We start from the raw sequence: 100117 nt of genomic DNA on the forward strand, positions 1-100117 counted from the left end.
ATAAAGAAATTAACGGGAAAAGAGGATGGCAGCATCCTCGTTCTGTTTGCTGTTGGCTTAGCGGCTTTGATTGCGATGACTGGCCTGGTTATCGATGGCGGGCATTTGTATATGCAGAAAAGCCGTCTGCAAAAGACGGCCAATGCTGCTGCCTTATCAGGAGCACAGGAAATACCGAACAGCGAATCAGCTGTCAATGAGGTCGTTAGCCATATCCTTGCCTCGCATGGGGAAGAGGGCAGCCTTAAGCAGTCCAGCATTAAAAATAGTAACAAGCTTTATTTAGCGCTTGAAAAAAATGTCCCTCTTTTCTTTGCGACTCTGTTCGGAGTGGATAGCCTCACAGTAAATGCAGATGCTGCGGCAGCTTTAGCCCCAATGGGTGCAGCAAAGGGGGCTGTTCCATTAGGAATTAATGAATCGGTTGCTCTTCAATATGGCCAGGCCTATCAGCTAAAGGTTGATTCAGGGGATTCGGCTTCAGGGAATTTCGGGGTTCTTGCTCTTCAGGGACCTGGTGCAAAGCTATACGGAGAAAGCTTGACATACGGGTTTGACCAGTCTTTAAAGGTCGGGGATATCATCAATACTCAAACAGGGAATATTGCAGGCGAAACACGCTCTGCAATTAATTACCGGATTGACGCATGCCCTTCTGGCGACTATCAGATCAGGGATTGTCCCAGGGTGATGCTGGTTATCGTTTATAAGCCGTATGAAATGGCAACGAATCAGCTGAAAAGCATTAAAATAACAGGGTTTGCTTATTTTTATGTTACCGATCGGATGGGAAGCAGCGATGATTCGATTAAAGGCATATTTATAAAAAGGACAGGCGCCGGAGCCGCTGAGACAGACATGCCTCTTGACCGGGGAGCATATGCGGTAAGGCTGACAGAATAGGTGGATGTACATTGAAAACGAAAAAATTATTGTTTCTGGCGATCGTTTCAGGCCTCATGACAACCCTCCTTTTCTATTTATTTGTTAATAGGGAAAGTACAGAACCAGCAGATGCGGCTGTTCCTATGGCTACAGTGGTTACAGCGGCCATAGATATCAGCAAAAACGGGAAAATGACAAAAGAAAACCTTACAACAGCTGAATTTCCAGAGGATCAAATTCATCCTGAGTCCGTCCGGGATCCCGAAGCGATTATAGGCAAGTATGCTTCCGCAGATATCAAGCAAGGCGAGGTTATGATGCTTCACAGGGTCTATGAATCGAAAGAAGAGGAAAAGGTTATTTCAAGAAAAATAAGTGAGGGCTATCGGGCAGTATCTATCAGTACGGACTTTGTCAAATCTGTCTCCAATCAAATTGAGCCGGAGGATTTGGTGGATGTAGTGCTCAGCGAAGAAGCTCCTTCTAGTGATTCTGGTATAAAAACAGAACTGATACTGGAAAAGGTCCGGGTGCTATCTGTAGGAAAAAGACTTACAGAAAAACAAAATAATGAAGCCGATACAGGGAGCGAGCCGGAGTATTTGTCTGTCACTCTTGAACTGAAGCAGGAGGATAGCGTAAAAATCATTAACGCAGGCGAACGGGGAAGTCTGCATTTAGTACTGAACAGCCAGCTTTCTTCAAAGGAAGAAGCTGAGACAGGGGAACAGGGGGAACAGGAAAATCCTGCGCCTGATACCCAATTAGTCACGCTTTCAAAGCGTTCCATTATTCGCAATGAGCCCCATCTTAATGGATATATCATATCAATCGTTGACCAGGATACCAAGCTGAGATTCCTTGGAAAACAAGAAACGGATGGAGAAGGCAGACTATGGCTTTTTATCGAAACTCCTGATAAAAAACAGGGCTGGATCAGCAGCAGAATCGTTAAGCAGGAGGGTGAATAGAGAGAAAGGAGCGGTTAAGTTGGCTGAATCGTTTATAAATGACAATTCACGGGGGAAAATGATCGTTATTTGCAGTGCATCAGGCGGCACAGGGAGAACAGCGGTAACAGTCAATTTGGCCGCGGTGCTTGCAAAAAGAAAGATGAAGGTGGATATACTCGATGCTGATTGGCAGTTTGGCGATATTGCAATGGCCCTTAATCTTGAGCCTGCTGTGACCATCAAAGAGATAGCAGAAAAGCAGGATAGCAGGAATGCCCGGAATTATTCCATTTTTCATTCCACAGGAATCAGAGTATTGGCTGCGCCGGACCGGCCGGAATATGCTGACATGATTACATCAGATGTTCTTGAAGCAACAGTCAGCGCGCTTCTTCCGGAAACTCAGGTGCTCTTGGCTGAAACAGAGGCAGGGCTAACTGACAGGAACCTTCAGCTAATGGAAATGGCAGACATCGTCCTCCTGATCACAACTCCCGGTATAGGATCGCTTAAAAATACAAAGCTGATGGTTGAAACACTGGAGGCTCTTGAATTAAAGGACAAAGTAAGGCTGTTAGTCAATCAAAAAGCGGGTTCAAATGCCATTAAAGATAGCATGGTTCCAAAGCTTGTAGGAGTGGAGCCTTTCTATTTTTTGCAGTCAGAAAAGACACAGCTAGCAAGCTCGCTGGATTTAGGGGAGCCAATCGTGCTCAGTCATCCAAAGCTTGGTTTTTCAAAGGGAATCGAAGGGCTGGCTGAAATGCTTTTTCCTCAAGAAAAACAGTTCAGAGATTCCAGCTTCCTAAGGCTGCTTCAAAAGAAAATAACGGGTGTAAGGGGAAGAGTAGATGAGATTATTGGAAAGAATTCAATCGAAGAATCAAAAGGAATTCAAAAAAATCAGTGAAAATCCGCTTCATCCTGAGCTGAAGGCTGATACAGAAGGTCCCGAATTTTCTGCAGAGGTGCAGGTGAAGCCGGAGAAAAAGACTAAAAAGACGACTAACATTGAAAAGAAAAAAACGCCAGCACCTAATAGTGAATATCAGCAGATGAAGGATCTTGCTTTCAAATATATTTTAAAAGAAAGAAAAGAAGAGGATGTAGAAGAAATTGCGGAGGATCTAGACTCGATTATTGCAGATATTCTCCAGGAAAATGAGGGATTAAAGGCTTCCCTAGATCTTGATAAGCTGAAGGAAGAATTAACAAATGACTTAACTGGGTATGGCCCCATTAATCCATTGCTCCTTGATGACGATGTCTCCGAGGTTATGGTAAACGGTCCCGATCAGGTATATGCAGAGCGGGGCGGCCGTTTGCAGCAGACAGATATCACCTTTCGGGACAACGATCATGTTATGGCAGTATTGGAAAAAATTGTGGCACCCCTGGGACGGAGAATCGATGAGAGCAGTCCAATGGTGGATGCACGTCTCAAGGATGGTTCAAGGGTAAATGCCATTATTCCGCCTCTTGCCTTAAATGGCCCGACGATTACAATTAGGAAATTTTCCAAGGATCCTTTTACAATCCATGATTTAATTCGCTTTGGAACCGTGACACCCGAAATGGCCGACTTTATAGAAGCTTGTGTAAAAGCAAAGCTGAACATCTTTGTAAGCGGGGGTACCGGATCAGGAAAAACGACAACATTAAATGTATTATCCTCGTTTATATCGAATGATGACCGTATTGTTACAATCGAGGATGCAGCGGAGCTCCAATTGGGGCAGGAGCATGTGGTCACGCTTGAAACACGTCCTCCCAATATTGAAGGCAATGGTGCGATTACCATCCGGGATCTTGTCAGGAACTCGCTTAGGATGAGGCCTGACCGTATTGTGATTGGTGAGGTGCGAAGCGGGGAAGCACTGGATATGCTACAGGCCATGAATACAGGGCATGACGGCTCGCTTGCAACCGGACATGCGAATAGCCCGCGCGATATGCTGTCCCGTTTGGAGACGATGGTGCTGATGGCGGGAATGGAGCTGCCAATCAAAGCAATCAGGAGCCAGATTGCAGGGGCACTTGATCTCATCATCCAGCAATCAAGGCTGAAGGACGGCTCGCGAAGAATTACAAACATAACCGAAGTACAGGGCTTGGAGGGAGATGTCATAGTACTTCAGGATATTTTTGTTTTTGAGCAATATGGAGTTGGCGAAGATGGAAAAATCATCGGCAAGCTGGTTCCTACAGGGGTACGGCCAAAGTTTTATGAGCGGATGGAGCAGGAAGGGATTACTCTTCCGCCTTCCATTTTTCAGGAAAGGGTGGAGTAATGGTGACTGCAGTTTTGTTTTTGTGCCTTTTTATGACAACTTTCCTTTTTCTTTATTCTATTAATTCTATTCGATCCTCTAAAAAAAATAGTGCAGAAAACACCAAGCATGAGCCTATAACCATTAAGCAGTTGCTGAAAAAAGGGAACATTACATTAAAAACGCTGCTTGTTAAAAAGAAAAAGAACAGCAGGCAGACTGACCGGCTGGAAGCGCAGCTCAGCCTGGCGGGTGTCCCGATGAAAGCGGAAGAGTTCAAGGTATTTCAATGGTTTTCTGTTATCATCAGCGGAGGGATTCTCTATATTTTAGCCAATGAATTTTTCTTATTGGCTGCAGGTGGAGTAATTGGGTTCCTCCTTCCCAGGCTATGGCTTAAGCAGAAGCAAAGAAAGCGCATCAAACAGTTTAACGCTCTCTTGCCGGGAATGCTAAATTCCATCATAGGTTCTCTCAAGGCCGGCTTTAGCTTTCTTCAATCTCTGCAAATGGTGGCAGAGGAGTCCGGCTCGCCAATTAAAGAAGAAGTTCAGTATGTGCTTAAATCCCTCCAATATGGAACATCAATGGAGGATAGCTTAATACAATGGAAAGATCGAATGCCAAGTGAAGATCTAAGCTTGCTGGTGGAAGCCATCTTAATTCAAAGGCAGGTTGGCGGCAATCTTGCCTATCTGCTTGGAAAGATCGTGGACACAAACAGGGAACGAAACAAACTGGAAAACCAGATCAAGACACTCACAGCACAGGGTAGGCTATCGGGTATAATTATTAGTTTTCTGCCAATTGGTTTAGGAATAGTTATTTACTTCATGAATCCTGACTATATAGGCACTCTTTTCAGCCAAACGATTGGACAGGTCATGCTGATTGCAGGCGCAGCCGGCCAGGTGATCGGGTTTCTCTTTATAAGGAAAATTACCACAATTGAGGTGTAAAGAATGCTTATGCTGTATATAGGCCTTTTTATCTGTTTGAGCCTATTTTTTTATGCTATCCTGGCGATCAAATCTTCCAAAAAAATTCATATGGAAAAACGGATTCAGTTCTTCTTTGAAAAAACGGCTCAAGCACCTTTGGGAGAAAGTGAATCGGAAGTTCAGGAGTCATTTTCAGAGCGGGTTTTAATGCCTGTATGGAAAAACCTCAAGATGAAATTTCAAAAAAGCCTGGACAAGGAGAAAGCGGACAAACTCGAGCTAAGGCTGGCGCAGGCGGGATATCCTTTTGGGTGGAGCGCGATTGAATTTAAGATTATTCAGACCTCAATTCTAGTGTTTATGCCGATTTTAGGTTTCGGCTTCACCTATTTGCTGAACCTTGAAAATCATCTAAAGCTCCTTTTTTCCATGCTATTTTTCATTGTGGGGTTCATTGCTCCATCCATGTACCTGAAGTCAAAAATGCAAAAAAGAAATAAAGAGGCATTAAAGGAGCTTCCGGATACACTTGACTTACTGACGATCAGTCTTGAAGCAGGGCTAGGGTTCGATGCCGCCCTGAGCAAGGTTGTTTCCAAGAAAAGTGGCGTTTTAGCTGATGAGTTTACTTTCGCACTGGAAGAAATCAGAATTGGCAAAACCAGAAAGGAAGCGCTCGGCGGAATACAGGAGCGTCTGCAGGTAGAGGAATTGAAAAACTTAATCTATAGCATTATCCAGGCAGAAAAGCTTGGGATTGGCATGGTCTCGGTTCTGCGGGTGCAAACCGAGGAAATCAGGGATAAAAGAAAGAACAGGGCTGAAGAAGCAGCTATGAAGGCACCGATCAAAATGCTGTTTCCGCTTGTTCTGTTCATCTTTCCAACGTTATTCATCATTTTATTGGGACCTGCCATTCTGCAGTTTATGGAGTCTTTTTAAATTCAAGAAACAAGATAAATCAGCCTGATTAAATATAAAAAACGCCTGAATTGGCGTTTTCTCATTAATTAGAGCTTTTTTTATAAGGTGCTTTTGTTTGTATGCATCCATTCATAAAGAGCAATGTATGGCTAGTTAATTAAAAGTAAAATCCACATTAGCAAAATCTGCTTTAAAATACGCTATCTCAAGTGTAATCAATAAGAACTGGCTCAAGTTCATATTGGTATAGCGCTCCAAATGTCTTAGGTAAGGTGACAAACAGCTTATCATTATGGCAATCTATCAAAATAACGAAATCCTCGCTTTTATATATTCCAGTAAACATAGATAAGGGGATCAATTCTTTGGAGAAGTTTCTCCCATCCGCCTGAAATTTTTTAAAAAAATTCTTAATAAGGTCTTCACTGTTTCTGGACACTGGGGTGATACTAATATTGCTTAAATCGATTATCTGCTCTTGGCAGAGTTCCGTATGCCATATTGATAGCTTGCTAATCCATCCCACCTTTATTTAAGTAATACTTCTCCTTTATTGGCAACGAGAACGGTCCCCTATAAATGATTGCTGCCAGCGAGCCCTTCCATGTAATCATGAGCCAGCTGATTTAATCCATATCATAAGTCCCATTCAGGTATAATTTGTTATCGCTTTTCATATATATTGGCTGTTGTCAGTTTTTTCTCCTTTATTTAAAAATTATCGTTTAATAAGTTTTTACATAAAAAATGAAACCAAATCGCTTTTCAATCGTCTATATATACGTGAGTTTATTTTTTAAAGGCGTTTGCAGGAAGATCTTGTGAGGAATCATGGGAACAGAAAAGCAGGCAAAGGGGCGATAATACTGTTTTCTTAGACCGGAATGGCTGTTTTGGCAGGATATGCTTGACTTTTTTAAAAAACCGGGTATAGTTATATTCTTGCGCAGGCTTTTTATTAAAAGTCTTAAGATGTCCATAGTTTATTAATATTTAACAGGTATGATAATTAATAGATTGATTGCCAGGATATGAATTTAAAAACCAGAATGAATTATGTTAGAATAATGATCTAGAAGGTAGGTGTAAGTTTTGAATACTTTACTTCAAAAGAGTCATGGCATTTTTAATAAATATATTGGCTTTTTCTTTTTGGCAGTATTCCTGCTTTGGATGAAAACGTATATTACCCAGATGACACAATTCAATTTAGGCATTGAAAGTGCATTGCAGCAGTTCCTGTTATTTATTAATCCGCTCGGATCTTCACTGCTATTTTTAGGACTTGCCTTTTTCTTTAAGGGAAGAAGGAAATACATTGCACTTATGGTGATTTATTTCCTTTTGTCTTTCCTATTATTTGCAAACGTGGTGTACTATCGTTTCTTTAACGACTTTATTACATTGCCGACTTTGACACAGACACAAAACTTTGGCGATGTTAGCGGAAGTATTAGCGCACTGTTAAATCCCGCTGATTTTCTTCTTTTTGTTGACGTGCTTGTGCTGATCGGATTGCTTGTTTTTAAAGTCGTAAAAATTGAAGCAAAGGATATGTCCCGCCGCAGAGTGGCAGCCTTAATTTATGTTTCATTAGCTGTTTCCTTTGCAAATCTTGGATTGGCAGAAACAGACCGTCCGGAACTTTTGACTAGAGGTTTTGACCGCAACTATATCGTTAAGTATCTGGGGATGTACAATTACACGATCTATGATGCCGTTCAAAGTACGAAAGCATCGGCCCAGAGAGTTTTGGCGGATAGCAGTGATACTACTGAAGTGATTAACTTTACGAAATCCAATTATGCAGAGCCAAACTCAGAGTATTTTGGAAAAGCAGAAGGCATGAATGTGATTTATGTTCATTTAGAATCCATTCAGACTTTTTTGATGGACTACAAATTGCATGGGGAAGAAGTAACCCCATTTTTAAACTCATTGACACGTGAAGAAAACACCTTGTATTTTGATAATTTCTTCCATCAGACTGCGCAAGGTAAAACAGCAGATGCTGAGTTTATCATTGATAATTCCCTCTATGGATTGCCGCAGGGCTCGGCATTCACGACTAAAGGGATGAACACATACCATTCCGCTCCGGGTATCTTAAAGGACAAAGGCTATACGTCTGCAGTATTCCACGGGAACTCAGGAAGCTTCTGGAACCGGAACGAGATCTATAAATCTTTTGGCTTTGACCATTTCTTTGATGCATCTTATTATGACCTTAAGCCAGAGGAAATGGCTGATTATGGATTACATGATAAACCGTTCTTTGAGCAGTCCATTCCATATTTGGAGTCACTGCCACAGCCATTTTACTCTAAGTTCATAACTGTATCCCATCACTATCCTTTCCAATTGGATCAGGAGATGGCGACGATTGAGCCTCATACAACAGGCGATAAATCAGTGGATAACTACTTCCAGACAGCCCGTTATGCTGATGAAGCACTTAAAGAGTTTTTTGAGCAGCTAAAAGCTTCTGGCCTTTATGAGAACTCCGTTATTGTGATGTATGGTGACCATTATGGTATTTCCAAAAACCACAACAGAGCAATGGAACAAGTACTTGGCAAGGAAGTTACGCCATTTGAAAGTGCTGGCCTACAGCGCGTGCCATTATTCATTCGCGTTCCTGGAATGGAAGGCGGCGTAAACCATGAGTTCGGCGGTCAAATTGACCTAATGCCTACTCTTATGCATTTGCTTGGTGTCGATACTAAAGATTATCTGCAATTTGGTACAGATTTATTATCTGAACAGCATGATGATCTGGTTCCGTTCAGAAATGGTGACTTTATGAGCCCTACGATTTCTTCCATTGACGGTAAGTTCTATGATTCAACTACTGGTGAACTGCTTGAAGAAGAACGCTTTGAAGAGGCGGAAAAACTTCAGGATAGTGCAGAACAAAAACTGGCGCTTTCCGATAAAGTAGTAAATGGCGACCTTCTGCGTTTCTACACACCTGAGAATTTTGAACCTGTAGACCGTTCGGAATATGACTATAAACCGGATGATTCTGAAGGTGCAAATACTGAAGCGGAAAGTGAAAAAACAGTTGAAGAACCATCTAATGAATAAATAAATTAGGCTGCCTGGGTAAATCCAGGCAGCCTTTTGCTGTTTTGGGATTAGGGATGTTGGTCTTATAGTGCCTTTCGTTCCCTTATGCTTTCTTTAACCCGTGGGGCCTCGTTAGTTTGACGATCCTGTTCAGATAAATAATATTCCGAGCTGAAGGAGTTATTTGGTTCTTCCAGCCAGAAAAAGCAAATGGCAAAGCTGATCAGCCCCCCGGCTGCCAGGGTAAAAAAGAAAGTCTGCGGAGAAACAAAAGTATACAGGGTTAAATAGATCGTTGCACCGACATTTCCATAAGCTCCTGCCATTCCGGCTATTTGCCCTGTTATCCGTTTTTTTATCATGGGAATAACGGCGAAGGTAGCCCCTTCAGCTCCTTGTATGAACATGGAAGTCAGAATGGTCATCATAACAGCAGCGAATAATGGCCAATTGGAATCGATAAACCCCATTCCCAAGAGGCCGGCCGAAATACCAAGCATATAAACTAACATGACTCTCTTTCTGTTTCCCATCCGATCTGAAAGCATCCCGCCAAGCGGACGGGCAATAAGATTAATAAAAGCGAAGGAAGCTGCAATCAATCCGGCTGTAGAGGGTGACAGGGAGAATGTCAGCTGAAAAAACATGGGCAGCATTGATACAATCGCAAGCTCTGCACCGAAATTCGCAAAATATGTACTGTTCAACGCAGCCACGTTTTTAAACTTATATTGATCTTCCTTAGGAACTCCCGCTTTTAATATAGGAATATTCACTTCCAATATCTTATAAACCTGTATAATAAAAGCCAGTCCAATCAGGATCCAGATAAGATATAAAGCACTCTCCGAAATAAAGCCCAGATTTTCAATTCTCCAGGCACTGACGGCTAGAGCACCTCCAAGCGGAATGGACCATACGATCAGCCGAAACATATCTCCCCATGTGCTAACCTCCATTGCCCCTGATCTTTTCGGTTTAACGAGGGCTTTTCCTTCAGGGGTATCCTTTACAGCCCAAAAATAGAATACCCCATAAACAAGACAAATGAGTCCTGTTAAGGCTAAAGCATATCTCCATCCATTATCGCCTCCGAAAAGGTGTAGGCCGATAACCGGCAGGATCATGGCTGCGGCTGCAGACCCGAAATTTCCCCAGCCCCCATAAATTCCTTCTGCAAAGCCGACTTCTTTTGGGGGAAACCACTCAGAAACCATTCGGATGCCAATGACAAAGCTTGCGCCTATACTGCCGAGGACTAAGCGCGATATCATCAGCTGGAGCCAATTATCTGCAAATGCGAAGATGAAGGCCGGAATGGACATGACAATCAATAGAGAAGAATAAACCAGTCTGGGGCCATGCCGATCCAGCAGGTTCCCAATTATGATTCTGGCTGGAATTGTTAAGGCGACATTCAGGATACCTAGTGCGGCAATATGTTGTGCAGTAAGCCAATTCATTTCCTCCAGCATAGTGGTAGCTAGAGGAGCCATGTTGTACCACGTCAAAAATGAAATAAAAAACGCGAGCCATGTATAGTGCAATACCTTCATTCGATCATCTTTAAATTTGAATACATCTGCAACCTTCATTAAAAGTCCTCCCTTAATATCTGAATATTTTAATATCATCGCATAAATTGAATTTTTATGTAATTATTATGTAAGATTTTCTTACATAAGTAAAAATTCCTATTTTCATCTGTATTCATTGCTGCCAGCTGGATTAAACGCTTACACACCAATAATAAATAAGTAAAAGCGTAGCATAAAAAATAATCTGTAAGATGGGGCGAAAGTTTTGTAATGATAAAAATAATCAAAAAGTTATGTTAATTACTAAATACATGTGATAATATCTAACATATAAAAAAGGAAAAATAGAAAGGTGGAAATCAAGTTGCTGGAGGGTTATTATGGCTAAAGAAAAAATGGTTCTTATTGGAAACGGAATGGCAGGAGTTCGCTGTATAGAGGAAATCCTCCATCATAATCCCGTCCAGTTTTCCATTTCGGTTTTCGGAAGTGAAAACCATCTAAACTACAATCGCATCTTATTGTCTTCTATCCTGCAAGGGAAGTCTTCCATTGGAAATCTGACAATCCATAAATCTGAGTGGTATGTGAAGAATCAAATCGAATTATTCAAAAATGAAACAGTTATGAAGTTGAGCACTGCGAAAAAGACAATTACCACAAATAAAAATCGGAAAGTTTCCTATGACAAGCTTATATTGGCTACCGGCTCTACTCCTTATGTCCCGCCGATCCCTGGCTGCAGCAAAGAAGGAGTAATGACATTCCGTACGATAGAAGATTGCAGGCAAATCATTCATTCATCAAAAAAAGGTGAAAATGCTGTTGTACTTGGGGGAGGCTTGCTGGGATTGGAGGCTGCCCAAGGCCTAATCCATTTAGGAATGGATGTCCATGTGGTTCATAATGCAGCAAGAATCATGAATAAACAGCTGGACTCTAAAGCAGCAAATCTTTTGCAAAGATCGCTTGAGAAACAGGGGATGAAGTTCTTATTGGAAAAGGAAACACAGTCCTTTGAAGGAAGCAGCCGTGTCGAAAGGGTTATTTTTAAAGATGGGACAGAACTTCCGGCTGATCTGGTGATTATAGCAGCTGGAGTCAGGCCTAATATTAAGCTTGCACATGATTGTGGAATAAAAACAAATCGGGGAATAATGGTCAATGATTTTATGCAAACGAGTATCCCCGATATTTATGCTGTCGGTGAATGTGCTGAACATAGAGGGATGGTTTACGGACTTGTAAAGCCGTTGTATGAGCAGGGAAAAGTACTGGCGAAACATATCTGCCGAAAGTTTACTGAGGAATATAAAGGTTCCATTTTATCTTCGAAGCTGAAGATATCCGGAATGGATGTATTTTCTGCAGGAGAACTTTTTGAAAAAGGCTATAAAAAAGCTCTGACTTTATATGACGAAGATGAACAAACGTATAAAAAAATTGTTTTTAAGCATAACAAAATGGCTGGATTTTTATTAATGGGTGACATAAAAGACCATGTAAGGTTATTTGACATGATGGTGAAGAAGAAAGACTTTTCTGATGAAGAAAAGCTGCTTCTTTTGAATTCTTCTAAAAAGGATTACAGCATAAGTTCAATGGCTCAATCCAGTATCGTTTGCAACTGTAATGGTGTCACAAAAAAGGCGATTGCAGAAGCTGTTTTAACAAAAGGGCTGAAGACAGCAGAAGAAGTGACAGAATGTACAAAGGCTTCTGGCACGTGCGGAGGATGCAAGCCGCTGGTCGAAGAGCTTCTGTACTATATAAAAAGCGATGATTTCCATGAAAATATCGAACCTGACACATTATGCATGTGTACGGATCTATCAGAAGAAGAGGTTATAGAGGAGATCCAGCTTCGCGGCTTGCAAAGAGTAGAAGGAGTATTTACAGATCTTGGCTGGCGCAAAGAAAATGGCTGCGCCATCTGCGTGCCTGCTTTGCATTATATCCTGCGAATGATAGTTCCCGATTATGAGGGAGATGGCCAATCTGTCTTTGTTGGTGAAACACACAACGCAGTCAGGGAGTCAAACGGCACCTATACAATCAAACCGCAAATATATTTGGGAGAAACCAATAGCAGTCAATTGCAAAAAATAGCAGCCGTGGCTGAACAATACAGTATACAGGAAATAGTCATCAGCAATGATGGACGGATCATGCTAAAAGGAATCCAAGAGGAAGATTTGCAGAGAATATGGCAGTCCTTAGACATGAAATTAATCCCTATACATGAGAATAATTCAGTCAGCGTCACCTTGCTGACCGGTTACAAAGGCTGTGGCTGTGAAAATGGTACTTCAAAGAAACTGGCTATCCAGCTTCAGAAAAAAACGGAATACATAGTATCTCCGGACCGGCTGGAAATTGGAATCGCTTCTTGCATCCATGGCAGCGCAGGATTTGGTGTTAAGGATATTGGGGTCATCAAACTCAGACAGTGCTGGGAAATCTATATCGGCGGAAATGCAGGAATCCAATTAAAAACTGGAGAGCTTCTGGCAATTGCTTCAACTGAGAAGGAAGCGGAGGAGGTGATTTGCACATTGGTTCAATATTTCAGGGAATCCGCCAAATATTTGGAGAGCGTTAAGGAATGGACAGAAAGGATTGGGCTTATACACCTGCGGGAAGTGGTGTTTGATTTGGAACTAAGAAAACTCTTAATTCAGCGCCTTGTCGAAGATTCATATAATTGCCGCCATAAGTTACCCGTTTATTAGTTTGTAAAACAATAAATGAACTATGAAAGGCAGAAAGGAATGAGCTATGACAGAACTGCTATTAAAATATTTCCGAGCCAAGCAGCAGGAAGGTCAAACAGAGAAAGTTTATGATACACAATGTCCTTTCTGCAGTATGCAATGCAAAAAACAGGTAATTGAACAATCTATTGTAACAAGGAAGCAATATCGGGTTCTTGGAAAAGCAAATCCTACATCACATGGACGTTTATGTATAAAAGGGTTGAATGCCCATCAGCATGCCCTGCATCCTGAACGCCTCAAATCTCCGCTGCTGAAAGTGGACGGAAAATTCGAACAGGTGTCATGGGAGAAAGCCATGGGGGTTATGAAGGAAAAATTCCAGAAAATTCAATCTGAGCATGGATTAAATGCTTTGTCCGTGTATGGCGGAGGCTCTTTAACCAATGAAACAGCTTATCTTCTGGGCAAATTTGCGAGAGTGGCATTAAGGACAAAATATATTGATTATAATGGGCGGTTCTGCATGTCTTCGGCTGCATCGGCTGCTATTCATGCTTTCGGGCTGGACCGGGGAATGACGAACGGATTAAATGATATTCCGCTGGCTGAATGTATTATTCTGGCGGGAACCAATATTGCTGAATGCCAGCCAACACTTCTTCCTTATTTTGAAAAAGCGAAGGAGAACGGCGCTTTTATTATCGCCATTGATCCGCGGGAGACTTCCACAACTAAAATGGCAGACTTGCACTTAAAACCGCAGCCGGGCAGCGATGCAGCCTTGGCAAACGGGATTTTGAAGGTCCTGGTAGAAGAAAAAGAGATTAACCTTCCGTTTATAGAGGGGAGGACAAAAGGATTTAAAGAAATTAAGGCCTATGTAAACACCCTTACGTTAGAAGAAGTTGAAGAATTGACAGGGGTACCTGCAAGTCAAATTAGGAAAACAGCTATTCTATTTGGGAAAGCAGCAACCGGGATGATTTTTACAGCAAGGGGCGTTGAACAGCAAACAGATGGATACCATACTGTCCGCAATTTTTTAAATATTCTTTTAATAACAGGGAAGATTGGTAAGCCTGGATGCGGCTATGGGGCAATCACTGGACAGGGAAACGGACAGGGAGGGCGGGAGCATGGCCTTAAAGCTGATCAGCTCCCCGGTTACCGTTCCATTGAAAATCAGGATCATCGGCATTATATCGCACGTGTTTGGAATATACGCGAAAGTGAATTGCCCGGCAAAGGTGTCTCTGCTTATGAAATGATGAATAAAATCGAGGATGGCGAGATTAAAGGAATGCTATTAATGGGCTCAAATCCCATCGTCTCTAACCCGAATGCAGACTTTGTGAAAAAAGCCCTGGAAAAACTCGATTTTCTTGTTGCTGCCGATATGTTTATTTCAGAAACAGCAATGCTGGCCGATTTGATCCTGCCGGTAACTTCTTATTTGGAAAACGAGGGAACGATGACGAATCTGGAGGGAAGAGTGCTGCTTCGCCCGGCAAGCAAGCCGTGTCCAGGAGAAGTAAAACATGATTGGCAAATCATTTGCGAGATTTCCAGATTGCTAGGAAAGGAAGATTATTTTTCTTTTTCCGGACCAGAAGAAATATTCAATGAACTAAGAGAAGCCAGCAGGGAAGGTACTGCCGATTATTATGGTATCAATTATGAGCGTCTTAAAAAGGGGGATGGAATTCTATGGCCTTGCCCGGGTCCAGACCATAAAGGAACTGAAAGGCTTTTTGAAGATTCCTTTGCCCACGAAGATGGAAAAGCTGTGATGATACCTGTATCCAATACATCTGAAATAGCAAAAGAGGCAACTGATGGGGAATATCCGCTGTTCCTTACGACAGGAAGAGTGATTTCCCATTATTTAACCGGAGTTCAGACAAGAAAAAGTCCATCACTAGCGGCAAGAAACTTTGAGTCTTTTGCTGAAATTCATCCGGAAACCGCTAAGAAGTTCGGTATTTTGAATAAGTCAATGATGAAGATTAAATCAAAAAAAGGCAGCATTATTGTTAGGAGCCAATGGACAGAAGATATCAGGCAGGATACCATTTTTGTCCCTTTTCATTGGGCTGAAAACTAAAATGTCAATCTCCTGGTATCGGATCAGCTCGATCCTGTTTGCCGTATGCCAGGTTTTAAAGTTACTGCGGTGAACGTAAGTCACTTAGAAAAACTATAAGTTTAATAGGAGATATTTTATTCTAATAAATTCAAATGATCGGGGAGGCTGTTTTTAAAAATGGAAAAGAAGAAATTGGTCCTTGTTGGGAATGGAATGGCTGGTGTCAGGGCAGTGGAAGAAATTTTAAAAGTCGCTCCGGAGAAGTTTGAAATTACGATATTTGGAAGTGAACCCCATCCCAATTATAATCGCATTCTATTATCAAAAGTTTTACAGGGGGATACAGAAGTAAAGGATATTACCCTGAATGATTGGGACTGGTATGAAACCAACAATATTAGATTATACACAGATGAAACGGTAGTGAAGGCAGATCCTGGCAGGAAGGTCGTCGTCTCAGATAAAGGAAGAATTGAGCCATATGATGAGCTCATCCTGGCAACGGGGTCAGTGCCATTCATCCTTCCAATACCGGGAGCTGATAAGGAGGGGGTTACAGCTTTTCGGGATCTGGAGGATACCGATAAAATGCTGCAGGCTTCGAAAAAATATAAAAAGGCGGCTGTCATTGGCGGGGGGGTGCTTGGGTTGGAGGCAGCAAGAGGCTTATTAAATTTAGGCATGGAAGTATCTGTGATTCATATCTCCACTTTTTTAATGGAAAGGCAGCTGGACGAAACAGCAGGAAAGCTATTACAAAAAGAACTTGAAAAACAGGGAATGAACTTTTTACTTGAAAAACAAACACAGGCTATTATCGGAAATGAACGGGTGGAAGGCTTGATCTTCAGTGACGGTACTGTGCTGGAAGCTGATTTGGTTGTAATGGCTGTTGGAATCCGTCCGAATATTAAACTTGCGCAGGAAAGCGGATTACAAGTGAATCGCGGCATTGTGGTAAATGATTTTCTTGAAACGAGTATTCCCCATATTTATTCAGTCGGAGAATGTGCCGAGCATAATGGTATTCCATATGGTCTGGTCGCCCCTCTATATGAACAGGGGAAAGTGCTGGCCAAACATATTTGCGGGGTGGAAACTGCCCCGTATAAAGGTTCTGTTCTTTCAACCCAGCTCAAAGTATCAGGTGTGGAAGTATTCTCTGCAGGAGATTTTTTAGAAGATAAAGAGAAAAAAGCCTTAAAAATTTTTGATGACTATGAAGGTGTCTATAAAAAAATGGTCTTTCGTGGAAATCAGATCGTAGGAGCTGTTCTTTTTGGAGACAGTCAGGAAGGAAATCGTCTTTTTTCCCTGATTAAAAAGCAGGCCGATATCTCTGAAACTGCGAAGGTCTCCCTATTACAGCCGGTTGGCCAGGATACGGGAGATAGCCTGGTCGCCGAAATGAGCAGCGAAGAAACAGTGTGCGGATGCAATGGTGTTTCCAAAGGGAGAATCATTGAATCCATTCAAGCTGAAGGATGCACAACAGTAGATCAAATTAAAGCCTGCACAAGCGCTTCCCGTTCCTGCGGAGGCTGTAAACCGCTGGTAGCTGATTTGCTTCAGCATACACTTGGAGCAGATTTTGATCGAAGCATCCAAAAAGAAGCGATCTGCAGCTGTACTTCATTATCGAGGGATGAAGTAGTTGAAGAAATACGATCAAAAGGGCTAACCCATGTTAAGGAGGTAATGAATGTCCTGGGCTGGGTCTCTGAAGAAGGCTGTTCCAAATGTCGTCCAGCCATCAATTATTATTTGGGAATGGTCCATCCAACCCGATATGAGGATGAACGGGAATCACGCTATGTAAATGAAAGATTGCATGCCAATATACAAAAAGACGGCACCTATTCGGTGGTACCAAGGATGTACGGCGGGGTGACAAATTCGAATGACTTGCGCAAGATTGCCGATGTCGTTGATAAATACGAAATTCCTTTAGTAAAGGTTACAGGGGGCCAGCGGATCGATTTATTCGGTGTGAAAAAAGAAGATTTGCCTAAAGTATGGTCCGACTTGGATATGCCATCAGGCTATGCATATGGAAAATCGCTTCGCACTGTAAAAACTTGTGTCGGCGAGCAATTCTGCCGTTTCGGAACCCAGGATTCAATGGGTGTTGGGGCAGCGTTGGAAAAGAAATTTGAAGGATTGCAGACTCCCCATAAAGTCAAAATGGCGGTATCCGCTTGCCCAAGAAGCTGTGCTGAGTCAGGGTTCAAGGATATCGGTTTTATTGGCATAGACGGCGGCTGGGAAATCTATGTTGGCGGCAATGGAGGTAACCATGTAAGACGGGGAGATTTGCTTTATAAAGTGAAGACAGATGAAGAATTGATGGAAATCACAGGTGCTTACCTTCAATACTACAGAGAAACAGCCAGTTATTTGGAACGCACCTCCGCGTGGGTAGACCGTGTAGGTCTGCCACATATCCAGTCGGTGCTGGATGATAAAGAGAAGCGCAAAGAATTAAATGTCCGAATGGATGAGGCGCTATCAGTATACAAAGATCCTTGGAAAGAGATTATCAATAACAATAAAACAAAAAATGAGTTATTTGAAAGTCTTGTAAGATCATAAATCATAGGATTGGAGGAGTTTCTATTGGTAAATAAAAGTGTTGTCAAGGTTCTGATAGGCTCTATGCATGAATTGCCAGAAAAACTGGGAAAAACGGTAAAAGTCGGCGGAATTGATATTGCTGTGTTCAGATTATCTAATGGCAAGATCCGTGCAATAGAAAATAGATGTCCCCATAAAGGCGGTGTACTGACTGAGGGCTTGGTCAGCGGAGATTCTGTTTTTTGCCCCATGCATGATTGGAAAATTTGTCTGGAAGACGGCAAAGTGCAAGCTCCTGATACGGGGTGCGTTCAAACTTATAAAACAGTAGTTGAGAATGGCAAAGTCTATCTTATAATAGAAGAATAAAAGAAGATTAGGCTGGAGGTTTTTTGGATGAAAAAGCTGGAGGGAAAGCGAATTGCTCTCCTTGGATCAAGAAAAATAGAAGAAATAAGCAAAATTGTTGAAAATCTGGGGGGGATCGCTGTTAGCAGGCCTGCGCAAGGTACATCCTTGCGAGTAGATACTAAATTAAAAGACCATATACAACGGATTACAGCAGGCAAGTTTGATTGGATTATCTTTACCACTGGTATAGGTGTGGAGACCTTGTATAATACAGCTTTAGAAATAGGGATGGGAGAAGAGTTTATTGGGACTCTGCATAATACAAGAATTGCAGCACGAGGCTATAAAACGGTTAATTTGCTAAAAAAGCTGGGACTATCACCTGAAGTCCGGGATGACGATGGAAGTACCGAGGGGCTGGTACGCAGCCTAGCAGCTTATTCTTTGGAGAAAAGCAATGTGGCTCTTCAGCTTTACGGCGACCCTGCACCAAGGCTAATCCAGTGGCTGGATGAACAGCACGCTCAATATGAAGAAATTCTTCCGTATATCCACAATCCCCCGGAAACGGAAGTAATGGAAAGACTTCTTTCTGAGCTGCTTGAAGGAAAACTGGAAGCAGCGGTTTTTACGAGTACTCCACAGGTACGTCATTTAATTCAATTTGCATGTAAACAGGATGCCGAAAATCAATTGAAAAGGGCTTTCTCTGAAAAAGTTATTGCTTTGGCAGTCGGAAAGGTAACCGCACAAGCATTATATGATGAAGGAATAAATCGGGTGATTTTCCCCAAGGTGGAGAGAATGGGCAGTGCTATTGTAGAACTGGCCAATTACTACCAGATGAACACCGGCGATTAAAAAGAAGACAAAGGGGTGGGGACTTGAAAAAAGGTAAGGTATTTCTTGTAGGAGCAGGTCCTGGGGATGAAGGCTTGATGACAATAAAAGGGTTAAAAGCAATTCAGCAAGCAGATGTTATTTTATATGACCGGCTTATAAATCCCAGACTATTAGAGTATGCCCCTTCCCATTGTGAGTTGACTTATTGCGGGAAAATTCCGCAGCAGCATTTACTTAAACAGGAATTAATCAATGATTTTCTTATTCAGAAAGCAATGGACGGATGCATTGTTGTCCGCTTAAAAGGCGGTGACCCGGGAGTTTTTGGCAGAGTCGGCGAGGAAGCCGAAGCGCTTGTAACAAATGAAATTCCATTTGAAATTGTTCCGGGAGTATCCTCCGGAATTGCGGCACCTTTATATGCAGGCATCCCTGTTACACATCGCGAATATGGTGTTTCCTTTGCGGTGGTAACTGCGCATGACAAATCGAAAGAAGGGAAGCCCCATATCGATTGGGCCGGATTAGTTGCTAGTGTCGATACCATTGCCTTCTATATGGGTGTATCCAACATCTCCTTTATTGCTGAAAATCTTATACAGCATGGAAAACCGGAAGAAACCCCGGTCATTCTTATCCAATGGGGGACGTATGGAAGGCAGCAGACAGTGCAAGGAACACTGGGGAATATTGTAAAAAAAGTGAGGGAGACAGGAATTAAAAATCCTGCTATTACTTTAGTTGGTGATATTGTTTCGTTAAGGGATAAATTTAAATGGTTTGAAAAAAAGCCTCTGTACGGAAGGCAAATTCTTTTAGCGCGTACCGGTACCGCAAAAAGCCCTGTGGCGGAAATGTTAAAAGATCAGGGTGCAGATGTCATTGAATTTCCGAAGTGGGCTAATAAAGAAGTTATGATAGATGAAACCATCCTCAATCAATTATTCATGTATGAACGTATTTTATTCACCTCGCATGAGAGCATCAATGAGTTTTTTGATTTGCTGATTAGCAGAAAAATAGATATTAGAAAACTGCACGCAACAATTTACTGTTTGTCTAAAAAATCGTTAAAAGTCTTAATAGATCGGGGATTATATGGTCATCTGGCAGATAATATGTATCATTCCGGAGGACTATTAATTATAGGTAATCGGAAAATGGATGAAAATAGGGGCTATTATTTTGACCGTTATGGAAAACATGATATTTTCCAGACCAGCGAAACAATCCTAGATGAAGCTTTTGTTCCTGTGGTAAAAAATATGCTTATGGAAGCTTCACTTGATACAATCGTATTTCCAAGCAGTTCCTCTGTGGATGCCTTTATCGAAAATGGAAGACCATATGATATAGTGGCAGAAGACATCTTAAAAAACTTAACGATAGTTTGCATGGGAAGCAGTTCGGAGAAGCGAATCAGGGATTTTGGGTTTGAGCCCGATTCAATCCCTGCAGAACCATGTGCATCTAAGTTGCTGGAGGTATTAATTCAAGATAAAGTGCAGGAAAGAGTAATAGGAACATTATAAAACATAAATGGTTTCTATTCCGGCCTGTATAAAAATGGGGACCGGCTTTTTTGTAATAACAGAATTTATATCCTTTGGAACTTAGATAAAAAATCACCGGGAAGCCTAGGATAGAAGGGTTTCAAAAAGCGCAGTCAGATCAAAATAATCTGCTGGATGACTTATTAATCTATTGGCCAAAAGAGAGGATTTTTCAGATGCGGATAATCCTTACAATATCAGCTATTTGGCCAATAATCCTGGCATTCAGGATTATCTTCAGGAAATGCACCGGGAAGTTCTGCAGCACTATGTTGTCATGACTGTCGGTTGAAGAAGTATCTAAAGGCCGCGATCCACTGGAAGTTTTTGAAAGCTTGCTGCTTCTAAGCACTGGACGGGGCTGTACCTCCCCTTTCCACTCATATATTTCACAGCCAACATGAAAATAAAGTGAAAAAGCTTATTAATCTTATTAAGAAAATCCTGATAAATCGAAAATGCCGGTATCAGGCCATTAAGCATGATACCGGCATTTCAGATTATCGTTCCTCATCTCGATTTGTTTTTCTCTGCGTATTTTCATGAGCAACCTTTGAGAGCTGGTCCATTGGCTCCATCATCGATTCAAGCAGACCGCCATCCGCCTCAATGGACTTCTCCACATTTTTGGATTGATTGACATCTGAATTGTTCACTTTTTCACCCCATTTTAGTAAAGAATATTCTCTTGATAGAATGGACTTCTTCCTCTAAAATTATTCGAAAAATGGTTCACCGCTGATAATTCGTATGAGTGCACCCACTTCTTCTGATAGTGCAAAAACGGACTTTCCTTAGAACTACTTCTTTTAATCCCCAATCACCCCAGTTTAATAGCTCCCCTTTCACTCCTGTTTTTTTAAAGGTAATTAATAAACCCGTAAGGAAAGCCAAGTGGTTTCATTCAAAGAAGCTATTCCTGTCCTCATTAAAGGTTAAATTCCTATCCTATGGCAATAATGGATGATAAAAGACACTAGTAGGATATGGAGAAAATGGTATGTCTGATCTGTTATTGATGATTATATTAGCTATGATCATTTTATTATTTATTATTTTACTGCTTATGCTTATTGGCTGGCGCTGGATTATGAAACGCATTGTGAAGAAAGCGGGAAAAATCCTTTTTACAGACAGCTATCAGGAGAATCTGATTGAAATGATCCCGGGTTTCCGCCATTTGGGTGTGCAAAATGCTCTGGAAAATAACTTGCGTGCTGAAACAGGAGATGTCCTGCACCGGCCATTTGGGTCCTCGAAAAAATGGCCCCATTTTGACGAAATTACTTTTATCCCTGTCCAGACAACGCCTTTCCCCCTTGATGGGGATGAGGAGGTTGATGTGAAGGTAACAATTGGCCCCAAAGCAAAAAAGCCAATGAAAATAAAAATTCCGCTAATGGTCAGCGGGATGGCTTATGGCATTGCTCTAAGTGAGCAGGTGAAAATTGCACTGGCTACAGCAGCCAAGAATACGGGAACGGCTATCAACTCAGGGGAAGGCGGAATTCTTCCTGAAGAACTTGAAAGTGCGGGTAAGTATATTCTTCAGTTCTCAAAAACCGAATGGGGGAAAGAAGAAGAACTGATTAAGCGGGCCGATATGATTGAGCTGAAGCTGGGCCAGGGTGCCATGCAAGGAATGGGCGGAAATATTTCGCCGGAAAATTTAACGGGTCGTGCCAGAGAAATCATGGGCCTTAAAGAAAATGAGACTGCTCAAATATTAGAACATTTTTTTGATAAGCAGACTTTAAAGGACTTGATGGACTTGGTGGATGAACTTCGTAAATTGTCAGGCGGAGTGCCAATTGGTGCGAAAATAGGGGCCGGTGGAAAAATAGAAGCAGACATTGACAATTTAATTGAAATGGGAGTGGATTTTATTGCGATAGATGGAGGGCAGGCAGCTACAATGGGAGCGCCTCCTATATTGGCTGATGATTTTGGGATCCCTACCCTGCATGCAGTTGTTCGTGCATCCAGGCACCTTGAAAAAAGAAAAAAGAAGGGAGAAATCAGTTTAATTGTTTCAGGAGGCCTTTTTACCCCCGGGCAGTTTCTAAAGGTTCTTGCTTTAGGAGCAGATGCTGTTTATCTCGGATCTGTCATTTTGTTTACTGTATCCCATTTGCATACATTAAATTCGCTCCCTTTTGAACCTCCAACTCAAGCTGTTTGGAACCAGGGGAAATTTAAGGATTCATTTAAAATAGATGACGGAGTAAAATCAGCAGAAAAATTTCTAACAGCCAGCACGGAAGAAATAAAAATGGGATTGCGGGCAATGGGGAAAAGATCATTAAAAGAGCTGTCCAAAAAAGATTTAGTTTCCTATGATGAGTTAACAGCAAAAATGATTGGCATTCCATTTACATTCGAGCCTTATGAAGATCAACACAAAAAAAGCGACACTAATTGACCTTGCCAAGAGCAAGAAGCCTGGCATTCCAAGCCAGGCATAAATTCTTTTACTCATCAATATCTCTCTTTACTTTGCTTTTCTGCTTTGTAAATCGGTAAGGATTTTGCGTCCTTAAATAAACAGGCCTTAATGGCTGAAAAGGAAACCGAATGAAAGAATCTTTTAAATCTCTGTATCTTGGCGGATAAAACGGTTCTAAAAATGGCCTTTCAAGAGAAGTCAGCCTAATCATATGGGTTAATAAAATGCATGAACAGAATAAGACTCCTACAAATCCCCAAAGGTTGGCAAAAAACAAGAAGGGAAACCTTAGGAAACGAATCGAATTGTTCATTTTATACACAGGTGTTGTAAACGAAGCAAGGGCTGCTAACGCAATGATAATAAGAAGTACATTACTTGTTAGACCCGCTTCGACGGAGGCAGTACCAATTACGATACCGCCCACAATACCGATAGTCTGGCCAATTTTGGTCGGCAGCCTTGCCCCAGCTTCTCTTAAAAGTTCAATAACCAGTTCCAGCAAAAGAGCTTCATAGAAAGGAGGCAGGGGGATATGCTGTCTGGATGACACTAGAGTTCCAAGTAAATCCGTCGGTATCAATTCCATATGGTAGGTAAGCGTTGCCACATAGATAGAGGTAATCTGGATCGAGAAGATAACCGAGAAGGCTCGGAGTAACCTCACAAAAGAACCTATGATCCAATTCAGAAAATAATCCTCAAAGGAACTGAAGAATTCCGAAAACGTTGTAGGTGTGATCAATACATGTGGCGAACCATCAACCGCTATGACAACTTTGCCTTCTGCCAGTACAGCTGCGGCCCTATCCGGCCTTTCCGTATCCAATAGCTGGGGAAAAGGAGAATTTTTATTATCGGATATAAGCTGAACGATATAAGAACTGTCAGTTATTTCATCAAAGTCAATGTTTTCAAGGCGCTCTTTAACGATGCTCACATAATCTTTATTGGTTATTCCTTCAATATAAAGGACTGCTACCGGTGTTCTGGAGATATCTCCGATTGTATATTCCTCAATGACCAATTCAGAAATAGGCAGCCTCTTACGGATGAGGTTCAAATTTTGGCCTATCGATTCCACAAAAGCTTCTTTTGGTCCAATAACCGTATGCTCGACTTCTGCATGAGCCAACTCGCGGACAAACTCTTTTTGAGCAGAAATGTAAGCAACCTTTTTTGCTTCATTTTCAATTGTGACCATAATATAGCCATTTAGAAGCTTATGCTCCGCACCAGTCAACCCCTCGCATATATAAATATCTGCAGAAGGAAGAATCATTTTCAGATCATCCATCTTTCGGAAATTCCCCTGGAGCAATCCGGGCAGGAAGCTTTTGCTAATCATCTTTTTATTAACTAATGTGGTAAAAAAATGAATGAGAAATGTATGCCTGTTTTTCGATTGGAATAAGCTAAATTTTTAAAATCATGGGATTTGGAAAATGATTGTTTCAGCTCTTCAATAGCAAAATCAGACAAAGGCCTTTTTGTTTTTAAATCTTTTTTCATGTATCAATCACCGATTCGTTTGGCATTAATTATTAGTGTTTCCGTTTTTGGCAGGATTATGAATGTATTAAAAAAGCAAGCGTGGAATTTAGCTGCCGAGAAATTTAATATAAAAAAAAGCCTAACCAGGAAGGGTTAGGCTTAGGATATTAATCAGGATTTTCTTCCGTTTGTTTGAAAAAAGCGGAAGCAAGCTTTTCTAGTTCCTTCAATTTGATCGGATCCAAAAAATTCAAACAGCTGTTTAGTGAGTGGAGTGCACTATTGACCAGAAACTTTCTCGGAAGTTTGGCGTGCAGAAGTTCTTCCTGGATAAAATCCAAAAGTTCTATACAATGAGCCTGATCCTGCTGCATCGATTTCTTAAGGGCTGATACAGTTTGGCAAAGATTATGTTTAAAACCCTGGTCCTGTTGTTTTAAATGGTTAAAGCGGTTGTCTATCAGTTCAGGGTCCAGCAGCTGATCGCCTGCCGTGCTTACTTCTTCGATCACCTTTGTGATTCGGTCAACGCAATACTGGATCACATGATTGATGCTCGATGGATGTTCAAAGATTTTAGTGTTGTACTTTACATTATGATGGAGTATTCCAAGAAACATAATCGCACAGTCAAGCAAATATGGTTTCTTATCTTCCCCAAAAATTTCAATAAACCGCTGATAGATCCAATGAACCATTCTCAGCTGTCCTTGCTTAATAAACTGCATAAGCTCCGGATCGTGTGAAACAAGCATTTCCTCAAAAAGAGTAACCAAATTATTTGAACGATTCATATTCATTTGAAACTCAATCTGCTGAGTAAAAACCTCAATGCTGGTAGGATCCTTGCCAATAAGAAGCTGATTTCTTTCAAATTCCATTTTTTTGTGTAAAGTTTTAAAAATGGAAATAAGCAGTTCATTTTTTGAAGAGAAATAATTATAAAAAGTTCCTTTTGCTATCCCGGTATATTCTAAAATGTCCTGAATTGAAGTAGCTTGAAAGCCCTTATCCAGAAATAATTGGTGTGCTTTTTTAATCACAAGCTGTTTCCTGTCATTCATTTATAATCACCTGTTATTTTATTTGAACTGTCGGTATAATCTTATAGTACATGATTCAAATGAATTACACAAACCCTCTATTTTACAAGTTTTTTAAGTTGCATTAATTGTACTCATGGTATATTATATATTTTGTGTGTAACGATAGTATAAAAGAATGAACTGATGGTACAGGGGGAACAACAATGGAACAAACAATAAATAAAACAGATCGTCCGCCGTATGGGATTCTGGCTGTTTTAATGATAGGCGCATTTATTGCCTTTTTAAATAATACATTATTGAATATTGCTTTGCCTTCTATTATGGCAGACTTGGAAATAGAGGCAGCAACTGTGCAATGGCTAACGACTGGATTCATGCTTGTAAATGGTATTCTAATCCCAGCTACTGCCTTTTTAATTGAAAAATATACTGTCCGCAGATTATTTATAGTAGCAATGGGATTATTTACTGTTGGAACACTTGTGGCAGGTGTGGCACATGTTTTCCCGGTTTTGCTTGCAGGCAGAATGCTGCAGGCTTCAGGCTCAGCCATCATGATGCCTCTATTGATGAATGTCATGCTGATTAGTTTTCCAGTAGAAAAACGCGGTGCAGCGATGGGAGTATTTGGCCTGATATTAATGTTTGCGCCTGCAATTGGGCCGACGCTATCAGGCTGGATTGTTGAGCATTACGACTGGAGAATGCTGTTCCACTTCCTTACGCCCATAGCAGCTGTTATTCTCCTGTTGGGCGGAATTTTATTAAAAGATAAAAAGGATAAAGTAAATATCCGTTTGGATATCTTTTCACTGACCCTCTCAAGTATAGGATTTGGCGGGATTCTATATGGATTCAGCTCAGCTGGAAATAAAGGCTGGGATAGTCCGCATGTTTACTTAACGATTGCGATTGGAGTCATTACATTAATATGGTTTATTGTCAGGCAGTCAAAAGCCGACCGTCCAATGCTTAATTTTGGGGTATACAAATATCCAATGTTTGCATTATCTTCAGCTATAGCCATGACGGTAAATATGGCTCTGTTTTCCGGAATGATTTTGATTCCAATTTATGTTCAAACCATCCGCGGGATTTCCCCACTGGATGCAGGATTGATGATGTTGCCGGGAGCACTGGTCATGGCGATAATGTCTCCTATAACTGGCCGGCTTTTCGATAAAATCGGAGGCCGTATCTTAGCAATTGTAGGTTTGGCCATTATAGTTGCTACTACCTATATTTTTAGCAGGTTAACAACGGAAACCACCTACTCACAATTAATCGTTCTAAATGCAGTAAGGATGTTTGGAATGTCAATGGTTATGATGCCTGTTTCTACAAATGGGCTGAACCAATTGCCAAAACGCTTGTATCCACATGGTACAGCCATGAACAATACATTAAACCAGGTCGCAGGTGCAATTGGAACAGCATTATTGGTCACAGTAATGTCAACTAGGACGGAAACCCATGCTGCTGAGATAGCAAAAGAAGCTGCTATGGCAAATGGCGGCACACAAATGACCGAAGCCGCAATGGCAGAAATGCAGCAGCATATTTTAATGAAAGCTATGCTCGGTGGAATTAATGACGCTTTCTTTGTAGCAACTTTTATCGCTGCAGTTGCCCTCATTCTTGCTTTCTTCATTAAGCGTGCCAAACCAGCGGAGGAACCCGTTGAAGAAACAAAACAGGAAAAAGTGGTGCCGAATTTGGCAAGGAACTAATTTGACAAAAGTATGAGTTCCATATGGGATCGCTCCAGGACAGAATGGATTATTTTCGAAAAGGAACATATGGTATTTAAGTATGAAAAAAAAGCCTGCAATAGCCAGTGATAATGGCATTGCAGGCTTTTTTATTATCCTCCACTGATTGAAGTTATTCTTTATCTATTTTTTCCTATTAACTTAACTGATTGATGTCCGCTGTGAGGATGAGGGGAATATAAAAAATGGTCAAGATACAGAGCTTCCAGTTTGCGATCGCTTAAGCGAAATAGATTTTGATTATGCTTAAATATTGACAGGGATAACAGTTTATTAATTAAAGTTTCTCTGTTCAATGGCATTATTTTAACCCTCCTTAGTTTTTGTTATTACAATTTTAATCCTCATTAATCCTATTTGTCAAGTTGGGATTAAACTTATCATATAAACACAGTTAAAAACACAGGGCACCATGCCACTAAATATCGCAAGTCATTCATTTGATTGTTTAGGTGATGAAGTTCTGGCATGCAGAGGAACCTTTTACCTTTCTCTCATTATGAAAAGGAAGGTTAATAACTATTGTAAGGAGGGAGAGTTAATTGTACAAAGGGATAATGTCTTCCCTGATTTTTGTACTACTAATAATATCTTTTTTAGTAAATGAGCCATACTCATACATGATTGTTGTGCTATTATCCGTTTTATTGTTTATAACAGAAGCAATCCCTCCTGCCTTATTGGAAGCTGGTTGGTGCATAATTTTATAGACCGTTGCTTTCGGATTTGGAAATTTATCCAGCGAATGTACTTGTTTTTACTGAAGGAGTGTTTTTTTCTCTATGGATCATAAGGGTGGAAACAATCAAACAGATAGAAACGATAACCCAGGAAATGCTAAAGCTTGAAAAAGTATCTTTTGACCATCCAAAAAAGAGCGGAAATAAAAATATTCCCAAATAGGTAAAAGTCAAACTAACACCGCTGGATACTGCTGCCGTTTGATCTCCGCCATATTCTATAATTGCGGCTTGATATATTCCATTCCATCCACTTATCGAAAAGCCAAGAATGATAGTTAGCAATATTATTAAAATGGAAGGGATCCTAAAGAAAGGAGTGAGGGATAAAAATACAAGAGAACCTGATGAAAGAATTCCTATCAATGTAAGTATTTTTCGTTTATCACCTATACGGTCGCTTGCTGCACCCCAAATCACTCTCCCGATTGCCCCCGAAGCTTGAGAGGTAATGTTAACACTCCAAAAGCTGATATTGTCTGGGCAAAAAGCGGATTAAACAAAGTTATCTTTGGATAGGCTGCAAGTTTTCCGTTCCTCACAAAGATCCGTCCTTTCTTAAAGAAAAATCGAACAACAAACTAAATAACAATTAAATTTTAGAAAATATCTATATAATATTGAATTATATTTATAAATATAATAATATAAAAACAAAGTTAATTCCAAACATTCTAAAAATTCCAACTTAAATTATTAAGCTTTTTAAGGAAGTGCTTTAATATTGGGTAATATTGATCATATTGTTTTTGCTGTAAAAGATCTAGAAAAAAGCAAGCAGCTCTTTTCCGCCATTTTTAAAGGGAAATTTATAAAAGAATTAGATTTACCGGAACAAAATGCCCGTGCAGCGTATTTTTTATTGGGAGAAGTGATAATTGGCTTTGAAACACCTTTGAGTTCCGAGGGGGACCTATATAAATTCCTGGAAAAGAAAGGAGAAGGCTTGCATCATATCGCATTAAAAATTAAAGGTTACGAAGAGTTACATAACAGCTTACTGAAAAATGAAGTTAACATGATTGGTTCCAAAGAAAGTCATGGAGTAAAAAAGGAGTTTTTCACCCATCCAAAAAGTTCACTTGGCTTGCTGCTGCAGCTAATAGAATGGGAGCAGCCATATAAAGATTCATTGGAAAAGAGAATTGAGATTCTTGGAGATGAATAAAAGACTTATAGAAAGGTTTGTTTATATGAATTTTGAATTAAGCAATGAAAATTTACAAGTGAAAAACATGGCAAAAGCCATTGCTGAAAAGGAGATTTTAGAGAATGTAAAATATTTTGAGCAAGAAAGAAGATTCCCGAAGGAAATATTACAGAAAATGGGGGCAGCAGGATTATTTGGAGCCTGTTTTCCGGAAAAGTATGGCGGGTCGGAAATGGGTTTTCTGAACTTAGCCATTATTGCAGAGGAAATTTCCAAAGCTCACCCTTCTTTTGGGTACGCTTTCAATATGCAGGCGATGACTTGTCCTTTTACAATTTTAAATTGGGGAACAGAGGAACAAATTCAGAAGTATGTCCCCGATTTAATAAAAGCCAATCTCATTGGTATGTTTGCTCTTACAGAGTCAGGCGGGGGCTCTGACCCTGCCGGATCCATGAAGACGACTGCACGTCTAGATGGCAATGAATATGTAATCAATGGATCAAAGACATGGATTACTTTTGCGAACGAAGCAGACGTTGGAGTCCTTTTTGCTAAAACGGACATGAAAGCAGGCCACAAAGGGATCTCAGCATTTATTATTGAAACAAACCGCCCTGGTTTTACCGCCAAACCCATAGAGATTAGCTCTTTAGGCCACATGATGAGAAGCTGCGAAGTGTTTTTAGAAGATTACCGGATCCCGAAAGAAAATCTTCTTGGGAAAGAAGGCGAAGGATTTAAAATTGCCATGAATGCACTGGATTACGGTAGGCTTACTGTTTCATCCCGTCTTGTTGGCATTGCGCAGGGGTGTATAGATGAATCTATTAAATACTGTAATGAAAGAATAGTAGGCGGGAACCCGATTGGCGAATACCAGATGATCAAGCATCTGATTGCAGACATGGTTGTTGAAACAGATGCAGCGAGACTCCAAACTTATAGAAGTGCATACTTGAAGGACAAAGGTGAAACGGCTACAAGGGAAAGCTCTTATGCCAAATATTTTGCCTCAGAAGTAGCTGCCAAAGTCTCCAGGAATGCTTTAGAAATATTTGGAGGCAACGGCATATCAGATGAATACCCCATTATGAAATATGTAAATTACGCAAATATGCTTCATTTCGGTGAAGGCTCTGCTAATATTCAGCGAATCCTCATTGCTAATGATGCTTTAGGAATAAAAAATGCAAACAGGCATCATATTGAACGAAGGTTTGCACTAAGCAGCGATATTACAGATGAGAAAAAAGTACGTTTATGATCGATAATTAGCCGTTCTGTATTAAAAAAGAGCATAGGTTTCCCAATGAGCAATACGAAAATAAAAGAATTTCAATTTTAAAAGTGATTAGAAAGGATATCCTTTATGACAGCTATACAGCATATCATTAACATTTCAAAGGAAGAAAAAAGAGCAGTTCTAACGGAGATAGAGTCGAAACAAATTCTTCGGCATATAGGAATTCCCGTTCCGGATTTTCGCCTGGCAAGATCTGCTGATGAAGCCGTTGTGCAGGCAAAATATATCGGTTTTCCTTTAGTGTTAAAAATTGTTTCGCCTGACATCGTTCATAAGTCTGATGCTAAAGGGGTAATTCTTAATATCCAAGACGAGCAGCAACTGAGAAATGCTTATAATGAGATTATGATAAATGCAAATGAATATAATTCAGATGCGAAAATAATAGGGGTATCCATTCAGCAAATGGTAAGCGGCGATAAAGAAGTTATTATAGGCATGAACCGTGATGATGTTTTTGGTCCAGTCCTATTATTTGGGGCAGGCGGAATCTTTGTTGAAGTACTTAAGGATGTAACTTTAAAAGTACTGCCTTTAGCAGAAAAGGATATCGATAACATGTTTACTGAAATTCAGGCGAACAAAATACTCAGAGGGTTTAGGGGTACTTTGCCTGCTGATTTATTAAGCTTAAAGGCCATCATAAAAAAAGTGGCAGAATTATCTACTGACTTCCCTGAAATTTCTGAACTTGAATTAAATCCTGTGATTGTCCATGAGCAAGGGAAAGGTGCCGTTGCACTGGATGCCCGCATCATTCTGGATCATCGAATAACGGAGGTGGCAGCCAGTTGAGTAATTACAAGATAATTGAAAAATTGCTTAATCCTTCATCAATAGCTGTTGTAGGGGCCTCCCGCAATGTTCAAAAGCATGGAGGAAGATTGATTGAGCATTTGCTTAAACACCAATACCAGGGTGAAATTTACCCGGTAAATCCCAAAGGGGGAGAAATTCAAGGATTAACCTGCTATAAATCAATTGCAGAGATTCCCGAAACTCCGGATCTTGCCTGTCTTTTAATTGCACCGCAGCTGCTTATGGGAGCATTGAAGGATTGTGCTTTAAAAGAGATTAAGGTGGTTATGATCCATGCTTCAGGGTTTGCGGAAACTGGCAAAAGTGGAGAATTGCTGCAGAAGGAAATCATAGATTTTGCCAGGAAACACAATATACGAATTTGCGGCCCAAATACCATTGGGATTGCAAATGTAAATAATAGGGTGTTTGCCAGCTTTAGCATGGCTATGACGAGCAAAGAAATTCCCATGGGTGGGAGAATATCCTATATAACTCAAAGTGGAGCCATCGGCGGTGCCATGCTAAGCCAGGGGTGGGAAAAACAGATAGGAATCAATAAATGGATTAGCTCAGGTAATGAAGCTGATTTGAATGCATCCGATTATCTTGAATATGCAGTTGATGATCCGTCCACTGGCACGATTTGTATTTTCCTTGAAGGCTTGGCAGATGGAAAAACCTTTAAGTCGGCATTGGCTAAAGCAGCTAACAAAAAAAAGCCTGTCATTATTTATAAAAACGGCAGAAGCAAAATTGGACAAATGTCAGTTAAGTCCCACACCGGTGTACTTGCAGGAAATCATGAAGTATATAAAGCTGTTTTTAAACAATACGGAGCCATTAATGCAGAAGATCTGGACGATTTATTTGATTATGCCATCGCCTTTGATTCATTCAATAAGTTGAGAAGCAGCCGAATAGGAATTATCTCTACATCCGGCGGGGCATGCACGATTGTCACTGATCAGTGCGTCAAATATGGATTAGAGGTACCTGAACTTTCAAATGCAAGTATTAAAACGTTAACAGATATTTCACCCGATTTTTCTACCCCCCAGAATCCATTTGACACAACCGCTCAAATATTAAATGATCCTGAATCATTTAAAAAGAGTTTGGAAGTTTTTATCCAGGATGAAAATATTGACGGTCTTGTACTTATGCTGACAACGATTGGCGGGTCCATTGCTGCTAAAGTAGCGGAAGATATCATAGAGCTTTCAAAAAAGACTGAAAAACCAATGTACGTCGCCTGGACCATTGCAGAATCATTAGCAAAGGATGGGATGGATAAACTCCGCCAGGCAAAAATCCCTTTATACCCAAGTGCCGAGAGAGCTGTAAAATCTCTGGCTGCCATTCAGCAGCATATGATTTTTTTGGAAGAGTGGGAAGAAAAAAAAGACGAATACAGCGACTTCTTTTTTCCCATTCATAAAGAGGAAATTTCAAACAGTTAAGGTCGTGAAGTTATGCAGCACTTAATGCCGGTTTTAATATTAACAAGGGGAGTTATTTTATTAACATTGGCATTGTCCTATATGCTTTATTCTTTTTTCTCGCTGCCTTTGGATCTTTTTTTAGTATCTTTGGTGGTTATCGCATTTTTAATATCATTGCCATGGATGGCTGTGTTTCCAAAAGTAATGAGCGCAGCACTTCTCATTTTTGGCAATATGATCTTTTTCTTATATGGCGGAAATGTTGAATACTGGATCGCCTCCATTCTTAACAATGTCGCTTTGGTTTCATTATTTATCACAGTCCCTTTGTTATCCTACCCCTTAAAAAATGGGGGATATATAGAGTACATGGATTACTTTGTGGTGAATTTCTTGAAAAAAGATATGAAAAGGATTGCCTTTGTAACAGCGATAACCTGTATTGTCAGTTCGTTTTTAAATTTAGGTTCGCTAAGAGTTATGTATGATTTATTCTCAGTACGATTCAAGTATTTGAACAAAGTATTTGTAAGAAGCCTTGTTCAGGGATTTTCTCTGGCAGCCTTTTGGTCACCGTATTTTGCGGGTGTGGCGATTATCCTGCACCTTGTTGGGGTTAGCTTTGTATCCTTTTTTGGATATGGCCTCGTAATGGTCATCATTTGCTACCTGACATCTGTAGTGATTAATTTAAGGTACCTATCCAAAGAGGTATCGACAAATTCAGCTCCCTATGTAGCTGTCAGTCTTGAGGAAGATGGAAGCAGGAAGCAAACAAAAAAGGTAGAGCATAAAAGAGGAATTGAATTAATTATTGCATTTATTGGTTTATTCCTGGCATTATTCTTCCTGGAAAAATGGCTTCATTATAATGTGCTTTTACTAATTTCCATACTGGCAATCTCATATTCAATCATTTGGTCTTTAGCCATAAATAAAATAAAGGAGTTTACATTCTCCTTAAAGAATTATTTTACGGAAGTTGCCCCCAATGTCCATACAGAGTCCATCATGATTATTTCAGCAACCTTTTTTTCCCAGATGGTTTTGCTGACAGAATTTCCTGCTTACTTATCATCCTTATTTTCCAGCATAAGCGAGATCTCTCTTATTCTAACGGTTATAACCATCATCTTGACTTGTGTTATATCATCTTTTTTCATACACCAAGTGCTTCCCATCTCAATTTTTGCGACTACGCTATCTCCTGATGTCATTGGATTAAAGCCTGAACTATACGTTTTAATCCTGGTAATAAGCTGGGGGATTACTCCGCTTTTATCGCCCGTTTCTGCAGCAAACTTGCTTGCATCTGCATTGTTTAAGACAAAACCCTTTGAAATAGGGATTTGGAATATTAAATATGCCATTTCTGTCATCCTGGTATCATCCGTATCAATCTATTTAATAAATATGTTTGTTTGAAAAGGGAAGCACCCCATAATTTTTGAAAGCGGTATCAAGGTTTCTACTACTTTAGGGAGGTGATTATAAAGAGTAATAGTCGAGCCATTTCTTTAATAATGAATATGACACCAAACTAATAAACGAGGGGAGAAAGAGAGATGAAAAAACTTTTATCGATTTTTATCATTGCATTGATGGCTTTTGCGTTAATCGGGTGCAGCTCAAGCAGTACTGGAGGCGGAGGGAATACCAATTCAAGTTCGGGTTCTGGATCAGATTCAGGATCATCTGGAAAACCGGATAACTATTCCATCATGTTTGCTACGGGAACAACTACAGGAACTTATTATCCGCTAGGAGCTATTTTCTCTGACTTTTGGAATAAGAAACTGGATTATGTTCAAGCATCCTCCCAAGCTACAAACGGAAGTGTTCAAAACCTGATTTTCATTAAGCAGGGTGAGGCTCAAGTTGCTTTAACCCCAACAGGGACTCTATATGAGGGATATAACGGAGAGGCCTCATTTGATGGCAATAAAGTTGAAAATGTACGCATTTTGGCTGGTTTATATCCAAACGTCAACCATCTGGTAGCAAGAAAAGGTGCGGGTATCGAAACAATTGCTGATATTGCAGGGAAAAAAATCGTTCCAGGTGCGACAGGAAGTGCAACTGAAATTGAAACCCAGCGTGCAATGGAAGCTTATAACGTTGATTATGAAGGGTTAGGCAAAGATTTCGTTGGGTTTACAGAAGCAACCGACTTAATGAGAAATAAGCAAACAGATGTGGCAATGGTTATGGCTGGGGTTCCAACATCCGCTGTAACGGAAATGCTGGCAACAGCTAATGGCGAACTGCTTCCTTATACTCAGGAAGCTGTTGACTATCTAAAAGAGAAATACCCTTGGACAATGGAATATACGATTAAAGCAAACAGCTATGAAAACCAGCCGGAAGATGTGCTGTCAGTTGCCCAAAATAACTTCCTTGTAGCAACAGTAGATATGCCCGATGAAGTTGCATATGATCTTGTCAAGACTCTTTGGGAAGGCATGGAGGAGTTAAAAGGATCTCACGCTGTAATCGAACAGTTTGATATTGAAAAGGCATTAGAAGGAACTTCGGATATTCCAATTCATCCTGGTGCTGAAAAGTTCTACAAAGAGAAAGGTATTCTTAAGTAATTTAGTATGAACACTAAAATAACTCTATCGGTCGAGTCTGAATCGATAGAGTTATATTGTTACTTAAGCAAAAGGAGGCAGCTGCTAAATGAAGACAGCCGAATTGGAAAAGTATAAAGATAAATTAATGGGTCTGATACCGCCAGAAAGAATCGTAAAAGTGGATTTTTCAAGGCCTTCCCGGGAAATTATCGAAGCTTTTATGGAATTGGATGGACTTACGCCTACAGTTTCAGATGTTCTTGATTCCATGGGCATTAAAGGGGCCATTTCAGCAAGCAGGCTTCGCCCCATTATAACAGGCAAAAAGATAGTCGGTCCTGCCGTTACCATCCGCTATATTCCTGAAAGTAACACTCCCGATCATGGTTATTACAATATGGAACGGGCAAAGCTTGCGGACAGAGACGTATATGCCGTTGCAGAAAAGGGGGATGTAGCAGTATTCGATGCAGCTTCGCTGGGAGATGTATCAGTGATGGGAGGGCTCTCAACCCTGGTTGCAAAACAATGGGGAATGGTAGGCAATATAGTAGATGGCGGTGTAAGAGATGTTGATACCGTTCGAAAATTGGATTATCCGGTCTGGAGTACTGGCCAAACGCCGATTACAGGAAAGTATCGTGTAGAGGCAATGGAAATCAATGGGTCCATTTCACTCGCAGGTGTCAGGGTAAATCCAGGTGATTTGGTTATTGCCGATGACAGTGGGATTGTGATAGTTCCAGGAAACAAAGCAGAAGAAGTTTTAGAGAAGACGATTAATGCCACCAGAAGAGAAGACGAAGTAGTGAGGCTTTTTGAAAGCGGCGCATCAATTGAAGAGATAACCAGCATTCTGCCGCCCAGCAAATGGTAAAGGGGGATAAACATGTCAGCGTTTCAGGATTTAGCATGTGAAGAAATAATTAAAGGGATTGAGGATACAGGTGCTGACTATTTGCTGACTTTACCGTGCAGCACGATTGGAAAGGTTATTGAACATTTTGAGAACTCCGATACAATTACTTCATTCCCGATCAGCCGGGAAGAAGATGGAGTAGGAATTGCATCAGGAATCAGCCTGGGGGGACAATTCCCAATAATGCTGATCCAGGATACTGGGATCGGGAATTCAATTCTGGCTATAACCACGTTTGCTCTGGCCTATCATGTTCCCATGCTTATCTTAGTTACCCGCCGAGGCGGCTTCGGTGAAATTAATTCGGCTGTTAATTTGTTTTCAGAACCTCTGCCGGAAATTTTGGATGCTGCCAGAGTGAAAACATTTAAGCTTGATTATCGTGTTCCCTTAAAAGAATGGAGTACTGCCATTAAACATGGAGCCAAATATGCAAAGGATACGCATCGCCCGATTATTGTCATGTTTAATATTAAAGGGGGTGCAGAGCAATGATGTCAAGATTTGATGCGCTGAAAATCCTTTATAAATATACAGAGAATATTCCTGTTATTTCATCCTGCGGGAATACCTCCAGAGAGTGGGCTAGCCTTGGGAGACGGGATAACCATTTATATATGGTGGATACGATGGGGCTGAGTCCATCTGTTGCAATCGGTGTCAGCCTTACTTTGGAAAAGAAAGGATTTAAAAAGTGCATTGCCATTGAAGGGGATGGCGGCGTGCTTATGAACCCCAACTCTTTGGCATCAGCGAGCTATTTGAACACGCAAAAATGGATGCTGATTGTTTTTGATAATGAATGCTTTGCATCGACCGGAGGGCAATGCTCTTTGGCCAGCCGCATTAATATAGCTAAAGTAGCAGAAGGCTTTAATTTAAGAGCGATTCAGACAGATAATGCTGAGGACTTTGAAAAGGCGGTTCAGAATTCCATCGAAGAGGATGGACCTATTGTTATACATGTAAAAATTAATCAGGAAAATCAAAAGAATCCTTTTATAAATGACGATCCTGCTGTACTGTCCTATAAATTTTTGAGCTTCTTAAATTAATAGAAAATAAAAAAACTGTATAGGGAAGTAACTTTCTCTATACAGTCTTAACAGATTGTATTTTAATCATAAAACACAGGGCAGCAAATGTAAAATAGGAATTCAAAATATTTTTTCAGAAAACTTCGAAAAACATAATACAGAGGGGGATATAAATGAAAGCTTTAGTCATAGACCACATTCATGAGGAGGGTATCACCCTTTTAAAACAATATTGTGAAGTAGACATTAAACACGGTCTATTACAGAAAGAATTGGCTGCCATAGTAGGGAATTATGATATATTGCTTGGCCGTGCAACACATTTAACAGGAAGAATTGAAAAACCATTATTGGAAAACAGGGGAAAACTAAAAGTAATAGGAATTGCATCTGTCGGACTTGATCAATTTAATCAGGAATACATAGCTTCAAAAGGGATTAAGTTAATAAATCTGCCAGGCGTCAACTCTGCATCTGTGGCAGAACATACTGTTTCTCTTCTCTTGTGTGGAATGAGGCATATCCTGCTTGCCTATCAGCAAATGAAAGAATCTATCTGGAATAAACATGGATTCACATCTGCTTTGGAACTAAACGGCAAAACAGTTGGCATTATTGGATTTGGAAATATCGGAAAAAATGTAAGTTCTATTCTGAAGAATGGTTTTAATATGAATGTACTGGCATATGATCCATACATTGATGAAAAAGAGGCCCAAGCTGGCGGAGCAAAATTAGTGTCTCTTGAAGAGCTGCTCGCACAATCAGATGTTGTAACAATCCATGCCCCCCTTACTGATGAAACTTATCATATGATAGGAAAAGAAGAAATTAAAAAGATGAAAAAGGATGCCGTATTGCTAAACGCAGGGCGAGGCGGGATTATTGATGAGGATGCATTATATAAATTTTTATGCAATAATCACTTGCGATTCGCAGGACTTGACGTTCAGGAAACAGAACCCTGCTACCATTCACCATTATTCTCCCTTGATAACTTTATTGCAACCCCGCACATTGCTGGGCTAACCTATGACGCTTTGAGCAGGGCGGGCAAAAGAGTTGTCATTGAATGCCTTGAATATCTCAATGTCGAAGTGGATGCCATTACCCCCGGCGCCTAATGAAAAATGAAAGGATGCCGATTAACATGAATTTTAATGAACTGCTTCTGGCTGGAAATGTTAATTATCCCAACAATTTATTTCTGAGATTTGAAGAAGAATGCTATACCTATACAGACATGTGGAAAATTACGAACAGGCTGGCAAACGGGTTCTTAAAAAATGGAATTAAGAAAGGTGACCATGTTTCCATTATTCTATCAAATCGGCCAGAGTTTATTTGGAGCTGGTTTGCATTGGCGAAGATTGGTGCAATTGCTGTAACGATTGATACACGATTAAAAGGTTCCTTATTGCAGCATCAATTAAAAAATAGTGAAAGCATGGCAATCATAACAGAGGAAGAGTTTCTCCCTTCCATACTTAAAATGGATATGATGAAAGGTGCAGGTATCGATCGCTTAATAATCGTGTCGGAGAAAGAAATGACAGCCAGTGAAATTGATTTCATCCATTTCAATCGTTTATTAAACGAAAATGAAGTTGATCCGGGCTTAATCGAATTTACTCTCCAGTCTGGATGGCCTCTAACGATCGTCTATACATCAGGAACAACCGGTCCCGCTAAGGGAGTCGTGAATCCACACGAAACCTTTGTATTATCGGGCAGAGATATAGGAGATGCAGTTGGAATGGACCAGACTGATAATTTATATTTATTTTTGCCCCTTTTTCATGCCAATCCCCAATTAATGGGCATACCCGCTTTGCTGTTAAATGGCGCGACGGTTGTTTTAGGAAAGAAATTTTCAGCTTCTTCTTTTTGGGAAACGGTTAACCATTATAAAGTTACCCTCTTCACCTACGTTGGGACAGTATTAAGCATACTGGATAAAGTGACTCCGCAAAAGGTTCGCACCAGTTTGAGGACGGCTTATGGCGGCGGTGCTCCAGAGGACATTTGGAGAAGTCTTGAGAAAAAAACAAATGCCCGAATAATGGAAGGTTATGGGATGGCAGAAATTGGGGGTTTTGCTATTATGAATTCCTTGAAAGAGTCAAAGATTGGGAGCATTGGCAAGCCGCGTGAACTATATGACATTCGCATCTTTGATGATCATGACTCCGAATTGCCTGCTGGGGAAGTGGGAGAAATTGTTGTACGCCCAAAAGTCCCTTTTTCAATGTTCACTACCTATTTTAATATGGAGAAAAACACATTATCAGATATGCAGAATTTATGGTTCCACACAGGTGATTTGGCTAAGAAAGATTCAAGTGGTTTCTTTTATTTCAAGGGAAGAAAGAAAAATAGGATTCGCAGAAAAGGAGAAAATATTTCCGCCTATGACATAGAAAATATCGTGCAGCAGCATCCAAATATTCTGGAAAACGCAGTCGTGCCGATTCCTGATAAAATTGCCGGACAAGAGGCTAAATTAAGTGTTGTCTGCAGAAAAGGAGAAGAGGTTTCCATTGAGGAATTATATATGTGGCTGCTGGAAAACCTGCCGTCCCATATGGTTCCAAGATACTTGGAAATCCGGGAAGCCTTTGAGAAAACATCATCGGAAAAAATTAAGCTCCAGGTACTCATAGATGAAGGAATTAAACATGCATGGGACGGGGAAGAAAAAATAAGCAGATAAAAGGGAGTTTTAATAATGGAAAATAATCATATTGTATTTGAAAACCTTACAGAAGAAATTGCGGTTCTTACATTAAACAGGCCTGATTTTCTAAATTCGTTTAGTCATGAGATGATAGCGGATTGGTATAAAGCGCTAATGGAATTTAAAGAGAATGATAACTTGAAAGTACTGATATTAACCGGGAAAGGTAAAGCATTTTCTGCTGGCGGAGATATTAAAGCCTTATCAAATGGAGAGGGCTTTATAGGGGATCCGAAAGAGGATTTATGGGGTAATGCCGTTAAGCGAAAAGCTTCATTATGGGAGAACATTCAGAAAATACCGCTCTTGCTGGAAGATATTGATAAACCGGTTATTGCATGCATCAATGGTGATGCAATTGGTGCTGGCTTGGATATGGCCCTCATGTGCGATCTTCGATTTTGCGCAGACCATGCAAGGCTGGGAGAGGGGTATATTCACCTCGGACTGGTACCAGGAGATGGCGGAGGATATTTCCTTCCTAAAATTGTTGGAGAGTCAAAAGCTCTGGAGTTATTGTGGACAGGCGAAAGGTTAAATGCAGAAAAAGCTTTGGAGATTGGTCTTGTTGATTATGTATACCCGAAAGATGAGGTTTTTGATAAGGCACAAGATTTTGCCAAAGTTCTATGTTCCAAACCACAGAATGCTGTAAGGATGATTAAAAGGCTTGTTAAAAATCATAACAAAGTCAGCTTAAGAAACCATCTTGATATGGTATCTTCACATATGGCTGTCGTTACGGATACTCATGAATATATGGCTTTACTGGAAAAAATGAAAAATAACAGAAAGTAAGGTGTATTAGCTTGAATTTGCAATTGACTGAAGAACAGTTGAAATTTCAGAAGGAGATTAGAAATTTTACCAACGAAAAAATTATGCCAACTGCAGATGAAAGGGACCGTAAGGATGTGTATCCGAAGGAAATAATTAAAGAAATGGCCAAACTGGGGTATACATCCTTAACCGTTCCTAAGAAATATAATGGCTTGAATCGCAGCAAGATTGACGCATCTATTTTAATGGAAGAGGTGGCGTACGGTTGTGCAGCGACAGCTATTTCACTGATTACTATATATCAGGCTGAAACCATGCTGATGCTTTTTGGAAATGAAAAAGTAAAAAACCACTACCTTCCCTTATTTAGGGAAGGTTTAATCGCCTCCTATTCCTTAACAGAATCCAAAAGAGGGTCGGATATCAGAAGTGTAGATACAAAAGCGGAAAAAAAGGGCAGGAGCTGGATCATTAACGGCAAAAAATCATTTATTACTTCCGGCTCTGCGGCCGAGTTTTTTATTTTGCTTGCAGAAACAAATAAAGGTGTTTCAATTTTTGCTGTTGACTGGGATCTTCCAGGAATATCAACGAAAATCGGTGAAAATTCCCAAACGATAGGACTCCGCAATGGGCCGCATGTGGACGCCTATTTTGATGATGTAGAGGTTCCTGATTACTGCCTCATTGGAGAAGAAGGAAAAGGGGTTAAGCAGGCAGTCATTACTTTGAATAATAGCAGGACTGCGGCAGCTGCCATAAGTGTAGGAATTGCAAGAGCTGCCTATGAACAAAGTTTAGAGTGGGTATCATCCAGAATAGCTTTTGATCAGTCGGTATTCGATTTTCAGGGCATCCAGTGGATGTATGCAGACATGCTTATGAATATAAATGCTTCCAGGCTATTAACCTATCAGGCTGCTTACTTACATGATATTGGAAAAGCTTCTATTTCTGAATCCAGCCAGGCGAAGCTATTTGCCGGACAAATGGCTACAAAGGTCTGCTCTGATGCTATTCAAGTATGCGGGGCTTACGGGACAACAATAAATGCCCCTTTTGGCCGCTACTTAAGAGATGCAAAATCTTATGAGATTGCAGGCGGAAGCAATGAAATATTAAAAAACACTATTGGAAAGGAAATCAAGAAGTCATCACAAAATTATATTCATAAAAGTTTAAATAAATGGAATATATAAAATTATTATAATTATTAAATAATTATGGATTTTTATCTATCTTTTATTATAAAATTAAATAAAACAAAGAGAATTATTGAAAATAAGAATATTAAAAGGTGGTTTCGAAAATGTTAACGGAAAAATTGAAAACGCTCTCATCTTCGCCGGTATGGAATCATATTGGGCTTGAACTGCAATATGCTGATAGCGGTAAGTCAAAGGTTTCCATGCCTGTAAAAAAAGAATTTCTGCAGATCTTCGAAAAAGTACATGGCGGGATATTAGCAACTCTTTTAGATGCGACGATGGCTTCAGCCATTAATTCTGTTTTGGAAGATCATGTTTTTTCTGTGACTGCGGAGATGAAAATCCAGTACTTAAGGCCAGCGGCAGGCAGCATTCTGATCGGAAAAGGAGAGGTAATCCAGAATGGAAAAACTGTAACAATCTGCAAAAGCGAAGTTTATGATGAACAAGAGAAAATGGTGGCATTTGCAACAGGGACATTTGTTAATAAAGAAAAGACCTAGAATATTTCGAACTAATAAGGAGGAATGAAAATTGAGTCAATTAACAAACCAAGCAAAAAATGAAGAAGAGATCCTTAAAAAATATGACAGTGATTTTCGAACCAGAGATTACCTCGGTGTAACTGCCAAAGTAGTTACAGGGATATTGATAATATGGTCTATTTTTCAGCTTTACACTAGCAGTTTAGGAATTTTGGAAGCTATTAAAATGCGTGCGTGGCATCTTGGATTTCTGCTGATTCTGTCATTCCTCATTTATCCAGCATCAAAAAAATCAGCAAATAGCCGAAAATTGCCGACAGTTTGGGATATGATATGCATCCTGCTGACATTAATTTCAATTGGGTATTTGTTATTAACCTATGACACTTTTGCGAGGGAAAGGTTTGGTATTCATGTTGAAATGGATTATTACATGGCTGCCATTGGAATCCTTGTTGTCTTTGAAGCCAGCCGAAGGGTTGTCGGGAATGCACTCACAATTATCTGTGCTCTATTTCTAATCTATAATTTCGTTGGCGCATATATTCCTGGGGCTCTTGGTCATGTAGGATTTAGTTTTGAACGCGTAACGGATATTATGTTCTGGGGCAGCCAGGGGGTATTCGGAATAGCTTTAGGGGTTTCAGCAACCTATATCTTTTTATTTGTTTTATTTGGGGCATTTTTGAAAAACAGTGGTTTTACAGACTTCATTAATGACATTGCTTTATCTATTGCTGGATGGACTGCAGGCGGGCCAGCCAAAGTATCCGTGATTGGAAGCGGATTCATGGGAATGGTAAATGGCAGCGCTGTGGCAAATGTTGTTACAACAGGAGCTGTGACAATACCTTTAATGAAAAAAACAGGCTATAAATCAAAGTTTGCCGGCGCAGTAGAAGCTGTAGCTTCTACGGGCGGCCAATTTGCACCGCCCATTATGGGGGCAGCGGGCTTCATCATGGCAGAGTTTTTAGGTGTTCCCTATAGAACCATCATGCTCGCAGCGATTATTCCAGCATTTCTTTATTACGTAACAGTATTCATGGTTGTTCATTTTGAAGCAAAAAGAATAGGGTTAACTGGTATTTCAAAAGAAAATATTCCGAATATGTTCAATGTTTTGAAAGAAAGAGGACATTTGCTCTTGCCGCTTGTTATATTAATAGGTTTGCTCAGCACGGGGGTAACTCCTTTATATGCTGCAGTATTTGCTTTAATTTCAACAGTTCTAGCAAGCTGGATTAGGAAATCAACTAGAATGAATTTTAAAACGATTATAGATTCTTTAGTGGAAGGCAGCAAGGGAGCTATTGGAGTTGGTATTGCTTGTGCTATTGTCGGTGTAGTTGTAGGCACCATTTCATTAACCAGCTTGGGATTAACATTAGGAAACAACATTCTTGCCTTGGCAGGAGATAACTTGATTATTGCCGCTATCCTTACAATGTTAATTAGTATCATCCTGGGAATGGGGATTCCTGCTACTGCTGCTTATATTATCGTTGCTACTATTGCGGCACCTTTGCTTGTCAAGCTTGGCGTACCTCCTTTAGCGGCACACATGTTTGCATTCTTTTACTCAGCGCTTTCAAACATAACACCTCCTGTGGCGCTGGCTTCCTATGCTGCGGCAGGGCTCGCTGGTGCTTCCCCAAACAAAGTTGGGATGGAAGCAATGAGAATTGGAATAACTGGGTTTATCATTCCTTTTTTCTTCCTATTCAATCCGGTCCTTTTATTCAACGGTGACTCTGTTACCTCAAGCCTAATCGCTATGGCTACATCTACGATTGGAGTAGTTTGTCTGGCAGGAGGATTGCAAGGGTGGTTCGTTACGAGAACAAACTTAATTCAAAGAATTGCTCTGTTTGTTACAGCATTTTTGATGATAAAGCCAACGTTATTGACTGACGGTATTGGACTTTCTATATTAGCTGCCGTTATCATTTGGCAAAAAATTTCTTCCATTACTATTAAAGATCAAAAAACTAATGATGTAAGTGAAACAACAAGCAACATATCTGGTTAATGGAATATCATTTATGGCTGCAGTCAAATTGCAGCCATAAAATTTGAAAAAGGGGGATTGCTATGAATACTGATCAAAAAAAAGTTGCCTTAATTACAGGAGGTAGTTCTGGAATCGGGCAGGCTTCGGCAAAGGAATTAGCAGAAAAAGGATATCAAGTTATTGCAGCCTTTAATTCAAATTTAAGTGGTGCCCAAGAAACAAAACAAATGGTAGAGAATGCCGGCAGTGAGTGCCTGATCGTCAAAGCAGATGTAACCATTAAGGAAGAGGTTCGAAAACTGGTTGAGGTATCAATAGAAGCTTTTGGACAAATAGATGTATTAGTCAATAACGCAGGAGCAGCTATAAAACGCAGTTCTTTTTTAGATATTGATGAAGAGCTTTGGCAAAAAACATACGATGTCAATGTAAAAAGTATATTTCTCGTATCACAGGCAGTACTAAATCAGATGGTTCCCCGCAAAACAGGGAGGATAATAAATATCTCGTCAGTAGCTGCCAGGCTTGGAGGACCTGGAGAAAGTATTCATTATGCATCAGCAAAGGGAGCAGTTAACACACTTACGATTGGCCTGTCAAAGGAATTTGCACCGCATGGAATATTGGTGAATGGAATAGCACCGGGATTTATTCTGACACCTTTTCAGGATAAATATTCGACCCAGGAACGGATTGACCGCATTGTGCCTACTATTCCAATTGGCCGTGCCGGAACTGCAGTGGATATTGCTAAGGTAGTTGGGTTTCTGGCTTCCGATTCTGCTAATTATATGATGGGTGAAATCTTAACTGTCAGCGGCGGAAGATAGGGACAAACCTTTATGGATTTGGAAGTGGGCAAAGAAGGGATTGACTTGATGAAATCAATTTAGCGGGCATGGGATGCTAATAATATTTTGAATCCCGCAAAAAATCTTTCCTGAGCCTGATCAAAAGTTATTGCTGAGGCAATGACGATTCATTCCATAAATTTATATAATCAGACTTTACATAGGAGGAATACCACATGAAACAGCCATTAGAGGATATAAAGGTACTGGATTTATCAAGGGTCTATGCTGGTCCGGGCGGATCAATGATTTTAGGAGACCTGGGAGCAGATGTTGTTCGAATTGAATCTCCAAAAGGAACAGACAGCATGAGGGATTGGGTACCTTTTATTGAGGGAGAAAGCACTTATTATATGTGTGCCAACCGAAATAAAAGGTCCATTACACTGAACCTAAAGGATAAAACAGGAAAAGAATTATTGTTAAGACTGGTTAAGGACGCTGATGTTGTTTTAGAGAATTTTAAAACCGGTACATTGAAAAAAATGGGCCTTGGATATGAAGAACTAAAGAAAGAAAATCCAAGCATCGTTTTATGCTCTGTAACAGGATACGGCCAAACAGGCCCTTATAGCCATGAACCTGGATTTGACCCCGTCATTCAGGCTATTGGGGGAATTATGGACGTCACCGGTTTCCCAGAAGGAGAGCCTACAAGGGTAGGAGTTCCAGTTGTTGACATAATGACTTCTCAATACGTTGCCATCAGCATCATTTCTGCTCTTAGGTTAAGAGATCATACAGGAGAAGGGCAGCATATCGACATTTCACTTTTGGATGTTCAATTAAGCTCCCTTGCAAATATCGCAAGCAGCTATTTGAATACAGGATCCATCTCTGAAAGAATTGGAAACAGCCACAGTTACATTGTTCCTTATCAGGTTTTTCAATGCCAGGACAGACCATTGATGGTATGTGCAGGAAATGATCGTTTATATAAAAAGTTTTGCGATGTTCTAGGGCATTCTGAGTGGGCAGAAGATGAAAAGTATAAAACAAATAACAAACGGATTGAAAATCGTGAGGAATTAACAAGCCAAATACAGGAGGTTTTCTCCGGTAAAAATGCTGATGATTGGTTTCAATTACTCTCGGATGCCGGTGTGCCAGCCGGACCGGTTAATAATATTGAACAAGTCTTTGAACATCCTCAAGTTAAAGCAAGGGAAACGGTGGAAGAGGTATCACACCCAACACTTGGAACCATAAAATTGGTGAAGAGCCCAATAAGGTTTTCGGGGCTGGAAATACAAACGAAAAATCACCCTCCTTTATTAGGCGAACATACAGAGGAGTTTTTGGAGAAAGAGCTGGGAATTAACAAGGACGAGATTGCAAGGTTAAGAGAAGAAGGAATTATCTAACTTTAACTCTTATAAACTATGAAAGGAAGTTTTAGGATGGATTTAGGATTAAAGGGCAAGGTTGCGATTGTCACAGGCGGAAGCAAGGGGATTGGCTTTGAAACAGCTTTTCATCTAGTAAAAGAAGGAGCAAAAGTGGCAATCTGCGGACGGGGAATAGAAGCTTTAAATGATGCTGTCCAATCCATTTTTAGGCTTACCGGAGAGAAGGTTTTGCCTATTCAGGCAGATGTATCCAAAGCGGAAGATTGCAATAAAATAATTGAAGAAACAGCATCCCATTATGGGGCTGTTGATATCTTAATAAATAATGCAGGAACATCTTCTGCACATTCCTTTGAAGAGGTAAGTGCAGAAATGTGGGAGGAAGATTTCGGTCTAAAGCTGTTCGGAGGGATAAATTGCTCAAGAGCAGCCGTTAAGCATATGAAAATAAACGGCGGGGGAGCCATTGTTAATATTACTGCAGTAATCGGAAAAGCGCCACCTGCTTCGTCCCTTCCTACATCGGCTACCAGAGCAGCAGGGATTGCGCTGACTAAAGCTATGAGCCGAGATCTTGGGAAATACTCAATTCGGGTTAATACAGTCTGTATTGGATTAATACGCAGCAGCCAGATCGAAGAAAAGAAGTGGAAAAAGAATGCAAGTCACTTAACTTGGGAAGAGTTCTCAACGGATCCCAGGCATGATATACCGCTGGGAAGGATTGGTGAGACTTCAGAGGCAGCGAAAGTTATTGCGTTCTTAGCTTCTGATGCAGCCTCTTACGTGTCGGGAACATCAGTCAATGTAGATGGCGGAAAGGGAGCAGTTGATTAATAGTTTTTAAAAAAATAAAAGGGATACAATATCCAGTATCCTTAAGGAGGAAGAACGTGGAGGAACTTACAATTGTTATTGGCGGTGAGCAAGGGGAAGGCATTGAAAGTGTCGGTGAAATCCTAACTAAAGTTTTAAGTCAAATGGGTTTCTCTCTATACGGGTTCCGGAATTTTTCATCAAGAATTAAAGGGGGCCATTCGGATTTTAATTTGAGGATCTGCACTGGAAAAGAAATTTATGTAAATGCTGAAAAGGTGAACATTCTTGTCGCTTTTGATAAAGCTTCCATAGATTTATATTTAGATCAAATGGATAACAGCAGTATTATTCTATTTGATTCAAAGAGTGTCAAATCGGATAGTTTTCCTTTGCCGAAAGATGGAGTTATTGTGATTGAGGCTCCATTCCAGGAACTTGCATCTGAATTGGGGAGCCCAATTATGAAGAATATGGTTGCCTTAGGGATGATTTGCGCCTTAAATAATCAATCTGGAAGTGTCTTTCATCAAGTTATTAAAAACCGTTTTATAAAAAAAGGAACCAAAACAGCAGAATTAAATATAGAAGCCTTTGAAAAGGGTTATGCTTTTATCCAAGAGAAAAACTTATATTCCATTCCGCTTGGTCCTGTAATGAATTCTAAAAATATGTTTTTATCTGGAAACGAGGCCATGGTAATTGGAGCAATTGCTGCTGGCTGCCGTTTTATGGCTGGCTACCCGATTACACCTGCTTCTGAGGTTCTTGAAAACTTAATTCAAATGATGCCTGAATTTGGTGGGGTTGTTGTTCAGGCTGAAGATGAATTAAGTTCCATTGCTATGGCAATCGGTGCAAGCTTTGCAGGCACCCGTTCAATGACAGCGACTTCTGGTCCAGGGATATCCTTAATGCAGGAGGCTATAGGATTATCCGGAGCTATAGAGGTGCCCCTAGTAATAATTGATACCCAGCGGGGAGGCCCAAGCAGCGGACTTGCTACTAAAATGGAGCAAAGCGATTTAACAGCAATGCTTGGTGGAACACATGGCGAAATACCAAGAATTATTATTTCTCCAAGTACTGTCCAGGAAGCCCTGTATGATATGGGCACAGCCTTTAACCTGGCAGAAAAATACCAATGCCCAGTATTTATCGCAGCTGACCTTGTCTTGGCTACATCCAAACAAAGTGCTGAAATACTGGATCCCCTCAAGTTTGAGATGGACAGGGGAAAGAGAGTAACTGATGAAGAACTGGCGGAACAAGGTAAAGTGGTTTTTGACCGATTTGCCTTTACCAAAGACCACATTTCACCACGAACTATCCCGGGGCAAAAAAACGGAACACACCATGCAACGGGAATTGAGCATGGAGAAACCGGTCACCCAACAGAGGATTATAAAAATCGGGAAAAGATGATGATCAAAAGAATGAATAAGATCGAAACCGCAACTCTGGGAGAAGATATTAAAACAGAGGGAAATGGTGAAGATCTTTTAATAATCGGTTTTGGCTCAACATATGGAGCGATCAAAGAAGCTAGTGAAGGATTCAATATGAAGGGGATTAAGACAGGTCTGGCCCAAATCCGTTTATTGCATCCATTTCCTGCAGATCAATTAGAAAGCCTGATAAATAAGGCCAGACAGGTAATTGTTGTCGAAAATAACTTTACTGGCCAGCTAGCCAATGTTATTAAGCAGCATATATCTGACCATTCTAAAATTCAAAAACTGTCAAAATTTGATGGCAGGCCTTTTAAGCCTTCCGATATCAGTAATTTTTGCAAGGAGCTGGTGTAAATGTCTACCTTAAAAGAATTCCGCATGGATATTAAACCAAATTGGTGTCCCGGCTGCGGAGACTTTTCAGTTCTTGCTGCCATTCAAAAAAGTGTAGTAAGTCTTAATATTGAACCTGAAGATATGGCACTAATTTCCGGAATTGGCTGTTCGGGAAGGATCTCCGGCTATGTGAATGTGTATAGTATGCATACCATGCATGGAAGAGCGCTTGCTGTAGCGCAAGGTGTAAAGCTCGCCAATCCCGATTTGAATGTTATTTGTGCAGGTGGGGACGGTGATGGCTTTGGCATTGGCCTAAATCATTTTGCACATGCTGCACGGAGGAATGTTGATATCACCTATATAGTAATGGATAACCAAATTTATGGATTAACAAAAGGGCAAATGTCCCCAACGAGCCCCCATGGAATGGAAACAAAGTCCAGCCCTGGCGGAAATCCGGAACAGCCTGTTAATCCTTTGCAAATGGCTTTGGCCTCGGGTTCAAGCTTTATTGCACAGGCTTTTTCTGGAGATGTCAAACAGCTGATGTCTCTAATTGAACAAGGGATTAAGCACAAGGGTTTTTCTTTTATTAATGTTTTTAGCCCTTGTGTCACGTTTAATAAAATATTAACTTATGAGTTTTTTAAGAAAAACCTTGTTATTTTGGAAGAAAAAAAGGGGTACGACCCTTCCAATAGAGGTATGGCTTTTAATATAGTTGAAGAAACATCCAGCATGTTTACTGGAGTTTTATACAAAAATGAAAGAAAAACTTTAACTGAATCACTTCCAAAGGGCTCGGGAACCAATATGTTAAGGCAGGGGTATTTTAGCCTGAATGAAAGCATGAAAGATAAGCTGATAAAAAGATTTATTTGATATAGGAGCACTAAAATATAGCTGCGGTTATTTTTGCAGTTATGTTTGCTGGCTCCCTCTTTTTGGAGGAGATATCCATTGGAAAATTCGGATAATATTTATCCACAATTAAAAGAGGTTATTACAGATCCAAATAGAATTCTTTTTAATATAGAAGATCTATGCAGCTATTCTTTTGATGCCTCATTCGGAAGATTTCTTCCCGAATTTGTTGTCCAGGTTACTTCAGCAGATGAGGTTCCAAGATGATGAAAATTGCCAATAGGGAAAAATTCCTGTGACACTTAATGATTTTAGTATGAAACTATTGCAGGCAGGAGGCTGTGAAGTCACAATTATACCCAAGCAAACCTGCTGCGGAGCTCTTCACAGCTTTAGTGGAGAAGTGGATCTGGCAAAAGAGCTTGCAAAGAAGAACATTTCTGCATTTGAAGATCTAACCTATGATTATTTGATTAACAATGCAGGTGGATGCGGTGCCATGCTAAATGAATACGGCCATCTTTTTAAGGATGAACCAGAATAGAAAAATAGGGCAGACAAATTTTCTCCTAAAAGTATCGATATTAGCGTTCTGTTAAGCAAGCTCGAATTGCCATTAAAAAAGAGATTGAAAAGATTTTGACCTATCGGCCTTCGTGCCATATGAAAAATGTTCAAAAAGTAGCAGTTAAAGGATTGTCCATACAAAGAATGGAAAAAGAAGATATGTGCTGCGGGTCAGCTGGAATTTATAATATCGTACTATAAGGAATATATGAAAATTTTGGATGAAAAAATGATTGATGTTAAGAATACAGCCACTCATGTGATTTTTACAATGAATCCAGAGTGTTTGCTTCAAATGAAGCTCGGAATCTATAGGGAAAAAATGAATAGGAGAACAGAAGCGGTACATTTAGTTGAACTTCTTGCAGAATCTAGCGAAATTTTATAACCCTGCAAACTATAAAAGGATTACAAAGGAGATTATATGAAACCAAAAGTTATTATTTATAAAAAGATTCCACATAAAGTACTTTCTTACATTAAGGAACATTGTCATGTAAGTTATTACGAAAATCTAGACAGCTGGTTAAATCCGCAGTTTTTAAGGGATTTAAGCGATGCTCAGGGGCTGCTCGGCAGCAGTATGAGCATTAACAAAGAATTGCTGGATAAAGCCCCTCAATTAAAAATTGTCTGCAATGTATCAGTCGGATATAACAATTTTGATATGGATGAGCTTACAAGAAGGGGGATAATGGCATCAAATACACCGGACGTTTTAACAGATACAACGGCTGATACAATTTTCGGTTTAGTGCTTTCTTCAGCAAGAAGAATTTGTGAAATGGATAGATTTGTGAAGGATGGAAAGTGGGAAGAGCTTATCGGCGAAGATTCTTTTGGTGCAGATGTCCATCATAAAGTACTGGGAGTTATCGGGATGGGCAGAATCGGCTCAGCAATTGCCAAGCGGGCAAGCCTCGGGTTCGATATGGAAATTTTATATCATAACCGAAGCAGGAATGAAAATGCCGAGAAATTATATGGCGCAAAAAGAACTGAGCTTCAAGAGCTTTTGTCCAAATCGGATTTTGTTTGTTTAATGACTCCGCTCACTGATGAAACAAAAAATTTAATTAGCTATCCTGAATTTAAATTGATGAAAAAAACTGCGTTTTTTATAAATGGTTCCCGGGGTGAAACAGTGAATGAAGATGCGCTGGTGGAGGCCTTGCATACAAAACAAATAGCAGGGGCAGGACTTGATGTCTATAATGAAGAACCCATTAATCCTGATCATCCGCTCCTAAAGTTTAAAAATGCCGTTACACTGCCTCATATGGGTTCAGCTACTGCAGAAACAAGAACTAAAATGGCTTTCCTTGCTGCTGAAAACCTTGTAAAGGGTTTATCTGGCGAATTACCGCCATCCCTAATAAATACATCTCTAATATCAGCCAGATGATTTTGACTTTAAGATCCTTCCTTAACATTTAATTCAGGAGGTGTTTAATTGGGAAACACAGGCTATCGCGCAATTAAAGATTCTGAACGGCTGGATCAGAATATAATAGATGGCTACAAATATATTGCTACTCCTGTTATTGGAGATGTAATGGGAAGAATGAGAGTTATGAATTATGCTATTAAACCAGTCAATATTCCCGGTGTCCATATGGCTGGAAGAGCAATGACAGTAAGGACACATCCATCAGATAATTTACCTGTACATAAAGCGATGGATCTTGCCCAGCCTGGAGATATTATTGTTGTTGATGCAAGCGGTGATACGGAACATGCCATAATAGGCGAAATCATGTCTTACTATGCAAAAACGAAGGGGGTTGGCGGGTTTGTAATAGATGGAGCAATCCGGGATCGAATTCAAATTGCCAAACTGGGGCTGTCTGTTTTTGCAAAAGGATCTACACCGAGAGGGCCATATAAGGAAGGACCGGGTGAAATTAACACAGTTATTAGCTGCGGAAACGTCCCAGTGTCACCTGGTGACGTCATTATCGGTGATGATGATGGGGTAGTTGTTGTTCCTAAAGCTGAAGCCCATGTTATTCTGGCAAAAGCGATGGAACTGTCAGAGAAGGAAGAAGAAATTCTCCGTTCCATTGGGCAAGGAAAATGGGAAAGGTCATGGGTGGATAAAATTTTAATGGAAAAAGGGATTGAAATCGAAGAAAGAAATGAAAAAGCACCAATTTAATTGCTTAGCCATTTTTATAGGGAGATGAAATGATGAGATTAGCTACTGTGAAAAGATTTGGAGAAGAGAAAGCAGCGATTATTACTGGAAAGGGAGCCATTTTAATAGAAGCCATTAATAAAAACCTGAATTTAAATTGGGCTTCAAATCTTTTTGATATTATAGAATCAGGCCAGCTAAAACATTTGACAGACTGGTATAATAGAGAAGGAAAAAGCATGATTGAAGATTTTCATGAAGTAATACCTTCAAGCAATATTGAATATGGCCCATTGTATAGATTTCCAAAAAAGATTTGGGGTATAGGGCTAAACTATGTGGAACATGCCGCCGATTTAAGCGAGTCTGCCCCTAATACAGAACCGGCAAGTTTTATGAAGCCAACGACAGCCATTATTGGTCCAAATGATGCAATAAAAATACCTCATCAATCAAACCGTACGACAGCAGAGTCTGAACTGGGTGTCATTATCGGCAAAGAATGCAAGGACGTTTCCATGGAAGATGCCCCACATGTCATTGCTGGATTTACAACAATCATAGATATGACAGCTGAAGATATTTTACAGGTAAATCCACGCTATTTGACCCGTTCGAAAAGCTTTGATACTTTCTTTAGTTTTGGACCGCAGTTAATGACACCAGATGAAGTCGAAAATGTACTTAATTTAAATGTTTCGACTGTTATCAATGGAAAATTGCACCGCAAAAACATTGTTTCAAACATGACATTTAATCCTTGGCACTTAGTTTCTTTCCATTCAAAAGTTATGACACTTCTTCCAGGAGATATTATTTCTACCGGTACACCGGGAGCAGTCGTGATACGGGATGGGGATGTAGTAGAATGCCAGATAGATGGATTTGAAACATTGGCAAACCCGGTAAAAGATTTAAAAGTGAACTAATTAAAAAGAGTCTGGGACAAAAGTGTTTTAATCAAATAAAAATCCGAACTATAACTTAGAATTTCTTAATTAGAATTCTAGTTAGTTCGGATTTTTTTTTTTTTTTTATAACTATTTTGTTTTATAATTATTCGCCTTTAGAACTGAATGATTTAGTTTTGTCCCAGCCTCCTTTTATTAATCATTATTTGGCTTGTATAATAAAAAGTCAAAATCACAACCCTGATCAGCCTGAAGAACATGCTTTTGGTACAAGGAGGCATAGCCCCTCTCAAGATATGATGGCGGCTGCCACTCCAAACGCCGCTTTTCCAATTCCTCTTCTGATACATGCAGCTGAAGAATACGTTCTTCTACATCGAGTTCAATGATGTCTCCGGTCTTAACAAGCCCGATTGGACCGCCTACGGCTGCTTCTGGTGCTGCATGGAGTATAACTGTTCCAAAGGCAGTTCCGCTCATCCTCGCATCAGAGATGCGAATCATATCGCGTATACCCTGTTTTAGCAGCTTCTGCGGGATGGGAAGCATTCCAGCCTCAGGCATACCTGGACCGCCTTTCGGTCCTGCATTTTGCAGCACCATAATATCATCTGGTGAGATATCCAGTTCCGGATCATCGATTCTTTCTTCAAGATCCTTTAATGAAGTAAAAACAACTGCACGGCCTTTATGCATTAATAAATCTTTGGAAGCTGCTTTTGGTTTTATGACGGCTCCATTGGGTGCAAGGTTTCCTTTTAATATCGCTATGCCTCCTTCATCATGCAATGGTTTTTCAAAGCGAGTGATAATATCGCGGTATGTATCTGAGCATTTGACATTCTCCAGATTTTTACCCATGGTTTGTCCAGTGACCGTTAATTCATCGGTATGCAGCAGCGTTTCGAGCTCTTTTAATACAACTGGGGCACCGCCTGCTTTAAAGAAGTCCTCCATTTGATACTTGCCAGCCGGGCGCAAGTTGGCGATAAATGGAGTGGTTCGGCTTAATTCATCAAATAGATTCAATGGCAGTTCAATATTCAAACGCCCTGCAATAGCTATTAGATGAATGACGGCATTCGTGGATCCCCCGACAGCCATCAGCATTCGAATTGCATTTTCGATTGATTTCCTAGTAATAATTTGTGAAGGGGTAATATCTTTTTTCACTAATTCAACAATTTTTTTCCCGGTTTGAACTGCGTGCTCAAGCCTGCGGTTATGTGTTGCAGGTATGGCAGCACCGCCAGGAAGCATCATTCCCATCGCTTCTGCACAAACCGCCATCGTACTGGCACTGCCCATAACCATACAGTGTCCGGCAGTAGGAGCCAGTGCTTTATTGATTTCTTCAATTTCCTGTTCATTCACTTTTTCTCCACGGTATTCCTGCCAGAAATATCTGCAGTCCGAACAAGCTCCCAGCGTCCGGCCTTCATACTCGCCATTATTCATAGGGCCGCCTGTAATAAGGATGGAAGGAATATCGGCACTGGCAGCACCCATTAATTGAGATGGAGTTACTTTATCGCATCCTCCTATTAATACAACCCCATCAATAGGCTGGGCACGAATCATTTCCTCTGTATCCATGGCAGCAAGATTCCTATAAAGCATTGTAGTTGGGCTTGTATTTATTTCACCCAAAGATATTGTAGGAAATTCTAAAGGGATTCCGCCAGCCATTAGGACGCCGTTTTTAATAGCAGTAATTAAAGGTTCAATATGGGAATGGCATCGATTGATTTCACTCTTTGTATTGCAAATGCCGATAACGGGCTTATTAAAATCATCGGGGTCATATCCCAAATGTCTATTAAAAGCTTGTCTAATAAACTGACTAAATCCTTTATCTCCATAGGAGGTTAATTTTTTCTTTTTTATTTCTTCTGTCATTATCCTATTCTCCTTTTCTAAAAAAAATTTTAGCTCTGTTAAGCTAGTCTGTTTATTTTCCCTCAATAAGCCTGCTTTCCGTGGTTATTCCGGGAAGCTCCTCGGCGCCCTGTACCTGCGGAATCTCCCTTTGAATGTGTCTCCAGCTGGACAAAGAATCCTCAATTTCACACAGGAACTACATATCCATTTCTGAGGAGACTCGGAATTTCAGCAATCAAAATTGTGCAAAATACCCAATATACTAATTGAAAATTATGAATATAATTATATTTTATTTTATTAATAATATCTATAAAATTTAATAAAATATTAATAATAGTCGATAATTTATTGACATAATTTTCAGAAATATTTTATACTTGGTGTATATGATTGATTTTTACACTAGAATTATGCTAATTGAATTGAAAGGGTGTGAAGAGATGTTCGAGCTTTTTGAAATTGAACAGCAGTTTCCAAATGATAGACTTACAGATATAAAAGGGAAAGTTCACGGTGAACTAAAACAATGCCTGCGTACTGAAACTTTGCCAGAGAATGCAGAGATTGCGATTACAGCCGGGAGCAGGGGAATATCAAATATCGTACAAATTCTTAAAGAAACGGTAACTTATTTGAAAAATTCAGGGTATAGGCCATTTTTCGTTCCAGCAATGGGCAGCCATGGGGGTGCGACAGCAGAAGGCCAGATAGAGGTGCTGAAGCATTTGGGCATCACAGAAGAAACAGTTGGTGCAGAAATACGTTCATCCATGGACGTTGAGCTCTTGGGACATACACCAAGAGGGCAGCCGGTTTATATGGATAAAAATGCCTACCAAGCTGATGGAATACTAGTTATTAACCGAATTAAAGCCCACACAGCTTTTAGAGGAAGAGTGGAAAGCGGCTTAAGTAAAATGGTCACAATTGGTCTGGGGAAAATTAAGGGAGCTTCGTTTGTTCACAGTGATGGCGCTTTAAAGATGGCTGAAAATATTGAGGAAGTTTCATCTTTTGCTCTTCAAAATAGTCCTATATTGATGGGATTGGCCATAATAGAGAATGGATATGATGAAACGGCTGAAATAGCAGGTGTAACGGTGGAAAGCTGGCATACCAGGGAAGAGGAACTGCTTCATTATTCAAAAGCCATGATGCCAAGCCTGCCAGTAAATAAAATTGATCTGCTGCTGGTTGAAGAAATGGGCAAGTGCTTTAGCGGCACTGGAATGGACCCCAATATTATCGGCAGATGGAGAATTGATGGGGTACAGGAACCCGAATTTCCTGCTGTAAGCAAACTGGCAGTCCTTGATTTGGCAGAAAAGTCTTTTGGCAATGCTCAAGGAATTGGATTGGCCGATTTTACAACACAAAAATTGGTAGACAAAATGGATCGCAAATCTACCTACACAAATGCACTAACAGCCACATATTTAAGACGTGCCATGCTGCCGATGATTTATGATACAGAGCAAGAAACAGTAGAAACAGCCATTTACAGCCTTGGCCCGAAAATCGACAAGGAGACGATTAAAATTGTCCAAATCCCTAATACACTTCATTTAAATCGATTATTCGCAACTTCTCCTGTTCTAGATGAATTAAAGAATTCAAATCGTAATTTTACTATAAAAGGTTCACATCAGCTGACATTTGATGAGAGTGGAGACCTATTAAAGAAGTTGACTGTTCACCAGTATAGTTAACTAGGAGGTTAACAATGGAAAACACTATTAATCTTCAAAAAGCTGCTCTTGTTATAGATCCTTCAGATAATGTGGCGGTTGCCCTTACTGACCTGAAAAAAGGAGAAGAGTGTATTTTGCGCTTCAATGACAGAGAGGAAAAGGCAGTGCTCCTTGAAGATATAACTTTTGGCCATAAACTAGCAATCTTTGATATTGAAAAGGATGAAAGCGTTTTAAAGTATGGTGAGGAAATTGGAAAAATGATGGTCAGTGTGCAAAAGGGTTCTTATATTCATAACCATAATATGTACTGTGAAAGGGGAATGAAATAATGACAGATACATTTATGGGATTCAGGAGAAAAAATGGAACTGTAGGCGTCCGTAATCAAATAGCTATCATCCCATCTGTTTTTTGCTCGGCAAAAGTGGCAGAAAGAATAGCTTATCAAGTGCCAGGGAGCGTATATTTTAGGCATCCAGTGGGGTGCAGCCAAGTAGGGGAAGATTTAGAGGTAACAGCGAAAACTCTAATAGCGATTGGGAAAAACCCGAATTTTGCAGGAGTTGTTGTGGTAGGTCTGGGATGTGAAAGATTTTCACCTTATGAATTGGCTGAAGGAATTGCTCCAGCAAATAAAATGCTGGAAACAGTCGTTATTCAATCGGAAGGAGATTCTTTAGCAGCAATTCAAAAAGGAAGCAAGATTGCGCGGGAAATGCAGCAAATTGCATCCAGGCAGGTTCGAGAGGAATTTCCTGTAAGTGAACTGATGATCGGACTGAACTGCGGGGGTTCTGATATGACATCCGGATTAATTGCGAATCCAGCTTTGGGCATTGCTTCGGATAAACTTGTGTCACAAGGAGGCTCTTCAATATTAAGTGAAATTACAGAATTAATCGGAACCGAGGACATCTTGGCAAGAAGAGCCATTAATGAAGAGGTCGCAGAGAATATTAGGGAAACGATTTATCGCACAGAAGAAAAACTAAGAAGACAGACACAGAACTCAAGCAATAAAGATAGAACCCACTTAATTTCCACAGGGAATTATGCTGGTGGATTATCAAGTGTCGTTGAGAAGTCTCTGGGCAGCATGAAAAAGTCTGGCAGTGCCCCATTTTCAGGTGTCATTCAATATGGGCACCAGCCTGATCAAAAAGGATTGTTTTTACTCGATTCTCCTGGCCACGATGGTGAAGTATCAACAGGGGAAGCGGCAGCAGGAGCCCAAATTATTTTATTCCCAACCGGGAGGGGAACACCTACAGGGTTTCCGGGTGTGCCAGTAATAAAAATAACTGGCAATCCGAAAACCTACACAAAAATGAGGGAAAATATCGATATTAACGCAGGGCAGGTCCTGACTGGTGATAAATCATTAGAACAAATGGGACATGAAATTTATCAGGAGATTTTAGAGGTCGCATCCGGAAAGCACGTAAAGGCAGAAGTTCTGGGTCATGATGAACAATTCTGTGTGACTAGACTTCCTTAATATGGAGTGATAAGCATATAAAAAAGAAAAAGGCGGGGTTAAAATGGAACTAAATTTAGCAGGAAAAGTTGCTTTAGTAATTGCATCAAGCCAAGGATTAGGAAAAGCGATCGCATCTGAATTAGCCAAAGAGGGCGCCCATGTCATGCTGACGAGCCGAAATGAAGATAAACTGCAAACAGCAAGAGAAGAACTGAAGGGATTGGGGAAAGGGAAAGTTTCCTATTTTCCCTGCGATATAACAAAACCTGATGAGATAGAGACCCTTTTCTTAAAGACAAATGAAGAATTAGGGAAGATTGATATTCTAGTCAATAATGCGGGCGGACCTCCCGGAGGGTCATTTGAGAAATTTAATGATGAAGATTGGCAAAACGCATTTGAATTAAATCTTCTAAGCTATGTTAGGCTGATCAAAGCTGCCCTTCCAGACTTAAAGAAAGATGGGGGACGAATTATCAATATCGCTTCATCCTCTATTAAAACTCCAATCCCAGGTCTTATCTTATCCAACACATTCCGATTGGGAGTGGTGGGGCTGGCAAAAAGCCTGGCAGAAGAGCTGGCACCTTATAATATCCTGGTAAATACTGTAGCCCCGGGCAGAATTGCCACTGATCGGGTAGCTTTTCTTGATCAGCTGAAAGCGGATAATCAGGGGAAAACACGAGAGGAAGTAGAAGAAGCTTCCAAGAAGACGATTCCTTTAGGACGCTATGGCAATCCGGAGGAATTTGCAAAGGTAGTTGCCTTCCTTGCATCTGATGCAAGCTCGTTTATTACCGGAACTTCCCTCTTGGTTGACGGGGGAATGGTAAAAGCAATCTAGCTATGGGCATATAAGATTTGATAATAAGTCTATCAAGGAAGTGGTTTTATTTGAGTATTATTTTTCGGAAAAATGGAGAGACGGCTATTTTACAGCTGTATAGGGAAAATGGCTACAATGCGCTTGACTATGAAACTTTCATGCAACTGCATGATTCACTTTTAAGGATTAAGGAATCGGATTCATATAAAACAGTCATTATTACAGGCTCGGGTTTAATTGCTTTTACCGCAGGTGCAGATTTAAAAGAAAGGATAAACATGGACCCTCAGGAGGTTCAGGATTATCTGGAAAAAGCGAGACAAACCTATCGGGAAATTGAAAGTCTCCGACAGCCTGTAATTTCGGCGGTAAACGGCTTATGCATTGGAGGAGGATTGGAAATGTCTCTTGCATGTGATTTAAGAATAGCAGCTTCCCATAGCTTATTCAGTCTCCCCGAAGTCAAAATCGGAATTATCCCCGGCGTAGGCGGAACACAAAGACTTTTAAGAGCAGTTGGTGATTTACACGCAAAAGAGCTTATCTTTACCGGCAGGAAAATAGCTGCGGAGCGGGCTTTATCCATCGGTTTGATCACTGAAGTTGTTGAAGGAAGATCAGTTTTGGAAAGGGCTATAGAAATAGCAGAAGAGATAAATATGAATGCTCCGCTGTCAGTAAAAGAATCAAAAGCTGCCATCAATTTTGGACGCAGCGTCACACTGGAAGAGGGGCTTTTATATGAAGCTGAAGCATATGAAAGAGTGCTGAATACAGAAGACCGAAATGAGGCTCTTGCTGCTTTTAAGGAAAAGCGGAAACCAGTGTTTAAAGGCAGATAAACATCTATGATTCTTTTTTATGTGTTGTTACTCTCTGGAAAATGGAGGTATTATTTTGAAAGAATTAAAACTGCCCAATGTCGAACTACCTGAAGAAGCTGAATATTTGCGCAGGGAAATACGAGAATTTTTAAGTGAGGAAAGAAGCCGAGGGAGCTTTGAGCCCAAATGTGATACATGGCTGGGCGGTTATTCAGCAGAATTTAGCCGTAAGATCGGTGAACAAGGCTGGCTGGGAATGACATGGCCCAAAAAGTATGGTGGACATGAACGAACAGCATTAGAACGATTTGTAATAACCGAAGAACTGTTGGCCGCTGGCGCACCTGTTGCAGCACATTGGTTTGGAGACCGTCAAACTGGACCTTTATTGCTGCGCTATGGAACAAAAGAACAAAAGCAGCGCTTTTTGCCTCTGCTTGCCAGGGGTGAAATCTTTTTTGCAATAGGCTTAAGTGAGCCTAATTCCGGTTCAGACCTTGCTTCAGTTTCCACAAGGGCTAAAAAGTCAGGAAATAAATGGATTGTAAATGGCAGCAAAATATGGACCAGCGGAGCCCATCATGCCCATTTTATGATCACTTTAGTGCGAACTGCCCCTTTAGGAGAGAAAAAACACGAAGGATTAAGCCAAATACTGCTTGATCTATCAGCACCAGGCATTACAATCCGCCCAATACACCTAATGACAGGAGAACATCATTTTAATGAAGTAATAATGGAAGATGTTGAGGTATCAGAGGACATGATTATAGGGCTGGAAGGAGGAGGCTGGAAACAAAGTTTGGCAGAATTGGCATATGAACGCAGCGGTCCAGAACGGTTTATGAGTACATACCCTCTATTGGAAGAATTAGTGAGGAAGCTTTCAGATTCTGACAGTGATTATGCAAAGATTGCCGTTGGGCGGCTTGTTTCAAGGCTATGGACCCTCCGAAAGATGTCTTTAGGTGTCGCTGGTTTGCTGGAGCAAGGAAAATCACCGGAAATAGCGGCCGCACTTGTTAAGGATTTAGGAACAGAATATGAAAACGAGATAATAAAAACTGCACGGCTCCTAATCCCAAGCCACCCTTCTGTAACAGCTGATTCCAGTTTTGATGCCTTATTGGCTCAGTCTATTCTTCATGCACCTGGATTTACTTTACGAGGAGGAACAACAGAAATACTGCGCGGAATAATTGCAAGGGGGTTAGGTGTTCGATGAGTGAAATAAGGTCAATGCTCGAGGATACTGTTAGCAAGGTATTAAGGGACCTATGTACAAAGGAGTTAATATCGGCTGCAGAAAAAGGAGAATTTCCTGAAACGCTATGGGAGACACTAGAAGAGCTTGGTGTCAATGCAGTTGGCATTCATGAAGAGAAAGGCGGATCCGGCGGTGATTTAGGCGACTTTATGGATTTGCTTAAGATTGTCGGATATTATGCTGCTCCTGTGCCTTTGGCAGAACATATTCTCTCAAATTTCGCTTTATCAGAATGTGGCCTGCCTGTTACTAATACTATTAGTACATTTTCTTTTGAAAACGAAATTGATTTCGATAAAACTGATTCAGGATGGGTACTATCGGGTATAGCTAAATTTGTCCCTTGGGCCCGCAACGCTAAAACGATTACTATCATAGGTAAAACCTTTGAGAATCAATATAAAATTGCCAATGTTCGCCTGAAGGAATGTCAGGTCCGCAATCATGAAAATTTAGCTGGAGATCCTTTTGATGAAGTAATCCTGAATCATATCCTCTTGTCTGAAAATGAAGTAACAGCCATAGATAATAGTAAAGTAGGCGAAATCTTTGATTTGGCTACACTGACAAGGGTTATGCTGATGACGGGTTCTATGGAAAGAACGTTGGAGTTGTCGGTTACTTACACAAAAGAAAGAACACAATTCGGTCGTCCTATTGGGAAATTTCAGGCTGTTCAGCAGAAGCTTGCTATTTTGGCTGGAGAAACAACAGCATCAATGGCAGTTGCAGATTTTATTATCACAAATATTGATGCCGGGATCAGTACCGAAGAAGCTTCAATGGCGAAAATTCAGCTTGGTGATGCAGCCCAGGAAGGGGCACGTATTGCCCACCAGGTACATGGAGCCATGGGGTTTACAGATGAACACCCGCTCCACCAAAGTACTCGACGATTATGGGCCTGGCGTGATGAATACGGATTGGAGAGTATTTTAGCCAAGAAACTTGGGGAAAAGATTCTAAGTCATCCGGAAGATCTGTGGGGATTTATTACAAGACACACGAAAGCCACTTCAGACAAAAGGTGAAAAAATCAGGTCTCTATAGAGGGGACCTGATTTTTTAAATAGCGCCATCCAATAAGTAAGGCTGTGTCTCCCGAATAAATTTGACGAAATTATCGATAGCACCTGTCATTATTAAATCTTTTTGGTATATTAAATTTGAATATCTCATAATTTGTGGGAAACCGTCTACTTTAACCAATTTTATTGTTTCATTCTCAAGCTCACTCTGGACAGAGATTTGCGGCAAGATTGAAATCCCCATGTTGATTTCAATCATTTTTTTTACTGCATTGATATCATTCAGCTCCATGCCGGTTTTAATCGTATAGCCCATGTTGGTAAAAGCACCTTGAACCTGTGACCAAAAACTTGACTTTTTTCCGTAAAGAATAAATTCTTCCTGAACAATATCTTCAATTGAGACACTTTTTGAAACAGCCAGGGGGTGTTGGGGTGATACAACAAAAACAGCAGGATCCTGCCCAATTAGTTCACTCTGAAGAGTGTCGTCGTTAAAGTCCGGGGTACTAGTTCTGGCAATTGCAAAATGTACCTCCCGGTTATAGACCATTTCAATCATTTTGGGCGTGAATTCAGTATGCAATATGATGTCTACTGAAGGATACAAATGATTAAAATTCTCAAGGATTTTAGGCAAGATCCAATAACAAAATGAATGAGAAGTGACCAAAGATAACGAACCTGAGTGACCTTGTTTATAATCGGCCAATGAAGCTTCAGCCTCACGAACAAGGGAAAGGATCTGTGTGGAATATTGGTATAAAATTTTTCCGGCATCCGTTAAATTGCCCATAGCTTTATTTTTTCGATTGAATAACTGCAAACCCAGATCTTCTTCCAAACTCTTGATGTGAGCGCTTACAGTAGGCTGTGAAATAAAAAGCTCCTTAGCTGCATTAGAAAAATTTTTATGTTTATATATAGTGTTAAAAACCTCTAACTGTTTGATATCCATTTTAATTGACCCCCTCAATATCACCATTATAGTATTTTTCTATCTTTTTATATATTATATCAGTTTTATAAATATTTTCATAGTGCTATAATGCATATTTTTATATAAAATAAATATTTTATTGAAAACATTAAAAAAATTCAGAAAAGTGTAGACGTTTTTTATTGGATCCAGTATCCTAATAGTAGATATTTAAAAACTTGGCTACTAACGCGAAGGTTTGATAATTGTATCCCTATTGATTGAAGCGGAAGGCGGGAGATCCTCGAAAATGCATACTATTTAATGAAGCGGATTCAATGTTCTGCGGCAGAAGTAAATCAAAAGGAGCCCCTGCTGGCTTATTGCTTGCGGAAGCTCACCGACTGTACCTGGTTTGCTGAACTTCTTAAGCCGAAATCATGCGGAAAGTTTAACAGAGCCATAACATTTAAAGAGAGGAGGGGACTAATTAAAACAATGACAGTTGCTAGTGATATTTTAAGAGAGCTTGAGACTCTTTCAAGTGAGGAATTAAATCAGGTGTCCCATGTTATTAGGGCGCTTAAAGGACCAAAAAAAGAACTCCATTATACTGGCAGATTATTAGGAATTGGTTTTGAAGAGAATGGCGAAATGAGCATGAAATTGGGTATGCAAAATGCCAATACATATGATGTTGCACAAGGAGGAGCCCTCTATACATTGGCAGATGTATCTATTGGTTTTCACATAATGACCAAGATACCAAAAGAATCCCAAGTCTATACTTTGGAAATGAAAATGAATTATATTAGTCCTGGCAAAGGGAAAAAGCTGTATGCAAAACCTGCAATTATTCATTTAGGGAAAAGTACAGTTGTTTCAGAGTGCAGGATTATAGACGAAAAAGATCATACAGTGGCAATTGCTTTAGGCACATTTTTTTTAAAAAATGACCGCCAGGTGAAAGCGAGTACCTGGAGCGAAGTTCGATCGTCAAGGCAGCAAAGCTTAAAAAATGAAAAAGTTTACTAAGGAGGAATTATTATGACAGTAAAATTTGATGAAGGTTTGCAAGTGCGGCGTGAAGTATTAGGAGCTGAATATGTTGATAACTCCATAAAAAACGCAACAAGTTTTACTAAGCCTCTCCAGGAATTAGTTACTGAATATTGCTGGGGAGAAATCTGGACTAGAGACGGTTTGCCTAGAAAGACGAGAAGCATCATTAATTTAGCTATGCTAACGGCATTAAATCGCCCTCATGAATTAAAGCTGCATTTACGCGGCGCCATTAATAATGGAGTAACAAAAGATGAGATCCAGGAAATATTTTTGCAGACTGCAATCTATTGCGGCGTCCCTGCATCACTGGATAGTTTTAAGGCAGCTCAAGAAATATTTAAGGAAATGGAAATAGAAGAATAATAGTTATCCTCCTTGCAGTGAAACAAAACACCATTCTATAAGGTTAGAAATGGAATGGTGTTTTTTGATTTACTTATTTATAATTGAATTTTTAAATAATTTGAACTATTATAAAAGTAAAGATGTCGACAGCCGACAAACAGGAAAGCATGGAAAACGAAAGGGGGGGCAAATGTGAATCAAAATCAGAAACCTCTTGAAAAGGCCCTTCCATTTTACCTGCAAATTCAGCAAACCATTAAAGAGCGAATATGGCACGGAGAATATAAACCAGGAGACCGTTTGTATGAGGCACAGCTTGCCAAGCAATTCTCAATCAGCCGCAGCCCTGTAAGAGAAGCGATTCGAACTTTAATTAATGAGGGTCTTTTGATTATGGATGAAAAGTCGCAAATAACTGTATATAAGCCTGCATTGAAAGATGTAAAAGATATATATGGCTGTAGGATTGCACTTGAATCTGCTGCTGTTGCCTTAGCAGCAGAACGGGCAACTGAGTCACAAATAGCAGAGTTGGAAGGGGTCCTGGCTGGAACGAAAGCTGCTATCGAAAGAAATGATAAGGAAGAAGTCGTTAAATGGAACACAAAGTTTCATGAGCAAATTATTTTAATATGCGAAAATGTAAGGTTGAAAAAACTGGTGGATGAGCTTCATTCATTAACTTATTATTATCGCCTTTTGAATATTGAGGGAAATGAACGCGGACTAACTATTTTAAAAGGACACAAAGAGATATATACAGCAATTAGGGACAGAGATCCTGAGAAAGCAGCCAAGAGCCTTAAGGAACATACCCAAGAGGACTTAAAAAACTTAATTAAGCTAATTGAGGGAAAAGGGGAGAAAAAATGAGGATTGTGGATGCAGAGGTTTTAACTGAAAGCGTTGCTAAACTTTGCTGGGAAGCCTGTTACTATTTGCCGGAGGATGTTTTGGCAGGATTCAGGCGCGCGGAGAAAACAGAAGCTTCACCAATTGGCAAGTCTATCCTTCAGCAACTGCTTGAAAATGCTGATGAAGCTAAAACCAATCATATGCCTTATTGCCATGATACGGGTATGGCAGTTGTTTTTGCAGAAATAGGGCAGGATGTGCATATTTCAGGTGGCAATTACCTTGATAGCATTCAGGAAGGAGTGCGGACTGGATACAGAGAGGGCTATTTGCGCAAATCGGTTGTAGGGGATCCTTTGCTGCGCGTAAACACTGGAGATAATACACCTGCAGTGGTACATACTGAAATTGTGCCTGGCGATCAAATTAAAATAACTGTCCTGCCAAAAGGAGGTGGCAGTGAGAATATGAGTGCCATGAAGTTTCTGCTCCCAGGAGAAGGTATTGAGGGTGTAAAGAAATTTGTCTTGCAGACTATCAAAAGTGCTGGAGGAAAGGCATGTCCACCTGTTGTTGTAGGAGTCGGGATTGGCGGCAGTTTTGATAAAGTGACTTCCCTTGCGAAACATGCTGTTTTAAGAGAAATAGGTGTTCACCATCCTGACCCTCACATTGCTGAGCTTGAAAATGAATTGCTGGAAGCTATTAATGATACAGGGATTGGTCCCCAGGGACTTGGTGGAACGAGCACAGCTCTTTGGGTGCCTATTGAAACATATGCCTGCCATATTACAGCTTTGCCTGTAGCAGTCAATATCCAATGCCATGCAGCAAGAAAGAAAACAATCGTTATTTAATGCTGGATTACAGCACTCTGCTGGCTGGAGGGGAAATCAATAGGATAACAGGGCAAAATGAAAAGTTAGGAGGGATCAATATGCCTGAATACAGGCTGCAAACACCTATTTCCAAGGAAGATATTAAGAAACTAAAAATAGGTGATACAGTTTTCCTCTCAGGAACAATTTACATGGCAAGAGATGCTGCACATAAGAGAATGGTAGAGCTGCTTGAAAACAAGGAGCCTTTGCCAGTTAACTTGAAAGGGGAGATTATCTTTTATGCTGGTCCATGTCCTCCAAAACCAGGACAGGTAATTGGCCCAGTAGCGCCGACAACAGCATTTAGAATGGATCCTTATGCACCTGCAATGTACAAATATGGGGTTGTAGGAACAATCGGCAAAGGGCCAAGAAGGGATCTGGTCAAGGAATCATGCAAAAAATATGGTGCCATTTCATTTGCAGCTATTGGCGGATTATCCACCATTTTAAGCAGGAGAGTTAAAGCTGTTCAAGTAGTTGCATATGATGACCTGGGTCCAGAAGCAATCCGAAGATTAGAAGTACAAGATTTTCCGCTGCTTGTTGCATATGACTCAAACGGTGAGGACTTATACCAGCAGGAAATAGCCAAATATGAAAATTACAACCAAAAAACAAATAAAGGAGCTGTAGGTCATGAAAAAATATGAGATTGCCGTAATACCTGGAGATGGAATTGGAAAAGAAGTTGTACCTGTATCATTAAAAGTATTAGAAACGGTTGCAGAAGTGCATGGCGGATTAAAATTTGATTTTCAATTGTTTCCTTGGAGCAGCGAATATTATGTTGAACACGGAAAAATGATGCCGGAAGACGGGTTAGGAACACTAAAAAACTTTGATTCTATTTTTCTTGGTGCCATTGGCAACCCAGCTTTAGTGCCAGACCATATTTCTTTATGGGGTCTGTTAATTAAAATTAGAAGAGAATTTGAACAGTCGATTAATATACGTCCTGCAAAATATTTTAAAGGCTTAAAATCGCCGTTAGTTAATCCTAATGATTTTGATTTAATCGTAGTAAGAGAAAACAGCGAAGGTGAATATAGTGAAGTAGGAGGAAGAATTCACAAGGGTGAGGATGAACTGGCCATCCAGAATGCTATTTTTACAAAAAAAGGAACAGAACGGGCAATGCGATATGCCTTTGAACTTGCAAAGAAAAGAAGAGGGCATTTAACATCAGCCACCAAGTCTAATGGTATTTTCCATTCCATGCCTTTCTGGGACGAAGTCTTTAATGATGTTAAGGGAGATTATCTGGATGTGCAGACAGCATCCTACCATATTGATGCACTTGCTGCATTTTTTGTAACCCGTCCGCAAATATTTGATGTTATAGTGGCGAGCAACCTGTTTGGTGACATTTTGACCGACATTGGAGGAGCAATTATGGGCAGCATTGGAATTGCTCCAGCTGCAAACATCAATATTAATGGAAAGTATCCATCCATGTTTGAGCCTGTCCACGGATCCGCTCCTGATATCGTGGGCAAGGGAATAGCCAATCCAATTGGACAAATTTGGACTGCCAAAATGATGCTCGATCACTTCTGTGAAGAAGAACTGGGTAAAAAGCTTCTTGATGTAATTGAGGACGTTACAAAAGACGGTATTAAAACACCGGATATTGGAGGAACATCATCCACTGAAGAGGTTGGAGATGAGATCTGCAGAAGACTAAAGAAGGCGGTCTCTGTATAAGTCTTATTTAACTTATATAATATGTAGAAAGAGAATCCCAGCTGTGAAGTTGGGATTCTTTATTATATTCGGCATAGCTAAGTATTCTAAAAATGAAAAGAGAGTGTTTTCAGCCAATACAGTTCAATATCCTGTTAAATAAAATGTCTATTAACTTCATCAAGCTCTCAATTTGAGGGTACAAATATAGCCGCTGCCAATCTGGCAGCGGCTATATCGTCTTTTCCCTTTGTTTGTGTGGGTCGTATTATTTGCTTTCAGCGTCCTCGATAATATCTTTGCCGATGATATCTGCGTATTCATTATAAACAGGTGCAAGAGCCTTCTTGAATGCTTCAACTTCTTCTTCAGATAATTCATGAATTTCTACTTGGCCATTTTTTTTAAGCTTAGCTAAAGCATCGTCGTTAAGTTGCTTAGCAGATTCTCTTGCAAGCTTTGTGCCTTCATCAATACCTTTTTGTACAACTGTCTTTGTTTCTTCATTTAGGCTATCCCAGAATTTAGTATTTGTTAACAAGGCATAGTCTACACGAGTATGTCCCATGATTGTCATGTACTTTTGGACTTCATCGAACTTCTTGGATTCAATATTGCTAAACGTATTTTCTTGGCCGTCAACAGTTCCCTGCTGAAGAGCAGTGTATAATTCACCAAATGGAATGGAAGCAGACCCTGCTCCTAGCTCATCATATAACGCCTCAAGTAATTGTCCGCCTTGTGTGCGAATTTTCATGCCTTTCAAATCTTCTGGTTTTGCAATTGGTTTTTTATCATTAGTCATGTGTTTGGCGCCATTTGGCCACATCGCCTGTCCCAGCACGCCATCTTTCTCTAAACGCTTAAAGATTTCTTTTCCTTTTTCTCCATCCCAGAAAGCATTAGCTGCTTCATCACTTTCAAAAAGGAAAGGCATTGCAGGGATATTGAACCCAGGATCGTTACCAACTAGCTTAGACATATCTGGCAGGATAAACTGAACGTTATCGGCAACTAAGTTCTGATACTCATCTTTGTCGCCAAATAAAGAGCTGTTAGGATAAACTTGGACTTTAATTTTGCCGCCTGACTCTTCCTCAATTACCTCTTTCATCTTTAGGGCACCTTGGTGCTTTGGCGTATTTTCAGCTACAACGTGAGAAATTTTAATGGTTACCTCCTGAATTCCGTCATTCTCCGCTCCGCCGCCTGAGCTTGATCCCTCTGTCTTTTCAGAATTACCGCAGGCTGCCAGGGTGAACATTAATACCAGAGTCAGAGCCGCCAGGAACAGTTTTTTCATTTTCATCATTTAATATCCCCCTTTGTAATAAATAGGTTGAGACAAATTTATTTATCTCTGTATGGTCAGCTTCTTTGTCCAATACATTGCTAGCTTCACTGAATCTTTGATATATGATTTGAGGCAATGAGGTAGCTGCATTTGCATCCTTGAAGAGCTGATTTGCCATTCCTATGTCTTTTTTTATTAGTTCAAGAGAAAAACCTGAGTTATACGCTTCTGTCAATATAAAGTTTGGAAATTTATATTCTGTAGAACCGCTTCTTCCGGTACTTTGATTAATGACATTAATTGCCTTTTCTGGTTCTACGCCAAAGTTCTCCAACAGTTGTACAGCCTCACAAGATGCTAAAAGATGGGTAGCTGATAAGTAATTATTAATTGCTTTTATTAAGTGGCCGCTTCCGGATGGCCCGACTAATGAAATACTGCTGCCCATGGCACCTAGCAAACGCTTACATTTATCGAAATGTTCCGCTGATCCTCCAGCCATAATCGTCAATGTCCCATCAACTGCTTTTTTGACTCCCCCGCTAACAGGAGCATCTACAAACGCAATATTATAAGGCTCCAGCTTATTGCAGTTCTCTTTTGTATCAGCCGGATAAGAACTGCTCATATCAATAATCATAAGCGAATTCTGATCTTTTTCAGAAGAGGCTGCGTCAATGATTTCTTCCACTACCTTGTTTACTATGGCAGAGGAAGGGAGCATTAACACAATATAGTGCACTTTATGAATCCAATCTTTCATGCTGGCGGTATTTCCGCCCAATGCCCGGAGTTCTTCTAATGCATTTTCACTTACATCTGCTCCAAAAACATTGTACCCATTTTTAAGGAGATTCTTTGCCATTGGCAGACCCATTTTTCCCAGTCCGATAAAGCCAATATTTTCATTCATAAAGAAGCATCTCCCCTAAGCCCCTTATGTAAAGAGCCAACCTGATTTCTTCCGTGGACACCAGCAACATCTTCTAGATTCTCTTCAGCCTTGAAACATTCTATGAAGGATTTCTTGATTAATGCTAAAGTCCTGTTTTTTATGACCACCTTTCGACCTCCTTTTTGGATTTTGGATACAAAACAAGCTTTGACCAGGTGTTAATACAGGCTGATGAAAATAGTATAACAAAATAGTTGAATATTGTGAATACACAAAAAATAATAAAAAAATAAAATTTTCTGTTTATTTTTATTTTCATTTCTTGTATATTGAAAAAGAAACCAAGCACGGATTGGATACAATCCAAAAAAGGAGTTGATTTGTATGAAGCTCTTTAAATGGCTCGATCGCATCGAAGAAGGAGCAGCTGGATTGCTATTTATTGGAGGAGTAGTGGTAAGTTTATACGGTGTATTTACAAGATATGTTTTGAATGCACCGCAAGCATGGGTTACAGAGATTTTTGAATTTCTTCTCGTTTGGGCTATATTTATCGGATTTGGAATGGCTTTAAAAGATAATCGCCATATTCAAGTAGAATTATTGTTTGATTTGCTGCCTAAAGGATTAAAAAGAATCGTTGCTGGTATAAGTAATATTATCGGAGCAGGCTTCTCCTTTTATCTTGCATTTTCTTCCCTTGAATTGATAACGCTTTCAAAGGAGCAGGGGATAACAACAATTGATGTCGGTATACCACTCTGGATTACCTATCTTGTACTGCCAGTAGGAATGAGCTTACTTGGAGTCTACTTTCTTGTTAAATCATACAGAGCATTTACTGGGGATAAAAGGGAAATTACAGGTGAACTGGAAACCCTATATGAAGAAATGAAGGAATTGAACAAAGAGGAAGAACAGAAGGGAGTAGGAGCATGAGTCCGGTATTAGTGTTATTTTTGGTATTTGCCATTCTTTGTCTCATCAGAGTGCCAATTGCGGTCAGCTTGGGCCTATCTAGCATAGTGGCTCTTTCAATGATCGACTTTACACTTTATACAGTCATCCAAAAAATGTTTAACTCTTTAAACTCCGCAACACTAATGGCTATTCCAGGATTCGTATTTGCCGGAATCATCATGTCAAAAGGCGGTATATCCTATCATTTAATTGAAGCTTTAAAATCATGGGTTGGTCATATTCGCGGGGGACTTGCGGTAGTAACAATCCTTGCATGCATGATCTTTGCTGCAATCTCTGGTTCAAGCCCAGCTACAGCCGCTGCTATCGGAAGCATTATGATTCCTGGAATGGTGAAAGCTGGTTATAGCAAGCGTTATGCAATGGGGTTAGTTGCAGCTGCAGGAACGCTTGGAATCCTGATTCCGCCGTCAATCCCTTTAATCATCTACGCATCTGTCGCGGAAGAATCTGTTGGAAAGCTCTTTGCGGCAGGAATTATCCCTGGCCTATTGCTGGGAGGTATTTTGCTTGTTTCCGCAATCGTAAATGCAAGAATAAATAATTATGGTAAATTGCCGAAGCAGCCAATGGATGTACGCTGGAAAAAAACTTATAAAGCCATATGGGGATTCCTTCTTCCGGTTATTATTTTAGGAGGGATTTATAGCGGAATTGTTACACCAACTGAAGCTGCCTTTGTATCATGTTTCTATGGAATCATTGTTTCAGTATTTATTTATAGAGAAATGTCTTTTTCTAAATTTCGAGAAGTGCTTAAGGAATCCATTAACATTACTTCAATGATTTTCTTAGTTATTGCTTCCGCTATGATATTCGGAATGTTCTTAACGACAGAGCAAGTACCGCAAAATTTTGCCGCATGGATTGAAGAGAGCACTACAAATAAGTGGATATTTATGATAGGCGTCAATCTGATGTTCTTTGTACTGGGAATGTTCCTCGAAGCAGTTGCGATCATTTTAATTACACTTCCAATCTTGCTTCCGGTTTTAGTCATGTTTGATATTAATATCATTCATTTTGCGATCATCATGACCATTAATATGGAATTGGCGATGATTACTCCTCCGGTAGGATTAAATCTATTCGTTGTGAGCGGAATTACAAGAGAGAAAGTAGGGGAAGTGGTGAGAGGGGTTCTTCCTTTCTTTGCACTCATGTTGATTGCACTTATTCTTATTGTAATCTTCCCGCAAATTTCACTGTTTTTAGCAAAGTAATTCTTGGCAGTTTGTATAATGTCTAAGGAGTTTTTAAATGAACCAAGTTAAAGAGTTCCATACACTGCAGGAAAAAGTCACAGATATGATTAGAGAGTCTATATTCACGCAAATATTTAAACCTGGAGAAAGATTGATACAAGATGAATTAGCTTCTAGATTTGGCGTGAGCAGAATGCCTGTAAGGGAGGCGCTTCGCTGTTTGGAAAGAGAAGGACTTGTGGCGTTTCTTCCCCATAAAGGTGCTCAGGTAATTGGTTTTAGAAAGGAAGATATTGAAGAGTTATATTATCTGAGAGCACTCCTTGAAGGGATCACGGTCCAGAAATCAATGAATTTTCTCACAAAAAAAGATAGAAATGAGCTTCAATTACTTGTAGATAAAATGGACCGGGATATTGAAAGCAACAATATGGATTCATTTATCAGCCATAACCACCAATTTCATTTATTGCTGCAAAAAGGATGCAATTGGAAAAAGATTAAGCTGCTGACGAAAGAATTTATTGAAGGCTACCCGTCCCATGTTCCAAGCCTAATTCCCAAAACGATGTTTGTGTCAAATGAAGAACATAAGCAAATGCTTAGAGCACTTGAATTAAAGGATCCGATAATGCTAAGGCAGCTCGTTGAAAATCACATCATGAGAGCAGGAAATGCGCTTACTCAAGTAATTGAGTGAGCTATTTCATATCAATAATAGGATCCAATATCCACAGAGGAGGAGTTACAATGGCACCAAAACGTTCTTATTTATTTGTTCCAGCCATTTCAGAAAAAATGATGGGGAATGCTGTATCGAGTGAAGCAGACAGTGTTATTTTTGATTTAGAAGATGCTGTAGCTATTAATGAAAAAGAGATTGCGAGGGATAGAGCAAAAAATTATCTATTAAATCATCCACCGCAAAAAGATGTTTTGATTAGAATTAATGACTTTACTACAGAGTTTTGGAGAAATGACATTAAGTGTGCAGTGGAATCAGGTGCAAAGGGAATAATTGTCCCAAAAGCGGAAAGCGGCACGAATATGAAGGTGATTTGCCAAAACGTTCTTGAGCTGCTTGAAAAAACAGGCAGAAAAAATTTCAGTTTTGAAGTGCTGCCTTTAATTGAAACGGCGTCTGGCGTTCATTTTTCCTATGAAATTGCCAATTCTCATTATTTAATCCCCAGGCTTGTGTTTGGTTCCATTGACTACTCGCTTGATATAGATTGCGAGCTGACGGATGGGGGCGAGGAGCTTTATTATGCAAGGTCCCAGATTGTAAACGCATCCAGGGCAGCTGGAATCGGCAGCCCAGTAGACGCAGTATATCCGGATCTTTCGAATGAAGAAGGGCTTAAGAAAGAGGCAGTCCGTGCCAGAATTTCAGGATTTAAATCCAAGCTGGCCATCCACCCGAAACAGCTGCATGTAATCCATGAGGTCTTCACTCCGGATGAAAAAATATTGGACGAGGCAAGGGAAATTGTTAAAGCATTTGAGGAGGCAGAACAAAAGGGAAGTGCATCTATTTCTGTTCGAAATAAGTTGGTGGATTATCCTGTATATAAAAAAGCAAAAGGGTTATTGCAGTATTCAGTTTTATAAAAAGGAGATATGTATATGGTAACCAGTAAACTTGCCAGAAATATTAACTGTACAAATTTTAGCGAAATCAGCAAAAATGCTGTTTACGAAGCAAAAAGAAGTCTATTAAACTGGCTGGGCGTTGCTATTGGGGCAGCCAATCATGAATCGATGGATAAGGTTTTAAATGTTTCAAAATTGATGGAAAGCAGCCCGCAAGCGACCATTCTGGGAAGAAAAGAAAAGGCGGATATGCTATTTGCTGCTTTGCTAAACGGAATGTCCTCCCACATCTATGATTTTGATGATACACTGCTTGAAACGGTCCTTCATCCTTCTTCACCTGTTTTTCCTGCTGTATTAGCTTATAGTGAATTTAAGAATAAAACAGGGAAAGAGGTTTTAGAGGCTTTTATTATAGGGTGTGAGGTACAGTCAAGACTGGCCCTGTCTGTATATCCTTCCCATTATTGGCGCGGGTGGCATATAACAGGCAGTGTAGGTGGCATTGGAGCCGCTGCAGCAATGGGCAAGTTATTGGAGCTGGACGAGGAGAAGACCTCCTTCGCCATTGGGATAGCCGCTACAGATCCTACCGGGTTAAGGGAAATGTTTGGAACTATGACGAAGCCTTACCATCCGGGAAAAGCGGCAATGAATGGCATGCTTGCTGCTTTCATTGCAGGCGAGGGATTTACAAGTTCTAAAAAAGCTTTGGAAGCAGAACGCGGGTTTATCAGTGTTTTATCTGAAGAAAGTAAGTTGGAGCTTCTGACAGATAACTGGGGAGATAATTGGGAAATTGAGAAGAACAGCTATAAACCATTTGCCAGTGGAATCGTGACCCATCCTGCAATTGACGGTATAATTACCATCCAAAAATCCCAAAATTTAAAGGCTGACGATATTGCAGAAATCACAATAACAGGACACCCGCTTGTTAAAGAACTAACCGGAAAGACTATATTTTCAACAGGGCTGGAAGGCAAGTTCAGTGTATATCATTGTGTTGCTGCAGGCTTCCTCAATCTAAAAGCAGGTGTAAATGAGTTTACGGATGAATTTGTAAATAAACCTGATGTAAAGGCTTTAAGGTCTAAAATAAACTTAACAATTGATAAAAATATAAAAGAAGATCAAGCAAAATTAACAGTGAAACTGACAGATGGAAGAGAGCTTAATCATTTTGTGGAGCATGCTATCGGAAGCAAGGATCTGCCTATGACAGATGAGCAACTAATCGAAAAGTTTAAGGATGTAACAGGAAATATTATTAATGGGGAGTCCAAAAATAGATTAATAGATTTAATTTATAGGTTTGAAGAACTAGAGGATTTGGATATCTTTTTTAATTTATGCAAGCCGGTTGAAGCTGCTGGCCGTATTTAGCTTAAAGAAAGAAGGAGACTAGAATGGGTACTCCCAACACAAAGGCAAAAGTAAATATAATGTCAAAATCCTCCCGGTCCATTTCTGTTCATTCTTCAAAAATCATTACGCTTTTATTGGGAATTATCATTGCAGCACCCATATATGCAATAGAATCATTCGGGAAAAATCATACTTGCGCTGTTGGCACTAAGTGTTTTTTATTGGACGTTCGAGCCCTTGGAACTTGGTGTAACTGCAATTTTACTGCTTGTTCTAATGTTATTGTTCAAAGTCGTTACGATGGAGATCGTCTTTAGCGGTTTTTCATCCCCAGCTATTTTTCTTATAATAGGCGGAATGATGCTTGCAAAAGGGGTAAATGATACTCATCTTGCCAAAAGGCTGGCTTATTTTATTTTAGCGAAGTGGGCAGGAACAGCAAAAGGGCTATTGGCGAGCATACTAATAATTCCTCAAGTTCAAGCGTTTTTTATTCCCGCTGTTGCAGTAAGAGCGACTTTATTGCTGCCGATTGCACAAATGTTGCTTGATCAAATTGGAGTGAAGGAAAATGAGAACCTTCGCAAGATGATTCTGCTGGGGGTAGCATTTGGCGGAACTATAAGCGGAACAGTAGTTTTGACAGCAGCAATTGGCAATATTTTAACGGTTAAGCTTATAAAACAATTCCTGGAAATTCAAATTACTTACATCAAATGGTTTATTTACACTGTTCCAATTTGGCTTCCTCTTATACCTGCGGCTTGGTACGTATTGATTAAATCATTTCCCTTGCCTGCAGAGTATCAAGAGTTTCACCATGTAAAAAGGGAATTGAGAAACAAGCTGAAAGATATCGGTCCTATTAATCTCGCTGAAAAAAATGTATAGGAATTTTGATGCTTATTGTTGGTCTTTGGTTTACAGAATCTTTACATGGCCTGCATCCAAGTATTCCCGCTTTAATAGGCGTCATATTGATGGCGCTGCCAGGTGTGGGCTGTTCAAAGTGGGCAAATATGGTGAAAATCAATTTTGATACCATTCTCATAATGGGAGTAACTTTATCCCAGGGCTATGGATTCAATCATTCGGGTGCCGCGGAATTAGTTGGCGGGAGTTTAAGTGCAGACTGGATCATTGATTTGCTCCGCTCCCCGGTTATAGGTGTTATTTTTATTTTGCTCATTACCCAAATTTTGCATCTTGCAGTAGCAAATGTATCAGCAGCTGTTGTCACTTTGATTCCAATTTTTATCGGATTATCAGCTAAAGCTGGTGCTGATCCTGTGCTTATTTGCATTACAGCCTCTCTCGCATGTTTGCACGGTTATATACTGGTTGTTGAAGCAACACCCAATATCATCGTTCACAGCACTGGCCAAATCCAGCAGAAAGAGTTTGTGATACCGGGACTTCATATGACTATGATTATGATCCTGGTAACCATTTTTACAGCTGTAACATGGTGGAATTGGATCGGATTTTTATAAAATTTAAAAAATAGCTGAAAAGTATAGACATGTTAAATTGGATCCTATATCCTAAAGCTAAAATAGGAACAGGAAAGGATTTAAAAATGTCATTGAATCAGGATTTAAGAATTGAAAACAGAGATACATTGCATTTAAAAGTATGTAATGTTATTAGGAAAGCTATTATCAGAGGAGATTTTAAACCTGGAGAACGATTAAAACAGTCCGATCTGGCAGAGAAAATGGGTGTTAGCAGGATGCCTATTAGAGAGGCATTCAGAAAGTTGGAATCAGAGGGCCTTATAAGGCTTGAACCACATAAAGGGGCTGTCGTGAAATCCATTAATATTGAGGACATTGAAGAAATATATGCTTTAAGAGCTGAACTTGAAAAAATGGCAGTGTACCAAAGTGTGGACTTCCTTACAGAGCAAGATGTAGAACAGCTTACTTTCCTGGTAAATGAAATGGAAAGAACCGATGATGTTGATACTTTTATTCAATACAATATTGACTTCCATCGAATGCTGGTAAAACGGTGTAAGTGGGAACGGCTGAATTCATTTATTGGAACATTATGGAATGGATTTCCCCAGCAAACGCCTCACCTGCTATCAGGCCAGCAAGAGACCTCGAATATTGAACATAGAAAAATAGTTGAAGCTGTCATTAATAAAGACAAAGAAACAGCAGCTAATCTTTTATCTGAACATATTTTCCGAACGGGCGAATCATTAATAAAAAGCTTAAAGGAAGAAGGGAAGTAAATTTCCCCTTTTTTATAAAATGGATCCAATATCCAATAGGAGGAAAACAAGAATGGGGCGAATGCTGGAAGATGTAAGTAAAACAATCCTAAAAGAATGTGGAATTCCCGTACCAGGACATTCAGTCATTTCAAATAGTAATGAAATTACTGATCAGCACCTATCTCATCCATGTGTTTTAAAAGCACTTGTACCAGTAGGAAAGAGAGGTAAAGCAGGAGCTATTAAGTTTGCAAATACTGTTGAGGAAGCAAAAAGGAAAGCAGATGAAATACTGGAAATGACGGTTAGGAACTTCCCAGTTGAAAAAGTGCTGCTAGAAGAGAAGATTAATATAGATGAAGAATGGTATGTTTCAATTACAATTGATTCTCAAAAGCAAGTTCCGGTTATTATAGCCACAAGAGAGGGTGGAATTGAAGTAGAAGATCTTGTAAAAGATGCACCTGAAAAGGTTGTTGTTTTTTACATTGAGCCATTCACTCAGCTTTACCCATACCAGGCGAAAGAAATTTGGAGCAAGCTTGGTGTTACAGGAAAGCCTTTAGTCAAAGCAGCGGCCATTCTTTGTAAGTTGTATGATGTATTTATTAAATTTGACTGTTATATCTTAGAGATTAATCCTTTGGTTCTTTCAAAGGATGAGAATGTCATTGCAGCAGCATCAGTAATGGGAGTGGACGATGCTGCACTTTATCGGCACCCAGAGCTTGAGGGAAAGGTAGAATCCGGAAGTGAGCGTTCCTGGAGACCTTTAACCGAATTGGAGAAAGAAATGGTGAAGGTGAATGACGCGGATTATCGCGGTACTGCCCGATATACCGAAATGGATGGCGGCGAAATTGGTTTTATGTGCGGAGGCGGAGGAGGAAGCTTGCTAAGCTTTGATGCCCTCACTAATTTAGGTGCACTCCCGGCAAATTACACAGAAACGGGCGGTAATCCTTCAGAAGAAAAAGTAAAAGGATTGACGAAGGGCATTCTTTCCAAAAAAGGAGTTAAAGGCCTCTTTGTCGCGCATAACATTACCAATAATACACAGATAGATGTAATGGCAAGGGGAGTTGTAGAAGCATTACATGAATTAGGCATAAACCCCAAAACTTTTCCTATTGTAGTAAGGGAAGCTGGTGTAAACGATGAGGAAGGCAAAAGAATCTTCCTTGAAGCAGGCATTACTTATTTTGGAGAAGACCTGACGATTGAAGAAGCAGCAGCAGAAATGGTTAAAAAGATGAAGGGAGTATCTTAAATGTCAATTCTAATCGATATTAATACCAAAATGGCTGTACAAGGAATAACAGGCAGGGAAGCTTCTATGATCGTCAGCCATACGCTCGCCTATGGAACAAAGATTTTTGCCGGTATTACTCCAGGGAAGGGCGGACAGCATGTTCAAGGTGTTCCGGTATACGATACAGTTGCCGAGGCTGTTAAAGAACATGATATCAATGCATCCCTTATAGTTGTCCCACCCGCGTTTGCCTTAGATGCTGTACTTGAGGCAATAGCTAACGGCATAAAGCTGATTGTGGTTACAACAGAAAATATACCTCAGCATGATGCAGTAAAACTGTTGCATGCTGCACGTAAAGAAAAGGTCACAATTATTGGCCCCAATACAGTGGGATTGATCAATCCCAAGGATAGAATCAAAATGGGATCCATAGGCGGTGACCGCCCTGAACGTTGCTTTGTGCCTGGAAGTGTAGGTGTCATTTCCCGCAGCGGCGGAATGACAGCGGAAACATCCTGGATGGTAAAAAGAGCAGGTTATGGAGTTACGACAAGCATTGGCATTGGCGGCGATAGTTTAATAGGATCAACAATCAGGGACCTTCTTATTCTTTTTGAAAAGGATGACGAAACAGAAGCAGTTGTTACCTTTTCAGAGCCGGGAACGTCTTTTGAAGAAGAAGCGGCCAAATTATTAAAAGAAGGAGGCTTTACAAAGCCGCTTATATCCTTTGTCGCTGGTAAATTTACTGAATCAATGCCGGAAGGAACTGTTTTTGGGCATGCCGGTGCCATGATATCAGGAAATACAGGACGCCCCTCACTTAAAATGAAAGCGCTTAAGGAGTCAGGAGCCCGTGTGATCGAACAGTATGATGATATTATCAGTGTTTTACAATCCGAGTTAGAAGCGAAGGTGGGGGAAGTAAAATGATATTAACAAAAACATTAGCTGAGTATGCCAATAAAATAAGTTTCGAAGATTTGCCTGACGAAGTAGTTGAATTTACGAAACTATGTATTTTGGACTGGTACGGATCTGCTCTTGCCGGCAAAGATGAAAAACCGGTTCAATCTATAAAAGAATTGCTAAATGAATGGGGAGGTAATGAACAAGCAAGTCTTGTAACTGGCGGTAAGTCTTCCATTGGCAATGCCTGCCTGATTAATGCTGCAGCAAGCCATACTGTTGAGCTGGATGACATTCATAAATCTTCCATTATTCATGCCGGGACTGTTGTTATTCCAGCTGCAGTAGCTGTGGCAGAAGCGTATCAGCTAAGCGGAAGAGAATTAATAACTGCTGTAGCTGTTGGGTATGAAATCTGTTATCGAATTGGGGAAGCAGTATCCCCTTCACATTACTATTACTGGCATAACACAGCTACATGCGGAACTTTTGGTTCTGCAGCTGCTGTTGCTAAACTTTTGAATTTATCTGTTGAGCAGACAATGTATGCACTTGGAAATGCTGGTACGCAGGCTGCTGGGTTATGGGAATTTATTGAAGATGGGGCCAATACGAAACAGCTTCATACAGCTAAAGCTGCGTACAATGGTTCTCTTGCAGCCCTTCTGGCAAGAAAGGACTTTACATCTGCTTCCAAAATCCTGGAAGGCAAAAGAGGCTTCTTTAATGCGATGTCTGAAAAATATGATCCTGATAAAATCACAATGAATCTTGGCAACGAATTTAAAATAATGGAAAATAGCTTTAAAATCCATGCATCATGCCGACATACTCATCCAGCAATGGATTGTATTCTGGACATCATGAAAGAAAACTCCCTCCAACATGATCAAATTCAAAATATCTCAATCGGCACTTATCAAACAGTCCTTAATATTACTGATAACCCTGCTCCTAAAACTGTATACGCTTCAAAATTCAGCAGCCAATTTTGCGCAGCTCTGATTGCCGTTAAAAGCTCAGCCTCATTAAGTGATTTTAATGAAGAAATTTTGCATTCACCTACAATAAACGAGCTTATGAAAAAAGTGGATGTACAAGTGGATCCATACTTTGAAAATGCATATCCGCAAAAATGGGGTGCTAAAGTAATCATTACAATAAAAGATGGCAGAACTTTCATTGAGTCAACTGATTACCCAAAAGGAGACCCTGAAAAAGCAGCTTCGAGAAAAGAACTCATCAAAAAGTTTAAAACAATGACACGGGATAAGATCCAAGATGCTGAAGAACAAGTTGACGCTATTTTACGTTTGGAGGAAATACATGTTTCAGAATGGATAGCAATGGAAGTGAGGGAAGAGTCGTGCAAACAGCCACAGTGACGCCTCTTTCATCTTCCAGAAAGAAATTTATCTTATCCAGGCTGCAATCACTAGCGGGATTTATCCCGCTAGGCCTTTTTTTAATTCAGAATTTTAATGGGGAATGCCTTGGCTATTTTCGGAAGGGGAAAATATGATGAACATATTGAATTTATGCTTAGTTTACCATTTCTTTTTAACCTTGAAATTGGATTTATAGCAATTCCTTTATTCTTTCATGCTGTCTACGGAATCAATCTTTCTTTCATATCAAAGCAAAATGCACATGTGTACAAATATAATCGGAATATAAGTTTTTTGCTCCAAAGAGTATCAGGAATTATTACCTTTATTTTCGTCATTTATCATGTTTGGGCGCTTAGGATAACTCCTGCTATCAGCAAAATTGAGGTTAATCATCAGCTTGTAAGCGAACATCTTGCTAATCCTTTTATGATGATTTTTTATATGGCTGGTGTACTCAGTACCACTTTTCACTTTACTAATGGGCTTTCATTTCAGCGTTAATGGAGATACAGAAAAATCCAGTTAACACACAGGGAGAAAAAGTTAGATCAGTAGCTTGGGAGTATAATTGCCTGGAAGAAGTGTGCGGTGCTTGCAGCATGAAAATTAACGGAAAAGTCAGACAAGCGTGTTCAGCATTGGTTGATCGCCTGGAACAGCCTATTATTTTAGAGCCAATGGAAACCTTTCCGGTTGAGAAGGACCTCGTTGTTAATAGAGAAAGAATGTTAAGTGCCCTCAAGAAAATTAAAGGTTGGATTCCGATTGATGGAACTTATTTCATGGGGCTAATCGTTTAAACGGAGGTTCCTTAACAGAATCACTTGTTTTTGGCCGCCGTGCGGGAAAGATGGCTGTACAGGAGAAATCAATGGGGGACATTTCGGACATTATGGATTTCGGAATAGATGAATTAAAAAATAACTCTTCTAATATCGATGAATCTGAAACCATTAAAAAAGTAAAAGAAGTTATGTGGCAAAAAGTGGGGATTGAAAGAACCTCCCGTTCCTTGAAAGAAGCTGCTGATGAATTAAACCTTATCGCAATAAATTTGGAGAATGAAAACAACATTCACACTCTCCAGCTTCGTGACAAAGTTCGATCGGCATGGGCATCTGCTTTTGCTGCATCAGTAAGAAAAGAGAGCCGCGGAGCCCATAAACTTCAGGATATCAAGGAAGAAAAGAAGGAATGGGAAGGCAAAAATCGAATTCACAAAACAAGCATCCAATTTACTCCTGCAGCTTCAAAAGCTGAAATGCCTTAAAAGGGGGAAGGTAACATGAAAATCATTACTTATGGGGAGATTGTTGAACAGGTAGCAAAGATGTGCCAGGAAGCAAATTTTGACTTAGGCCAAGATGTCGTCGAGGCTTTTCAAACAGCCTTAAAAAGTGAAAATTCAGAAATAGGCAAAGACATATTGGAGCAGCTGATCCAGAACGCAGATATAGCCAAAAGTGAGCGGGTTCCTATGTGCCAGGACACCGGCGTCTCAGTATTTATTGTGGAAATTGGCCAGGAGTGCCAAGTATCCGGGGGAAGCATTTATGATGCGATCAATGAAGGGGTTAAAAAAGGATACGAAGAAGGGTATCTCAGGCATTCAATCGTTGACCATCCTATTACCCGGGAAAAAAGCAAAGGGTATAACACTCCCTCCATCATTCATATTGAGATGATTCCAGGTGATGAAATGATTATTCACATGTCCGCAAAGGGATGCGGCAGTGAAAATATGAGCAGTTTGAAGATGTTAAAGCCATCCGATGGGCTCCAGGGCATTAAGAAGTATATCCTTGAAACAGTTGCAAAGGCAGGACCAAACGCATGTCCGCCCTTGGTAGTCGGAGTAGGAATTGGAGGCAATTTTGAAAGGTGTGCCTATTTAGCCAAAAAATCATTATTCAGGCCTATTGGCCACCGCAGTGAACGCCCTGAGCTTGCCCAGCTGGAAAATGAATTGATGGAAGAAATCAATAAACTTGGCATTGGGCCGCAGGGCATGGGAGGAAATACAACTGCCCTTGATGTAAAAATTGAGATAGAACCTTGCCACATTGCGGCATTGCCAGTAGCAATAAACTTAAACTGCCATGCAAGCAGGCATAAAGAAGTCAGACTGTAGGAGGGATTCAGTTGTCAGCGACGAAAGTTACCAGCCCTATTGAAGAAAATATTTTGAAAAATTTAGAAGCAGGCGAGCGCGTGCTGATCAGCGGAACTATTTATACCGCAAGAGATGCTGCCCATAAAAGAATGTCAGAAGCCCTTGAAAAAGGCGAAGACCTTCCTTTCGATATAAAGGGGCAAACCATCTATTATGTTGGCCCAACCCCAGCTAAGCCAGGGCAGATTATAGGATCAGCCGGTCCAACTACGAGCGGAAGAATGGATAAGTATACACCATCGCTGCTTGATCGGGGACTGAAAGGGATGATAGGCAAAGGATATCGCAGTCAGGAAGTAATTGATAGTATGAAGAAAAACAAAGCTGTATATTTTGCTGCAATTGGCGGATCCGGAGCTTTAATCACCCGCTCCATCAAAGCGATGGAAGTCATCGCCTATGAGGATTTAGGGCCTGAAGCCATTTATAAATTAACTGTAGAAGATTTTCCGGCTGTAGTTATCATTGATAGCAATGGAGCAGATTGGTACCAATTAGGGAAACAGCAATTTAATGATCAGCATACCAGACAATAACCAAATAGCCGGCAATTAGACAAAACCTTTGAGTGATTTTCGGGGTTTTGTTTTTTGTTTAAAAACATAAAGGTGGAGATCTCTTGAAAATCGTTTCATTGGACCATTTTGTTTTGACAGTGGAAAGCATTGACCGGTCTTGCCGATTTTACAATGGTGTATTAGGAATGGAGGTTATAACCTTTGGGGAAGGCAGAAAAGCTTTAAAATTTGGCAGCCAAAAGATTAATCTGCACCCAAAAGGCAGTGAGTTTGAACCCAAGGCCCGTAATCCAGTGCCAGGCTCAGGAGATTTGTGCTTCATTGCCAATGTAAATATACATGAGGCAGCAGAGCATATACGGAGCTGCAAGGTTAAAATTGAAGAAGGCCCTGTAAAAAGAACTGGGGCAATGGGTAATATTATTTCAATTTATATTAGGGACCCTGACGGAAATTTGATTGAACTATCAAACTATCAATAGTTGGATTCTAAATTCAAAAAGGTAAATAAAATTTCAATGTCGTCTGAAATATGCAAGACACGTGCCAAAAACCCACTGACTTCCTATATTCTCTTTGATATAATAAATAGATCATTAACTGAATATAAATTCTATTTTAATAAGTTCGAATCTATTCTATGTTTCCCTTTACTTTTTCCGCAGTACCAATTTCTGTTTTGCAGCAGAAGGGAGCTTTAAACGGTGATGATCGAGACTGAACAGATTAAGCATCATAATAATTTTGAAGACTGTCTTGAACTAGAAGCAGCAATCCATGCATGTCAGGAAGGAATTTATATATGTGATTCTGACCTGAGATGTGTCAGGTTAAATTCTGCCTATACAAGAATTACTGGACTTACTGAAGATGAGTTAATCGGCAAGACAAGTATTGAACTAGAAAAGAACGGAACGATTTCTAAAGCTGTAGCTGTTATTGTTAAGAGAGATCGAAAGGTAGTTTCATTAATTCAAACGTTCAGAAGCGGAAAAAACGTTTTAGTTACAGGTACACCTGTATATAAAGACAGGAAGCTTTTTAGAATTGTCATCACAGCAAGGGACTTATCTGAGTTAAATCAGCTTGAAAATCAATTAAATGATGCCGAGGAAAGATCTGAAAGGTATCTAAGAGAGCTAAGCTTATATAAAGAACATATTAAAAGTGAAAAAATTGTTGGAAATAGCCCTCAAATGAAGCAAATACTTAATTTGATACCGAAAGTTTCCAAAGCTGATTCTCCTGTTTTATTATTGGGGGAATCTGGTACAGGCAAAGAAGTTTTAGCAAGGCTTATACATGAGACAAGCAGTGGGGGAGATAGCCCTTTTATTAAGGTAAACTGCGGGGCCATTCCAGGTGATTTATTAGAATCTGAACTTTTTGGCTATGTAAAGGGGGCTTTTACAGGAGCAAGTGATAAAGGAAAGCCCGGACTAATTGAAATTGCGGAAAATGGAAGCTTATTTTTGGATGAAGTAGGTGAGCTGCCCCTGAAGCTGCAGGTAAAATTATTAAGGGTGCTGCAGGATTTTGAAGTAACACGGCTCGGAAGCACAAAATCCATGAAGGTAAGTTTCCGTCTTATATGTGCCACTAACCGTCCATTAAAAGAAATGATGGAAAAGGGAGAGTTCAGGGAGGATTTATTCTACCGAATAAATGTACTTCCAATTACTCTTCCTCCATTACGGGAAAGAAAAGAAGATATTATCCCTTTTATCATAAAGACAACAGAAAAACTATCTTCCCGGTATGGTACACTGAAAACAATATCTCCAGACGTATTAAAAATACTTGAAAGTTATCATTGGCCAGGGAATATCCGTGAACTTGAAAATGTGATCGAACGAATCTTTATCATGACAGATGAAAATTCGATTACATTTAAGGACCTCCCATCAAACATAGCTGCAGATAAAGTCAGTAAGGATACCTATACTTTAAAAGAAAAAATGCAAATCATTGAGCGGGATATTATTGAAGACATGTTAAAACAAAGCTCAAGTCTAAGAGAAGCAGCCAAAAAACTTGGGGTTGACGCATCTACATTGACAAGGAAATGCCAGAAGTATGGGATTTGCGAACAAAATTAAAAAAGTTGGGATCGAATAAATCTCTTATTCGGTCTTTTATTTTGAAATCAGATAACACTATAGACATTATAAATACAATAAATATATTTGTAATATTTACAATATTTAAAATATATGATAATATTAGTTTGAAATTAAATATTGTCGACAATATATTTTTCCGCCTGTTTGCTTTATGAACCTTCCTTTGAATTACTTTTTTGAAATTTAGCTTCTAAGTGATTTTTCATCTAATTGCTTTTCTTCTGAAGAATTTGTAAACGCTTTAAAAATTTTATAATTCTTTTTCTGACTAGGCTGTGTTAAATCTAAATGTTGATTTTAGCACCCTTTTGATTGGCCATCATTCTCATGAACAGAGAGGAGGAATGTCAAATTTTTTCAGGGTAAGTATTTTAGATTAAGGAGGGACAAATTTTATGAAATTTGTAAAAAGCATCATAGTTATATTTTCGCTGGGACTTCTAGTTGCCTGTTCTGTAAATGTTGATGGAGAAAATGGCAATGGAAAGAGCGAAATCATTAGCTTGTTTGCTACAGATAGTTCGTCTTCCTATTATGGCTACAATGTAGGGATTGCAAATGCAATAAGTACATTAAATCCTGAAATTCAAGTATCAGTAGTTGAAACTGGCGGATCAAGTGATAATATGCAGCGATTGAGTAAAGGCGAAGGAAAGATGGCTTTGGGGACTTCTCCAAGTGACTACCAAACTTATTTCGGTGAAGGGGATTTTAAGGTTATAAAAAACGAAGATATCCGGGCCTTGTGGTATTTTGTACCATCACCATTTAACTTTATTGTCTCAGATTCAGCTAACGTAAATAGTTTTGAGGACTTAAATGGAAAAGACTTTTCTTTTGGCGGAGCCGGAACCTCCACTGAAAAAGTGACAACTGCTGTGTTTGAAACACTCGGTATTCAACCCAAATCTTATGCTGGCAGCATGTCAGATGCACAAGCTGCTTTTGCCGACCGCAGAATTGTAGGTTTAACAAAGACAGGAACTCCTCCCGATTCTTATGTCCAAAAAACAGCAGCAGAGCAAAAAATTAAACTGCTTGGTTTAACAGAAGATCAAATCAAAAGCATAACGGAAAAACTGCCTTATATCGGAACAAATACGATCCCTGCAGGTTCCTATGAAGGAGTTGATGAGGATATTCAAACAGTCCAATTTACGATGAGTATTCTTCTGGATAGCTCTGTCTCCCAAGAGACTGGATATAAAATGTGGGAAGCTATGTGGTCTGAAGAAGGGAAAAAAATTTGGCTGAATTCATTCTCTGCAGCTGCTGATGTTGATATACCAGAACTTACGCTCGGTTCAGCAATTCCTCTCCATGCAGGAACTGTCCAATTTTTAAAGGAAAATGGCTATGAAGTTCCGGACAAGTTAATCCCGCCAGAATATAAAGAGGTTAACTAATTATCTAAATAGTCCCTTTCTTCCCTTGTAGAAAAGAGGTTTTTTACAAGGGAAGTCACTATGAAAGGAGGTTTATTATGTCAAAATTAGTAAACCAATTTGAGGAATTATTTACTGAAGATGAATCCGAGATAAAAAAGAATAGCCGTAATCTTTCAAAAAAATACCTCGTGTTTGTCGGCGTAATAGGACTAATATGGGCTCTTTTCCATATCTATACGATGGGATTTGGGACTTTGCCAGGCATTATTCAGCGTTCTCTCCATTTAATTGGTGCGACTATTATCTGTTTTCTTATTTTTTCAGGTTCCTCTAAGTTAAAAAACAATAAATGGCTTTTAAGGCTTGATCTCTTAATCATTCTATTAGCTTGTATTGTTACTGTATATGTTATTTCCATTTATCCAAGAATTATTGAACAGCATGGAGTTTATAACACTACAGATATTATTATGGCAACGATTCTGTTAATGATTGTTCTCGAAGGCGCCAGAAGAGTAGTAGGCTGGTTTATTCCTTTTTTAGTCATCTGCGGGATTACATATGCTGTCCTCGGCCCCTATTTCCCTGGAATATGGAGACATGCTGGGATTGGTTATGAAAGGCTAATGCAAACCTTCTTATTGGGTACACAGGGAATATGGGGACAATTAATGTCTATATCTGCAAATATCTTGGTGATTTTCGTTTTGTATGGGTCTTTAATTCTTAGTTTAGGACTAGGGAATACTATTTTTGATTTAGGTTCTAAGTTAACAGGTAAGTGGCGAGGCGGCGCTGCCCAACTTGCAACAGTTACAAGTGCATTATTTGGTTCCGTCAATGGAAGCACTGTTGCAAATGTGGCTACAACAGGTAATTTCACCATTCCTCTCATGAAAAGGCTTGGCTACAACAAAAACTTTGCTGGGGCAGTTGAATCAGTTGCATCATCCGGTGGACAAATCATGCCTCCTGTTATGTGTGCCAGTGCTTTTCTAATGGCAGAATTACTGGCTCTTAATTACGTGGATGTTATGATTGCAGCATTGATACCAGCTTTATTATTTTTTGTATCTATTATGATATCAATCTATTTCTATGCTCGGGCAAATAATTTAACTGGTCTATCCGATGAAGAGATTCCGACCTGGAAACAGGCATTTAATTGGAGAACATTTATTCCTTTATTTGTTCCATTGATATTGTTAGTAGCATTGTTATTTTCAGGATACACGGCAGGAAAAGCTGGATATACGATGTATATTGGTACAATCGTTTTATATTTTATATGCAATGTTAGATCGAAAAAGGAATTCATAGAAGCGATTAAAAGGATTATTTTCGGATTGGATAGCGGAGCAAAAAGCATGGTGACCATTGTCATGCTAATAGCAGCTGCACAGACTCTAGTGACAACAATTAACACAAGCGGACTAGGAGTGAAGTTTTCTTTAGTGACCATGTCCTTCAGTCAAGGAAATCTCTTTTTGGCTTTAATTTTGGCAATGGTTATTACGATCATCTTAGGAATGGGAGCTCCTACTCCGGCTGCCTACGTACTATCAGCTTCTGTTGTCGGGTCAGCATTGATAAACCTGGGGATTGAAGGTATCGCTGCACATATGTTTTTACTTTATTTTGCTGTATTATCTGCCATTACTCCACCGGTTTGTGCAGCAATATACGTTGCTTGCGGAATATCTAAAGGAGATTGGGTGAAAACAGCCATATATAGCTTGAAAATTGGTTTAACTGCTTTCATCATTCCGTTTATGTTTGTTCTTGATCCGGTTCTTTTAATGAAAGGAGAACCGATAGACATTATTTTAAGTGTTGCTACAGCCCTTGCTGGTGTCATTATTTTAGCGGTAGGCACAATGGGGATTTTGATAAACAAGGCTAACATAACTGAAAGAATTATAGCGTTTGCAGCTGCAATATTATTGCTATTCCCTGGTCACATAACAGATGTTATTGGTATAAGCTTTTTTGTAATAATGTGTTTTATACACTGGAAAGGTACTAGTTCTTCACGGAAAAGTGAGCATGCAATAAGCAAATAACAGTTAAAAAAAGGAGGAAAAATGTAAATGTCCAATTTCGGCAAAGTTTACTCTCAAATAGAACGGGCAAACCCAAGCCTCATTGCACAATTTAAAGAAATGGGTGTCTCCACGATATACGAGTCCATGGCTGAAGAAACACTAATGGATCCTTCCATTACACCTATCTGCAAAGGACAGATAATTGCTGGATCCGCTTTTACCGCATTTAATACACCAGGAGATAACCTTCCATGCACCTCGGACTATCTCTTACTCAACCGGGAGATATTTTAGTTACTTCATTCCTCGGAACTCATTCATATAATGCCCTTTGGGGAGAAATGGCGACACTCGCAGGTATTGGCAGAAAAATCTCCGGTGTAGTAGCTGATGGTGCTGTAAGAGACGTTAAGGCCATACTTGATAACCAATTTCCAGTTTGGGCAAAATCAATTTCCTCAAAAACCAGCAGTGTTGAAAAAATCGGGGGAATAAATGTACCAGCGGTTTGTGGAGGAGTTTTGGTCAACCCTGGCGACATCATCGTTGCCGATGATGATGGAGTTGTCGTTGTACCTCTTGAACAAGCTGAAGAAGTTTTACAGAAAGCCCAAAAAAGAGCTGAACGAGAAAAAGAAATAAAAGAGCTGCTGCTTCAAGGCAAAACGCCATATGAAATTTTTAACATGGGTATTGCACTTGAAAAAAACGAAAACCTAATTATTAATGACAAATATGATTCTATGAAAGTTTGAGCCCAGATTAAAAAGGGGGAATACAATGATTACCGTAAGTGCAGAAGCGCTCCGAAAATTTGCATATGACGCATTTATAAAAGTGGGGTTAAATAAAGCAAACTCATCGCTGGTTAGTGACGTTTTAGTAGATGCTGATTTAAGAGGGGTTCACTCTCACGGAGTTCAAAATTTGCCTCGGTGGGCAAGAGGTTTTTTAAAGGGGCACCTTGAGTTGGAAGTCACACATGAAGATATAGACGAAGGACCCATTACAGTTATTGACGGGCAAGGGAGTCTTGGAGTTCTAGCTTCTGATATAGCAATGGATGCAGCTATCAAGCGTGCAAAAAAATATGGGATAGGAATAGTAGGTGTGAAAAATAGCAGCCACTTTGGGCCTGCTGCCTATTATACTATGAAAGCGCTGCACCATCATCAAATTGGTTTTTGCACGACAAATGGACCTGCCGTTATGGCTCCATGGGGTGGAAAGGATGCACTTCTAAGCAATAATCCATTTTCTTATGCTATACCGGCCGGTGATGAACCTCCAATTGTATTGGATATGGCCTGCAGTGTATCTGCCAGAGGCAGAATCAGAATGATGGCGCGGGAAAATGAAACATTGCCTGAAGGCTGGGCCATCACAAAAGATGGAGAACCTACAACAGACCCGCGTGAAGCAGTCGAAGGAACTGTATTGCCTTTAGGAGGGTATAAAGGCTATGGTATAGCTGTTATTAACGAGATTTTATCTGCGGCATTAACCGGGGCGCTATTTTCTTTTGAAGTTGGAGGAATTTCTAAAGGACCTGCTGAAAGTGAACTGCAAAACCATGAACAGACTGCCTGGGGCTGCGGACATGTATTTGGAGCAATCGATATAAACAGGTTTGGAAATGGGGGTAACTTCCAGAATAGAGTTGCCTATTTAAGCCGTACCTTAAGGGAATCCCCGACAGCAAAAGGACATGAAAGAATATATTTGCCAGGGGAAATCGAATTTGAATTAAAGAAAAAAAGGGAAAATGAAGGAATTCCATTGAAGCCATCGACGGTTTCCTTAATTAATTCTTTTGCCCGAGATGAAATAAAAATAAATGCTGTAGAATTCTATTGTAATAAAGAAAATTAAACGATGGTTCTCTTAAGCTATATAAATAGAAGAAACTAATTCTCTGTTAATAAAAGTGACCAACCGCCGTTATTAAACCGAATATTACTCAGTAATTCCGAGAAGTAAGGTTCATTTCACCATTGGGTTGTCGACAATATACTTTTATTGATGTCGTAAATTTAGGAGGAACAACATGGAAGCAAAAAAAGGGAACAAAATTATCGATGCGGACGTACATCCTTGGATTAACGGAGATATTAAAGGCTTGCTCCCATATTTAAGTAAATCAATGCAAAAAGTGTTCGATGGCCGTTTGACATTACCTGACCACCCGCTTCGTCCCCCGTTGGAAAAATCTACCTCCATCAGACTAGATGCAAAACCGCCAGGTGGAGGTGCAGGTGGATCGGACCCAATCTTTATGAGTGAAGTTTTATTGGACCGATACAATATTGAACATGCCATTCTAACATCCGTCCAGGCGGGAAAAATAGTTGTGTATCCCAACCCAATTGAAGCCACTACTTTAGCACGGGCATTTAATGATTATTTTTTAAATGAATGGCTGACAGTAGACTCACGCTATAAGTTGGCGATGTGCATCGCAGTTCACGATCCTTTGAAAGCTGCAGAAGAAATTAGGCGTATAGGTCATGAAAAGGGTGTAGTTGCTGTCTTTATGCCATTGTGTAATATCTTGATGGGGAATAGCTATTATTATCCTATTTATGAAGCAGCAGAAGAGTTAGGATTACCTATACTTATTCATCCTACCGGAACTGAAGGCGGCTTTTCAACCAGTGTCGCTATGGCGGGTGGAGTGCCGTCCAGTTATATTGAGAGACACACAGATTTTCCGCAGATCGCATATGGAAATTTGGTAAGTATGGTCTTTGAAGGAGTATTTGTTCGATTCCCCAAGCTCAAAATTTTAGCAGCAGAGTTTGGTTACAGTTGGGTTCCCTCTGTAATGTGGAGAATGGATCAAAACTGGCGTAATTTTCGAAAGGAAGTACCATGGCTTGAAAAAGAACCTAGCAAATATTTGTTAGACCATGTCCGCTTTACTTCTCAACCAGTAGAGGAACCTGAGAAAGGCAAATATCTTATGCAAATTTTCGAAATGATGCATGCTGAAAAAACACTAATTTTTAGTACGGATTATCCTCACTGGGATAATGATTTTCCTGACAACACTTTTACTGCCCTGCCAGAGCCTGTAAAGCAGCGAATATTTTATGATAATGCAGCTGAACTATTTAATTTAAATAACTTACAAATTACTAGATAAAAGGGAGGTAAAAAAAGAATGGCATTTTGCATTGGTGAACTTGCCCGTATTCCAGCAGGAAAGGCTCACATTACAGAAATAAATGGAACATCAATTGGAATCTTTTTTGAAGACGGGGAAGTGTATGCAGTTAGAAATGTTTGCCCTCATAAACTGGCACCAATATGTGAGGGTGCAGTCTGTGGAACTATGCTTCCCAGTAAGCCCTCACAGTTTGAGTTTGGGCTTGAAGGAAAAGTGCTGAGATGTCCCTGGCATGGATGGGAGTTTAGTCTGAAAACAGGGGAGGCACTCTTTGGGATAAGTAATAGAAAAGTTAAAACCTACCCTGTGGAAGTTAAAGATGGTATGATTTACATAGAAATGGGATAGTTTGTAACTTCCCGGAATCATATTGTCTTAAGTGAGGAATGTTATACAATGGGCTTTGAAAATACAACATTATCACAGCGAATTTCTGAAGAGATTGCTATTAAAATATCAGGGGGTGCCCTTAAACCTGGTGACAGGTTATTGGAATTAGAACTAACCAAAGAATTCGGCACTAGCAGAGCTCCAATCCGCGAAGCGTTATTTATTTTGGAAAAGGACGGAATTGTTGAACGGGTACCCCGAAAAGGCGTTTTTGTAAAAAAAAGAACAAAAAAAGAGTTGCTTGATCTGTATGAGGTTGTTTATAGGTTATTAGAAATAGCCCTAACTAAACTGATGGATTCCCGAACTGATGTACAGCTGAAAAAAATTGAAAATCTTATCATTAAAATGGAGGAGACACTTGAAGGCAATAAAGTTAAGCAATGTTTTGACCTGCTGGAAGAGCTCCAAAAGGATTTCTTTGTCTTCTCAGGAAACACAGTTTTAGAAGATTTATATATGCGAATTAATAGCCAGTTAATTCCATTTCGATATATTTCTCTTTCCTATCCAACCAGTATGGACCATTCCATCAGGGAATACAGTGAAATAATGGCTGGTTTAAAAGAGAAGGATCTCTCAAAAATACTTGAAAGCTTAAAACGAAAGGAAAAGCGGGCTTTGACTGTATTGGAGAAGTTTGTTGATAATCAGTAAACCATATTTCAACAGCTATTTTTGCTTTTTAACTCAGGGCCCGGCTAAGACACTTTCATAATAAATGGGGAGCGGTGGTGTCCATGAAGGTTGGATTAATAGGTTTAGGTAACTTGGGCGGCAGAATTGCCAAAAATTTATTAAATAAGGGTTACAAATTATCAGTTTATGATTTGGATCGGAAATTATTACAAACGTTTGAAGCGATTGGTGCCATTCCATATGAATCTCCTTCTGATCTGGCCAGAAACAATGAAATCGTTATAACTGTGCTGCCAAACGCAGAAATAGTGAAAAGTGTGGCCCTGGGGCCCGATGGTCTTTTATCGGGATTCTTGGATGGCAGCACTTTAATTGATATGACAACTTCAATACCTGAAATTACTAAACAAATTGGCTTTGAACTTTCTAAGTATGGGATTCACATGCTTGATGCTCCAGTGAGCGAAGGAGTTAAGAAAGCTGAAGACGGAACCCTTGCCATTATGGCTGGAGGGGATGAGGCTGTATTCTTAGGTGCTTATTCTTTATTAAACGATATCGGGTCTAATGTGACACATGTTGGAGAATTAGGAGCAGGCCATACAATAAAAGCACTAAACAATATGCTTTGTGCTACTACACTAGCGGCTACTGCAGAAGTCCTGGCCATTGGGACAAAATTAGGTCTTAATCCTGCCAAGATGTTAGAAGTGATTAATACGAGCAGCGGAAGAAGCCACTCGAGTGAAATCAAATTTCCTCAGCAAGTATTATCGAGAAAATTTGATGTGGGCTTTACAATTGATTTAATGTGTAAGGATCTCACTATTGCCAGTGGCATAGCAGAAGGAGCAGAGGTGCCTTCATTTATTTCCAGTGCCGTTTTTCAGATATGGCAGTATGCAAAGTCTCAAGGCGGAGGGGCGATGGATCATACGGCGATTGCGAAATTTATTGAGGGAATGGCGGGTGTGGAGATAAAAGATTAATAAAATTTGATAAAATAAAACAGGGGATTTTATAGTAGTGACTAACTCAACTGAGCTGCACTGGTTAGTAATTTTTTCATTCTACCCTGCTTTTAATATATATTTGTCTTGCTCGTTGGCAGCACCTAAATAAAGAACCTTTTAAAAAATAAGAGTCCTTGGGCTCTTATTTTTATTTTTGTATGTTAAATTTCACTGCGGGCGAGGCTGGTTAGGGAGACTCCTTGGCGCCATATGCCTATGTAGTATCCCTTTAACTTAATTCTCTAGCTAGAGTCCCGCGAACCGTTCCATTCAACGGTGCAAAATCCAACAGTGCAAAATCCAACACTAAGCTTTAACAAAACCTTAACTTTAATCATTTTTATAAAAACTCTTTAGAATATTCATAATAATTATTGAAATTGCAGATTGGATACAGTATCCTATTATAAAGTTAATGTTACTTCCACAAAAGAACGGAGGAATAGAATGCTATGAAGCTAGTTAATGATGTAACTATTTACGAAGTGGGTTTAAGAGATGGGCTTCAGTTAGAGTCAAAAGTTTTAAGTGTTGAAGAAAAAATGGATGTTTTTACTCTATTCCGGGAGGCAAATGTGTCAGAAGTTGAATTTGGTTCTTTTGTTCATCCAAAGTTAGTGCCCCAAATGGCGAATACTTCGGATTTTTATTCCCATATCCAACAATATGAAGAAGAGATGGAGCTTGTTGCGCTTGTCCCGAATTTAAAGGGACTCGAAATCGCAAAAGAAAATGGTGTTAGGTCTGTTAATTATGTCTTATCGGCAAGTAATACGCATAATCAGCAGAATGTACGCCAAACAACAGAAGAATCACTGAATAGCTTTAAGGTTTTATCCCAATTTGCATCTGAGAATGGTATCGCATTAAACGTTACCGTTGCCACTTCATTTGGCTGCCCATTTGAAGGGACAGTCCCCCAGCAACGCATCATGAAAATACTAGACACCCTCCTTTTACATAACATCAAAAGAATTACACTTGCAGATACAACTGGTATGGCTAATCCTAAGCAGGTTTATGAATTAACAAAAGAAGCTGTAAATGAATGGAGAAACTTTGAATTTGGCTGCCATTTTCATAATACAAGGGGCATGGGGCTTGCGAATGTTCTGGCCGGAATGGAAGCGGGAATTACGATTTATGATGCATCCATAGGCGGAATTGGAGGCTGCCCATTTGCTCCTGGTGCAACAGGAAATGTTAGTACAGAAGATGTTGTACACATGCTGGAAGAGATGGGTGTTAAAACGTCCATTGACCTGGATAAATTAATTCAAGCTTCTCATAAATTGAAAGAAATACTTGACCATGATTTGCCTGGGCAAGTTGCAAAGGCAGGAAAGGGCTCCCGAAAATATCCGGTGCCAAGCTAAATTTCATATTAATTTTTTGAAGGGATGAGTTGGATGTTAGTGCAAACCTATGAAACAATAAAAATTGAAAACCCGGATCAGCAGAAAGGCATTGTTGTATTGACGTTAAACCGTCCTGATTCCATGAACGCCTTGAATACAAAAATGGCATTGGAATTAATCGAAGCGCTGGATGAATTAAAATATGACGAAAATGTAAGGGTTCTCATTATAACAGGTTCTGGCACGAAAAGTTTTTGTGCTGGAGCTGACCTAAAAGAGCGGAATGGAATGTCGCAAAAAGATTGGAAAAAACAGCATGATTATTTTGAACAAGTGACTGAAAAAATCCGTGAATTTCCTTATCCAGTAATTGGCGCCGTAAATGGCTATGCATTGGGAGGAGGAATGGAAATTGCGCTCAGCTGTGATATTAGAACAGCTGCACCACAAGCGGGGATGGGACTTCCAGAGGTGAAATTGGGCCTTATACCTGGTATCGGCGGCACCCAGCTGCTTGCCCGTATCCTCCCAATAGGTTTGGCCAAGGAAATGCTTTTTACAGGTAAGCGAATGACTGCTGAGGAAGGGAAGCAGTTAGCATTGATCAATCATGTTTTTTCTGCTGAAACGCTGATAGAGGAAACGGTTAAACTTGCAGAATGCATCGCTGCAAATGCGCCACTTTCCCTTAAAGCTTTAAAGAAATCTGTCAATAAAGGAACGGAAACAGATTTAGCAACAGGGCTTGTGCTCGAGCTGGAAGCTTACTACAAATGTGCAAATTCTGAAGATCGATTGGAAGGCATTTATGCTTTTAATGAAAAACGTCCACCGGAATGGAAAGGAAAGTAAAAAAATCATTAACCATTAAATAAATGGAAAAAATCGGAGGTAATCAAAATGACAAAAACAAAGGAAAATACTGAACACGAAATGATCCGAAAAAGCGTTCGCACTTTATGTGAGCGCTTTCCTGAAGAATATTGGAGAGATACAGATGAGAGAGATGCCTATCCGACAGCATTTGTAAAGGCCCTAACTGAGGAGGGCTGGCTATCAGTACTCATTCCTGAAGAATATGGCGGAGCTGGGTTAGGAATGAAAGAAGCAGGTATCATTTTAGAGGAGATCAATCGTTCTGGCGGAAATGCAGGAGCTTGCCATGCACAAATGTATACGATGGGGGCATTACTGCGTCATGGCAATGAGGAGCAGAAGCAAAGATTTCTTCCTAAAATTGCAAGCGGTGAATTGAGGCTTCAAGCTTTTGGTATAACTGAACCAACAGCAGGCAGTGATACCACAAGCATTCAAACATTTGCAGAGAGAAAGGGAGACAAATATATCGTACATGGCCAAAAGATTTGGACCTCCCGTGCTGAGCATTCAGATTTAATGATGCTTCTGGCGAGAACAACACCGAAAGACCAGGTGCAAAAGAAAACGGACGGTCTAAGCCTTTTTATCCTTGATATGAAGGATCAGGCAGATAAGATAGATATTCGTCCCATTGATACCATGATCAATCATGCCACAACAGAAGTCTTTTTTGAAGGGGCCGAAATTCCAGTCGAGAACTTGATTGGCGAAGAAGGCAAGGGATTCCGTTATGTATTGGGCGGTATGAATGCAGAACGTATTTTAATAGCTTCTGAATCAATTGGGGATGGCATGTATTTCGTTGATAAATCCGTTCAATATGCCAATGAGCGTATTGTTTTTAACAGGCCAATCGGGCAGAACCAAGGTGTTCAATTTCCGATTTCAAGAGGTTACATGGATATCCAGGCTGCAAAATTAATGAGGGACAAAGCAGCAGATATGTTTGATGCAGGAGTCGATTGCGGTGCAGAAGCAAATATGGCAAAATTCCTTGCTTCTGAAGCTACTTGGCGTGCCGCAAATGCAGCCATGGACACATATGGCGGATATGGCTTTGCGAAAGAATACAATATTGAAAGAAAGTTTAGGGAAGCAAGATTGTTTATCGTAGCGCCTATTTCAAATAATTTGGTTGTGAGCTTTGTAGGACAGCATGTTCTTGGTTTGCCGCGTTCTTATTAATCATTTCAGACCAGAGGGTCCCATTAGAAGGGCCTTCTCTTTAAAAAAGGGGGAGCCAGGATGGCAGGACCGTTAACAGGTATAACAGTTGTGGATGTAACGACAAACATTTCCGGGCCTAGTTTAACAATGATTCTCGCTGATTTAGGTGCTGAAATCATTAAAATTGAAAGGCCGTTTACTGGAGACGACTCAAGGGGGATGGGTCCCTTTTGGGAAGGAGAAGGAGTATATTTTCTCCATATTAATCGAAATAAAAATTCTATTGTTATTGACCTTAAGCAGGAGAAAGGCAGAAGAATTGTATATGATCTTGTTGAAAAAGCTGATGTGTTTGTAGAGAATTTCCGTTATAAAAAAGCGGAGAAAATGGGACTGGGATATGAAAAATTAAAAGAAGTTAATCCTTCACTTGTTTATTGTTCCTTGTCTGCCTATGGACAGGATGGACCTTTGCGTGAAAGATCCGGGTATGATGCGATTGCCCAAGCAGATTCAGGCATTATCGGAATTAATGGAACAGAAGGGTCAGAGATTGCGAGGGTGCCCGTTTCGGTTCTTGACCAGGGAAGTGCGATGTGGGGAGCAATTGGTATTATCTCTGCACTCCTTCATAAAGAAAAAACAGGTGAGGGGCAATTGGTCACAACTTCACTTTACGAAACAGGCGTTTTTTGGGTGGGCTACCATATGCTATCCTGGCTTGCAACCGGACAGGAACCAAGGAAAAATGGTGCCGGCCATACTGCCTTTGCACCATACGGGGCTTTTTATGCCAGCGATGCACCTGTTATGATTGGAATATCGAATAATTCCTTATTCAGGCGCTTATGCAATGTGCTTGGGAAAGAGGAATGGGTTACAGATCCGCGATATGAGACTAACCCCAAACGAGTTGAGAACCGTGAGAATTTAAGAGTGGCTATTGAAAATATTCTTCAATCCAAGCCTGCTGATGAATGGGTTCGTCTTTTGGCAGAGGCAGGAGTACCAAGTTCAAAGGTGAAAAAGATTTCAGAAGTTGTAGAGGATGAGCAAACAGAAGCAATTAATATGTGGAAGAATGTCCCGCATTCAAGTATCAAAGACTTCAAGCTACCGCGGCTGCCTTTCGAGTTAAGCAATTCCTCTGCAGAGGTTAAACAAGCACCTCCTAAGCTTGGAGAGAATACGAAAGACATCTTAGAGAAGCTTGGATATGATGAGGCGAAGATTGAGGAACTGCTTAAAGATAAAACGATCCAAACTACAGAAGCAAAAGCAGAATCTCGCTGACTTAATAGACTTAATATGTTACTAAAAAAACTCCTGACTATAAAGCCAGGAGGACAGTGCGGAAAATGTTGTGTAAATAAGTATGAAAGCAATCCTCCTTGGCGAGAATTAGGATAAATAATTTTTGCTAAGGAGGATTTTG

91 protein-coding genes and 4 pseudogenes (1 of these 95 running past the window's edge) are annotated in these 100117 nt (G+C 40.0%); 85 read left to right on the plus strand and 10 right to left on the minus strand.

The genetic code is table 11. The features are described from left to right. From NCCP133_RS13615 to NCCP133_RS13645, 7 genes are all read left to right on the plus strand, one after another. Window positions 1–903 carry the 3' portion of a Tad domain-containing protein gene (locus tag NCCP133_RS13615; protein ID WP_264805564.1) on the plus strand. Its footprint begins 6 nt before the window's first position, so only the last 903 of its 909 coding nucleotides appear in the window; its start codon lies off the left edge, out of view; it ends in the stop codon at window positions 901–903. An 11-nt stretch (window positions 904–914) separates the two neighbouring features. After that, on the plus strand, window positions 915–1856 hold the full coding sequence (cpaB, locus tag NCCP133_RS13620; protein ID WP_264805565.1) for a Flp pilus assembly protein CpaB: 942 nt from the start codon (window positions 915–917) through the stop codon (window positions 1854–1856). Next, window positions 1849–2748, plus strand: coding sequence for an AAA family ATPase (locus tag NCCP133_RS13625; RefSeq protein ID WP_264805566.1), 900 nt, complete (start codon window positions 1849–1851; stop codon window positions 2746–2748). The genes cpaB and NCCP133_RS13625 overlap by 8 nt, the downstream gene beginning before the upstream one ends. Continuing rightward, complete coding sequence (locus NCCP133_RS13630; RefSeq protein WP_264805567.1) at window positions 2690–4129, plus strand: CpaF family protein; 1440 nt, start codon at window positions 2690–2692, stop codon at window positions 4127–4129. The genes NCCP133_RS13625 and NCCP133_RS13630 overlap by 59 nt, the downstream gene beginning before the upstream one ends. Then, window positions 4129–5067, plus strand: a complete 939-nt coding sequence (locus NCCP133_RS13635) for a type II secretion system F family protein (protein ID WP_264805568.1) — start codon at window positions 4129–4131, stop codon at window positions 5065–5067. Before NCCP133_RS13630 ends, NCCP133_RS13635 begins: the two co-directional genes overlap by 1 nt. A 3-nt stretch (window positions 5068–5070) precedes the next feature. Beyond that, window positions 5071–5991 (plus strand): type II secretion system F family protein, encoded by a 921-nt coding sequence (locus NCCP133_RS13640; RefSeq protein ID WP_264805569.1) that lies wholly within the window; start codon window positions 5071–5073, stop codon window positions 5989–5991. Between the two features lie 1074 nt (window positions 5992–7065). Beyond that, window positions 7066–9060: an LTA synthase family protein gene (locus NCCP133_RS13645; RefSeq protein ID WP_309298069.1), complete on the plus strand. Its 1995-nt coding sequence runs from the start codon at window positions 7066–7068 to the stop codon at window positions 9058–9060. A 65-nt stretch (window positions 9061–9125) separates the two neighbouring features. On the opposite strand, the gene NCCP133_RS13650 is transcribed toward NCCP133_RS13645, so the two are convergent. Continuing rightward, a complete protein-coding gene (locus NCCP133_RS13650) occupies window positions 9126–10637 on the minus strand; it encodes a NarK family nitrate/nitrite MFS transporter (RefSeq protein ID WP_264805570.1) in 1512 nt (503 codons plus the stop codon). A gap of 323 nt (window positions 10638–10960) precedes the next feature. Here NCCP133_RS13650 and nirB (NCCP133_RS13655) point away from each other — a divergent pair, with 323 nt between their 5' ends. The 7 genes and pseudogenes from nirB (NCCP133_RS13655) to NCCP133_RS13685 all read left to right on the plus strand — a co-directional run bounded on the left by nirB (NCCP133_RS13655) (window position 10961) and on the right by NCCP133_RS13685 (window position 20996). Further along, window positions 10961–13312 (plus strand): nitrite reductase large subunit NirB, encoded by a 2352-nt coding sequence (gene nirB, locus NCCP133_RS13655; protein WP_264805571.1) that lies wholly within the window; start codon window positions 10961–10963, stop codon window positions 13310–13312. Window positions 13313–13358: 46 nt separating this feature from the next. Continuing rightward, window positions 13359–15500: pseudogene (gene nasC / locus NCCP133_RS13660) on the plus strand (assimilatory nitrate reductase catalytic subunit NasC). A 60-nt stretch (window positions 15501–15560) separates the two neighbouring features. Then, complete coding sequence (gene nirB, locus NCCP133_RS13665; protein WP_264805572.1) at window positions 15561–17975, plus strand: nitrite reductase large subunit NirB; 2415 nt, start codon at window positions 15561–15563, stop codon at window positions 17973–17975. A 24-nt stretch (window positions 17976–17999) separates the two neighbouring features. Beyond that, the gene (nirD, locus tag NCCP133_RS13670; RefSeq protein WP_264805574.1) at window positions 18000–18326 is read left to right on the plus strand and encodes a nitrite reductase small subunit NirD; all 327 of its coding nucleotides are present in this window, start codon (window positions 18000–18002) and stop codon (window positions 18324–18326) included. 27 nt (window positions 18327–18353) lie between these two features. Beyond that, window positions 18354–19169 (plus strand): uroporphyrinogen-III synthase, encoded by an 816-nt coding sequence (locus NCCP133_RS13675; protein ID WP_264805575.1) that lies wholly within the window; start codon window positions 18354–18356, stop codon window positions 19167–19169. A gap of 23 nt (window positions 19170–19192) precedes the next feature. Then, on the plus strand, window positions 19193–20683 hold the full coding sequence (cobA, locus tag NCCP133_RS13680) for a uroporphyrinogen-III C-methyltransferase (protein ID WP_264805576.1): 1491 nt from the start codon (window positions 19193–19195) through the stop codon (window positions 20681–20683). Between the two features lie 172 nt (window positions 20684–20855). Beyond that, on the plus strand, window positions 20856–20996 hold the full coding sequence (locus NCCP133_RS13685; RefSeq protein WP_264805577.1) for a hypothetical protein: 141 nt from the start codon (window positions 20856–20858) through the stop codon (window positions 20994–20996). Between the two features lie 208 nt (window positions 20997–21204). On the opposite strand, the gene NCCP133_RS13690 is transcribed toward NCCP133_RS13685, so the two are convergent. Further along, complete coding sequence (locus NCCP133_RS13690) at window positions 21205–21360, minus strand: hypothetical protein (RefSeq protein WP_264805578.1); 156 nt, start codon at window positions 21358–21360, stop codon at window positions 21205–21207. A gap of 344 nt (window positions 21361–21704) precedes the next feature. On the opposite strand from NCCP133_RS13690, the gene NCCP133_RS13695 reads away from it, so the two are divergent. Next, window positions 21705–23126 (plus strand): FMN-binding glutamate synthase family protein, encoded by a 1422-nt coding sequence (locus NCCP133_RS13695; protein ID WP_264805579.1) that lies wholly within the window; start codon window positions 21705–21707, stop codon window positions 23124–23126. A gap of 49 nt (window positions 23127–23175) precedes the next feature. Here NCCP133_RS13695 and NCCP133_RS13700 read toward each other — a convergent pair. Both NCCP133_RS13700 and NCCP133_RS13705 read right to left on the minus strand, forming a co-directional pair. Next, window positions 23176–24662, minus strand: a pseudogene (locus NCCP133_RS13700) (spore germination protein). Between the two features lie 149 nt (window positions 24663–24811). Continuing rightward, window positions 24812–25708 carry a TetR/AcrR family transcriptional regulator gene (locus NCCP133_RS13705; protein WP_264805580.1) on the minus strand — a complete coding sequence of 299 codons (897 nt, stop codon included), beginning with the start codon at window positions 25706–25708 and terminating at the stop codon, window positions 24812–24814. 185 nt (window positions 25709–25893) lie between these two features. On the opposite strand from NCCP133_RS13705, the gene NCCP133_RS13710 reads away from it, so the two are divergent. Then, window positions 25894–27423: a DHA2 family efflux MFS transporter permease subunit gene (locus tag NCCP133_RS13710; protein ID WP_264805581.1), complete on the plus strand. Its 1530-nt coding sequence runs from the start codon at window positions 25894–25896 to the stop codon at window positions 27421–27423. 776 nt (window positions 27424–28199) lie between these two features. Here NCCP133_RS13710 and NCCP133_RS13715 read toward each other — a convergent pair. Then, window positions 28200–28625 (minus strand): hypothetical protein, encoded by a 426-nt coding sequence (locus NCCP133_RS13715; protein WP_264805582.1) that lies wholly within the window; start codon window positions 28623–28625, stop codon window positions 28200–28202. A gap of 304 nt (window positions 28626–28929) precedes the next feature. Between NCCP133_RS13715 and NCCP133_RS13720 the strand changes: the two genes are divergently transcribed. The 26 genes from NCCP133_RS13720 to NCCP133_RS13845 all read left to right on the plus strand — a co-directional run bounded on the left by NCCP133_RS13720 (window position 28930) and on the right by NCCP133_RS13845 (window position 53966). After that, on the plus strand, window positions 28930–29373 hold the full coding sequence (locus NCCP133_RS13720; RefSeq protein ID WP_264805583.1) for a VOC family protein: 444 nt from the start codon (window positions 28930–28932) through the stop codon (window positions 29371–29373). Between the two features lie 25 nt (window positions 29374–29398). Next, window positions 29399–30622 carry an acyl-CoA dehydrogenase family protein gene (locus NCCP133_RS13725; RefSeq protein ID WP_264805584.1) on the plus strand — a complete coding sequence of 408 codons (1224 nt, stop codon included), beginning with the start codon at window positions 29399–29401 and terminating at the stop codon, window positions 30620–30622. 105 nt (window positions 30623–30727) lie between these two features. After that, complete coding sequence (locus NCCP133_RS13730) at window positions 30728–31456, plus strand: acetate--CoA ligase family protein (RefSeq protein WP_264805585.1); 729 nt, start codon at window positions 30728–30730, stop codon at window positions 31454–31456. Continuing rightward, entirely contained in the window at window positions 31453–32922 is a 1470-nt protein-coding gene (locus NCCP133_RS13735) for an acetate--CoA ligase family protein (protein WP_264805587.1), read from the plus strand. The genes NCCP133_RS13730 and NCCP133_RS13735 overlap by 4 nt, the downstream gene beginning before the upstream one ends. Before the next feature lie 12 nt (window positions 32923–32934). Then, window positions 32935–34329 carry a hypothetical protein gene (locus tag NCCP133_RS13740; RefSeq protein WP_264805588.1) on the plus strand — a complete coding sequence of 465 codons (1395 nt, stop codon included), beginning with the start codon at window positions 32935–32937 and terminating at the stop codon, window positions 34327–34329. Between the two features lie 140 nt (window positions 34330–34469). Continuing rightward, window positions 34470–35498, plus strand: a complete 1029-nt coding sequence (locus tag NCCP133_RS13745; RefSeq protein ID WP_264805589.1) for a TAXI family TRAP transporter solute-binding subunit — start codon at window positions 34470–34472, stop codon at window positions 35496–35498. 88 nt (window positions 35499–35586) lie between these two features. Then, window positions 35587–36357, plus strand: a complete 771-nt coding sequence (locus NCCP133_RS13750; protein WP_264805590.1) for an RraA family protein — start codon at window positions 35587–35589, stop codon at window positions 36355–36357. 12 nt (window positions 36358–36369) lie between these two features. After that, a complete protein-coding gene (locus tag NCCP133_RS13755) occupies window positions 36370–36894 on the plus strand; it encodes a thiamine pyrophosphate-binding protein (protein ID WP_264805591.1) in 525 nt (174 codons plus the stop codon). Then, window positions 36891–37454 carry a thiamine pyrophosphate-dependent enzyme gene (locus NCCP133_RS13760; protein ID WP_264805592.1) on the plus strand — a complete coding sequence of 188 codons (564 nt, stop codon included), beginning with the start codon at window positions 36891–36893 and terminating at the stop codon, window positions 37452–37454. Before NCCP133_RS13755 ends, NCCP133_RS13760 begins: the two co-directional genes overlap by 4 nt. Window positions 37455–37609: 155 nt before the next feature. Next, window positions 37610–38560, plus strand: a complete 951-nt coding sequence (locus NCCP133_RS13765; RefSeq protein ID WP_264805593.1) for a hydroxyacid dehydrogenase — start codon at window positions 37610–37612, stop codon at window positions 38558–38560. Window positions 38561–38586: 26 nt separating this feature from the next. Next, on the plus strand, window positions 38587–40149 hold the full coding sequence (locus tag NCCP133_RS13770) for an AMP-binding protein (protein ID WP_264805594.1): 1563 nt from the start codon (window positions 38587–38589) through the stop codon (window positions 40147–40149). Between the two features lie 15 nt (window positions 40150–40164). Continuing rightward, window positions 40165–40971 carry an enoyl-CoA hydratase/isomerase family protein gene (locus NCCP133_RS13775; protein ID WP_264805595.1) on the plus strand — a complete coding sequence of 269 codons (807 nt, stop codon included), beginning with the start codon at window positions 40165–40167 and terminating at the stop codon, window positions 40969–40971. An 11-nt stretch (window positions 40972–40982) separates the two neighbouring features. Further along, entirely contained in the window at window positions 40983–42152 is a 1170-nt protein-coding gene (locus tag NCCP133_RS13780; RefSeq protein ID WP_264805596.1) for an acyl-CoA dehydrogenase family protein, read from the plus strand. A 110-nt stretch (window positions 42153–42262) separates the two neighbouring features. After that, complete coding sequence (locus NCCP133_RS13785; RefSeq protein WP_264805597.1) at window positions 42263–42664, plus strand: PaaI family thioesterase; 402 nt, start codon at window positions 42263–42265, stop codon at window positions 42662–42664. 31 nt (window positions 42665–42695) lie between these two features. Next, entirely contained in the window at window positions 42696–44678 is a 1983-nt protein-coding gene (locus tag NCCP133_RS13790; protein ID WP_264805598.1) for a TRAP transporter permease, read from the plus strand. A gap of 62 nt (window positions 44679–44740) precedes the next feature. After that, a complete protein-coding gene (locus NCCP133_RS13795) occupies window positions 44741–45490 on the plus strand; it encodes an SDR family NAD(P)-dependent oxidoreductase (protein WP_264805599.1) in 750 nt (249 codons plus the stop codon). A gap of 197 nt (window positions 45491–45687) precedes the next feature. After that, window positions 45688–46875: a CaiB/BaiF CoA transferase family protein gene (locus tag NCCP133_RS13800; protein ID WP_264805600.1), complete on the plus strand. Its 1188-nt coding sequence runs from the start codon at window positions 45688–45690 to the stop codon at window positions 46873–46875. Window positions 46876–46911: 36 nt separating this feature from the next. Then, window positions 46912–47697 carry an SDR family NAD(P)-dependent oxidoreductase gene (locus NCCP133_RS13805; RefSeq protein WP_264805601.1) on the plus strand — a complete coding sequence of 262 codons (786 nt, stop codon included), beginning with the start codon at window positions 46912–46914 and terminating at the stop codon, window positions 47695–47697. 56 nt (window positions 47698–47753) lie between these two features. After that, window positions 47754–49484 carry a 2-oxoacid:acceptor oxidoreductase subunit alpha gene (locus NCCP133_RS13810; protein WP_264805602.1) on the plus strand — a complete coding sequence of 577 codons (1731 nt, stop codon included), beginning with the start codon at window positions 47754–47756 and terminating at the stop codon, window positions 49482–49484. Beyond that, entirely contained in the window at window positions 49485–50351 is an 867-nt protein-coding gene (locus tag NCCP133_RS13815) for a 2-oxoacid:ferredoxin oxidoreductase subunit beta (RefSeq protein WP_264805604.1), read from the plus strand. It abuts the gene before it with no gap. A 78-nt stretch (window positions 50352–50429) separates the two neighbouring features. Continuing rightward, the gene (locus tag NCCP133_RS13820) at window positions 50430–50600 is read left to right on the plus strand and encodes a hypothetical protein (RefSeq protein ID WP_264805605.1); all 171 of its coding nucleotides are present in this window, start codon (window positions 50430–50432) and stop codon (window positions 50598–50600) included. 28 nt (window positions 50601–50628) lie between these two features. Continuing rightward, entirely contained in the window at window positions 50629–50877 is a 249-nt protein-coding gene (locus NCCP133_RS13825; protein ID WP_264805606.1) for a heterodisulfide reductase-related iron-sulfur binding cluster, read from the plus strand. 231 nt (window positions 50878–51108) lie between these two features. Continuing rightward, window positions 51109–51288: a hypothetical protein gene (locus NCCP133_RS13830; protein WP_264805607.1), complete on the plus strand. Its 180-nt coding sequence runs from the start codon at window positions 51109–51111 to the stop codon at window positions 51286–51288. 36 nt (window positions 51289–51324) lie between these two features. Further along, window positions 51325–52305 (plus strand): 2-hydroxyacid dehydrogenase, encoded by a 981-nt coding sequence (locus tag NCCP133_RS13835; RefSeq protein WP_264805608.1) that lies wholly within the window; start codon window positions 51325–51327, stop codon window positions 52303–52305. 48 nt (window positions 52306–52353) lie between these two features. After that, the gene (locus tag NCCP133_RS13840; protein WP_264805609.1) at window positions 52354–53058 is read left to right on the plus strand and encodes an RraA family protein; all 705 of its coding nucleotides are present in this window, start codon (window positions 52354–52356) and stop codon (window positions 53056–53058) included. 32 nt (window positions 53059–53090) lie between these two features. Further along, a complete protein-coding gene (locus NCCP133_RS13845) occupies window positions 53091–53966 on the plus strand; it encodes a fumarylacetoacetate hydrolase family protein (RefSeq protein ID WP_264805662.1) in 876 nt (291 codons plus the stop codon). A gap of 177 nt (window positions 53967–54143) precedes the next feature. On the opposite strand, the gene NCCP133_RS13850 is transcribed toward NCCP133_RS13845, so the two are convergent. Further along, a complete protein-coding gene (locus NCCP133_RS13850) occupies window positions 54144–55847 on the minus strand; it encodes an IlvD/Edd family dehydratase (protein ID WP_264805610.1) in 1704 nt (567 codons plus the stop codon). Between the two features lie 425 nt (window positions 55848–56272). On the opposite strand from NCCP133_RS13850, the gene NCCP133_RS13855 reads away from it, so the two are divergent. From NCCP133_RS13855 to NCCP133_RS13885, 7 genes are read left to right on the plus strand one after another with little or no spacing between them, the layout of a single operon-like run. Next, window positions 56273–57541 (plus strand): nickel-dependent lactate racemase, encoded by a 1269-nt coding sequence (locus NCCP133_RS13855; protein WP_264805611.1) that lies wholly within the window; start codon window positions 56273–56275, stop codon window positions 57539–57541. 14 nt (window positions 57542–57555) lie between these two features. Further along, window positions 57556–57855 carry a UxaA family hydrolase gene (locus tag NCCP133_RS13860; protein WP_264805613.1) on the plus strand — a complete coding sequence of 100 codons (300 nt, stop codon included), beginning with the start codon at window positions 57556–57558 and terminating at the stop codon, window positions 57853–57855. Further along, window positions 57855–59024 (plus strand): UxaA family hydrolase, encoded by a 1170-nt coding sequence (locus tag NCCP133_RS13865; RefSeq protein ID WP_264805614.1) that lies wholly within the window; start codon window positions 57855–57857, stop codon window positions 59022–59024. The genes NCCP133_RS13860 and NCCP133_RS13865 overlap by 1 nt, the downstream gene beginning before the upstream one ends. A 43-nt stretch (window positions 59025–59067) precedes the next feature. Further along, a complete protein-coding gene (locus tag NCCP133_RS13870) occupies window positions 59068–59853 on the plus strand; it encodes an SDR family oxidoreductase (RefSeq protein ID WP_264805616.1) in 786 nt (261 codons plus the stop codon). A gap of 50 nt (window positions 59854–59903) precedes the next feature. Then, the gene (locus NCCP133_RS13875) at window positions 59904–60677 is read left to right on the plus strand and encodes an enoyl-CoA hydratase-related protein (RefSeq protein ID WP_264805617.1); all 774 of its coding nucleotides are present in this window, start codon (window positions 59904–59906) and stop codon (window positions 60675–60677) included. Between the two features lie 55 nt (window positions 60678–60732). Next, window positions 60733–61884, plus strand: coding sequence for an acyl-CoA dehydrogenase family protein (locus tag NCCP133_RS13880; protein ID WP_309298071.1), 1152 nt, complete (start codon window positions 60733–60735; stop codon window positions 61882–61884). Then, on the plus strand, window positions 61881–62957 hold the full coding sequence (locus NCCP133_RS13885; RefSeq protein WP_264805618.1) for an acyl-CoA dehydrogenase family protein: 1077 nt from the start codon (window positions 61881–61883) through the stop codon (window positions 62955–62957). Before NCCP133_RS13880 ends, NCCP133_RS13885 begins: the two co-directional genes overlap by 4 nt. Before the next feature lie 34 nt (window positions 62958–62991). On the opposite strand, the gene NCCP133_RS13890 is transcribed toward NCCP133_RS13885, so the two are convergent. Then, window positions 62992–63912 (minus strand): LysR family transcriptional regulator, encoded by a 921-nt coding sequence (locus tag NCCP133_RS13890; RefSeq protein WP_264805619.1) that lies wholly within the window; start codon window positions 63910–63912, stop codon window positions 62992–62994. 285 nt (window positions 63913–64197) lie between these two features. On the opposite strand from NCCP133_RS13890, the gene NCCP133_RS13895 reads away from it, so the two are divergent. The 6 genes from NCCP133_RS13895 (at window position 64198) to NCCP133_RS13920 (ending at window position 68726) form a co-directional block, all read left to right on the plus strand. Beyond that, window positions 64198–64908: a PaaI family thioesterase gene (locus tag NCCP133_RS13895; RefSeq protein ID WP_264805620.1), complete on the plus strand. Its 711-nt coding sequence runs from the start codon at window positions 64198–64200 to the stop codon at window positions 64906–64908. 12 nt (window positions 64909–64920) lie between these two features. Further along, entirely contained in the window at window positions 64921–65301 is a 381-nt protein-coding gene (gene pcaC, locus NCCP133_RS13900; protein WP_264805621.1) for a 4-carboxymuconolactone decarboxylase, read from the plus strand. 174 nt (window positions 65302–65475) lie between these two features. Next, on the plus strand, window positions 65476–66156 hold the full coding sequence (locus NCCP133_RS13905) for a GntR family transcriptional regulator (protein ID WP_264805622.1): 681 nt from the start codon (window positions 65476–65478) through the stop codon (window positions 66154–66156). Then, on the plus strand, window positions 66153–66995 hold the full coding sequence (locus tag NCCP133_RS13910) for a fumarate hydratase (RefSeq protein WP_264805623.1): 843 nt from the start codon (window positions 66153–66155) through the stop codon (window positions 66993–66995). Before NCCP133_RS13905 ends, NCCP133_RS13910 begins: the two co-directional genes overlap by 4 nt. Beyond that, window positions 66959–67672: a FumA C-terminus/TtdB family hydratase beta subunit gene (locus NCCP133_RS13915; protein ID WP_264805624.1), complete on the plus strand. Its 714-nt coding sequence runs from the start codon at window positions 66959–66961 to the stop codon at window positions 67670–67672. Before NCCP133_RS13910 ends, NCCP133_RS13915 begins: the two co-directional genes overlap by 37 nt. Then, window positions 67659–68726 (plus strand): tartrate dehydrogenase, encoded by a 1068-nt coding sequence (locus NCCP133_RS13920; RefSeq protein ID WP_264805625.1) that lies wholly within the window; start codon window positions 67659–67661, stop codon window positions 68724–68726. Before NCCP133_RS13915 ends, NCCP133_RS13920 begins: the two co-directional genes overlap by 14 nt. A 247-nt stretch (window positions 68727–68973) precedes the next feature. On the opposite strand, the gene NCCP133_RS13925 is transcribed toward NCCP133_RS13920, so the two are convergent. Genes NCCP133_RS13925 through NCCP133_RS13935 form a run of 3 tightly spaced genes read right to left on the minus strand, consistent with a single transcriptional unit; the run spans window position 68974 to window position 71061 of the window. Next, window positions 68974–70017 (minus strand): DctP family TRAP transporter solute-binding subunit, encoded by a 1044-nt coding sequence (locus tag NCCP133_RS13925; protein ID WP_264805626.1) that lies wholly within the window; start codon window positions 70015–70017, stop codon window positions 68974–68976. Continuing rightward, window positions 69944–70912, minus strand: coding sequence for an NAD(P)-dependent oxidoreductase (locus NCCP133_RS13930; RefSeq protein WP_264805627.1), 969 nt, complete (start codon window positions 70910–70912; stop codon window positions 69944–69946). Before NCCP133_RS13930 ends, NCCP133_RS13925 begins: the two co-directional genes overlap by 74 nt. Further along, window positions 70909–71061 carry a hypothetical protein gene (locus tag NCCP133_RS13935; RefSeq protein WP_264805628.1) on the minus strand — a complete coding sequence of 51 codons (153 nt, stop codon included), beginning with the start codon at window positions 71059–71061 and terminating at the stop codon, window positions 70909–70911. Before NCCP133_RS13935 ends, NCCP133_RS13930 begins: the two co-directional genes overlap by 4 nt. Window positions 71062–71278: 217 nt before the next feature. Between NCCP133_RS13935 and NCCP133_RS13940 the strand changes: the two genes are divergently transcribed. The 30 genes and pseudogenes from NCCP133_RS13940 to NCCP133_RS14090 all read left to right on the plus strand — a co-directional run bounded on the left by NCCP133_RS13940 (window position 71279) and on the right by NCCP133_RS14090 (window position 99975). Beyond that, the gene (locus NCCP133_RS13940; protein WP_264805629.1) at window positions 71279–71833 is read left to right on the plus strand and encodes a TRAP transporter small permease; all 555 of its coding nucleotides are present in this window, start codon (window positions 71279–71281) and stop codon (window positions 71831–71833) included. Further along, window positions 71830–73098: a TRAP transporter large permease gene (locus tag NCCP133_RS13945; protein ID WP_264805630.1), complete on the plus strand. Its 1269-nt coding sequence runs from the start codon at window positions 71830–71832 to the stop codon at window positions 73096–73098. Before NCCP133_RS13940 ends, NCCP133_RS13945 begins: the two co-directional genes overlap by 4 nt. A gap of 37 nt (window positions 73099–73135) precedes the next feature. Then, complete coding sequence (locus tag NCCP133_RS13950; protein WP_264805631.1) at window positions 73136–73780, plus strand: GntR family transcriptional regulator; 645 nt, start codon at window positions 73136–73138, stop codon at window positions 73778–73780. Between the two features lie 50 nt (window positions 73781–73830). Next, on the plus strand, window positions 73831–74691 hold the full coding sequence (locus NCCP133_RS13955) for an HpcH/HpaI aldolase/citrate lyase family protein (protein ID WP_264805632.1): 861 nt from the start codon (window positions 73831–73833) through the stop codon (window positions 74689–74691). 15 nt (window positions 74692–74706) lie between these two features. Beyond that, window positions 74707–76059: an MmgE/PrpD family protein gene (locus NCCP133_RS13960; protein ID WP_264805634.1), complete on the plus strand. Its 1353-nt coding sequence runs from the start codon at window positions 74707–74709 to the stop codon at window positions 76057–76059. Window positions 76060–76278: 219 nt separating this feature from the next. After that, window positions 76279–77534 (plus strand): annotated as a pseudogene (locus tag NCCP133_RS21890) (SLC13 family permease). A gap of 86 nt (window positions 77535–77620) precedes the next feature. Further along, on the plus strand, window positions 77621–78283 hold the full coding sequence (locus tag NCCP133_RS13975; protein WP_264805637.1) for a GntR family transcriptional regulator: 663 nt from the start codon (window positions 77621–77623) through the stop codon (window positions 78281–78283). Between the two features lie 52 nt (window positions 78284–78335). After that, window positions 78336–79535 carry an ATP-grasp domain-containing protein gene (locus NCCP133_RS13980; RefSeq protein ID WP_264805638.1) on the plus strand — a complete coding sequence of 400 codons (1200 nt, stop codon included), beginning with the start codon at window positions 78336–78338 and terminating at the stop codon, window positions 79533–79535. Beyond that, a complete protein-coding gene (locus NCCP133_RS13985; RefSeq protein WP_264805639.1) occupies window positions 79536–80453 on the plus strand; it encodes a succinate--CoA ligase subunit alpha in 918 nt (305 codons plus the stop codon). Then, window positions 80450–81814 carry an MmgE/PrpD family protein gene (locus tag NCCP133_RS13990; protein ID WP_264805640.1) on the plus strand — a complete coding sequence of 455 codons (1365 nt, stop codon included), beginning with the start codon at window positions 80450–80452 and terminating at the stop codon, window positions 81812–81814. Before NCCP133_RS13985 ends, NCCP133_RS13990 begins: the two co-directional genes overlap by 4 nt. Window positions 81815–81967: 153 nt before the next feature. Beyond that, window positions 81968–82321, plus strand: a complete 354-nt coding sequence (locus NCCP133_RS13995) for a hypothetical protein (RefSeq protein WP_264805664.1) — start codon at window positions 81968–81970, stop codon at window positions 82319–82321. Next, a pseudogene (locus NCCP133_RS14000) lies at window positions 82309–82608 on the plus strand (2Fe-2S iron-sulfur cluster-binding protein); the annotation flags it as partial. The gene NCCP133_RS13995 and the pseudogene NCCP133_RS14000, both read left to right, overlap by 13 nt. 83 nt (window positions 82609–82691) lie before the next feature. Continuing rightward, window positions 82692–83090 carry a hypothetical protein gene (locus tag NCCP133_RS14005; RefSeq protein ID WP_264805641.1) on the plus strand — a complete coding sequence of 133 codons (399 nt, stop codon included), beginning with the start codon at window positions 82692–82694 and terminating at the stop codon, window positions 83088–83090. A 15-nt stretch (window positions 83091–83105) separates the two neighbouring features. Continuing rightward, window positions 83106–83951, plus strand: coding sequence for a fumarate hydratase (locus tag NCCP133_RS14010; protein ID WP_264805642.1), 846 nt, complete (start codon window positions 83106–83108; stop codon window positions 83949–83951). A gap of 11 nt (window positions 83952–83962) precedes the next feature. Then, window positions 83963–84529: a Fe-S-containing hydro-lyase gene (locus NCCP133_RS14015; RefSeq protein WP_264805643.1), complete on the plus strand. Its 567-nt coding sequence runs from the start codon at window positions 83963–83965 to the stop codon at window positions 84527–84529. 83 nt (window positions 84530–84612) lie between these two features. Then, entirely contained in the window at window positions 84613–84993 is a 381-nt protein-coding gene (locus NCCP133_RS14020) for a VOC family protein (RefSeq protein ID WP_264805644.1), read from the plus strand. 225 nt (window positions 84994–85218) lie between these two features. Beyond that, window positions 85219–86610, plus strand: a complete 1392-nt coding sequence (locus NCCP133_RS14025; protein ID WP_264805665.1) for a sigma-54 interaction domain-containing protein — start codon at window positions 85219–85221, stop codon at window positions 86608–86610. A 419-nt stretch (window positions 86611–87029) separates the two neighbouring features. Continuing rightward, entirely contained in the window at window positions 87030–88040 is a 1011-nt protein-coding gene (locus tag NCCP133_RS14030) for a TAXI family TRAP transporter solute-binding subunit (protein ID WP_264805645.1), read from the plus strand. Window positions 88041–88117: 77 nt separating this feature from the next. Continuing rightward, window positions 88118–90085, plus strand: a complete 1968-nt coding sequence (locus tag NCCP133_RS14035; protein WP_264805646.1) for a TRAP transporter permease — start codon at window positions 88118–88120, stop codon at window positions 90083–90085. Between the two features lie 27 nt (window positions 90086–90112). Beyond that, on the plus strand, window positions 90113–90361 hold the full coding sequence (locus NCCP133_RS14040; protein ID WP_264805647.1) for a hypothetical protein: 249 nt from the start codon (window positions 90113–90115) through the stop codon (window positions 90359–90361). Continuing rightward, window positions 90319–90822 carry an RraA family protein gene (locus tag NCCP133_RS14045; protein ID WP_264805648.1) on the plus strand — a complete coding sequence of 168 codons (504 nt, stop codon included), beginning with the start codon at window positions 90319–90321 and terminating at the stop codon, window positions 90820–90822. Before NCCP133_RS14040 ends, NCCP133_RS14045 begins: the two co-directional genes overlap by 43 nt. Window positions 90823–90847: 25 nt before the next feature. Continuing rightward, on the plus strand, window positions 90848–91939 hold the full coding sequence (locus tag NCCP133_RS14050; RefSeq protein WP_264805649.1) for an Ldh family oxidoreductase: 1092 nt from the start codon (window positions 90848–90850) through the stop codon (window positions 91937–91939). Between the two features lie 175 nt (window positions 91940–92114). Continuing rightward, entirely contained in the window at window positions 92115–93212 is a 1098-nt protein-coding gene (locus NCCP133_RS14055) for an amidohydrolase family protein (protein ID WP_264805651.1), read from the plus strand. A gap of 18 nt (window positions 93213–93230) precedes the next feature. Further along, the gene (locus tag NCCP133_RS14060) at window positions 93231–93584 is read left to right on the plus strand and encodes a Rieske (2Fe-2S) protein (RefSeq protein WP_264805652.1); all 354 of its coding nucleotides are present in this window, start codon (window positions 93231–93233) and stop codon (window positions 93582–93584) included. A gap of 48 nt (window positions 93585–93632) precedes the next feature. Beyond that, complete coding sequence (locus NCCP133_RS14065) at window positions 93633–94283, plus strand: GntR family transcriptional regulator (protein WP_264805653.1); 651 nt, start codon at window positions 93633–93635, stop codon at window positions 94281–94283. Window positions 94284–94366: 83 nt separating this feature from the next. Further along, entirely contained in the window at window positions 94367–95254 is an 888-nt protein-coding gene (locus NCCP133_RS14070; protein ID WP_264805654.1) for an NAD(P)-dependent oxidoreductase, read from the plus strand. A gap of 476 nt (window positions 95255–95730) precedes the next feature. Beyond that, window positions 95731–96654, plus strand: coding sequence for a hydroxymethylglutaryl-CoA lyase (locus NCCP133_RS14075; RefSeq protein ID WP_264805655.1), 924 nt, complete (start codon window positions 95731–95733; stop codon window positions 96652–96654). Window positions 96655–96687: 33 nt separating this feature from the next. Continuing rightward, window positions 96688–97488, plus strand: a complete 801-nt coding sequence (locus NCCP133_RS14080; protein ID WP_264805656.1) for an enoyl-CoA hydratase/isomerase family protein — start codon at window positions 96688–96690, stop codon at window positions 97486–97488. Window positions 97489–97536: 48 nt separating this feature from the next. Then, window positions 97537–98700: an acyl-CoA dehydrogenase family protein gene (locus tag NCCP133_RS14085; RefSeq protein WP_264805657.1), complete on the plus strand. Its 1164-nt coding sequence runs from the start codon at window positions 97537–97539 to the stop codon at window positions 98698–98700. Window positions 98701–98760: 60 nt separating this feature from the next. Continuing rightward, complete coding sequence (locus tag NCCP133_RS14090; protein ID WP_264805658.1) at window positions 98761–99975, plus strand: CaiB/BaiF CoA transferase family protein; 1215 nt, start codon at window positions 98761–98763, stop codon at window positions 99973–99975. Window positions 99976–100117 lie beyond the last annotated feature (142 nt).

Source organism: Cytobacillus sp. NCCP-133 (assembly GCF_026011715.1).
GTDB lineage: Bacteria > Bacillota > Bacilli > Bacillales > Cytobacillaceae > Cytobacillus.

What these genes read in the sequence shown, in the direction of transcription:
- NCCP133_RS13630 (WP_264805567.1), top strand. Translation starts at nt 2,690, where the DNA reads ATGAGATTATTGGAAAGAATTCAATCGAAGAATCAAAAGGAATTCAAA.
- NCCP133_RS13635 (WP_264805568.1), top strand. Translation starts at nt 4,129, where the DNA reads ATGGTGACTGCAGTTTTGTTTTTGTGCCTTTTTATGACAACTTTCCTT.
- NCCP133_RS13640 (WP_264805569.1), top strand. Translation starts at nt 5,071, where the DNA reads ATGCTTATGCTGTATATAGGCCTTTTTATCTGTTTGAGCCTATTTTTT.
- NCCP133_RS13650 (WP_264805570.1), bottom strand. Translation starts at nt 10,637, where the DNA reads ATGAAGGTTGCAGATGTATTCAAATTTAAAGATGATCGAATGAAGGTA.
- nirB (WP_264805571.1), top strand. Translation starts at nt 10,961, where the DNA reads ATGGCTAAAGAAAAAATGGTTCTTATTGGAAACGGAATGGCAGGAGTT.
- nirB (WP_264805572.1), top strand. Translation starts at nt 15,561, where the DNA reads ATGGAAAAGAAGAAATTGGTCCTTGTTGGGAATGGAATGGCTGGTGTC.
- NCCP133_RS13675 (WP_264805575.1), top strand. Translation starts at nt 18,354, where the DNA reads ATGAAAAAGCTGGAGGGAAAGCGAATTGCTCTCCTTGGATCAAGAAAA.
- NCCP133_RS13695 (WP_264805579.1), top strand. Translation starts at nt 21,705, where the DNA reads ATGTCTGATCTGTTATTGATGATTATATTAGCTATGATCATTTTATTA.
- NCCP133_RS13705 (WP_264805580.1), bottom strand. Translation starts at nt 25,708, where the DNA reads ATGAATGACAGGAAACAGCTTGTGATTAAAAAAGCACACCAATTATTT.
- NCCP133_RS13710 (WP_264805581.1), top strand. Translation starts at nt 25,894, where the DNA reads ATGGAACAAACAATAAATAAAACAGATCGTCCGCCGTATGGGATTCTG.
- NCCP133_RS13725 (WP_264805584.1), top strand. Translation starts at nt 29,399, where the DNA reads ATGAATTTTGAATTAAGCAATGAAAATTTACAAGTGAAAAACATGGCA.
- NCCP133_RS13730 (WP_264805585.1), top strand. Translation starts at nt 30,728, where the DNA reads ATGACAGCTATACAGCATATCATTAACATTTCAAAGGAAGAAAAAAGA.
- NCCP133_RS13740 (WP_264805588.1), top strand. Translation starts at nt 32,935, where the DNA reads ATGCAGCACTTAATGCCGGTTTTAATATTAACAAGGGGAGTTATTTTA.
- NCCP133_RS13745 (WP_264805589.1), top strand. Translation starts at nt 34,470, where the DNA reads ATGAAAAAACTTTTATCGATTTTTATCATTGCATTGATGGCTTTTGCG.
- NCCP133_RS13750 (WP_264805590.1), top strand. Translation starts at nt 35,587, where the DNA reads ATGAAGACAGCCGAATTGGAAAAGTATAAAGATAAATTAATGGGTCTG.
- NCCP133_RS13755 (WP_264805591.1), top strand. Translation starts at nt 36,370, where the DNA reads ATGTCAGCGTTTCAGGATTTAGCATGTGAAGAAATAATTAAAGGGATT.
- NCCP133_RS13760 (WP_264805592.1), top strand. Translation starts at nt 36,891, where the DNA reads ATGATGTCAAGATTTGATGCGCTGAAAATCCTTTATAAATATACAGAG.
- NCCP133_RS13765 (WP_264805593.1), top strand. Translation starts at nt 37,610, where the DNA reads ATGAAAGCTTTAGTCATAGACCACATTCATGAGGAGGGTATCACCCTT.
- NCCP133_RS13770 (WP_264805594.1), top strand. Translation starts at nt 38,587, where the DNA reads ATGAATTTTAATGAACTGCTTCTGGCTGGAAATGTTAATTATCCCAAC.
- NCCP133_RS13775 (WP_264805595.1), top strand. Translation starts at nt 40,165, where the DNA reads ATGGAAAATAATCATATTGTATTTGAAAACCTTACAGAAGAAATTGCG.
- NCCP133_RS13785 (WP_264805597.1), top strand. Translation starts at nt 42,263, where the DNA reads ATGTTAACGGAAAAATTGAAAACGCTCTCATCTTCGCCGGTATGGAAT.
- NCCP133_RS13795 (WP_264805599.1), top strand. Translation starts at nt 44,741, where the DNA reads ATGAATACTGATCAAAAAAAAGTTGCCTTAATTACAGGAGGTAGTTCT.
- NCCP133_RS13800 (WP_264805600.1), top strand. Translation starts at nt 45,688, where the DNA reads ATGAAACAGCCATTAGAGGATATAAAGGTACTGGATTTATCAAGGGTC.
- NCCP133_RS13805 (WP_264805601.1), top strand. Translation starts at nt 46,912, where the DNA reads ATGGATTTAGGATTAAAGGGCAAGGTTGCGATTGTCACAGGCGGAAGC.
- NCCP133_RS13815 (WP_264805604.1), top strand. Translation starts at nt 49,485, where the DNA reads ATGTCTACCTTAAAAGAATTCCGCATGGATATTAAACCAAATTGGTGT.
- NCCP133_RS13830 (WP_264805607.1), top strand. Translation starts at nt 51,109, where the DNA reads ATGAAAATTTTGGATGAAAAAATGATTGATGTTAAGAATACAGCCACT.
- NCCP133_RS13835 (WP_264805608.1), top strand. Translation starts at nt 51,325, where the DNA reads ATGAAACCAAAAGTTATTATTTATAAAAAGATTCCACATAAAGTACTT.
- NCCP133_RS13845 (WP_264805662.1), top strand. Translation starts at nt 53,091, where the DNA reads ATGAGATTAGCTACTGTGAAAAGATTTGGAGAAGAGAAAGCAGCGATT.
- NCCP133_RS13850 (WP_264805610.1), bottom strand. Translation starts at nt 55,847, where the DNA reads ATGACAGAAGAAATAAAAAAGAAAAAATTAACCTCCTATGGAGATAAA.
- NCCP133_RS13855 (WP_264805611.1), top strand. Translation starts at nt 56,273, where the DNA reads ATGTTCGAGCTTTTTGAAATTGAACAGCAGTTTCCAAATGATAGACTT.
- NCCP133_RS13860 (WP_264805613.1), top strand. Translation starts at nt 57,556, where the DNA reads ATGGAAAACACTATTAATCTTCAAAAAGCTGCTCTTGTTATAGATCCT.
- NCCP133_RS13865 (WP_264805614.1), top strand. Translation starts at nt 57,855, where the DNA reads ATGACAGATACATTTATGGGATTCAGGAGAAAAAATGGAACTGTAGGC.
- NCCP133_RS13870 (WP_264805616.1), top strand. Translation starts at nt 59,068, where the DNA reads ATGGAACTAAATTTAGCAGGAAAAGTTGCTTTAGTAATTGCATCAAGC.
- NCCP133_RS13885 (WP_264805618.1), top strand. Translation starts at nt 61,881, where the DNA reads ATGAGTGAAATAAGGTCAATGCTCGAGGATACTGTTAGCAAGGTATTA.
- NCCP133_RS13890 (WP_264805619.1), bottom strand. Translation starts at nt 63,912, where the DNA reads ATGGATATCAAACAGTTAGAGGTTTTTAACACTATATATAAACATAAA.
- NCCP133_RS13895 (WP_264805620.1), top strand. Translation starts at nt 64,198, where the DNA reads ATGAAGCGGATTCAATGTTCTGCGGCAGAAGTAAATCAAAAGGAGCCC.
- pcaC (WP_264805621.1), top strand. Translation starts at nt 64,921, where the DNA reads ATGACAGTAAAATTTGATGAAGGTTTGCAAGTGCGGCGTGAAGTATTA.
- NCCP133_RS13910 (WP_264805623.1), top strand. Translation starts at nt 66,153, where the DNA reads ATGAGGATTGTGGATGCAGAGGTTTTAACTGAAAGCGTTGCTAAACTT.
- NCCP133_RS13915 (WP_264805624.1), top strand. Translation starts at nt 66,959, where the DNA reads ATGCCATGCAGCAAGAAAGAAAACAATCGTTATTTAATGCTGGATTAC.
- NCCP133_RS13920 (WP_264805625.1), top strand. Translation starts at nt 67,659, where the DNA reads ATGAAAAAATATGAGATTGCCGTAATACCTGGAGATGGAATTGGAAAA.
- NCCP133_RS13925 (WP_264805626.1), bottom strand. Translation starts at nt 70,017, where the DNA reads ATGATGAAAATGAAAAAACTGTTCCTGGCGGCTCTGACTCTGGTATTA.
- NCCP133_RS13930 (WP_264805627.1), bottom strand. Translation starts at nt 70,912, where the DNA reads ATGAATGAAAATATTGGCTTTATCGGACTGGGAAAAATGGGTCTGCCA.
- NCCP133_RS13940 (WP_264805629.1), top strand. Translation starts at nt 71,279, where the DNA reads ATGAAGCTCTTTAAATGGCTCGATCGCATCGAAGAAGGAGCAGCTGGA.
- NCCP133_RS13945 (WP_264805630.1), top strand. Translation starts at nt 71,830, where the DNA reads ATGAGTCCGGTATTAGTGTTATTTTTGGTATTTGCCATTCTTTGTCTC.
- NCCP133_RS13950 (WP_264805631.1), top strand. Translation starts at nt 73,136, where the DNA reads ATGAACCAAGTTAAAGAGTTCCATACACTGCAGGAAAAAGTCACAGAT.
- NCCP133_RS13955 (WP_264805632.1), top strand. Translation starts at nt 73,831, where the DNA reads ATGGCACCAAAACGTTCTTATTTATTTGTTCCAGCCATTTCAGAAAAA.
- NCCP133_RS13960 (WP_264805634.1), top strand. Translation starts at nt 74,707, where the DNA reads ATGGTAACCAGTAAACTTGCCAGAAATATTAACTGTACAAATTTTAGC.
- NCCP133_RS13975 (WP_264805637.1), top strand. Translation starts at nt 77,621, where the DNA reads ATGTCATTGAATCAGGATTTAAGAATTGAAAACAGAGATACATTGCAT.
- NCCP133_RS13980 (WP_264805638.1), top strand. Translation starts at nt 78,336, where the DNA reads ATGGGGCGAATGCTGGAAGATGTAAGTAAAACAATCCTAAAAGAATGT.
- NCCP133_RS13985 (WP_264805639.1), top strand. Translation starts at nt 79,536, where the DNA reads ATGTCAATTCTAATCGATATTAATACCAAAATGGCTGTACAAGGAATA.
- NCCP133_RS13990 (WP_264805640.1), top strand. Translation starts at nt 80,450, where the DNA reads ATGATATTAACAAAAACATTAGCTGAGTATGCCAATAAAATAAGTTTC.
- NCCP133_RS13995 (WP_264805664.1), top strand. Translation starts at nt 81,968, where the DNA reads ATGCTTAGTTTACCATTTCTTTTTAACCTTGAAATTGGATTTATAGCA.
- NCCP133_RS14005 (WP_264805641.1), top strand. Translation starts at nt 82,692, where the DNA reads ATGGGGGACATTTCGGACATTATGGATTTCGGAATAGATGAATTAAAA.
- NCCP133_RS14010 (WP_264805642.1), top strand. Translation starts at nt 83,106, where the DNA reads ATGAAAATCATTACTTATGGGGAGATTGTTGAACAGGTAGCAAAGATG.
- NCCP133_RS14025 (WP_264805665.1), top strand. Translation starts at nt 85,219, where the DNA reads ATGATCGAGACTGAACAGATTAAGCATCATAATAATTTTGAAGACTGT.
- NCCP133_RS14030 (WP_264805645.1), top strand. Translation starts at nt 87,030, where the DNA reads ATGAAATTTGTAAAAAGCATCATAGTTATATTTTCGCTGGGACTTCTA.
- NCCP133_RS14035 (WP_264805646.1), top strand. Translation starts at nt 88,118, where the DNA reads ATGTCAAAATTAGTAAACCAATTTGAGGAATTATTTACTGAAGATGAA.
- NCCP133_RS14040 (WP_264805647.1), top strand. Translation starts at nt 90,113, where the DNA reads ATGTCCAATTTCGGCAAAGTTTACTCTCAAATAGAACGGGCAAACCCA.
- NCCP133_RS14045 (WP_264805648.1), top strand. Translation starts at nt 90,319, where the DNA reads ATGCACCTCGGACTATCTCTTACTCAACCGGGAGATATTTTAGTTACT.
- NCCP133_RS14050 (WP_264805649.1), top strand. Translation starts at nt 90,848, where the DNA reads ATGATTACCGTAAGTGCAGAAGCGCTCCGAAAATTTGCATATGACGCA.
- NCCP133_RS14055 (WP_264805651.1), top strand. Translation starts at nt 92,115, where the DNA reads ATGGAAGCAAAAAAAGGGAACAAAATTATCGATGCGGACGTACATCCT.
- NCCP133_RS14060 (WP_264805652.1), top strand. Translation starts at nt 93,231, where the DNA reads ATGGCATTTTGCATTGGTGAACTTGCCCGTATTCCAGCAGGAAAGGCT.
- NCCP133_RS14065 (WP_264805653.1), top strand. Translation starts at nt 93,633, where the DNA reads ATGGGCTTTGAAAATACAACATTATCACAGCGAATTTCTGAAGAGATT.
- NCCP133_RS14070 (WP_264805654.1), top strand. Translation starts at nt 94,367, where the DNA reads ATGAAGGTTGGATTAATAGGTTTAGGTAACTTGGGCGGCAGAATTGCC.
- NCCP133_RS14075 (WP_264805655.1), top strand. Translation starts at nt 95,731, where the DNA reads ATGAAGCTAGTTAATGATGTAACTATTTACGAAGTGGGTTTAAGAGAT.
- NCCP133_RS14080 (WP_264805656.1), top strand. Translation starts at nt 96,688, where the DNA reads ATGTTAGTGCAAACCTATGAAACAATAAAAATTGAAAACCCGGATCAG.
- NCCP133_RS14085 (WP_264805657.1), top strand. Translation starts at nt 97,537, where the DNA reads ATGACAAAAACAAAGGAAAATACTGAACACGAAATGATCCGAAAAAGC.
- NCCP133_RS14090 (WP_264805658.1), top strand. Translation starts at nt 98,761, where the DNA reads ATGGCAGGACCGTTAACAGGTATAACAGTTGTGGATGTAACGACAAAC.